This is a genomic window from Mobilicoccus sp. (genome assembly GCF_032060985.1).
Lineage (GTDB): Bacteria > Actinomycetota > Actinomycetes > Actinomycetales > Dermatophilaceae > Mobilicoccus.
Genome location: NZ_DAMBGD010000001.1, coordinates 228,988 through 344,020, shown reverse-complemented (window position 1 = coordinate 344,020; position 115,033 = coordinate 228,988). Strand labels below are relative to the sequence as shown.

At 72.9% G+C, this 115,033-nt stretch carries 99 protein-coding genes, 1 tRNA gene, 2 pseudogenes and 1 riboswitch (2 of these 103 running past the window's edge); of the genes and pseudogenes, 36 read left to right on the top strand and 66 right to left on the bottom strand.

Annotation, left to right across the window (positions count from 1 at the left end; genetic code table 11):
• The 6 genes from murF to mraZ form a co-directional block, all read right to left on the bottom strand.
• Window positions 1-1,410, bottom strand: partial view of a UDP-N-acetylmuramoyl-tripeptide--D-alanyl-D-alanine ligase gene (murF, locus tag RT054_RS01505; protein ID WP_313021756.1) — the 5' portion only. Its footprint begins 12 nt before the window's first position; 1,410 of the gene's 1,422 nt are visible here — the first part of the coding sequence; the start codon lies at window positions 1,408-1,410; the stop codon falls past the left edge of the window.
• Entirely contained in the window at window positions 1,407-3,062 is a 1,656-nt protein-coding gene (locus RT054_RS01500) for a UDP-N-acetylmuramoyl-L-alanyl-D-glutamate--2,6-diaminopimelate ligase (protein WP_313021755.1), read from the bottom strand. The genes murF and RT054_RS01500 overlap by 4 nt, the downstream gene beginning before the upstream one ends.
• 11 nt (window positions 3,063-3,073) lie before the next feature.
• On the bottom strand, window positions 3,074-5,044 hold the full coding sequence (locus tag RT054_RS01495) for a penicillin-binding protein 2 (protein ID WP_312719668.1): 1,971 nt from the start codon (window positions 5,042-5,044) through the stop codon (window positions 3,074-3,076).
• A 385-nt stretch (window positions 5,045-5,429) separates the two neighbouring features.
• On the bottom strand, window positions 5,430-5,858 hold the full coding sequence (locus tag RT054_RS01490) for a hypothetical protein (protein ID WP_312719666.1): 429 nt from the start codon (window positions 5,856-5,858) through the stop codon (window positions 5,430-5,432).
• Window positions 5,855-6,808 carry a 16S rRNA (cytosine(1402)-N(4))-methyltransferase RsmH gene (rsmH, locus tag RT054_RS01485; RefSeq protein WP_396837182.1) on the bottom strand — a complete coding sequence of 318 codons (954 nt, stop codon included), beginning with the start codon at window positions 6,806-6,808 and terminating at the stop codon, window positions 5,855-5,857. Before rsmH ends, RT054_RS01490 begins: the two co-directional genes overlap by 4 nt.
• Before the next feature lie 456 nt (window positions 6,809-7,264).
• A complete protein-coding gene (mraZ, locus tag RT054_RS01480) occupies window positions 7,265-7,696 on the bottom strand; it encodes a division/cell wall cluster transcriptional repressor MraZ (RefSeq protein WP_312719662.1) in 432 nt (143 codons plus the stop codon).
• 471 nt (window positions 7,697-8,167) lie between these two features.
• Here mraZ and RT054_RS01475 point away from each other — a divergent pair, with 471 nt between their 5' ends.
• From RT054_RS01475 to RT054_RS01440, 8 genes are all read left to right on the top strand, one after another.
• Entirely contained in the window at window positions 8,168-9,160 is a 993-nt protein-coding gene (locus tag RT054_RS01475; RefSeq protein ID WP_396837175.1) for an AAA family ATPase, read from the top strand.
• Window positions 9,161-9,162: 2 nt separating this feature from the next.
• Complete coding sequence (locus tag RT054_RS01470; protein ID WP_313021753.1) at window positions 9,163-10,461, top strand: DUF58 domain-containing protein; 1,299 nt, start codon at window positions 9,163-9,165, stop codon at window positions 10,459-10,461.
• Between the two features lie 20 nt (window positions 10,462-10,481).
• Entirely contained in the window at window positions 10,482-12,728 is a 2,247-nt protein-coding gene (locus tag RT054_RS01465; RefSeq protein ID WP_313021751.1) for a DUF3488 and transglutaminase-like domain-containing protein, read from the top strand.
• Window positions 12,729-12,808: 80 nt separating this feature from the next.
• A complete protein-coding gene (locus RT054_RS01460) occupies window positions 12,809-13,894 on the top strand; it encodes a metal ABC transporter substrate-binding protein (protein WP_312719658.1) in 1,086 nt (361 codons plus the stop codon).
• Window positions 13,891-14,631, top strand: a complete 741-nt coding sequence (locus RT054_RS01455) for a metal ABC transporter ATP-binding protein (RefSeq protein ID WP_312719656.1) — start codon at window positions 13,891-13,893, stop codon at window positions 14,629-14,631. Before RT054_RS01460 ends, RT054_RS01455 begins: the two co-directional genes overlap by 4 nt.
• Window positions 14,631-15,689, top strand: a complete 1,059-nt coding sequence (locus tag RT054_RS01450) for a metal ABC transporter permease (protein WP_312719695.1) — start codon at window positions 14,631-14,633, stop codon at window positions 15,687-15,689. The genes RT054_RS01455 and RT054_RS01450 overlap by 1 nt, the downstream gene beginning before the upstream one ends.
• 227 nt (window positions 15,690-15,916) lie before the next feature.
• Window positions 15,917-16,318 carry a transcriptional repressor gene (locus RT054_RS01445; protein ID WP_312719655.1) on the top strand — a complete coding sequence of 134 codons (402 nt, stop codon included), beginning with the start codon at window positions 15,917-15,919 and terminating at the stop codon, window positions 16,316-16,318.
• 41 nt (window positions 16,319-16,359) lie between these two features.
• Entirely contained in the window at window positions 16,360-16,776 is a 417-nt protein-coding gene (locus RT054_RS01440; RefSeq protein ID WP_313021749.1) for a low molecular weight phosphatase family protein, read from the top strand.
• A gap of 335 nt (window positions 16,777-17,111) precedes the next feature.
• Here RT054_RS01440 and RT054_RS01435 read toward each other — a convergent pair.
• The 5 genes from RT054_RS01435 to RT054_RS01415 all read right to left on the bottom strand — a co-directional run bounded on the left by RT054_RS01435 (window position 17,112) and on the right by RT054_RS01415 (window position 19,306).
• Window positions 17,112-17,184 (bottom strand) — tRNA-Ala (locus RT054_RS01435).
• Between the two features lie 41 nt (window positions 17,185-17,225).
• The gene (locus RT054_RS01430) at window positions 17,226-17,927 is read right to left on the bottom strand and encodes a histidine phosphatase family protein (RefSeq protein WP_313021748.1); all 702 of its coding nucleotides are present in this window, start codon (window positions 17,925-17,927) and stop codon (window positions 17,226-17,228) included.
• Entirely contained in the window at window positions 17,924-18,316 is a 393-nt protein-coding gene (gene rsfS, locus RT054_RS01425; RefSeq protein WP_313021747.1) for a ribosome silencing factor, read from the bottom strand. Before rsfS ends, RT054_RS01430 begins: the two co-directional genes overlap by 4 nt.
• A 97-nt stretch (window positions 18,317-18,413) precedes the next feature.
• Window positions 18,414-19,028, bottom strand: a complete 615-nt coding sequence (nadD, locus tag RT054_RS01420) for a nicotinate-nucleotide adenylyltransferase (RefSeq protein WP_313021745.1) — start codon at window positions 19,026-19,028, stop codon at window positions 18,414-18,416.
• A 17-nt stretch (window positions 19,029-19,045) separates the two neighbouring features.
• Complete coding sequence (locus RT054_RS01415) at window positions 19,046-19,306, bottom strand: hypothetical protein (RefSeq protein WP_312719649.1); 261 nt, start codon at window positions 19,304-19,306, stop codon at window positions 19,046-19,048.
• 53 nt (window positions 19,307-19,359) lie between these two features.
• On the opposite strand from RT054_RS01415, the gene RT054_RS01410 reads away from it, so the two are divergent.
• Window positions 19,360-20,868, top strand: coding sequence for a glycosyltransferase (locus RT054_RS01410; protein WP_313021743.1), 1,509 nt, complete (start codon window positions 19,360-19,362; stop codon window positions 20,866-20,868).
• Window positions 20,869-21,024: 156 nt separating this feature from the next.
• Here RT054_RS01410 and RT054_RS01405 read toward each other — a convergent pair whose 3' ends face one another.
• The 10 genes from RT054_RS01405 to RT054_RS01360 all read right to left on the bottom strand — a co-directional run bounded on the left by RT054_RS01405 (window position 21,025) and on the right by RT054_RS01360 (window position 30,193).
• Complete coding sequence (locus tag RT054_RS01405) at window positions 21,025-21,720, bottom strand: class I SAM-dependent methyltransferase (RefSeq protein WP_312719646.1); 696 nt, start codon at window positions 21,718-21,720, stop codon at window positions 21,025-21,027.
• Between the two features lie 43 nt (window positions 21,721-21,763).
• On the bottom strand, window positions 21,764-23,092 hold the full coding sequence (locus RT054_RS01400; protein WP_313021742.1) for a glutamate-5-semialdehyde dehydrogenase: 1,329 nt from the start codon (window positions 23,090-23,092) through the stop codon (window positions 21,764-21,766).
• Window positions 23,093-23,336: 244 nt separating this feature from the next.
• Window positions 23,337-23,840 (bottom strand): GNAT family N-acetyltransferase, encoded by a 504-nt coding sequence (locus tag RT054_RS01395; RefSeq protein ID WP_313021741.1) that lies wholly within the window; start codon window positions 23,838-23,840, stop codon window positions 23,337-23,339.
• Window positions 23,841-23,909: 69 nt separating this feature from the next.
• Window positions 23,910-25,037 (bottom strand): glutamate 5-kinase, encoded by a 1,128-nt coding sequence (gene proB, locus RT054_RS01390; protein WP_312720674.1) that lies wholly within the window; start codon window positions 25,035-25,037, stop codon window positions 23,910-23,912.
• Between the two features lie 208 nt (window positions 25,038-25,245).
• Window positions 25,246-25,677: a hypothetical protein gene (locus RT054_RS01385; protein ID WP_313021739.1), complete on the bottom strand. Its 432-nt coding sequence runs from the start codon at window positions 25,675-25,677 to the stop codon at window positions 25,246-25,248.
• Window positions 25,678-25,875: 198 nt separating this feature from the next.
• Complete coding sequence (gene obgE / locus RT054_RS01380) at window positions 25,876-27,399, bottom strand: GTPase ObgE (protein WP_313021737.1); 1,524 nt, start codon at window positions 27,397-27,399, stop codon at window positions 25,876-25,878.
• A gap of 353 nt (window positions 27,400-27,752) precedes the next feature.
• Window positions 27,753-28,538 (bottom strand): VOC family protein, encoded by a 786-nt coding sequence (locus tag RT054_RS01375; RefSeq protein WP_313021736.1) that lies wholly within the window; start codon window positions 28,536-28,538, stop codon window positions 27,753-27,755.
• A 294-nt stretch (window positions 28,539-28,832) separates the two neighbouring features.
• Window positions 28,833-29,093 (bottom strand): 50S ribosomal protein L27, encoded by a 261-nt coding sequence (gene rpmA, locus RT054_RS01370; protein WP_312720682.1) that lies wholly within the window; start codon window positions 29,091-29,093, stop codon window positions 28,833-28,835.
• A gap of 31 nt (window positions 29,094-29,124) precedes the next feature.
• Window positions 29,125-29,433: a 50S ribosomal protein L21 gene (gene rplU / locus RT054_RS01365; protein ID WP_312720685.1), complete on the bottom strand. Its 309-nt coding sequence runs from the start codon at window positions 29,431-29,433 to the stop codon at window positions 29,125-29,127.
• 205 nt (window positions 29,434-29,638) lie between these two features.
• Window positions 29,639-30,193, bottom strand: coding sequence for an XRE family transcriptional regulator (locus RT054_RS01360; RefSeq protein WP_313021734.1), 555 nt, complete (start codon window positions 30,191-30,193; stop codon window positions 29,639-29,641).
• Between the two features lie 77 nt (window positions 30,194-30,270).
• Between RT054_RS01360 and RT054_RS01355 the strand changes: the two genes are divergently transcribed.
• The gene (locus RT054_RS01355) at window positions 30,271-30,954 is read left to right on the top strand and encodes an AzlC family ABC transporter permease (protein ID WP_313021733.1); all 684 of its coding nucleotides are present in this window, start codon (window positions 30,271-30,273) and stop codon (window positions 30,952-30,954) included.
• The gene (locus RT054_RS01350; RefSeq protein WP_313021731.1) at window positions 30,951-31,292 is read left to right on the top strand and encodes an AzlD domain-containing protein; all 342 of its coding nucleotides are present in this window, start codon (window positions 30,951-30,953) and stop codon (window positions 31,290-31,292) included. Before RT054_RS01355 ends, RT054_RS01350 begins: the two co-directional genes overlap by 4 nt.
• 13 nt (window positions 31,293-31,305) lie before the next feature.
• Here the strand turns inward: RT054_RS01350 and RT054_RS01345 are convergent, their stop codons facing one another.
• The gene (locus tag RT054_RS01345) at window positions 31,306-32,280 is read right to left on the bottom strand and encodes an IS481 family transposase (protein ID WP_313021729.1); all 975 of its coding nucleotides are present in this window, start codon (window positions 32,278-32,280) and stop codon (window positions 31,306-31,308) included.
• 366 nt (window positions 32,281-32,646) lie between these two features.
• Window positions 32,647-33,261, bottom strand: coding sequence for a hypothetical protein (locus RT054_RS01340; protein ID WP_313021727.1), 615 nt, complete (start codon window positions 33,259-33,261; stop codon window positions 32,647-32,649).
• Window positions 33,262-33,311: 50 nt separating this feature from the next.
• Between RT054_RS01340 and RT054_RS01335 the strand changes: the two are divergent.
• Window positions 33,312-33,806, top strand: a pseudogene (locus RT054_RS01335) (transposase); the annotation flags it as partial.
• 78 nt (window positions 33,807-33,884) lie between these two features.
• Here RT054_RS01335 and RT054_RS01330 read toward each other — a convergent pair.
• From RT054_RS01330 to RT054_RS01320, 3 genes are all read right to left on the bottom strand, one after another.
• A complete protein-coding gene (locus RT054_RS01330; protein ID WP_313021726.1) occupies window positions 33,885-34,223 on the bottom strand; it encodes a hypothetical protein in 339 nt (112 codons plus the stop codon).
• Between the two features lie 716 nt (window positions 34,224-34,939).
• Complete coding sequence (locus tag RT054_RS01325) at window positions 34,940-38,569, bottom strand: Rne/Rng family ribonuclease (RefSeq protein ID WP_313021724.1); 3,630 nt, start codon at window positions 38,567-38,569, stop codon at window positions 34,940-34,942.
• A 121-nt stretch (window positions 38,570-38,690) separates the two neighbouring features.
• Window positions 38,691-39,572: a TIGR03936 family radical SAM-associated protein gene (locus RT054_RS01320; protein WP_312720696.1), complete on the bottom strand. Its 882-nt coding sequence runs from the start codon at window positions 39,570-39,572 to the stop codon at window positions 38,691-38,693.
• 175 nt (window positions 39,573-39,747) lie between these two features.
• Here RT054_RS01320 and RT054_RS01315 point away from each other — a divergent pair, with 175 nt between their 5' ends.
• From RT054_RS01315 to RT054_RS01300, 4 genes are all read left to right on the top strand, one after another.
• A complete protein-coding gene (locus RT054_RS01315; protein WP_312720697.1) occupies window positions 39,748-40,473 on the top strand; it encodes an ATP-binding cassette domain-containing protein in 726 nt (241 codons plus the stop codon).
• The gene (locus tag RT054_RS01310) at window positions 40,470-41,036 is read left to right on the top strand and encodes a hypothetical protein (RefSeq protein ID WP_313021722.1); all 567 of its coding nucleotides are present in this window, start codon (window positions 40,470-40,472) and stop codon (window positions 41,034-41,036) included. The genes RT054_RS01315 and RT054_RS01310 overlap by 4 nt, the downstream gene beginning before the upstream one ends.
• A gap of 144 nt (window positions 41,037-41,180) precedes the next feature.
• Window positions 41,181-42,482, top strand: a complete 1,302-nt coding sequence (locus RT054_RS01305) for a DUF2157 domain-containing protein (protein WP_312720700.1) — start codon at window positions 41,181-41,183, stop codon at window positions 42,480-42,482.
• Window positions 42,479-42,991: a GDYXXLXY domain-containing protein gene (locus RT054_RS01300; protein WP_312720702.1), complete on the top strand. Its 513-nt coding sequence runs from the start codon at window positions 42,479-42,481 to the stop codon at window positions 42,989-42,991. The genes RT054_RS01305 and RT054_RS01300 overlap by 4 nt, the downstream gene beginning before the upstream one ends.
• 12 nt (window positions 42,992-43,003) lie before the next feature.
• Here the strand turns inward: RT054_RS01300 and RT054_RS01295 are convergent, their stop codons facing one another.
• Window positions 43,004-43,531, bottom strand: coding sequence for a hemerythrin domain-containing protein (locus RT054_RS01295; RefSeq protein WP_312720703.1), 528 nt, complete (start codon window positions 43,529-43,531; stop codon window positions 43,004-43,006).
• 205 nt (window positions 43,532-43,736) lie between these two features.
• Here RT054_RS01295 and RT054_RS01290 point away from each other — a divergent pair, with 205 nt between their 5' ends.
• Together RT054_RS01290 and RT054_RS01285 are read left to right on the top strand one after the other, a co-directional pair.
• Complete coding sequence (locus RT054_RS01290) at window positions 43,737-44,468, top strand: ABC transporter ATP-binding protein (protein WP_313021720.1); 732 nt, start codon at window positions 43,737-43,739, stop codon at window positions 44,466-44,468.
• The gene (locus RT054_RS01285; RefSeq protein WP_313021719.1) at window positions 44,465-45,802 is read left to right on the top strand and encodes a hypothetical protein; all 1,338 of its coding nucleotides are present in this window, start codon (window positions 44,465-44,467) and stop codon (window positions 45,800-45,802) included. The genes RT054_RS01290 and RT054_RS01285 overlap by 4 nt, the downstream gene beginning before the upstream one ends.
• 81 nt (window positions 45,803-45,883) lie before the next feature.
• On the opposite strand, the gene RT054_RS01280 is transcribed toward RT054_RS01285, so the two are convergent.
• Window positions 45,884-47,887, bottom strand: coding sequence for a TIGR03960 family B12-binding radical SAM protein (locus RT054_RS01280; protein WP_313021716.1), 2,004 nt, complete (start codon window positions 47,885-47,887; stop codon window positions 45,884-45,886).
• A gap of 217 nt (window positions 47,888-48,104) precedes the next feature.
• Between RT054_RS01280 and RT054_RS01275 the strand changes: the two genes are divergently transcribed.
• The 3 genes from RT054_RS01275 to RT054_RS01265 are packed head-to-tail and all read left to right on the top strand — an operon-like array spanning window position 48,105 to window position 50,514.
• A complete protein-coding gene (locus RT054_RS01275) occupies window positions 48,105-48,740 on the top strand; it encodes a TetR family transcriptional regulator (RefSeq protein ID WP_313021715.1) in 636 nt (211 codons plus the stop codon).
• Window positions 48,741-48,796: 56 nt separating this feature from the next.
• Window positions 48,797-49,720, top strand: a complete 924-nt coding sequence (locus RT054_RS01270) for an ABC transporter ATP-binding protein (RefSeq protein ID WP_313021713.1) — start codon at window positions 48,797-48,799, stop codon at window positions 49,718-49,720.
• Window positions 49,717-50,514, top strand: a complete 798-nt coding sequence (locus RT054_RS01265) for an ABC transporter permease subunit (RefSeq protein ID WP_313021711.1) — start codon at window positions 49,717-49,719, stop codon at window positions 50,512-50,514. Before RT054_RS01270 ends, RT054_RS01265 begins: the two co-directional genes overlap by 4 nt.
• 108 nt (window positions 50,515-50,622) lie before the next feature.
• Here the strand turns inward: RT054_RS01265 and RT054_RS01260 are convergent, their stop codons facing one another.
• The 3 genes from RT054_RS01260 to RT054_RS01250 form a co-directional block, all read right to left on the bottom strand.
• Window positions 50,623-51,168 carry a DUF4442 domain-containing protein gene (locus RT054_RS01260; RefSeq protein WP_312720715.1) on the bottom strand — a complete coding sequence of 182 codons (546 nt, stop codon included), beginning with the start codon at window positions 51,166-51,168 and terminating at the stop codon, window positions 50,623-50,625.
• Between the two features lie 72 nt (window positions 51,169-51,240).
• A complete protein-coding gene (locus RT054_RS01255; RefSeq protein ID WP_313021710.1) occupies window positions 51,241-53,112 on the bottom strand; it encodes a long-chain fatty acid--CoA ligase in 1,872 nt (623 codons plus the stop codon).
• Window positions 53,113-53,236: 124 nt separating this feature from the next.
• Window positions 53,237-54,217: a bifunctional riboflavin kinase/FAD synthetase gene (locus RT054_RS01250; RefSeq protein ID WP_313021709.1), complete on the bottom strand. Its 981-nt coding sequence runs from the start codon at window positions 54,215-54,217 to the stop codon at window positions 53,237-53,239.
• A gap of 144 nt (window positions 54,218-54,361) precedes the next feature.
• Here RT054_RS01250 and RT054_RS01245 point away from each other — a divergent pair, with 144 nt between their 5' ends.
• Window positions 54,362-55,210, top strand: coding sequence for a DMT family transporter (locus tag RT054_RS01245; protein ID WP_313021707.1), 849 nt, complete (start codon window positions 54,362-54,364; stop codon window positions 55,208-55,210).
• Between the two features lie 101 nt (window positions 55,211-55,311).
• Here RT054_RS01245 and RT054_RS01240 read toward each other — a convergent pair whose 3' ends face one another.
• From RT054_RS01240 to RT054_RS01220, 5 genes are read right to left on the bottom strand one after another with little or no spacing between them, the layout of a single operon-like run.
• Window positions 55,312-57,036: a thiamine pyrophosphate-dependent enzyme gene (locus RT054_RS01240; RefSeq protein WP_313021705.1), complete on the bottom strand. Its 1,725-nt coding sequence runs from the start codon at window positions 57,034-57,036 to the stop codon at window positions 55,312-55,314.
• Window positions 57,033-58,379: an MFS transporter gene (locus RT054_RS01235; RefSeq protein ID WP_313021704.1), complete on the bottom strand. Its 1,347-nt coding sequence runs from the start codon at window positions 58,377-58,379 to the stop codon at window positions 57,033-57,035. Before RT054_RS01235 ends, RT054_RS01240 begins: the two co-directional genes overlap by 4 nt.
• A gap of 21 nt (window positions 58,380-58,400) precedes the next feature.
• Entirely contained in the window at window positions 58,401-60,074 is a 1,674-nt protein-coding gene (locus tag RT054_RS01230) for an amidohydrolase (RefSeq protein ID WP_313021703.1), read from the bottom strand.
• A 10-nt stretch (window positions 60,075-60,084) separates the two neighbouring features.
• Window positions 60,085-61,809, bottom strand: coding sequence for an urease subunit alpha (locus tag RT054_RS01225; RefSeq protein ID WP_313021702.1), 1,725 nt, complete (start codon window positions 61,807-61,809; stop codon window positions 60,085-60,087).
• Window positions 61,806-62,480 carry an urease subunit gamma gene (locus RT054_RS01220; protein ID WP_313021701.1) on the bottom strand — a complete coding sequence of 225 codons (675 nt, stop codon included), beginning with the start codon at window positions 62,478-62,480 and terminating at the stop codon, window positions 61,806-61,808. Before RT054_RS01220 ends, RT054_RS01225 begins: the two co-directional genes overlap by 4 nt.
• Before the next feature lie 208 nt (window positions 62,481-62,688).
• Between RT054_RS01220 and RT054_RS01215 the strand changes: the two genes are divergently transcribed.
• Entirely contained in the window at window positions 62,689-63,873 is a 1,185-nt protein-coding gene (locus RT054_RS01215) for a helix-turn-helix domain-containing protein (RefSeq protein WP_313021700.1), read from the top strand.
• Between the two features lie 28 nt (window positions 63,874-63,901).
• Here RT054_RS01215 and RT054_RS01210 read toward each other — a convergent pair whose 3' ends face one another.
• From RT054_RS01210 to rimP, 19 genes and pseudogenes are all read right to left on the bottom strand, one after another.
• A complete protein-coding gene (locus tag RT054_RS01210) occupies window positions 63,902-64,816 on the bottom strand; it encodes an alpha/beta fold hydrolase (protein WP_313021699.1) in 915 nt (304 codons plus the stop codon).
• 247 nt (window positions 64,817-65,063) lie between these two features.
• Window positions 65,064-66,143: a tRNA pseudouridine(55) synthase TruB gene (truB, locus tag RT054_RS01205; RefSeq protein ID WP_313021697.1), complete on the bottom strand. Its 1,080-nt coding sequence runs from the start codon at window positions 66,141-66,143 to the stop codon at window positions 65,064-65,066.
• Window positions 66,144-66,314: 171 nt separating this feature from the next.
• A pseudogene (gene rbfA / locus RT054_RS01200) lies at window positions 66,315-66,764 on the bottom strand (30S ribosome-binding factor RbfA); the annotation flags it as partial.
• Window positions 66,765-67,181: 417 nt separating this feature from the next.
• The gene (locus RT054_RS01195) at window positions 67,182-67,910 is read right to left on the bottom strand and encodes a hypothetical protein (protein WP_313021696.1); all 729 of its coding nucleotides are present in this window, start codon (window positions 67,908-67,910) and stop codon (window positions 67,182-67,184) included.
• Window positions 67,911-68,198: 288 nt separating this feature from the next.
• Complete coding sequence (locus tag RT054_RS01190; protein ID WP_313021694.1) at window positions 68,199-69,842, bottom strand: protein kinase domain-containing protein; 1,644 nt, start codon at window positions 69,840-69,842, stop codon at window positions 68,199-68,201.
• Window positions 69,843-70,086: 244 nt separating this feature from the next.
• Window positions 70,087-70,386 (bottom strand): WXG100 family type VII secretion target, encoded by a 300-nt coding sequence (locus tag RT054_RS01185; protein WP_312719539.1) that lies wholly within the window; start codon window positions 70,384-70,386, stop codon window positions 70,087-70,089.
• A 56-nt stretch (window positions 70,387-70,442) separates the two neighbouring features.
• Complete coding sequence (locus RT054_RS01180; protein ID WP_313021692.1) at window positions 70,443-71,072, bottom strand: hypothetical protein; 630 nt, start codon at window positions 71,070-71,072, stop codon at window positions 70,443-70,445.
• Complete coding sequence (locus RT054_RS01175; RefSeq protein WP_313021691.1) at window positions 71,069-71,731, bottom strand: hypothetical protein; 663 nt, start codon at window positions 71,729-71,731, stop codon at window positions 71,069-71,071. Before RT054_RS01175 ends, RT054_RS01180 begins: the two co-directional genes overlap by 4 nt.
• Entirely contained in the window at window positions 71,728-72,954 is a 1,227-nt protein-coding gene (locus RT054_RS01170) for a putative T7SS-secreted protein (protein ID WP_313021690.1), read from the bottom strand. Before RT054_RS01170 ends, RT054_RS01175 begins: the two co-directional genes overlap by 4 nt.
• Entirely contained in the window at window positions 72,951-74,462 is a 1,512-nt protein-coding gene (locus RT054_RS01165) for a hypothetical protein (protein ID WP_313021688.1), read from the bottom strand. The genes RT054_RS01170 and RT054_RS01165 overlap by 4 nt, the downstream gene beginning before the upstream one ends.
• 9 nt (window positions 74,463-74,471) lie before the next feature.
• Entirely contained in the window at window positions 74,472-78,890 is a 4,419-nt protein-coding gene (locus RT054_RS01160; RefSeq protein ID WP_313021687.1) for an FtsK/SpoIIIE domain-containing protein, read from the bottom strand.
• A 1-nt stretch (window position 78,891) separates the two neighbouring features.
• On the bottom strand, window positions 78,892-80,208 hold the full coding sequence (locus RT054_RS01155; RefSeq protein ID WP_313021686.1) for an FHA domain-containing protein: 1,317 nt from the start codon (window positions 80,206-80,208) through the stop codon (window positions 78,892-78,894).
• Window positions 80,205-81,161 (bottom strand): RDD family protein, encoded by a 957-nt coding sequence (locus RT054_RS01150; protein WP_313021684.1) that lies wholly within the window; start codon window positions 81,159-81,161, stop codon window positions 80,205-80,207. Before RT054_RS01150 ends, RT054_RS01155 begins: the two co-directional genes overlap by 4 nt.
• Before the next feature lie 211 nt (window positions 81,162-81,372).
• Window positions 81,373-82,428 (bottom strand): alcohol dehydrogenase catalytic domain-containing protein, encoded by a 1,056-nt coding sequence (locus RT054_RS01145; protein WP_313021825.1) that lies wholly within the window; start codon window positions 82,426-82,428, stop codon window positions 81,373-81,375.
• 28 nt (window positions 82,429-82,456) lie between these two features.
• Window positions 82,457-83,044 (bottom strand): ASCH domain-containing protein, encoded by a 588-nt coding sequence (locus RT054_RS01140; RefSeq protein ID WP_313021682.1) that lies wholly within the window; start codon window positions 83,042-83,044, stop codon window positions 82,457-82,459.
• Window positions 83,045-83,222: 178 nt separating this feature from the next.
• Window positions 83,223-86,270 (bottom strand): translation initiation factor IF-2, encoded by a 3,048-nt coding sequence (gene infB / locus RT054_RS01135; protein ID WP_313021681.1) that lies wholly within the window; start codon window positions 86,268-86,270, stop codon window positions 83,223-83,225.
• Window positions 86,271-86,442: 172 nt separating this feature from the next.
• A complete protein-coding gene (locus RT054_RS01130) occupies window positions 86,443-86,811 on the bottom strand; it encodes a YlxR family protein (RefSeq protein ID WP_286956788.1) in 369 nt (122 codons plus the stop codon).
• Between the two features lies 1 nt (window position 86,812).
• Window positions 86,813-87,868, bottom strand: a complete 1,056-nt coding sequence (gene nusA, locus RT054_RS01125) for a transcription termination factor NusA (protein ID WP_313021679.1) — start codon at window positions 87,866-87,868, stop codon at window positions 86,813-86,815.
• A complete protein-coding gene (gene rimP / locus RT054_RS01120; protein ID WP_313021677.1) occupies window positions 87,868-88,602 on the bottom strand; it encodes a hypothetical protein in 735 nt (244 codons plus the stop codon). Before rimP ends, nusA begins: the two co-directional genes overlap by 1 nt.
• A gap of 207 nt (window positions 88,603-88,809) precedes the next feature.
• On the opposite strand from rimP, the gene RT054_RS01115 reads away from it, so the two are divergent.
• From RT054_RS01115 to RT054_RS01095, 5 genes are all read left to right on the top strand, one after another.
• A complete protein-coding gene (locus RT054_RS01115; protein WP_313021676.1) occupies window positions 88,810-90,012 on the top strand; it encodes a hypothetical protein in 1,203 nt (400 codons plus the stop codon).
• A 291-nt stretch (window positions 90,013-90,303) separates the two neighbouring features.
• Window positions 90,304-90,969, top strand: a complete 666-nt coding sequence (locus RT054_RS01110; protein ID WP_312719559.1) for a hypothetical protein — start codon at window positions 90,304-90,306, stop codon at window positions 90,967-90,969.
• A gap of 55 nt (window positions 90,970-91,024) precedes the next feature.
• Window positions 91,025-91,639 carry a copper chaperone PCu(A)C gene (locus RT054_RS01105; protein WP_312719560.1) on the top strand — a complete coding sequence of 205 codons (615 nt, stop codon included), beginning with the start codon at window positions 91,025-91,027 and terminating at the stop codon, window positions 91,637-91,639.
• Entirely contained in the window at window positions 91,636-92,925 is a 1,290-nt protein-coding gene (locus tag RT054_RS01100; protein WP_313021675.1) for a Dyp-type peroxidase, read from the top strand. The genes RT054_RS01105 and RT054_RS01100 overlap by 4 nt, the downstream gene beginning before the upstream one ends.
• Window positions 92,926-93,013: 88 nt before the next feature.
• The gene (locus RT054_RS01095) at window positions 93,014-94,030 is read left to right on the top strand and encodes an aminoglycoside phosphotransferase family protein (protein WP_313021673.1); all 1,017 of its coding nucleotides are present in this window, start codon (window positions 93,014-93,016) and stop codon (window positions 94,028-94,030) included.
• Window positions 94,031-94,066: 36 nt separating this feature from the next.
• Here RT054_RS01095 and RT054_RS01090 read toward each other — a convergent pair whose 3' ends face one another.
• Both RT054_RS01090 and cbiQ read right to left on the bottom strand, forming a co-directional pair.
• Window positions 94,067-94,924: an ATP-binding cassette domain-containing protein gene (locus tag RT054_RS01090; protein ID WP_313021672.1), complete on the bottom strand. Its 858-nt coding sequence runs from the start codon at window positions 94,922-94,924 to the stop codon at window positions 94,067-94,069.
• Window positions 94,921-95,742 (bottom strand): cobalt ECF transporter T component CbiQ, encoded by an 822-nt coding sequence (gene cbiQ, locus RT054_RS01085; protein WP_313021669.1) that lies wholly within the window; start codon window positions 95,740-95,742, stop codon window positions 94,921-94,923. Before cbiQ ends, RT054_RS01090 begins: the two co-directional genes overlap by 4 nt.
• 56 nt (window positions 95,743-95,798) lie before the next feature.
• Between cbiQ and RT054_RS01080 the strand changes: the two genes are divergently transcribed.
• Window positions 95,799-96,086 carry a hypothetical protein gene (locus tag RT054_RS01080; RefSeq protein WP_312719570.1) on the top strand — a complete coding sequence of 96 codons (288 nt, stop codon included), beginning with the start codon at window positions 95,799-95,801 and terminating at the stop codon, window positions 96,084-96,086.
• A gap of 92 nt (window positions 96,087-96,178) precedes the next feature.
• Here RT054_RS01080 and RT054_RS01075 read toward each other — a convergent pair whose 3' ends face one another.
• Together RT054_RS01075 and RT054_RS01070 are read right to left on the bottom strand one after the other, a co-directional pair.
• The gene (locus RT054_RS01075; protein ID WP_312719572.1) at window positions 96,179-96,514 is read right to left on the bottom strand and encodes an energy-coupling factor ABC transporter substrate-binding protein; all 336 of its coding nucleotides are present in this window, start codon (window positions 96,512-96,514) and stop codon (window positions 96,179-96,181) included.
• The gene (locus RT054_RS01070) at window positions 96,511-97,269 is read right to left on the bottom strand and encodes an energy-coupling factor ABC transporter permease (RefSeq protein WP_312719574.1); all 759 of its coding nucleotides are present in this window, start codon (window positions 97,267-97,269) and stop codon (window positions 96,511-96,513) included. The genes RT054_RS01075 and RT054_RS01070 overlap by 4 nt, the downstream gene beginning before the upstream one ends.
• 23 nt (window positions 97,270-97,292) lie before the next feature.
• A riboswitch (cobalamin riboswitch) is annotated at window positions 97,293-97,421 on the bottom strand.
• A gap of 124 nt (window positions 97,422-97,545) precedes the next feature.
• Between RT054_RS01070 and tpx the strand changes: the two genes are divergently transcribed.
• The 6 genes from tpx to RT054_RS01040 all read left to right on the top strand — a co-directional run bounded on the left by tpx (window position 97,546) and on the right by RT054_RS01040 (window position 104,442).
• Entirely contained in the window at window positions 97,546-98,043 is a 498-nt protein-coding gene (gene tpx, locus RT054_RS01065; RefSeq protein ID WP_312719576.1) for a thiol peroxidase, read from the top strand.
• 174 nt (window positions 98,044-98,217) lie between these two features.
• Window positions 98,218-100,395, top strand: a complete 2,178-nt coding sequence (locus tag RT054_RS01060; protein ID WP_313021663.1) for a thioredoxin domain-containing protein — start codon at window positions 98,218-98,220, stop codon at window positions 100,393-100,395.
• A gap of 291 nt (window positions 100,396-100,686) precedes the next feature.
• Window positions 100,687-102,060 carry an extracellular solute-binding protein gene (locus RT054_RS01055; protein WP_313021662.1) on the top strand — a complete coding sequence of 458 codons (1,374 nt, stop codon included), beginning with the start codon at window positions 100,687-100,689 and terminating at the stop codon, window positions 102,058-102,060.
• 88 nt (window positions 102,061-102,148) lie between these two features.
• The gene (locus tag RT054_RS01050) at window positions 102,149-102,967 is read left to right on the top strand and encodes a sugar ABC transporter permease (protein WP_313021661.1); all 819 of its coding nucleotides are present in this window, start codon (window positions 102,149-102,151) and stop codon (window positions 102,965-102,967) included.
• Window positions 102,964-103,785, top strand: coding sequence for a carbohydrate ABC transporter permease (locus tag RT054_RS01045; RefSeq protein ID WP_312719582.1), 822 nt, complete (start codon window positions 102,964-102,966; stop codon window positions 103,783-103,785). The genes RT054_RS01050 and RT054_RS01045 overlap by 4 nt, the downstream gene beginning before the upstream one ends.
• Window positions 103,786-103,950: 165 nt before the next feature.
• Entirely contained in the window at window positions 103,951-104,442 is a 492-nt protein-coding gene (locus RT054_RS01040; protein WP_312719583.1) for an NAD(P)H-dependent oxidoreductase, read from the top strand.
• A 34-nt stretch (window positions 104,443-104,476) separates the two neighbouring features.
• Here RT054_RS01040 and RT054_RS01035 read toward each other — a convergent pair whose 3' ends face one another.
• From RT054_RS01035 to dxr, 6 genes are all read right to left on the bottom strand, one after another.
• Window positions 104,477-105,292: a sulfite exporter TauE/SafE family protein gene (locus tag RT054_RS01035; protein WP_396837181.1), complete on the bottom strand. Its 816-nt coding sequence runs from the start codon at window positions 105,290-105,292 to the stop codon at window positions 104,477-104,479.
• Window positions 105,293-105,405: 113 nt separating this feature from the next.
• Window positions 105,406-107,184: a proline--tRNA ligase gene (locus tag RT054_RS01030; protein ID WP_313021823.1), complete on the bottom strand. Its 1,779-nt coding sequence runs from the start codon at window positions 107,182-107,184 to the stop codon at window positions 105,406-105,408.
• 86 nt (window positions 107,185-107,270) lie between these two features.
• On the bottom strand, window positions 107,271-108,170 hold the full coding sequence (locus RT054_RS01025) for a GNAT family N-acetyltransferase (protein WP_313021660.1): 900 nt from the start codon (window positions 108,168-108,170) through the stop codon (window positions 107,271-107,273).
• The gene (gene ispG, locus RT054_RS01020) at window positions 108,160-109,347 is read right to left on the bottom strand and encodes a flavodoxin-dependent (E)-4-hydroxy-3-methylbut-2-enyl-diphosphate synthase (protein ID WP_312718336.1); all 1,188 of its coding nucleotides are present in this window, start codon (window positions 109,345-109,347) and stop codon (window positions 108,160-108,162) included. Before ispG ends, RT054_RS01025 begins: the two co-directional genes overlap by 11 nt.
• Window positions 109,348-109,418: 71 nt before the next feature.
• Window positions 109,419-110,792 carry a site-2 protease family protein gene (locus tag RT054_RS01015; protein ID WP_312718337.1) on the bottom strand — a complete coding sequence of 458 codons (1,374 nt, stop codon included), beginning with the start codon at window positions 110,790-110,792 and terminating at the stop codon, window positions 109,419-109,421.
• Between the two features lie 13 nt (window positions 110,793-110,805).
• Window positions 110,806-112,017, bottom strand: coding sequence for a 1-deoxy-D-xylulose-5-phosphate reductoisomerase (gene dxr / locus RT054_RS01010; protein ID WP_313021658.1), 1,212 nt, complete (start codon window positions 112,015-112,017; stop codon window positions 110,806-110,808).
• 316 nt (window positions 112,018-112,333) lie between these two features.
• Between dxr and RT054_RS01005 the strand changes: the two genes are divergently transcribed.
• Window positions 112,334-113,746: a DUF2252 domain-containing protein gene (locus tag RT054_RS01005; RefSeq protein WP_312718340.1), complete on the top strand. Its 1,413-nt coding sequence runs from the start codon at window positions 112,334-112,336 to the stop codon at window positions 113,744-113,746.
• Between the two features lie 87 nt (window positions 113,747-113,833).
• Here the strand turns inward: RT054_RS01005 and RT054_RS01000 are convergent, their stop codons facing one another.
• Window positions 113,834-115,033, bottom strand: partial view of a succinic semialdehyde dehydrogenase gene (locus tag RT054_RS01000; RefSeq protein WP_313021657.1) — the 3' portion only. Its footprint extends 366 nt past the window's final position; 1,200 of the gene's 1,566 nt are visible here — the last part of the coding sequence; the start codon falls outside the window, past its right edge; it ends in the stop codon at window positions 113,834-113,836.

The following is a 115,033-nucleotide window of genomic DNA, read 5'->3' as shown; positions in this document are numbered from 1 at the left end:
CTCCTGCGCGAGCAGCGCATCCCCGAGCAGCCGGAGCCCGGCGTCCCGACTGGACTTGAGCAGCACGACGTCCCCGTCGACGAGGATCCCGCTGAGCAGGGCCTCAGCGGCGTCGAGGGTGTCGACATGGTGGACCTCGGGACGGCCGGAGTCACCGGCGCCGTGGGCGGCGCCGCCGGCGATCGCGGCGGCGTCGGCGCCGACGGCGAGCACGGTGTCGATACCGAGGTCGGCGGCGAGGGTCCCCATGCGGCGGTGCTCGTCGGTCGATTCGGGACCGAGCTCGTACATCGCGCCGAGGACGGCCACCCGGCGACCGGCGGCCTCCATCCGGGCGAGGGTGCGCAGGGCGGCCGACATCGAGTCGGGGTTGGCGTTGTAGGCGTCGTTGACGACGACGACCCCGTCTTCGCGCACGTGCCGTTCCATCCGCCACCGGCTCGCCGGGGCGGCGCTCTGCAGCCGATCGACGACGCTCTCGGGGGTCATCCCGAGTTCCAGCGCGACCGCGACCACGGCGAGGGCGTTGTCGACCTGGTGTTCCCCGAGCAGGGTGAGGGCCACGGGCAGGGTGCGGCGGCCCGCGTCCCCGTCCGGCACGTGCAGGGTGAACGAGGGGGCGCCGAGCACGTCGAGGGCGACGTCGGTCGCCCGTACCTGCGCGTCGTCGGCGCGACCGGTGAGGCACACACGGGCCGGAGTGACCTGCGCCATCGCGCGCACGAGCTCGTCGTCGGCGTTGAGCACCGCGAGTCCGTCGGCCGGGAGCGCCTGGACGAGTTCGGACTTGGCCGTCGCGATCGCCTCCCGCGAGCCGAACTCGCCGAGGTGCGCGGTGCCGACGTTGAGCACGACGCCGACGTGCGGCGGCGCCATCGACGTGAGGTAGTCGACGTGGCCGATGCCCCGGGCACCCATCTCGACGACGAGCATCCGCGTCGTGGGCGTGACCCGGCAGAGGGTGAGCGGGACCCCGACCTCGGAGTTGAGGGAGCCGATCGTCGCGACGGTCTCTCCGTGGGCCTCCAGGACGTGGGCGAGGAGGTCCTTCGTGCTCGTCTTGCCCGAGGACCCCGTGATGCCGACGACGCGCATCCCCGACTCGACCCCGAGGCGCACGACCTCGCGGGCGAGGGCCGCGAACGCGTCCTGGACGTCGGCGACGAGCACCGCGGGGATGTCCTCGACGGGCCTCGTCACGAGCGCGGCGACCGCGCCGTTGGACGTGGCGGAGGGAATGTAGACGTGCCCGTCGGCATGCTCACCGACCCGTGCGACGTAGAGCGACCCGGGGCCGGCTTCGCGGGAGTCGGTGACGACGGGGCCGTCGACGACGAGGTCGCCCACCGCGGGGTCGAGGAGTTCACCCCCGGTGATCTCGGCGATGCGCCTCAGCGCCAAGGGGATCATGCGTGCTCTCCTGCAGTGGTTGCGTCGGTGGTCGGGTCGAGCGCGGGTTCCGCCTCGACCCGGCCGTCGGGGGCCTGGCGGCGCTGCCAGGCCCGGTGAAGGGCGGTGCGGTCGTCGTAGGGGTGGACGACGTCACCGATCTGCTGGCCGGTCTCGTGACCCTTCCCGAGGACCGCGACCGTCCCGTCCGGACCTGCGAGCTGCAGCGCCCGGAGCAGGGCGTTCTCGCGGCCGTCGACCTCGACGGCGTCACGGGCCCGGGTGCCGGGGGCCTCGCCGGCGATGAGCTCGGCCGCCCCCGAGAGCACGGAGGCACGGATGCCCGCCGGGTCCTCGTGGCGGGGGTTGTCGTCGGTGACGACGACGTGGTCGGCGGACCTCGCGGCCGCGGCGCCCATCGCGGGGCGCTTCCCGGGGTCACGATCACCGCCCGCCCCGAGGACGGCGACGAGCGGGCCCGCCCCGTCCGCCCGCAGCGCCGTGAGCACGGAGGCCACCGCGTCGGGGGTGTGGGCGAAGTCGACGATCGCGCGGGGGGCGCCGGGGCCGAGGTCGACCGTCTCGGCGCGCCCGGGCACCCGGGTGGGCGCGGACAGGCCCCGTTCGACGTCCTCCGGGCTCACCCCGAGGGCGAGGAGCGTGAGGGCGGCGACGGCGGTGTTCGTGCGGTTGAAGTCACCGGGCAGCGGGGAGGTGAGGTGCAGGGCGCGCGTCGCCGACCCTCCGGCCGGGGTCTCCCCCGCGGCCGGCCCCCCGCCCGGCGCGAGGACGAACGCGGGATCGCCCGGCCGGGAGTCCAGCACCCAGTCCGCGCCCCGGTCGGGGGTGTTCGCGAGCGTCACCACCGGGACCCCGGCCTCGTCGGCGAGGCGGCGACCCCAGTCGTCGTCGACGCACACGACACCGCGCCGGGAGCGTTCGGGGGTGAACAGCGAGGCCTTGGCCGCGAAGTAATTCGCCATCGTGCCGTGGAAGTCGAGGTGGTCCTGGCTGAGGTTGGTGAAGCAGGCGACGTCGTAGACGATCCCGTCGACCCGGTGCAGGACGAGGGCGTGGCTGCTCACCTCCATCGTGAGGTCGGTGACCCCACGTTCGGCCATCACCGCGAGCAGGGCCTGGAGGTCGCAGGACTCGGGGGTCGTGCGCGCGGACTCCACGCGCTCGGTGCCCATGCGGATCTCGATCGTGCCGACGAGCCCCGTCGCGCGCCCGAGGGCTCGCAGCGCGCCGTCGAGCAGGTAGGCGGTCGTCGTCTTGCCGTTCGTGCCCGTGATGCCGACCGTGCGCAGCCGCTCGGCCGGACGCCCGTAGAGGCGGGCCGAGATCCCGCCGAGGACCGAACGCGGGTCGTCCGCGAGCAGGACCGGCACACCGGCGGCGGCGCCCTCGAGGATCGTCGCGAGACCGGCCTCGTCGGTGAGCACCGCCACGGCGCCCGACGCGACCGCTCCCTCGGCGAACCGGGCGCCGTGCACGTGCGCGCCCGGCAACGCGGCATAGAGATCGCCCGGTTCGACCCGACGGCTGTCGAGGGACGCACCCGTGACGACGAGCCGACCGGCGTCGGCCGGACCGACGAGCCGCACGTCGGCGGAGGTCAGGTCGTCCAGTGCCGTCGGGTCGAGGTGCTTCGGGCGCGTGGGAGGAGTCATCACCGCCGAAACTACCCTCCCGCGGCGTCGGAGGGGGAACCGTTCGAGGCCCCGGGCGTGGAGGAGGGCGACTCCCCGCCGTCCCCGGAACCGCCGGTGCCGTCGGTCGTCGCCCCGGGCGTCCCCGCGGAGCCCGGCGAGGACGTCGCGGGACGGTTGTCGGAGGTCGAGGTGGGCGTACGCCCGCCGACGGGGGCGCCGGGAGGACGGATCGCACCCGGACGCGGGCCGTGTTCGGGGATGCCGTTCTCGACCTCGAACTTGTCGAGGGGGTAGTGCTGCGGGACGACCGGCCCGGGTCGGGCACCGGCCTCCTTGAGCGCGAACGACATGATGTCGCGGAACACCGGGCCGGCGACGGTGCCGCCGTAGATCGGATGGCCCTTGCCCGGTCGGTTGACGATGACGGCCACGACGTACTGCGGGTTCTCGGCGGGGGCGTAGCCGATGAAGCTCGAGACGAACCCGCCCTTCATGCGGTCCTCGGCCGTACCCGTCTTGCCGGCGATCCGCACCCCGGGGATGGCGGCGGTCTGAGCCGTCCCGCTCTCGCTCACCACGGTCTCGAGCATGCGGCTCATCTCCTCCGACGCCGCGGCGGGCAGCACCCGCACGGGCTCCGGCGCCGGAGCAGGCGTGAAGCGCCCGTCCTCGTCGTAGGTGCCCTCGACGAGGGTCGGGGAGATGCGTTCACCCTTGTTCGCGATCGCCTGGAAGACCCCGGCGTCCTGCACGGCGGTCACCCCGATGCCCTGTCCGAACATGATCGTGTACCACTGCGTCTGGTCCCACTTCGACGACGGGTCGAAGAGCCCCGCGCTCTCTCCCGGGAACCCCACCGCGGACTTCTCGCCGACACCGAACTTGCGGTAGTAGGACTCGAGGGTCGCCTTGCTCATCTGCTCGGCGATGAGGATCGTGCCGATGTTGCTCGACTGCGCGACGATGCCGGCGGTCGTGAGGTCGAGGGTCTCGTGCTCGTGGCTGTCGCGGAACCTCTGGTCGGAGCGCTTGAGGCGGTTGGGCACCTCGTACACCGTCGTCGGGGTCGTCTTGCCCTCGGCGAGTGCCGCGCCGATCGACATGACCTTGGCCGTCGACCCCGGTTCGAAGGTCACCTGGAACGGCAGGCTGCCGAAGGCCTGGGGCTTCTTGGACCGGTCGGCCGGATCGAAACCGGGGTATTGAGCGGCGGCCCGCAGGCGCCCCTGACGGTCGAGGACGACCGCGTACCCGGACTCGGCCTCCAACTCCCTGACCTTCGCCGAGATCGCCTCGTACGCGACGTACTGCAGGTCCTGGTCGATGGTCAGCCGCACGTTGCGGCCCGGCACCGCGGGCTTGATCGTCTGCTGTCCGAGAGGGATGACGCGGCTGTCGCGGCTGATCTCACGGACGGCCTCACCGGGTGTCCCGGTGAGGGGGCGGTCGAGCAGGTATTCCAGTCCACCACCGGCGTGCGCGGCAGTGCCGTCGGGCCCCACCCAGCCGACGAGCGGCGCGACGGGCTCCCCTCCCGGATAGGTGCGGACCTGTTCCTCGGTGGCGGCGACGCCCGGGATGTCGAGGGCGCTGACCTGGCGCCACACCGAGGGCTCGACGTGCTTGGCGAGCGTCGCGCCGAGATCGGTCCCGGTGAGGCGCTCGCGCACGTCGCTCTCGCTCATGTCCAGCAGCGGGGCGAGCGCGGCGGCCGCGCCGTCGATGCCGACGACGCTCCGCTTCCTCGTCGCAGGATCACGGACCGTGTACCGCGGCACGAGGTTCTGATCGACGAGGATCGTGCGGCGTTCGACGCTCGCGGCGAGGACGACGCCGTTGCGGTCGAGGATCACCCCGCGGCGCGCCGGGAGGTCGGTGCGCTCGGAGCGCACCTCCAGACCCTCGGCGGCGATGCGGCCGGCGTCGATGACCTGGAGCCGCACGAGCTGCGCCGCGAAGAGCGTGAAGACGAAGAGCGTGGCGATGAACAGCGCGCGCACGCGTCGCCGCGCCGTCGGTGAACTCGACGTCGTCGACGCCCCACGTCCGGCCCCCACCCGGGGTCCGGGCCTCCGCCCGCCGCCACCGCCGCCGGATGCCCCGCGACCGCCGCCGGCGCCACGACCACCACCGCCGCCACGACCACCGCTGCCACGACCACCGCCGGCACGGCCACCGGCACCGGCATCCGTGGGGGCGTCGTCGTGCTCACGGTCCCTGCGGGGGCGGGAGCCGGAGTCGGGCCGTGCGGGGCGGCCGCCGTCGCCTCGCCCCGCACCGCGTCCGCTCGTTCCTCCGCGCGCCGTCGCACGTCGACCATCGCGGGGCGTCCGGTCCGACGCGCCGCGAGAGGTGTTTCTCCGTCGCGTCTGCACCGTCACGACGTCAGTTCCCTCCGGTGGTCCCGCTCGGGGCGGGGGCCGGCACGGGTTTCCCCGTGAGCGACCGGTCGGAGACGTCGAGGAACACCGGGACCGTGCCCGGCACCATGCCGATCTTGCGGGCCTCCCTCGCCAGGTGGCTCGGGGACTCCAGCACCGCGAGCTCCTCACGGAGCTGTTGCTCGTCCTCCTGCAGCATCGCGGCGCGCGTCTGCAGGTCGTGGAGCTGGTAGGCCCCCTGGGCGAGGGACATGTTGATGAGCAGGAGCGCCATGAGCCCGGCCGCGAGCAGCATCGAGCAGAACAGCGCGAACGGGAGGGTGCGGGGCGGGGCCTTGACCGGCGCGGTCGGGGGAACGACACGCAGCTCAGGACGCGCCGGGGCAGGCCGCCGCGGCGCCCGTACGGCCGTCGTCGTCGCCATCTGGCTCATCGTCTGCTCCCTCGTGTCCGTGGTCCTGCATCCCCCGGTCGAATCCGTTGTGCGGCCCGCAGTTTCGCGGACGCTGCACGCGGATTCACCTCGACCTCCTGCGCCGAGGGTTCCTCGGCCCCCCGTGTCAACAGCCGGAGACACGCCCGATGCTCGGGCAGCTCGACCGGCAGCCCGGGCGGGGCGGAACTCCTGCTTCCGGCGCTCAGAACTCTCTTCACCATCCTGTCCTCCAACGAGTGGTAGGAGAGGACAGCGACACGCCCGCCAAGGCCCAGAGCATCGATCGCGGCGGGCACCGCGCGCTCGAGGACGCGCAGTTCGGCGTTGACCTCGATGCGCAAGGCCTGGAACGTGCGTTTGGCAGGGTGGCCGCCGGATCGCTGGGACGCGGCGGGTACGACCGATCGTAGGAGATCGACGAGCCGCTCGGAACGCGTCCAGGGCTCCTTGTCGCGCTCGCGCACGATCGCCGAGGCGATGCGGCCGGCGAAGCGCTCCTCCCCGTAGTCGCGAAGGAGGCGGGCGAGGTCGCCGTGGTCGTAGGTGTTGAGGACGTCCGCGGCGGTCTGTCCCGCGCCCTGATCCATCCGCATGTCGAGCGGGGCGTCGGCGCGGTAGGCGAATCCACGGTCGAGGGCGTCGAGCTGCAGCGAGGAGACGCCGAGGTCGAACAGCACCGCCTCGACGGTGCGCAGACCGAGGTCGTCGAGGACCTCGGGGATCTCGTCGTAGACGGCGTGGACGGCGGTGAACCGGTCGCCGAAGGCGGCGAGGCGCTCGCCGGCGAGCCGCAGGGCCTCGGTGTCACGGTCGATGCCGACGACCCGGGCCGCGGGGCAGGCCTCGAGGAGCGCCTCGGCGTGACCGCCCATGCCGAGGGTGGTGTCGAGGACCACTCCCCCCTCCGCCACCGCGGGGGCGAGGAGTTCGACGATGCGATCGCGCATGACCGGGACGTGCCGTTCGCCGGCCGGACCACGGCTCGGCGTGTCCCGCGCCGCGTCGGTCCGCGGGGTCGCGTCCTGCCGGGTCGCGGTCTGCTCGGGCGCGTCCTCGTCGGTGGCGTCCGTCATCGGTGCCTCCTCTCCCTGCTCGTGCTCTGGCTGCTCGGGTCGTGCCGGACGGGTCGTCTCGTGTCGTGCGGGTCGCGTCGTGCTCCGACCAGGACTGCGACGCCGGACCGTATCCATCGATCCTGGGCGTGTGCTGCGCGGCCGGTGACGAGCCCTGGGGTCGGGGCCCCACCCTCTCGCTCCGCCCGAGACCGGGGAAGGGATCTCGGGAGGCGGTCGGTCGGCCCGGGGACGGGGAAGAGTCCTCGGGACGAACGTCGAGTGGGGTGGAGACCCGGCGCCAGGGAGGCGTCGGTGGTGACGACGAGCCGCGCTGCGGCGACTCCGGCGTCAGAGCAGCCCGGGGATCACCTCCTCGGCCTGGTCGGCGAAGGCCTGTTCGGTGGATTCGAGGTAGGCGTTCCACGCGGCGGTGTCCCACAGCTCCACACGAGAACCGGCCCCGATGACCGTGCATTCGCGGTCGAGGCCGGCGTACTGCCGCAACGCGGGCGGGATGGTGACCCGCCCCTGCTTGTCCGGGATCTCGTCGGAGGCCCCGGAGAGGAACACGCGGAGGTAGTCGCGAACGGCCTTGCTCGTGACCGGAGCCGCACGGAGGTCGTCGGCGACACGCACGAACTCCTCCATGGGGAAGACGTAGAGGCATCGTTCCTGCCCGCGGGTGACGACGAGGCCGCCGGCGAGCTTCTCGCGGAACTTCGCGGGAAGGATCAGTCGGCCCTTGTCGTCGAGGCGCGGGGTGTGGGTACCGAGGAACATCTCCGCACCTCCCCTTCGCCCTGTGCACCGATGTGCCTGTGCGCCGAACTGCTCCCTGGCCCACCACTTTACTCCACTTCACCCCACCGGAACACCCTCCGACGCGCTCACGACGCGCCGATGTCGACATCAGCGCAGGTCAGCTGCGTGGAGGGCGTGGGGGATCCCGGGGAGGGCGATCGCGGCGCGGACGCGTGCGGCGTGACCGGAACCGCGCCCGAGGACCGGGTCGCGGCCGGCGAGGCCCCGGGGCGACGGGTGGGTGGGGCGGAGTGGAGGGCCCCGGGGTGCACGAGAGGGCGCCGGAGGGAACCGGGGACATCGACCGTCCCGACCTCCCCCGGGGGGCCGGGAACCTCGGAGGGCGAGCGCGGCGGGCCGCTCGTGGGGCACCATCGTCGGAAGGGGTCCCGACCTTCCGCGTCCGCCAGGGCCCCCGATGGACGTCACCGACAGAGAGACGAGATCCGCGTGGACCGCGTGACCCCCACCGCACCGACGATCGAGGACGCGAGCGCCCGCGACCAGCCTCTCGAGGTGGCGCGACGGCTCACCCGGACGGTCGCCGACGCGATCGACGAGGTCATCGAGGGGAAGCACGACGTCGTCGACCTCGCGGTGACCGTGCTGTTCGCCGGAGGCCACCTCCTCATCGAGGACGTCCCCGGCGTCGGCAAGACGAGCCTCGCCAAGGCCCTCGCGGCGGCGATCGGCGCCCCGATGCGGCGGATCCAGTTCACCCCGGACCTGATGCCGAGCGACATCACGGGGGTGAGCATCTACGACCCCGACACGCGGGAGTTCCACTTCCGTCCCGGCGCGATCTTCTCGACGGTCGTCGTGTGCGACGAGATCAACCGGGCGACACCGCGCGCGCAGTCCGCGGTGCTCGAGTGCATGGAGGAGGGCCAGGTGACCGTCGACGGGCGCACCTACGGCCTGGACGCCCCCTTCTTCGTCGTCGCCACCCAGAACCCCTTGGAGATGGCGGGCACCTACCCGCTGCCCGAGGCGCAGCGCGACCGGTTCATGGCCCGGATCGCCATGGGCTACCCCGACGGCGACGCCGAGGCGGCCATGCTCGCCCATCACGCGGGGTCGACCCCCGTGTCACCGGCCGCGGTGACGACGCCGGCCGAGGTCGCCGCCACGATCGGGGCGATCGCCACCGCCGTCCACGTCTCCGAGGCCGTGCGGCGCTACGTCGTCGCCGTCCTCGAGGCCACCCGGGAGTCCTCGGAGCTGCGGCTCGGGGCCTCTCCCCGCGCGGGCCTGCACCTCGTGCGCGCCGCGAGGGTGCGGGCGGCCGCCGGCGGGCGCGACCACGTGCTCCCCGACGACGTCCAGGACATCCTCGTGCCCGTCCTCGCCCACCGCGTCCTTCCCGCGGGACAGAGGGTGGCCCACGACGACCAGACCGCCGCCCGCGCCGTCCTGTCCGCCGCCGCCCACGTGAGGCCCTGACGGTGAGACCTCGGTTCACCGGCCGTGGGTCCGCCCTCCTCGGGGGCGGAGGCGCCCTCACGGTCGGCGGCATCGTCCTCGGGGTGCCGGACCTCGTGCGGTGGGGAGCCGCCGGCCTGGCGATCGTCCTGCTATCGGCCGCCTTGGTGACCATGCCTCGACCTCGGGTCGACGTCGAGATCACGAGACTCTCCCTGCCGCTCACCGCCGGCGCGCCCGCCGCCCTGGTCATGGGTGTGCGGCCACGAGCGTGGACGCCGCCGGGTGACGTGCGCCTCGTCCTGCCACCCGGCCTCGGCGGCGAACGCACCTGGGCGACGATCCCCCTCCGGCTGCCCTTCCATCAGCGGGCCTGGACCATCACCCTCAACGTCACGGTGAGGCCGCATCATCGCGGTCTGCATGTCCTCCCCCCGGTCGTGGTGCGGGCCGAGGACCCGTTCGGGCTCGCGACGAGCGGGGCCGTCGTCGGGACTCCGAGCCCGGTGCTCGTCCTCCCCCGCCTCCACCCGCTCGGTGACCTCCGACCGGTCGAGACCATCGACCCCAGCGGTTCCGTCCCCGCCCGTCCGAGACCGGACCCGGAGGCGGCGGACATGACGGTGCGCCCCTACGTGCCCGGGGACGACCTGCGGCGGGTCCACTGGACTCTCAGCGCCCATCGGGGAGACCTGATGATCCGGCAGGAGGAACCGACCGGTTCCTCCACCCTCCTCCTCGTCCTCGACCCCCACCTGGCCCGTCCCCAGCAGCCCGTCATCCTCGAGTGGGCGGTCGAGTTCCTCGCCTCGGCGACCGTGGCCCTCGCCGAGGCCGGGATCCCCGTGTCACTGCTCGCCCCGGCCCCCTCGCCCCGCACGCCCGCGGCCGAGGCGCTCGGGCACCTCCCGCCCGGTCCGGCCGTCGGCGTCCGGGAGTCCCTCCGTCTTCTCGCCGTCACTCCGTCCCGGCCCTCCGGTTTCACGGGCAGCTCCGACGTGAGGGGACACCCCGCCCACTCCCACGTCCCGGACCCGGAGCGGTCGTGGGGAGCGGAGATCCGCGCCGCTCGACAGGTCGTCCTGCTCACGGGGGACCGCGACCTCGGTCTCACCCGCGCCCTGCTGTCCTCCCTGCCGCCGGGGGGCCGCGGCACCGCCGTCGTCGTCGCCGCCCATCGCGGTCCCCTGCCCGTCGTCGGTCCCGCCCGCGACGGTGGGTGGGAGGTCACGGTGGCCCAGCCCACGACCCCACCCGCCGACGTGTGGGCCGAGGCCCTCGGGGAGGGCCTCACCGCAGGCGCCCGGCGGTGGGGACGGTGAGCACCTCGGGCCGACCGGTCATGAGGGACCCCGGCGGCACCGCGGGGGCCCCGGCGCAGCCGCAGGTCGGGATCATCGTCGCCGTGGGCGTGTGGACCTCGGCGCTCGCGCTGGGCCCGCTGTTCACCACCTCGCCGTGGTGGCCCACGACCGCGTGGACCTCGCTCGCGGTCGTCGCCGCCGGCGCCGTCACGCGGCCGAGGTCTCGGGCCGCGGCCCCCTTCGCCCAACTCGCGGCTCTCGTCGTGGCGATCACGGTCGCCTTCCTGCCGGGCACGGCCTGGTTCGGCGTCATCCCCACGCCCGCCTCGGCCGGCCTCGCCCGCGAGCTCACGGCCGAGGCGGCGACGACGATCGCGACGAACCCCGCCCCCGCGCCCGGCACACCGGGGGTCGCGTTCGCGATCACGCTCGTCCTCACGCTCGTCGTCATCGCCGCGGACACCGTCGCGGCCACCCTGCGTAGGCCCCTGCTCGCCGCGATCCCGCTCCTGTTGCCCTCCCTCACCACCGTCGCGGTCTCCGGGAACGACGCCCCGTGGGCGTCGTTCGCCGGCCCCGCCCTCGCACTCGCCGCCCTCCTCTACGTCGACCGGTCGATCGCGCAACGGCCCCACCTCGATCCCGCCGGCCAGGGGATCCCGCCGCAGGTCGACCCGCCGGTGCGGCAGCGGCCGACGCTCGCGACCGCCGTCGCCCTCGGCGCCGTCGTCGTCGCGACGCTCGCGGGGGCCCTGCCGACGATGACGACCTACGCGCCGCCCGGCGGCGGTCGGGGCGGAGGCCAGTCCGCCTCCGTGGGGTTCTCCCCCGACCCCGACCTCATCACCGACCTGCGCAGCGACGACCCGACGCCGGTGCTCACCTATCGCACCCAGGACGGCGCACCGCCCCCGCTGCGGGTCTCGGTCGCCGAACGCTACGCGGACGGGCGCTGGGCCCCCACTCCCGTCACCGCCGAGCCGACGACGACCCCGGACCTGCCCTACCCCTCCGGGTTGACCGTCGACGTCACCCAGCGCACCCTCACGGTCACCCGCACCCGGCTCGAGCCGCCCTATCTCGCCGCCCCCACCCCGCTCGTCGGCGGCACGGTCACGGGCGCCCGCTGGGCTCAGGACCCGGTGACCGGGGTCCTCGTGGTGGGCGACCGGCCCGAGCGGTACGAGATGACCTACGTGGTCCCCGCTCCCGGCATCCCCGATCCCACCGGCGATCGCGCCGGTCCTGCCGACCTCACCCCCGACGATCTCGACACCTCCTCGGTGACCCCCGCCGTGCGTGCGGCGCTGCGGGAGGCGACGCGCGGTGCGAGGACCGACCTCGAACGGGCCGCCGGCATGGAGGACTGGCTGCGCGACGAGACCCGTTTCACCTACTCCCTCGACCTGCCGCAACCACCGGGGGGTGACCCGGTCGAGACGTTCCTGCGCACGCGCACGGGGTACTGCACGCACTTCGCGACGACGATGGTCCTCATGGCGCGGGAGCTGGGGATCCCGGCCCGCCTCGCGACGGGGTTCCTCCCGGGCACGGTCCAGGGTGAGGAGCGGGTGGTCAGGGCCGACGACGCCCACGCCTGGCCCGAGCTGTACCTCGCCGGGTACGGCTGGACCCGATACGAACCCACCCCGTCGGTGCGGACCGGCGCCCCGGCGGGCGGTCCGCGACCGGTGCCGACCGACTCCCCCGAGGAGCCCACGCTCTCCCCGACGACCAGGCCGACGGCCACCCCCGAGCGCCGGAACGAGCCGACCGAGGCCGGCGCCGCCGACCAGAGCACCGGCACGGACGACGGGGGCACGGCGCGCCTCACGGGAGCCCTTCTCGCCCTCGGCCTGCTGCTGCTCGGCGCGGTCGGCGCCTCTCCGGCACTCGCGAGGGCGCGTCACGCGCGGCGACTGCGTCGCGCCGGGACGCCTGCGGGGCGCATCGACGAGCACTGGGCCCATCTCGAGCGACGCCTCTCCGACCTCGGTGTCACCGCCGCTCCGGAGGCCAGCGTGCGGGCACGTGGCGCGGCCTACCGTTCCCGCCTCGACGACCCGGACGCGCAGGACGCCCTCGACCGGCTCGTCACCGCCGTCGAGGCGGGTCGCTACCGCCCGCCGTCCTCCGCTCCCGACGATGCGGCCGCCGACCGCAGCGCCGACGACGCGCATCTCGTCGCCCGCGCCGCCCGCACGGGCGTGAGCCCCCGCATCCGCCGTCGCGCCCGGCTGTGGCCGTCCGACGGGCTGGCCTCGCTGCGCCGCCGCACGCGGTGAGGAGGGGGTCACCGCACGATCGCCGCCACCGTGCGCACATTGATTTGACAATCATTCTTAAGAAGTCGCAGGGTCGAGCCATGGGCCCACTCCGCCGTCACCGCACCCCGTCCGTCCGCGCCGCCGTCACCGCCGCCGTCCTCGCGTCCTCCGCAGCGCTCACCGCCTGCGGGAGTGACGCCGGCAGCGCCCCCGCACCCGGTGACACGGCGGGTGGCGACCCGCTCTCCGTGGTCGTCGGGTTCTACCCGCTGCAGTATGCGGTGGAGCGCGTCGGCGGCGACCGGGTCGAGGTCACGAACCTCACGCGCCCCGGTGCGGAGCCGCACGACGCCGAACTCACGCCCAAGGACGTCGCCGCCGTCTCGGAGGCCGATCTCGCGGTCCACGAGAAGCACATGCAACCGGCGCTCGACGCCGCGGTGAGCAGCGAGAACCCCGACAAGGCCTTCGACGTCTCCACCGTCGCGCAGCTCGACGCCCCCGCCCCGGAGCCGATGTTCACGGTGGGCGGCGGCGAGGACCACGCGCACGACCACGCCCACGACGGGCACGACCACGACGGCCACGTCGCCCCCACCGGGGGGACCGGCGAGGCCGCGACCCCCGGGCAGGAGTCCCCCGGCGACGGCCACGACCACGACCACGGCACGATGGACCCCCACTTCTGGCTCGACCCGGTGCGGTACGTCGGGGTGGCCGAGGCGCTGAGCACGCGCCTCACCGAGATCGACCCCGAGGGCAAGGCCACCTACGAGGCCAACCTCGCGGCGCTGAAGAAGGACCTCACCTCGCTCGACCAGGAGTACCGGACGGGACTCACGACGTGCCGGAGTCGTACCCTCGTGACGGGCCATGCCGCGTTCGGGTACCTCGCGTCGCGGTACGACCTCACCCAGGCCGCGATCAGTGGTCTGTCGCCCGAGTCCGAGCCGGACCCGGGTCGCCTCGCGGCCGTGGCCGACTACGCGAAGAAGAACGACGTGAAGACGATCTACGCGGAGACCCTCTCCAGCCCGGCCGTCGCCGAGACGGTCGCCCGGGAGACGGGCGCGAAGACCGCCGTCCTCGACCCCATCGAGGGGCTGACGAAGGACGGCACCGACTACCTGTCGATCATGCGCACCAACCTCACGACCCTGCGCGAGGGTCAAGGCTGTTCATGACCAGATCCCGCCACGGGAACGGGGGCTCCGCGACCACGCCGGGAGCCCCCGTTCTCGACCTCGTCGACGCCTCGTTCGGGTACCGGCACCGCCCGGTCGTCACGGGCGCGACCCTCACGGTGCGCGCCGGGGAGCGCCTCGCCGTCATCGGCCCGAACGGCAGCGGCAAGTCGACCCTCGTCAAGGGCGTCCTCGGGCTCAACGACCACCTCGGCGGGGAGGTCCGGTTGTTCGGCACGCCGATGGCGCGCTTCCGGGACCGCCACCTGCTCGGCTACGTGCCGCAGCGCCACACGGTGTCGGCCACCGTGCGCGCCACCGCGACCGAGATCGTCGCGAGCGGCCGTCTCCCCCGCCTCGGTCTCCTCGGCCGACCGGGTCGGGAGGATCGTCGCGTCATCGCCGAGAGCCTCGCCCTCGTCGGTCTGGACGACGACGGTCGACGGGAGGTCGCGGACCTCTCCGGCGGGCAACAACGCCGCGTCCTCATCGCACGGGCCCTCGCCGCCGAGCCCGAGGTGCTCGTCATGGACGAGCCGACCGCAGGGGTCGACGCCGCGAATCAGCAGGTGCTCGCCGAGGTGCTGCACCGGCTCGTCGACCGTGGTGTCACGCTCGTCGTGGTCACCCACGACATCGACCCGCTCGCCTCCCTGCTCACCCGGGTCGTCACCGTCGACACCGGCCGGATCCGCGAGGACGTCCCCGCCCCCGCGCTCGCACCTCGAAGGCCGTGATGGTGGACCTCCTCTCCTACGACTTCATGCAACGCGCGCTGCTCGCCGCCGTGTTCATCGGCATGGCCGCGCCCATGGTCGGGATCTTCCTCGTGCAGCGTCGACTCACGCTCATCGGTGACGGAATGGGCCACGTCGCGTTCGCCGGTGTCGCCCTCGGCGCGGTCACCGGCACGCAGCCAGTGTGGACGGCGCTCGTCCTCGCCGTCGCCGCGGCGGTCGTCATCGAGCTCATGCGGGCTCGGGGCAGCGCGACCGGGGACACGGCGCTCGCGATCATGTTCTACGGCGGCATCTCCCTCGGCGTCGTGCTCATGAGCCGGGCGCCCTCGGGCGGGCGGAGCATCCCCGCCTACCTGTTCGGGGCGATCTCGACGACCCGGGACGCCGACGTGTTCATCTTCGCCGGGCTCGCGATCGCCGTCGCGGTCGTCACGTGGGTGCTGCTGCCGCGGCTCTTCGCGGTGGCCAACGACCCGGAGTTCGCGCGCGCCTCCGGCCTGCCGGTGCTCGCCCTCAACATCACGCTCGCCGTGCTCACCGCGGTGACCGTCGTCGTGTCGATGCGGGTCGTGGGTCTGCTGCTCATCGCGGCGCTGATGATCGTGCCGAACGCGGCCGCGCAGGTGGTCGCGCGCAGTTTCGCCTCGGCGATGGGGCTGGCCGTCGTCATCGGGCTCGCGTGCAGCACGGTCGGCGTCGTCGCGTCGTTCCAGCTCGACACACCCTCGGGAGGCACGATCGTCGTCCTCGCGGTGCTCGTCTACGCCGTGCTCGCGCTCGTCGACGTCACCGTGGGAGCCGTCCGCGGACGGCGACTGCGCCGGGCGCCGGGCCACGACCACGCCCACGCCCACCCCCACGTGCACGGGAGCGCCGACTGTGCGCACCCGGCCGTCCGCCACGAGGACCACTACGACTACGTCCACGACGGCCACCTGCACTCCCCCCACGACGACCACTACGACGAACACGGCCCGATCGACCAGAGCACCGACGACGGCCACGGCCCCGGTCACGCCCCGACGCACGAGGCGAGGTCGAGGGCGGGGTCGTGAGGCCTCCCGCCCCACCCCCGCCGGGGGGAACTTCGCCCCGGCCCCTCGATGACGACGCTCCTTGGGGCTGACCCCGTTCGGGGGGGATGGAGGGGAACGCCGCGGCCGGTCCCAACGCGGACGCGCCACGCCCACGCATTCACCCCGCTCCCCGGCGGGGCGGCGGCTCCCGATAAGGTGAGGAGGCTGTCGGCGGCACCACCATTCGGACACCTGAGGGGGCGAGGATGACGACCACGGGACCGAGAAACACGCGTCAGCGTCGCGCCGTCGAGGAGGCCCTGCATCGCACGGGTGACTTCGTGTCCGCCCAGGAGCTGCACCTCTCGCTCCGCAAGGCCGGCGAGGGGGTCGGGCTCGCGACGGTCTACCGCACGCTGGGGCTGCTCGCGGAGGCGGGCGGCGTCGACATGATCCGCGCCGAGGACGGCGAGGCCCGCTACCGGCTGTGCGCCTCCGAGGAACACCACCACCACCTCGTGTGCCGCACGTGCGGGCGCACCGTCGAGGTCGAGGAGCCCGACGCCGAGCGGTGGGCCGAGCAGATGGCCGCCGCCCACGGGTTCACCGACGTCTCCCACACGCTCGAGATCTTCGGCGTCTGCGCCGACTGCACCGCGTCGGCCTGACGCGCTCACCGCCCCAGGAGATGTCGCCCCAGGAGATGTCCATGAGCCACACGCCGTCCGTCCTCTACGTCTGCGTCAAGAACGGTGGGAAGTCGCAGATGGCGGCCGCCCTCATGCGGCAGCTCGCCGGCGATACCGTCACCGTCCACTCGGCGGGGACCCGCCCCGGTGGGGCGATCAACGAGGAGTCACGCGCCGCGCTCGAGGAGATCGGGGCGAGCGTCGAGGGCGAATACCCCAAGCCCCTCGACCGTGCTCTGCTGGATTCGGTCGACCGCGTCGTCGTCCTCGGCACCGAGGCCGTCATCGAGGAGACCGGATCCGCCCCTGTCGAGGTCTGGGAGACCGACGAGCCCTCCCTGCGCGGCATCGAGGGTGCCGAGCGCATGCGCCTCATCCGCGACGACATCCGCCGCCGCGTGACCTCCCAGCTCGAGGATCTCCGTCGCCCGCAGTGAGGCACCCGCGCGTCTCGCCGACGCCCGGTCGGGGGGGGGGGGGGGGGGGGGGGGGGGGGGGGGGGGGGGGGGGGGCGCGCCCCGAGCGCGCTGAACTCCTCGGGGTCGAGGCGTCAGGATGGCGGAAGAGTCATCGACCGGGACGACACGCCTGCAGCGTGACGGCGGCAGAGCACGCCGGCATTCGCATGACTCCCCCGGTCGCCCCCGGCCCACGACCGACCTCGTGACGCCCCGGCGATCTCGACGCCGACACCCTGCCCCCGGGGCCGCAGACGACGAGGCCCTGACGAGCCACCGATGAACGGTGGACCGTCAGGGCCTTGTGCGTGCGGTGGAGCTGAGGGGATTCGAACCCCTGACCCCCTCCATGCCATGGAGGTGCGCTACCAACTGCGCTACAGCCCCGTTCTCAGTCGGGCCTTGCGACCCGTGAGCACCCGATGAGTTTAGCCCCGGGGCGTCTGGGCTCCAAATCGGGCGCCCTGCCGGGAGTCGACGGGTGGGGTGCGCAGGTTCCAGCCGACGAGGCGCCACCGGTCCGTACCGGGTGCGGTCTCCCGCAGCTCGGCCCAGTGACAGTTGCCGAGGCCCTCGAGGATCCCCCACGACGCCTCGCGGTCGAGGCCGAGGAGGTCCCCCGTGAGCGCCCTCGCGGACACGCCGTGCGTGATGAGGAACAGCGTGCCGCCCTCGGGCAGGTCGCCGAAGAGGTCGGTACAGGCGGCGTGCATCCGGTCGGCGAGCTCGCCGTAGGTCTCGCCGTCGACGCCGCGACGGAAGTCCTCCGTGCCCGAGAGCAGCGTCGGGGCGTCGGGGAAACGTTCGGTCATCTCCGCCCGCTCCAGCCCCTGCCACTGGCCCACGTGGATCTCGCGGAGTCGCGGGTCGATCCGGACCTCCCGCCCCGGGCAGGCGGCGGCGATGATCTCGGCCGTCACCCGGGCCCGCTGCAGGTCGCTCGAGACGATGAGGTCGGGCTCGTAGGCCGCGAGCTCACGAGCGGCCTCCTCCGCCTGCGCGAGGCCGTCCTCGGAGAGAGGGGAGTCGAGATGGCCCTGCCAGATGCCGCGGGCATTGTGGTCGGTGACCCCGTGCCGCACGACGACGAGACGTCGGATCGGGCCCGAGGTCACCACGGCGGGACTCACGCCTCGATCGCCTCGCCCTCGCTGCGCGCGCCGAGGCCCTCGAGCGGCACGATGGGGCAGTCCTTCCACAGTCGCTCGAGCTGGTAGAACATCCGGTCCTCCGCGCGCATGACGTGGACGACGATGTCACCGAAGTCGAGGAGCACCCAGTGCCCCTCCCGTTCCCCCTCGCGGCGCAGCGGCTTGACGCCGCTCTCGTGCATCGCCCGCTCGACGGCGTCGACGATCGCCTGCACCTGCCGGTCGGTGGGCGCGGAGGCGATGACGAAGACGTCGGTGAGGGCGAGGTGCCCGCTCACGTCGATCGCGACGATGTCGGTGGCGAGCTTGTCGTCGGCCGCCTCGGCGGCCAGTCGAGCCTGGATGAGAGCCTCGGGCGTTGCAGCCACGCGGTGTGTCTCCTTGGTGATCGAGGGTGGAGAGGGTGATCGGGGGCGGCGGACGACGGCGCGAGCCGGCGCGGCCTCGCGACGCTCCCCCGGAACGTCAGGTGAGGGCGGAGCGCAATGCCCTCGGGGCCTTGAGCCGGGGGGTGCCCGGTCGACGGTAGAGGTCGTACTTGTTGATGTACTGCACCACCCCGTCGGGGACGAGGTACCAGACCGGGGCCCCGTCGCCGACGCGCGTGCGGCAGTCGGTGGAGCTGATCGCCATCGCGGGGACCTCGGTGAGGGTGACGCCCTTCGACGGGAGCCCCTCGGCGCTGAGGTGATGCCCGGGGCGGGTGACCCCGACGAAGTGCGCGAGGTCGAAGAGCTCGTCGGCGTCCTTCCACGACAGGATCGCCTCGAGGGCGTCCGCACCGGTGATGAAGAAGAACTCGACGTCGGGGTTGTCGTCGCGCAGATCGCGGAGGGTGTCGATCGTGTACGTGGGACCCGGCCGGTCGATGTCGACACGACTCACGGAGAACCGCGGGTTGGAGGCGGTCGCGATGACCGTCATGAGGTAGCGGTGTTCGGCCGGGGAGACCCCGCCGGCGTCCTTCTGCCACGGCCGGCCCGTGGGAACGAAGATCACCTCGTCGAGGCCGAAGAGGTGCTGGACCTCACTCGCCGCGACGAGGTGACCGTGGTGGATGGGATCGAACGTGCCGCCCATCACGCCGATGCGCCTGGTCAGTGTCGGTGCCCCTGGTCGTGCGTGCCGGTGGCGCCGTGGCGGCCGCCGCGCTCGGGAGCGTTGCCGTGGGCGAAGTCGCCCTGGTCGGGACCGTGACCGCCTTCGATGAGGGTCTGCGCCGTGTGGCGGAACATCCACACGAAGAGCAGGAGACCGGCGAACACGCCGAGGGCGAGCACGCCGAACCCCCAGGCGGGCATGGGCAGATGCACGGGCGTGTGCTCGGCTTCGGTCACGAGCGTGAGGAACATCGACATGGGCACAGCCTACCGTGAGGTCGCGTCCAGGGCCGGTCACCTACCCTGTGCTCATGCAGCCAGAGTTGTCGGTCATCATCCCCGTCTACAACGAGGAGGAGGTGCTGCCGCTGCTCGCCCACCGGCTGCGACCGATCCTCGACGGCCTCGAGACGACCTATGAGGTCGTCGCGGTCGACGACGGCAGCACCGACGCCTCGGCCGTCATCCTCCAGCGCCTGCGCCGGGAGTGGCCGGAGATGCGCATCGTGCGGCTGCGCGCCAACGCGGGGCACCAGGCGGCGATCTCCGCCGGTCTCGCCCGGTCGCGCGGCGCCTACATGGTGACGATCGACGCCGATCTCCAGGACCCCCCGGAGGTCATCGTCGAGATGCTCCAGCTCGCGCGCAGCGAGGGCGTCGACGTCGTCTACGGCGTGCGCAACGACCGCAGCACCGACACGGCGTTCAAGCGCGGCACTGCGCGGGCGTTCTACGCGACGATGCGCGCGGTCTCCGGCACCGACGCCCCGCCGGACGCCGGTGACTTCCGCCTCATGTCGCGCGCCACGGTCGACGCCGTCAACGCCCTCCCCGAACACCACCGGGTGCTGCGGCTCGTCGTCCCCGCGCTGGGATTCCCCTCCGCGCAGGTCGCCTACAAGCGCGAGGAGCGGGCGGCGGGCCACAGCAAGTACCCGCTGACGAAGATGATCAAGCTGTCCATCGACTCCCTCACGAGCCACTCGATGGCGCCGCTGCGGCTCGCGACGTGGTGCGGTCTGCTCGGTGGGGTCCTTGCGCTGGTCATCCTCGTGTACGCGCTCGTGTCGGTGTTCAGCGGTCACGCCGTCGCCGGATGGGCCTCGACCGTCGTCACCGTCGCGGCCGTCGGCGCGATCCAGCTCCTCTGCCTCGGTCTCCTCGGCGAATACGTCGGGCGGATGTACACGATGATGCAGGGCATCCCCACGTACTTCGTCGCCTACGACTCCGCCGAGATCCGCCGCGAGTCCCAGACGACCACGGGCACGCAGCCCGCGCCGTCAGGGCCGGCGAACCTCCGTGGCCGGCCCGCGATCACCGGCGGCTCGAGCGCCGTGGCGGCGACCCCGAACGAGGAGGGTGTCGTCCCGACGGTCCGTGACGCCCGACCCGGGGAGCGCACGCTCGTCACGACGGACGACGGCGCGACCGATGCCGTGCGCCCCGACACCGCCGCGGCGACCGAGATCACCGACGTCACGCGTCCGGCCCCCGCGACGAGCGGTGCGGCTGACGAGCTGCCCGAGCGTGACGGGGCCGACGGCCCGGAGCCGAGGACGACCTCGGCGTCGGGGACGTCGTCGGAAGTCGAGGCCCAGGAGGCCCTGCTCGAGGCCGAGCGGACGGCCGCCCTCGCGGAGGGCACGGAGGTCCCCACCGACGCCCTCGTCATCGTCGGCGCCCGGGAGGACCGCTCCGGGGCCTCACGGACCACCCCGCCCACCTCGGTCCTCCCCCGCGTCCCGGCCCCGGCCGAGGACGGACGCCACGGCACCGGCCTGTCCGCCGAGGACCGGATGGCACGACGCCGGCACTGACCGGAGGCTTCGGACCCCGCCCCCCACCTTCCGGCACGATCCGAAACGCCAGCGCCCCGAACGCGAGACGCGCCGAACGACACGAGAGGCCGCCCCCGGCGATGGGAGGCGGCCTCTCGTGTCGTCCCGGGGCCTGTCGCCCCGGGACGCAGGTCCTCAGACCCGTCGGAGGTCGGCGAACAGCGTGACGCCGGGCAGCGACTTGACCCCCGGCACGTACCGCTCGGCGGTGACGATCGTGCGCAGCCCGAGGTTGACGATGGGGTTGAGCTCCTCGAGGTCGCTGCCGCTGCTCTTCTTTCGGCGCATGGCGACGACGGGGCGGAGGAGGACGTTCCACGACGTCATCGACCGCAGCTCGAAGCCCGGGCGGTCGAGGAGCGCGGTGAGGGTCTCGCGGGTGTAGCGGCGCAGGTGGTCGACGGCGACGTCGTGCTCGCTCCACAGCTTGGGGTCGCACGGCACCGCGACGAGGAACCGGCCGTGCGGTCGCAGGACGCGCATGACCTCCTCGACGCAGCCCTCGTCGTCGGCGAGGTGCTCGAGGACGTCGTAGGCGACGACGAGGTCGAGAGCCCCGTCGGCGATGGGGAGGCGGGTCGCGTCGGCGCGGATGACCGAGAGGCCCCGCTCCTCGGCGACCTCGGCACCGGGGGCACCGTACTCGAGCGGGATCGCGTTCCACCCGAGGTCACGCATCACGCGCGAGTTGCCGCCGCCGGCCGCGCCGATGTCGAGGGCCGTGCCCGGCGTCATCCCCTTGAGGGAGGAGGCGAGGATGTGGCGCCGCTCGCGGTACCACCAGTGGTCGTCCTCGAGTGCCGCGAGTTTACGGACCTCGGTGGCTTCCATCGCTTGCTCTTCCTCACTGCCGGGTGCTGGGGGACGTCCGACTCTATCGCGCGCGGGTGGGTGCGCCCGCCTCGCCCGGAGCATCGTCGCCACGGGTCTGACCGTCGCCCTCGACGATCCACGTCGTCGTCGTGAGTTCGGGCAGCGCCATCGGGCCGCGGGCGTGGAGTTTCTGGGTGCTGATGCCGATCTCGGCGCCGAATCCGAACTCGCCGCCGTCGGTGAACCGCGTCGAGGCGTTGACCATGACGACGGCCGCATCGACCCCCGCGGTCCAGCGACGGGCCGCGACGCGGTCGTCGGTGACGATCGCCTCGGTGTGGCCCGTGGAGTACCGGCGCACGTGCGCGAGGGCGTCCTCGAGGGTGTCGACGACGGCAACGGTCATCTCGAGCCCGTGGAACTCGGTGTCGTAGAGCTCCTCGGTGGCAGGCTCGACGGGGACCTCACCGGCGTGCGCGCGGGTCCGCTCGTCGCCGTAGAGGCGCACGGAGCGCTCGTGGAGGTCGGCGAGGAGGAGCGGCAGGAGGTCGCCCGCGCGGTCGGCGTGGACGAGAAGGGTCTCCGCGGCGTTGCAGACGCTGGGTCGGTGGGTCTTGGCGTCGATGACGATGCGGCGTGCCATGCCCGGCTCGGCGGCGGCATCGACGTAGACGTGGCAGTTGCCGCTGCCGGTCTCGATGACCGGCACGACCGACTCCCGGACGACGGTCGCGATGAGCCCCGCTCCCCCACGCGGGATGATGACGTCGACGAGCCCGTGGGCGCGCATGAGCGCCCGCGCCGCCTCCCGCCCGCCGTCGTCGACCGAGGCGACCGCGTCCTCGGGGAGCCCCTGCGTCGACAGGACCCGACGGATGACCCCGACGAACGCCTCGTTGCTGCGGGCCGCGGCCGACCCGCCGCGCAGGAGCACCGCGTTCCCGCTCTTGAGCGCGAGCGCGGCCGCGTCGACGGTGACGTTGGGGCGCGCCTCGTAGATCATCCCGACGACGCCCATCGGGACCCGCACCTGCCGGATCTGCAACCCGTTCGGCAGCGTCGAGCCCCGGACGACCTCCCCGACCGGGTCGGGGAGCGAGGCGACCTGCCGCACGGCGTCGGCGATCGCCGCCAGGCGCGCCTCGTCGAGCCGCAGCCGGTCGAGCAGGGAATCGGGCAGACCCGCCTCGCGGCCCGCGGCGAGGTCGGCCTCGTTGCCGGGCAGGACCTCCGCGGCCGCCGCGTCGAGGGCGTCCGCGAGCGCCAGCAACAGGGCGTCCTTGCGGGCGCGGGTGAGTCCGGCGAGCACCCGGCTCGCCTCCCCCGCCAGGCGCGCGCGCCGCTCCACCTCGGCGGTGACGGCGGCGTCGACGGTGCTGGTCTCGGTCATCGGAATGCCTCTCGTGTGCGATGCGTCGGGGACGTCCTCGTCATGCGTCGTGGGACGTCCGGGGTGCTCGGATCCTGGCCTCGTCAGAGCCGGCGGTGTCGAGGCCGCGCGGTCCTCGAGCCGGGTGCCCGTCGGGCCGTGCCGCGAGTCGTGGTCGGCGGCGCGTCGTGCCCGGCGGTGTCGTCGGCGTCGTCGTCGGCGTCGTCGTGGTCGTCGGCGTTCGCGAGACCCGCGCCCGCACGACTCAGACGGTCTCGATGCGCCGGATGAACCGCGTCATGTACGGGCGGAAGCCGTTCTTCTCGATGAGGCCGAGGGCCTCCTCGTTGGTGGTGAGGGTCTCGATGCAGCAGAACCCGATCTCGCGGCGTTCGAGCTCGCGGCGACAGGTCGCCATGAGCTGGTGGCCGATGCCCTTGCCGCGGTGCTCGGGGTGGACGACGACGGTCTCGATGAGGCCGATCGAGTCCCCGAGGTTCATGGCCGCGCCGGAGTCGACGAATCGCAGTGCGGCGTAACCGAGCAGGCCGCCGTCGGGGTCCTCGGAGTCGGTGGCGAGGTAGATGACGCCCATCCCGTCGTTGATCCACGACAGGTAGTCCTGGTGACGCCGTTCCCAGGCCTCCTTGGGGTCGCGCACCGGCCAGTCCCCCGCCGCGTAGTCCCGGTACCGCTGGAGGAGGAGCTTCCACAGGGGCTTGACGCGGCTGACGTCCCGCACGTGGGCGCGCTGAATCGTGACGCTCATGCCCACGACGGTATCGAGGTGGAGGGCCCGGCGACGAATGCGCGGGCAACGGGATCCGGTCGGCGCCGATCAGACCAGCACGAGATGATCACGGTGGATGATCTCGCGGGCGTACTCCTCACCGAACACGTCCCCGATCCAGGCCGTGGATCGACCGAGGAGGCGCGGGAGTTCGTCGCTGCCGTAGGCCACGAGCCCACGGGCGACGCCGTGTCCACGCCGGTCGACCACCTCGACGGGCGAGCCCTCGTCGAAGACCCCCTCGATTCGGACGATGCCGGCAGGCAACAGGGAGGCGCCCCTGCCCCGCAGCGCCCGCACCGCCCCGTCGTCGACGACGAGCCGCCCGACGGGTTCGCTCGCGTGAGCGAGCCACAGCATCCGAGACGCGGGGCGCGTGCCGGTCGGGAGGAACACCGTGCCGACGTCGCGGCCGGTGAGGGCGTCGACGATCTGCGCGGAGTTCGTGAGCACCGTCGTCACGCCCGCGCCGGTGGCGATGCGGGCGGCCTCGACCTTGGTCACCATGCCGCCGGTGCCGACCTTGGAACCGGTTCCGCCGAGGCGGACCTCCGCGAGGTCCTCGCGATTGCGCACGAGGGGGATGCGGGCCGAGCCGGGCTCGTCCGGCGGGCCGTCGTAGAGCCCGTCGACGTCGGTGAGCAGCAGCAGTGCCTCGGCGTGGGTGAGGTGGGCGACGAGGGCGGCGAGACGGTCGTTGTCCCCGAAGCCGATCTCGTCGGTGGCGACCGCGTCGTTCTCGTTGACGACGGGCACGACGCCGAGGCGCAGGAGGCGACCGACGGCGCGCCGGGCGTTGCCGTAGTTCTGTCGGCGGATGAGGTCCTCGACGGTGAGGAGCACCTGTCCCACGGTGAGTCCGTGGGCCCCGAAGGCCGAGGTGTAGGCGGCGATGAGCGCCCCCTGGCCGACGCTCGCCGCCGCCTGCTGGGTGGCCAGGTCCCTGGGCCGGGAGGTGCGGCCGAGCGGCACGATCCCGGCGGCGATCGCGCCGGAGGAGACGAGGACGACGTCCGAGCCCGCGAGTCGGCGGGCGGCGAGGGCGTCGGCGAGGGCGGTGAGGCGTTCGACGTCGAGGACGCCCTCCGGCGTCGTCAGCGAACTCGACCCGACCTTGACGACCACGGTCCGCGCGTCGCGGACCCGGGCCCGCGCGGACGTCAACGCATCACTCACGTCGGCGAGACTACCGGCTGCCTCCTCACCCGCCCGCCGCTGCGTCCCCGCTCGGAGGCGCCGGCAGTGGACTCGGGGATCATGGCGCGGCACGAACTCCCGCAGCCCGGCCTCACCGCGACCGAAGTGCGACACGCCCTCGCGCGCACGACATCCCGCCGGCATGTCCCTCGATGCGCCACGCGTGGCCGCATCACGCGCGCCGTCGTCACATCGCGATGTCGATGCGACCGGAGGCCCGGGACTCCACGAACTGCACGGCACGCTTGAGCAGGGCGCCGGCGAACGGGTTGGCCTCCCCGAGCCCGAGCAGGCGTCGGTGGGTGCGGGAGAGGTAGTCGAGGTCGACCTCGCGGCCGGCGGGCAGGCGGCCGTTGTGACGGTCGGTGAGGATCTGGAACGCGAACGCCGAGAGGTCCTTCGGGTTGAGGATCTCGACGTTCTCGCCGGTCACGGCCCGGATGAGCGCCCGGTCGAGGACGGAGAAGCCGATCCCGCCGGCGTAGGCGCCATGCCCACCCCACTGGAGTCGCGGGTCCTCCTTGGCGCGGCTGGTGTTGGTCGCGGTGGCCCCCGGCGAGGGCGAGGCCACCACGGGGACCGCAGGCGGCGTGGGCATCCGCACGTCGAGCACGATCATCGTCGTTCTCCCCTCGTCTCACGTCCGTGTGGAACGCGGCAGGGAGGGGACCGACGGCGGTCTCCGCGTACGGTCAGCCTAGGCCAGGGGCGCGGTCCCGACCATGACACTTGTGCGCATCGCCCGGGCGTCGACCGGTCGGGGTCGTCGACCGGTCGGCGTCGTCGAGCGGGCCGCCGGGCGTCGGCGTGTTCCGGGTCAGTCCTCGGAGGTCCAGAGCCCGGCGCGACGCTCCTCGGCGAGTTCCTCGCGGGCGGCCTGCTTGGCGGCGCGGCGCAGGTCGTAGTCCTCCCGCTTCTCGGCGCGGGTGGGGCGGTGGGCGTCCTCGAGGCGGATGTCGGTGCCGCGGGGGCCGACGGTGCCGAGGATCTCGGCGCCCGAGGACAGGGTGGGCTCCCAGTCGAAGACGACGGCGTCGTCGCCGTCGCCGATGACGACCGTGTCGCCCGCGACCGCACCGACCTTGACGAGTTCCTCCTCGACCCCGAGGCGGTTCAGGCGGTCGGCGAGATAGCCGACGGCCTCGTCGTTGGTGAAGTCGGTCTGACGCACCCACCGCACGGGCTTGGCGCCGGTGACGCGGAAGACGAATCCGTCGGAGGTGTTCTCGCGGCGCACGGAGAACCCGCCGTCGTCGAGCGCCTCGGGGCGGATGACGATGCGACGACGCTCCTCGACCTCACCGAACTCGGCGCGGTGGGCCTGCACGTGGCGGGCGAGGGAGAACGTCAACTCCTTGAGTCCCGTGCGGGCGACGGCGGAGACGATGTGGACCTCCAGGCCGCGGGCCTCGAGGTCGCCGCGCACGAACTCGGCGAGTTCACGCGCCTCCGGCACGTCGGCCTTGTTGAGGACGACGATGCGGGTGCGCTCGGCGAGCGGACGGCCACCGAGGGCGTCGTCCGGGACGTACTGACGCAGTTCGTCCTCGATGACGTCGAGGTCGCTCATGGGATCCCGGCCAGGATCGAGGGTGGCGCAGTCGACGACGTGGACGAGCACGGAGCAGCGTTCGACGTGGCGGAGGAACTCGAGGCCGAGGCCGCGGCCCTCGTGCGCGCCGGGGATGAGGCCGGGCACGTCGGCGACCGTGTACCGCACGTCACCGGCGGTGACGACGCCGAGGTTGGGGACGAGGGTCGTGAACGGGTAGTCGGCGATCTTGGGCTTGGCCGCGGAGATGACCGAGACGAGGCTCGACTTGCCCGCCGAGGGGAACCCGATGAGGGCGACGTCGGCGAGCGTCTTGAGTTCGAGGGTGAGGGTGGCCTCGGCGCCAGGTTCGCCGAGCAGGGCGAAACCGGGAGCCTTGCGCTTCGTCGTCGCGAGGGCCTTGTTGCCGAGACCGCCGCGGCCACCCCCGGCGGCGACGTACTCGGCGCCCTCCCCCACGAGGTCGGCGACGACGTCGCCGCGGTCGTTCTTGACGACGGTGCCGTCGGGGACGGCGAGGACGAGCGGCTCACCGTTGCCGCCGTTGCGCTCATCGCCCTCGCCGGGGCGTCCGTTCCCGGCCTTGCGGTGGGGGCTGCGGTGGTAATCCAGGAGTGTCGTCACCTGGTGGTCGACCCGCAGGACGACGTCGCCGCCGTTGCCGCCGTTGCCGCCGTCGGGCCCACCGAGGGGCTTGAACTTCTCACGCCGCACCGAGGCGCAGCCGTGTCCGCCGTTCCCCGCGCTCACGTACAGGGTGACGCGGTCGACGAACGTGGGCGCTGCCATGGGTTTCTCCTGCTGCTGAAGGGCGGGGGGTGGTGGCCCGATGACGTCACCGATGACGTCATCCGCTGGCGGGGTGGGTCGCGGAAGGCGGAGGAGGCGAGGCGCGCGAGGCGCGCGAGGCGTCATCATGCCCACCAGGCCGGGATAGACGATGGCCTGCCAGTCTCTCACGACGCGGCCGCACCGTGAGCCACGCCCGCCGAGGCCGACCGTCCGCAGAGTCCGCGACGTCGGCGAGCGCGGGGTTCGTCTCGGCCGGTCTCGAGGCCGACCCACGACGACGCCCCTGGCCCGTGGGACCCGTTCCAGCGCACCCCGCGCGCCCGGGAGCTGCCGGCGCGGAGTTCGGGTGGCTATCCCTGCGGGGGCGTGAGCAGCGAGAACGTCTCGGAGTCGGGACCGGTGACGATGAGCAGGCGCCCGAAGGGGAAGTCCGACGGGCCCATGAGGATCGAACCGCCGACCTCCTGGACCCTGCCGACCATCGCGTCGACGTCGTCGACGTGGAAGCACACCGACCACATCGACGGCATGTCGGCTTCGTCGGGTCCCTTGGCCGCGAAGCCCGTGGGGGCCTCCTCCGGCGCGTCGGGCAGGAAGGCGAGCTCGTACTCCATCCCCGGCATCCCCGCGGCGGCGAACGTGTACCCGAACACCTGCCCGTAGAAGCCCTCGGCCGCCGACAGGTCCGACGTCATGAAGTCGCACCAGGTGACCGCCCCGTGCTCGTCGGTCACCTCGAATCCCGTGTGCTGCCCCGACTGCCACGCGCCGAACACGGCCCCCTCCGGGTCGGCGTAGAGCGCCATCGACCCCATCGGGCCCACCTGCATCGGCGCGAGGATCTGCTCGCCACCGGCCGACGTCACCGCCGAGTCCAGCGCGTCGAGGTCGTCCGTGGCGAGGTAGACCGTCCATGCCGGCGCCCCCGCCTCCTCGCCCGGCATGGGCGGGGACAGAGCGGCCACGGCGCGGCCGCCCAGTCGGGCGTTGGTGTACCCGCCGAACTCCGGCGCGGACTCGTCGAACCGCCACCCGAGCAGCGCCGCGTAGAAGCGCTTGCTCGTCTCGATGTCGGGGACGGTGATGTCGACCCAACAGGGCGTGCCCGCCGGCCAGGAGCCCTCATGCCCGGTCATGTCGCTCTCCGTTCGTGCCGTCTCGTGCGTCCGAGGATGCCGCCCAGAGTAGCGAGCCAGGGTGACCCGGGGAACACATCGGCGATGAACGTCGACGCCGAACCCGACGTTCTGCGCGGATATCGGCGCCGCTCCACGTGCACCCCCTGCCCGGGATGCGGCGTGTCCGGGATACGCCTGTCCGGGGAAGGGCCTCGCGGGAAGCTCTGCCTCAGGAAGGCCGTGGGGCATGACGAAGGGGGCAGGGCCGTGGTCGGCCCTGCCCCCTTGACGACGCGTCGTGACTTCGCCTGGTCAGGCGGTCTCGACGAGGTCGATGTTCACGGTCTTGCGGCCGCGCTTGGCGCCGAAGCGCACCTCACCGGCGGTGAGGGCGAACAGCGTGTCGTCCTTGCCTCGGCCGACGTTCACGCCGGGGTGGAAGTGGGTGCCGCGCTGACGGACGATGATCTCGCCCGCGTTCACGAGCTGACCGCCGAAACGCTTGACGCCGAGGTATTGCGGGTTGGAATCGCGCCCGTTCTTGGAGCTGGACGCACCCTTCTTGTGTGCCATGTCGCCTTCTGCCTCTCGCTCGTCCGACGCCTCAGGCGTCGATCGCCGTGATCTTGATCTGCGTCGAGTGCTGACGGTGACCCTGACGCTTCTTGTACCCGGTCTTGTTCTTGTACTTCATGATCGTGATCTTGGGGCCCTTGGTGGGCTTCACGATCTCGGCGGAGACCTTGACCTTCGCGAGAGCGGAGGCGTCGGTCGTCACCTGCTCGCCGTCGACGAGAAGGATGGGGGCGAGCTCGAGGCTGTCGCCGGGGTTGCCCTTGACCTTGTCGACGATGAGGACGTCGCCGACGGACACCTTCTCCTGACGGCCGCCTGCACGGACGATCGCATACACGTGGATGACTCCTGTTGGTTCGAACGAAGCACCTCTGATGAACCGGCCCGTCGAGACGGGACCACCACGCGCGAACGGCGGGGGACTCACGAAACACGGATCTCGGTGGGCGCACCGACTCTCCAGAGTACGGGAGGGGGCGCGCAACGACCAAACCCCGCCCGCCCACGCGACCCGCGCCTCCCCAAAACCCGAGATGGACCACTCAGGGATGCTCGCTGAGCAGGACGGCGGTGGTGTCGGGCTCCAGCGCCCGAAAGGTGTGGGGGGCGTCGCCGGGGTAGGAGACGTAATCCCCGGGGCGGAGTTCGACCGGCTCCTGTGCGGCGCCGACCAGTGCGCGTCCGGTACACAACACGACGTGCTCGACGACCCCGGGCATGTGTGCGGCCGAGTCGCGGGGCTCGCCCGGTTCGGCGCAGATCCGGTACAGGTCGCGACGCGCCTGCGGCGGGCTGGCCGAGAGCAGCGTGGCCACGTAGTCCGAGGTCTCGGAGGCGACCGCCGGACCCTGCCCCGCCCGGATGACGGTCACCGGGGTGACCGGTGGATCGACGAGCCGCGAGAACGGGGTGTCCAGGGCGAGGCTGAGCGCCCACAACGTCTCCACGCTCGGGTTGCCCGCACCGGACTCGAGCTGGGACAGCGTCGACTTCGCGATACCCGCCCGGCGGGCGGTCTCGGACAGGCTGAGCCCGACCCGAGCACGCTCGCGGCGCAGCGCGTGGGCGATGGTCTCCAACGGTGCCGACGTCGACATCCCTCCGCCTCCCGTTCGCTGTCTCGAACGCTCGTCGATCTTGACGAACGCTGACGCCTGCGTTCAGTGTAGGCATCATGCGTTCGATCTGGCGAACACTCCCGGCGCCCACCCTGCGCGCCATCCTGCTCGTCTGCCTCGCCGACATGCTCATCGCGATGTCCTTCGGCGCCCTCGCCGTCGGCGGCGGGCTGCCGTGGTGGGTGCCGTGCCTGATCTCCCTGGCCGTGTTCGCCGGTGCCTCGCAGTTCGTCTTCCTCGGCCTCGTCCTCGGTGGTGGCGGCCTGCTCGCCGCAGGACTCGCCGCCCTCCTCGTCAACCTCCGACTCGTCCCGCTGGGGTATGCGGTCGGGGATCTCCTGGAGCCGCGGAGGACGCGGTTCCTCGGTGCCCACCTCATCACCGACGAATCCGTGGCCTTCGCCCTGCAGTCCGATCCCCGACACCGGCAGGCCGTCTACTGGTCCTCGGGCGTCCTCCTCTTCGCCCTCTGGAACCTCGGCACGCTCGTCGGCGCCCTCGGGGGCCGGGCCATCGACGACGTCGGGGCGTTCGGTCTGGACGCGGCGTTCCCGGCGGTGCTGCTCGCGCTCGTCATGCCGAGCCTGCGCGAGCGGCGCGTCGCGGTCGCCGGGCTCGTCGGCGCTGCGATCGCCGTCGCCACGACCCCGCTGCTCCCCGCCGGGGTGCCGGTCCTGCTCGCGTTGAGCGCCACCGTCCTCACCCTCGGCCGACGACCCGAACGGACGAGATCTCGATGACCACCCTCCCCGGGGCGATGTCGCCGACCATGCTGGCGCTCGGCGCCGTGGGCCTCGCCACGCTCACCTATCTGGCCCGGCTCGTCGGCGTGGCGCTGCGGGCGCGCACCGAGCTCCCGGAGGACGGCCAACGCCTCGCCGGACACGCCGTCGCGGTGCTCTTCTGCGCCCTCGTCGCGACCTCGGCGCTGCTCGAGGCGGGCGCCTTCGCGGGGTGGGCGCGCCCGGCCGGGGTCCTCGTCGCCGGTCTGCTCGCCTGGCGCCGCCTGCCGTTCCTCGTCGTCGTCCTCGCGGCGGCGGCCACGACGGCCGGCCTCCGGCTTGTGGGCGTCCCCTAGATGTACTCGGCCGTCAGGTTGGTGACAGTCGGCTGGTAGGAGTGGCTCCGCCGAGTGCGGTGTGGCGGCGTTCAGTGTTGTAGTGCTCCAGCCAGGGGGCAAGCGCGGCGGTGCGGTGGCTGCTGCTGGTGAAGGGGCGGGCGTAGGCCCATTCGGTGGACAGGGTGCGGTTGTACCTTTCGACCTTGCCGTTCTGCCAGGGGCAGTGGGGGCGGATGAACTTCTGCCGGGCGCCGATCTCGGCGACGGCCTGGGCGAAGAGGCGACTGTTGCGGTAGGCGAAAGCGTTGTCGGTCAGGACCCGCTCGATCCGCTCGATCCCGTGCGCGGCGAAGTAGGCGGCTGCTCGGGTGAGGAACCCCGCGCAGGTGGCACCGGTTTCATCGGGCAGGACCTCGCTGTAGGCCAGGCGGGTGTGGTCATCGACCATGGAATGCACGTAGTCATACCCGATCCGGGCGCGTTTGCCCTTGGCGGCATCACTGGCGGCGCGGCCGTGGACCCGCCACCCACCACCGTCGGGGATCCGACCGAGTTTCTTGACGTCCACGTGGACCAGTTCACCGGGTCGGGAGCGTTCGTAGCGGGTGGTCGTGGTCTTCGAGGCTCGGATCACCGCACCGGTCAGGGGGTCCAGCAACCGCAACGGTGGCATCTGGTGGCGGTGCAGGACCCGGTTGACCGTGCGGGCGGGTACACCCACGTGGGCACCGATCCAGTCCTGACCACGGCGGTGCTCCCGGCGGGCAGCCAGGATGCGTTCCTCGGTCGCGGCCGCGGTGCGGGTGGTGGATCGGTGTGGCCGGCTGGAACGGTCCCACAGGCCCGCGTCCCCCTCGGCGTCCCAGCGGCGCACCCAACGGTGGGCGCATTGACGCGAGATCCCCATCGCGGCAGCGACGTGGGCCACCGGCAGTCCTTCCTCCCGGACCCGCTGGACCAGCAGCCGTCTTCCATGAACCGTCAACCGAGCATTAGCGTGGGCCACGAGAACCTCCGTGTGTGCGTGGATGCCTTCGACAAGCCCCACCCCACACGGGGGTTCTCCTGTTCGTCAACGTCTCCCTGTCACCAACGTCCCGACCGAGTACACCTAGAGCACCGATCCGCGGGAGTTGTTCGAGCGGCCGGGGTCTCGCTCACACCGACGGGGCCGTCGGCGTCCCCCCGCGCGAGCGCACGAACCGGGTGGTCATCACCACTCGAGGTCGATGTGCATGCCGGCGTCGGGGACCGCGGCGCCGCGGATGACGTTGTCCTCATGGACTCCGTCCACGACGAATCCGAATCGTCACCGCGTCATGCTGACGACGAACGCACGGACATGCCGCTCACCGGTCGATCGATCCCCCGGTCAGGACACCTCGGAGATCGAGCGCGAGCGCGCGACGACCCCCTCCCTCGTCGTCCGACGACGGCCGAGCGCATGGACGCCCGCGGCCATCGCCACCGTCCCGGCGAGCGCGCCGCAGACTGTGAGCAGAGGGACCCAGGCCGCGCCTCCGGAGAACAGTGACGCGACGAGCGCGGAGACACCGATCCACGAGAACAGGCCGCACATGACTGCGGTGTCCGCCGCGAGGTGCAGCCCGCGCCGGTGACGCCAGGTCACGGCCGCCGACCACACCGCGACGACGAGGGAGATGAGCAGGGGAAATCCCAGCGCCTCCCCGCGGGGCATGGTCGCGTCGACCCCGCTTGCGCCCCAGTGGGTCGGGCGTTCTTCGGGAGCGCCCAGGCCTGCGTTCCACCAGCCGAACGACGCGAGAGTCAGAGCCACGACCGCGCCGAGAACGGGCCAACCGTGGAGCAGGACCCGTGCGGGCAGAGGCGCCGCATCCCAGGCGTTCTCCGGGTCCGCCGGTTCGGGGGACGACCACCCTCGGCCGCGTCTCGACACGGCCAGGGCGGCCGCCGCGATGAGGGGCACGACCGCGACCGACAACCAGAACTCCGACACGTCCGTCACCCCGCCGTCCTCACTCCCCATCCTCCCCCTCGAGGACGCCGATGTCCCCACGACGGACCCAACAAGACATCCATGGCCGCCGCGGCCGCGCGGGCGACCCGCTCTACCAGGCCCGCAGGAGCCTGCACACCGGTGAATCACTGCTCAGCGACAAGCAGAAGAGCCGCCTTCGCGAGCTGTTCGCCGACGAACGCCATACCTGCGTACAGATCACCTGGGACGTCTACCAGCAGCTCATGGCGCCTACCGCGACCGCGACCGCAGGACAGGAAGAACGGCCCTGAGCATGCTGATCGCCAAGATCAGCACCGGCGTCCCCCAAGGGCTGGAAGAGATCGCACGGCTCGGACGGACCCCGCACGAACGCGCCGACGATGTCCTGGCCTCATTCGACCACCCCGGCACATCCAACGGCGCCACCGAAGTCACCAACGGCCGACTCGAACACCTCCGCGGCATCGCGCTCGGCTTCCGCAACATCACCAACTACATCACCCGCAGAGTCCTCGATGCCGGAGGCATTCATACCCCAACTACACCCTTGATCCGGAAGAGCCACTTATCCTGCTGACAACGTGTCCGAGCGGGTGTAGGCACGTCGGGTGCAACGGAATGTGATGACGTCACACATTCCTGAGCATCAGGGGGACCGCCCCCCAGAACCAGCCCTCCGGGCGCTTGACGGCACCGGCACCGGTGAGAGCTTCCACCACCTGAGTTCGCTCTGAATCAGACACGTACTGAATCTCCACGATCCAGCCCTGGCAGCGCGACACGGGGTGGGTCTCCATGCTTTCGCCGAGAACGCTCTCAAGGTCCGAAGCGGCTCTCGTCGCGGCGACACGCGTCACTGCTTGTGCGCAGGAGGCCGAGTTGCTCTTATTGTTCGCGAGATAGTCACGCCCGCCCTGAGTCGCCACCAGCCACCAGATCAACCCACCGACGACCAACAGACCTGTCACCAGAATGAGTGACGCATACCTTCTCCACACGGCAGGTGAGGTGTCAGTAGTTGTCGTGCCACCACGTGACATATGCCGGCCACGCCGGATACGGCCAAGTATAGCTCTCGACTTCAGGGTTAGATTCGCCAAACTGAATCCAATACGAACGACTTACCGTGACAAACGCCTGATCCCGGGCGAAAGTGTGTCACCTGGACAACAACCTCAGATACACAGAATGTGACGCACATCTCTTTCCTTGAGCCGCGAGACCCGGCGGGCCGTGTGGCGTGTTGCGCACATGGCCATGCAAGCAGCCCCCACGATTGCTCGCCACCGGAGTCCCGTCTGTCCGGCGCTTCCCACCGCATCCCACTGAGGCATGAGTGTCGATGACGTGCCCTGCTCCTGACGACGGGCGTGCACGGCCCTCAGCGCGTGCTCTTGCCCGCGCCGTTCGCGCCGAACAGGGCACAGAACCCGGGAAAGGGCGCATCAGATCGAACGGGCCGAGCCGGAACCCCGCCCCGTTCTCGACCGCCACCGCCGACACCTCGACGCCCGACACCCCATCATCGTCCTGTCGGCGTCGTCGACGCCGCCTCTCACCTCGACAGATGCGCCGACAGCGCACGCGGCGACCCAAGGATGACGGTAAGGATGCGGCCAGAGGGTCGCTATCACGACCCTTCGCCCGCATCCTTACCTGCGATCTTGACGCACCGGCGAGGGGGTCACTCCCCTTCGGTGGAGCGGGGCGGGCCAGCCGGGGAGCCCGCGGCACGGCGGGCGGCTCGGCGGCGCTTCGGAGCCGCCGGAGCCTCCTCGGCCGGGGTCTCTGCCTCGGTGGCCTCTGTCTGGGACTGCACCTGACCATCCGACGCCGCAGCCGCCGCGACCGTCTTCGGCTCCGAGCTCGCGAGGGCCTCGGTCGCGGCAGTGGCCTCTTCGGCCGTGAACACTGCTGGAGCCGCGCCCGACGGCGCAGCGGTCGGCGCGCTCGCCGCGCGACGCGCACCACGACGACGCGGCTGCGCCGGAGTGGCCGGCGCGGCCGGGGTCTCGATCGGCGAATCCGCACCAAGCGCCCCGGAGTTCGACGTCGGCAGCTCATCCGCCTCACCCGAGGACACCGACGACTCGTCACCGTCGTGAGGCTCGGCCGCAGCAGCCGAGGCTGGCGGCTGAACGCGCCCGGTGACCTTGCCGGTCACCCGACCCGTGGCAGGTGCCGCGTCCGTGCCGAGCTCACCGCTCACGACCGGCGACCCCGGCTCGACGACGGGCGCTGCGGGCGCGGCGCTCGGCGAAGAGGCGCGACGAGACCCCCGGCGGCGACCGGTGGAGCCGGCCGAGCCGGTGGAGCCGGGCTCGGCGATCGTGGGAGCGTCATCCCGGGCATCGTCGGCGGTGGGCACGGGAACCTCGGAGCCCTCGAGGTGCTCGGCGACGATCGCCTCCACGGCGGCCGTCTCCATCGGGGCGTCCTCGCCCTCGGACCGTGCCTCGCCACTGCCGTGCGACTGCACGGCGGCGGCGTAGGCGGCCGCGGCGATCTGCGCAGGCGTGGGTCCGCTCGGCGTCGCCGGTGACGGATCCCGCTGGTCACGCGAATCCCGAGACTCACGCGGATCCCGCTGGTCGCGCCCGCTGCCGGAGCCCCGCACCTCGCGACGCGCGCGGTCGTTGCGGCGGCCACCGCGTCGGTCGTCGCGACCGCCGTCCCCGGAGTCCGTCGACTTCTCGAGCGGCTCGGTGCTCACGTGGATGCCGCGGCCGTGGCAGTGCTCGCACTCCTCGGAGAACACCTCGATGAGCCCGGCGCCGACGCGCTTGCGGGTCATCTGGACCAGGCCGAGCGAGGTGACCTCGGCGACCTGGTGCTTGGTGCGGTCACGCCCGAGGCACTCGACGAGTCGACGGACGACGAGCTCACGGTTCGATTCGAGGACCATGTCGATGAAGTCGACGACGATGATGCCGCCGATGTCGCGCAGCCGCAGCTGGCGGACGATCTCCTCGGCCGCCTCGATGTTGTTCTTCGTCACCGTCTCCTCAAGGTTGCCCCCGGAGCCGGTGAACTTGCCGGTGTTGACGTCGATGACCGTCATCGCCTCGGTGCGGTCGATGACGAGCGACCCGCCGGAGGGCAGCCACACCTTGCGGTCCATCGCCTTGGCGATCTGCTCGTCGACGCGGTAGGCGGCGAAGACGTCCTTCTCCCCCGTCCACCGCTCGAGGCGGTCGGCGAGGTCGGGCGCGACCGATTCGACGTAGTCGCTGATCGAGTCCCACGCACCGTCACCGTGGACGACGAGCTTGGTGAAGTCCTCGTTGAACACGTCACGGACGACGCGCGTCGTGAGGTCGGCCTCCCCGTGCAGCAGCACGGGCGCGTTGCCGGTCTTCGCCTTCTTCTGGATCTTGGCCCAGGCCCGCTGGAGTCGCTCCACGTCGGCGGTGAGTTCGGCCTCCGAGGCGCCCTCGGCCGCGGTGCGCACGATGACGCCGGCGTCGTCGGGGACGATCTGCTTGAGGATCTTCTTGAGCCGCGCCCGCTCGGTGTCGGGCAACTTGCGGCTGATGCCGGTCATCGACCCGTCCGGCACGTACACGAGGTACCGACCGGGCAGCGAGACCTGCGAGGTGAGCCGGGCGCCCTTGTGCCCGATCGGGTCCTTCGTCACCTGCACGAGCACGGACTGCCCGTTCGACAACGCGTTCTCGATGCGGCGGGCCTTGTGCTGCTCGAGCCCCGCGGCGTCCCAGTTGACCTCACCGGCGTACAGGACGGCGTTGCGGCCGCGACCGATGTCGACGAACGCCGCCTCCATGCTCGGCAGGACGTTCTGCACGCGCCCGAGGTAGACGTTGCCGGCCATCGACGCGCCCGGCGCACCGGCCGCGCCCTGGGCGGTGCCGCCTCCGGAGATGTAGTGCTCGACGAGGATGCCGTCCTCGAGGACGCCGATCTGCGTGTGCGGACCGCGCTCGCGCACGACCATGACCCGCTCGACGGATTCGCGACGCGCGAGGAACTCGGCCTCGGTGATGATCGTGCGGCGACGCCCGGCCTCCCGGCCCTCACGGCGGCGCTGGCGCTTGGCCTCCAGGCGCGTCGACCCCTTGATGCCGGTCGCGGAGTCCCGCGGTTCGCGCACCTTGGTGACGGTGCCCGGCGGGTCGTCGGAGTCGCCCGCGGACCCGCTGCGGCGCCGACGGCGCCGACGACGGCCGGTCGACTCGCCCTCGCCCTGGTCGGCGGGGTCGCCGCCCCGCCCGGCGTCGCGTCGGGTGTCCTCTGCCGACTCGTCCCCGTCGCCCTGGTCGTCGCTGCCGCGGTTCCGGCGACGGTCGTCATCGCCACGACCCTCACGGCCGCGCTCGTCCTTGCCGCGACCCTCGTCGTCGCGATCCTCGGAGGCGTCGGCGCCGTCCTCGCCCCCACGGCCGGAGGGGCGCCGTCGCCCACGGCCGCCCCGGCGGCGGCGACGACGGTTGCCGTCGGAGTCGTCGTCACGGCCGTCCCGGGACGCCGAGGAGTCGTCGTCGCCCGAGTCGTCGGCGTCGTCCGTGTCGTCGACACGATCCGATCGCTCGGAACCGCGTGTGTCGTCCGAGGTGGCCGGGCCACGACCGGCCCCGTCGGCACGGCCGTCTCCTCGGCCACGGTTGCCGCGGCCACCGCCGGCGCGACGGTCGCCCTGCGTTCCCCCGCCCCGGCTGTCACCGCGCGAGTCGCCGTCGCGCGACTCGCCTCCGTCGTCCGTGTCGTCGTCGACGTCGTCATCCCCGTCATCGGCGTCGTCCTCGCGGCCGGAGGCGGCGCGGAGGTCGAGCACCTCCTCGGGGTCGGGCGCCTGGAACAGCAACCCGAAGCTGGGGACGACCGGACGGGTCTCCTCCTGCGCCTCCCGCGCACGGGCGGCGCGGACGACGGGGTCGTCCATCGGGTCGGTGAGCAGGCCGGAGACGGCCTCCTGGGCGTCGACGGGGGGCTGGGAGAGCGGGGAGACCTCGACGTCGCGGGCGTCCTGCGCCTGGTCCGCCTCGTCGTCACCGGGCAGGGACGCCTCGGGCGCGGCGGCGACGAACGCCTCGTCGGTCGGGGCCGGCGAGGTCGGGACGTCCTCCGGCTCCCCCGGTTGCTCGGCGGCCAGGCGGGCGGCGGCCTCGGCCTTCTTGCGGGCGCGGGTGGCGGCGGCCTTCTTGGCGGCGGCCTGCCGGGATTCCAGACTGCGGGTCGATCGCTTGCGCGGAGCCGGCGTGCCCTCGGTCGCGGGGGCGTGATCGGCACCCGCCGCGGCGGGCTGGGTGGGTTCCGGAGTCGTGTCCGGCGTGGTGGTGCTGTCGTCGGAAGCCATCAGGCGTTCCCTTCGTCGACCGTGCGACGGCGACCACACCCCGGGCCGACGGGCCCCCTCCGCCGCGCGGTGCGCGGTTCGTGCGTCGTCCTGCCGGGTTCGGCAGGCGAAAGTCGTCTCGTTACGCCAGACCGGCTCGCGTGTCGCGCGGCACCGAAGAGGCGCCGACGGCCTCCTGGTCGGTGGCCAACGGGTCGGCCACCCGCGCCGGTGCGTCGAGCAACGGGCCCTGCGCGAGCCGGGTCACCCTCGGGGGTGACGGCGGAGTCAACGCGGTGGCAGTGTGCAGCGCGGTCAGGATGTCGTCGGGGCGTACGGCCGGTGTGGTGTGCCGTACGACCATGTGCAGTATCGCACAGGGGGGCCCCGACGCCGGTCGGGCGGCGGCGCGCTGCGTGTTCCCGGCCACTTCACCGGGCGCGGCCTCACCGCCGGGCGAGGCCTCGGGGTCGACGTCGGCGACGCCGTCACGCACGGTGGCGTCGAGGACGGCCTCGCGCACGTCGAAGGTGCGCGGGCCCTTCTTGAACGTGCGGGTCACGAGCACCTCCTCCATCCCGAGGAACCTCTCGAGGTGAGCCTGGACCTCCTCGGCACCCAGACCGGGGAGGTCGATGCGCCAGAGGCTCCCCTCCAGGGAGTCGGCGAGCGCGCCCGCGCCGGCCTCGGCGACGTGGAGGACGGCGTAGCCCTCCGGCAACGCCGAATCCAGGGCGACCCGCAGCCCCTCGGGGTCGAGACGTTCGACGACACCGATCTCGACGTACTCCGCCTCGCTCGCCGTGCCCGTCGGCGCGGCGTTCGCGTAGCTGATCTTGGGGTGGGGGTGGAAACCCGCGGAGTAGGCCATCGGGACCCCCGCACGGCGGACCGCGCGTTCGAGGGCCCGCTGGAAGTCGCGGGTCGAACTGAACCGCAAGCGACCTCGCTTGGCGTAGCGGATGCGGAGCTTCTGCACCGCCGGCACTGCGGGCGGGCCTTCGGGAACACGCTGACGAGCCATTGGACGAATGGTACCGGGGCCCGCGGCGCCCGCCCACACGCCGCGTCGGCCGCGTCGTCGTCCCCGGATCGTCGAGTGGTCATCCTCCGGACCACCTGGGTATCGACCTGAGGATGATGCGGAATGAGCCCCCGGGCGGATGTGGACACAGCCACTTCTGCCCCAAGGTGGACTCATGAGCATCCAGAGCCCCCTCACCGTCTCCGGCGTCCTCGTCGCGCAAGACCTGCGCGTCGTGCTCGACGGGCGTGAGGTCCTCCACGGGGCCGATCTCACCGTCGTGCCCGGGGAGACCGTCGCCGTCCTCGGCGCCGGACCCGACGCCGAGACCCCGCACCTGCTGTGTCGTGTCCTCGCCGGTCTCGCGTTGCCCGCCTCGGGGTGGGTCCACCGCGGCAGCCACGACCTCACCCGGCTCTCGGACGCCCGCCGCAGCGCCCTGCGGCGACGCGACATCGGCGTCGCCCTCGACGACGGCGTCCTCCCCGACCTGCCGGTGCTCGAGAACATCGCGCTCCCGTTGCTGCTCGACGGCTACTCCCACCGACGCGCGGTCTCGCACGCCGTGGATCTGCTCGACCACGTCGGCCTCAGCGGCCGCGGCGCCCGTCGCCCCGACACTCTGTCGCCCCGAGACCACGCCCTCGTCGGCCTGGCCCGCGCCCTCGTCACCGCGCCCCACCTCGTCGTCGTCGCCGACCCCTCGCCCCGCCTCACCGAGGCCGACGCGGCGGACGTGCTCGACGTGTTCCTCGGTCACTGCGCCCGGATCGGCGCCGCCGTCCTCATCGCCACGGAGAGCCGGGCGACCGCCGAGCGGTGCTCGCGCCGCTACGAGGTCCGCGACGGCCGACTCGTCCGTTCCCCCGAGGTGCACTACGCCCCGCAGGCCCTCCTGTGATCGCCGCCCTGCGTCTCTGGTGGTTGCTCCGGTCGATCTGCGGACCGCGCCGTGACCTCGCGGTCGCCACGTCCTTCGGCCTCCTCACCTGGGCGACGCTCACCGCGGTCGGGTTGCTCACCCTCGTCGGACGCGCCGACGCGGTCGACGGCCGGCTCGTCGGGTCCATCGTCGTGCTCGTGGGTGCCCTGGCCCTCACCTCCGTCGTCAGTGCCCGCAGCCTGCTGCGCGGCACCCGCGACGCGCGCCTCGCCGCCCTGCGCACCACCGGCGCGTCCCGCCTGCAGACCGGCCTCATCGGTGCCCTCGACGTCGCCGAGGCCGCCTTGCCCGGCGTCGTCCTCGGGGTCCTCGCCGACGCCGCGGAGGCCTGGTGCCTCGCCCGCACCGGCACCGACCTCGTCCCGTCCGCCCCGTGGATCCTCGTGCCCGTCGTGGCCCTCGCCGGTGTCCTCGCCCTCATCGTCGCGCACCGCGTGCGGGCCGCCGAGGAACCGCGGCCCCGGGGGGCCTCCGGGCACTCCGCCGACCCTCCGGTCCCCGTGCCGTGCCGGCCGCTCTGACGATCGACCCGTGAGACGAGGCCCCCTCCCCTGCTCGGCAGAGGCGGGGGCCTCGCCGCGTGTGAGTGTGCGCGTGTGAGTGTCCGGGCTCACGCGGCCGGCCGTCCCGTGAGGCCATGCTGGAGACATCGAGAGGAGCACCCCATGGACGCGTCAGGACCTCGACCCCCGACCCCCGTCCCTCCGCGGATCGCCCGATGGCTCGAGGCGCAGCTGCCCGAGTGGGAGGCCGACGGACTCCTCACGCCGGGGCACCGTGCCGACCTGCAGGCCCGGTACGTCCCGGCCCGACGCGTCGGGCTCGTGGCGCTCGTCGTCGGGCTCGGCACCGCGTTCCTCGCCGTCGGGTTGCTGTGGTTCGTCGCCGCGAACTACGCGACGTTCTCCCCCGCGCTCCGCTTCGGCACCGTCACCGCCGTGTGGCTCGCGCTCGTCCTCGTCGCCGAGGTCCTCGCCGGACGGCGCCACCGCGGCGCACGGGAGGTCCCCCGCCCCTCGTCGGTCCCCGCCCTCATCGCGGTGTGCCGCACCCTCGCAGCCGCGGCGTTCGGGGCCGTCGTCCTCCAAGCGGCGCAGAGCCTCCAGGTCCCCGCCTACGAACCCCGACTCCTCGGATGCTGGGCGCTCGGCGCCCTCGTCCACGCCTACGCGACGGGGTCCCTCGGCGCGCTCACCATCGGCCTCCTCACCTCGGGGGCCTGGGTGGTGTGGTTCCTCACCTCCCTCACGATCTCCCTCACCGGTGGCATCGCCGTCGTCCTCGCCGCCGGGGTGATCGCGACGTCGCTCGCGGCGGTCGCGCACCTGCCCGAGTTCCAGCGCACCCCGCACGACGTCGGGGTCGCGACTCCGTGGCGCCTCCTCGGCGCGACGTGCTCCCTCGGCGGCCTGTTCGTCGCCGCGCTCCCGTTCGGAGAAGACGGCACGACGGGCATCCCCACCGGCGCCGTGGTCCTGTGGATCGGCGCGGCCGCCGTCGCCGCCCTCGCACTCGGGCTGTGGTCGACCCTCGGTCGCGGCATCGCCGGTCGGAGCGAACGCCTCGCAGAGATCGGCGTCGCGACCCTGGCGGTCCTCGCCGGCACCGGCCTCGTCTCGTGGCAGGTCGGGAGCGCGTTCGCCGAGACCGCCGACCCGGCCGCGTGGCTGCGGGCCGGCGTCTGCGTCGTCGTGTTCGTCGCCTTCGCCGCGTTCACCGCCGCAGACGGAGTCCTCACCGACAGTCCCGCCCTCACCGCCCTCGCCACCGCGGCCCTCGTGGTCTTCGTCGCCGCCCAGAGCTTCGCCGTCTTCGCCCCTCTCATGTCGGGGTCCGTGCTGTTCCTCGTCATCGGGGCCGTCATGCTCGTCACCGGCCTGCTCGCCGAACGGCTGCGACGCCTCCTGCGCCGCTTCGTGCCCACACGCGCCCACCTCGCCCACACCCGCCCGGAGGCCGCGTCATGATCCGCCGCCCCGTCCTCGTCGCCGCCGCCGTCCTCCTCCAGGTCGCCCTCGTCGGCGGCGCCGTCGCCCCGCAACTGTCCGCCCGCACGGGCGAGGAGTACCGCTTCCGCGTCGGGCCGGTGGACCCGATGGAGCCGCTGCGCGGCGCCTACGTCGCCCTCGACTACCCCGATCTCCTCCCACGGGAGGCGCCGTCGGGCGACATCATCGGCACCCCCCTTCCCACCGGGCGGGTCTTCGTGCCCGTCGAGGTCCGCGACGGCGTGGCCCACGGACGTCCCGCCGTCCGCGACCGCCCCGCGAGCGGGCCCTACCTCGCCTGCGACAGCAGCGGCCACGGCCTCGACTGCGGCATCGGGAGCTGGTTCGTCCCCCAGGAGGAGGCGGCTCGTCTCGACCGCAGCCTGCGAGACCGCACGGCCGTCGCCACCGTCCGCATCGACGCACGCGGCAACGCGGCGCTCGTCGACCTCGATCCCACACCGGCACAGGCGCCCACGCAGCCGTGAGTCGACCGCCCCTCAGGCGCGGGGACCGCTCCAGGCGGCTTCGCCCTGCTCGCGCCAGAGCGGTCCGTCGAGGGACGCGACCGCCTCGGCACGCAGCCGCTCGCAGCGGTCCCAGTCGGCCTGGTCGAGGGCGACCGCGGCGGCGGGGAACAAGCCGTTCTCCTCATGATCGATGTGCTCGTGAAGGACGTGGATCTCGGCGAGGAGCGGGCCGAAGTCGATGTCCTCGAGGCGTCCCGCGTCGGCGAGGGCCAGGAGCTCGTCGAGCACGGCGTCGAGGGCGTCGTGCTCGTCGTACAGCGTGCCGGCCTTCTCCTCGTACTCCTCGAAGCGGGTCATCGACAGGTACAGCCCGCCCTCCTCGACGGCGTTGTGCACGGTGAAGTACCGGACGAGTTCACGGGCGAGACCGATCGCCTCCTCCCGCCGGTCCGCCTCGATGTCGGCGGTGAGGTGGCGACACAGGTTGCGGATCTCGAAGTGGTCGTCCATGAGTGCCCCGATCGGACCGATCTCGTGGCATCCGCAGTACTGGCACATGCGTTTCCTCCGTTCGCGAGAGGCCATCGTCCCACCCGTTCGTCCCCGAACCCGCGGCCTCTCGCGACGCGCCAGGGCCTCGTGTGCGGACCTCGCCGTCGTCCTCACGTCGTCCGGCGGGGACGTCGCGCCCGCCCACGGTCGTAGCCCGGCCTCATCCCGCCGCACGATGTGCGAGGAGGGCGCCGCTCGCGAGGGTGAGGGCATGTTCCGGAGCACCTCGTCCACCGCGGTCGACCCGCGCCTCACCGGCGGCGATCTCGTCGCCGCCGACCTCGTCAAGACCTACCCCGGCACCACGACCCCCGCTCTGCGCGGCGTCAACCTCACGATCACGGCGGGCGAGTCCGTCGCCGTCATGGGCCCCTCGGGCTCGGGCAAGACCACGCTGCTGCACCTGCTCGCAGGCGTGCTCACCCCGACCTCCGGGTGGGTCGCCTGGCGTGGGCGCGACCTCGTCTCGCTCGGTGACGCGGGCCGGACCCGGCTGCGTCGCACCGACTTCGGCTTCGTCTTCCAATCCGGGCACCTCCTGCCCGAGCTGCCCGCCATCGAGAACGTCGCCCTCCCCCTCATGCTCGCCGGCGTCCCCCGTCGCGCTGCGACCGCGCGGGCCGCCGAGCTCTTCCCGCCGCTGGGGCTCGACGGACTCACCGGGCGACGTCCCGGCGAGCTCTCCGGCGGTCAGGCCCAGCGCGTCGCCATCGCGCGGGCGATGGTCGGCGACCCCGGTGTCGTCTTCGCCGACGAACCGACCGGTGCCCTCGACCAGGCGACCGGCTCCGAGGTCATGGAGCACCTGCTCCGCCGCTGCCGCACCGCGCACGCCTCCCTCGTCGTCGTCACCCACGACGAGCTCGTCGCCCGGTGGTGCTCGCGCACCGTGCGCCTGCGGGACGGTCTCGTCGTCGCCGACGACCGGGTGTCGAGCCGATGAGCGCGCTCACCGCCCCCGTCGCCCTCACGTGGCGCCTCGCCCGGCACGAGCGGGCCGACTCCGCACTCCCGACCCTGCTCGCCGTCACCGCCTTCGGCGTCGCGACCACCGCCGTGCTCGTCACCCTCGGCGGCGTCGGCGCCTTCGCCGCACGCGCCGAGGCCGCGGCCGCGGCGGGTGCGGCCGGCCCGAACGACATGGCGAGCCTCTATGTCGTCCTCGCGGCTGTCGCGGCCACGCTGCTCGTCGTCCCGATCCTCACGCTGGGCTCCGTGGCCGCGCGTCTCACGGTCTCCCGTCGCGACGCCCGCCTCGCGACCCTCCGACTCGTCGGGGCGACCGGCGGCCAGGTCACCGTCATGACGCTGCTCGAGCAGGCCGTCCAGGCCGCCCTCGGTGCGCTGTTCGGCGTGGGACTCTACGGGGCCCTGCTCCTGCCCCTGTCGCTGCTCGAGTTCCAGGGGCGGCGTCTGTCGGTCGCGGAGTTGTGGGTCGGCATGGGACGGCTGGGGCTCGTCGTCGCGGGGGTCGTCGCCCTCGCCGTCCTCTCGGGCGTCGTGGGGCTCGCCAAGGTCGTCGTCGGTCCGCTCGGGGTCGTCGCGCGCACGACGCCAGGTCGGATCAGCGCGCTGCGCCTACTCGTGGCCGCCGTCGTCGTCGGTGGCTGGATCCTCGGATTCCAGGCGCTGGGCCGGCTCGGGATGGGGGTCGTCCTCGTGTTCCTCGCGCTCGTCGTCCTCATGGTCGACCTCGTCGGTCCGTTCTTCGTCATGATCGCCGGGCGGGTCGTCGCCTCGCTCGCCCGCACTCCGGCGACGCTCCTCGCGGCCCGGCGGATCATCGACGACCCCCGCGCCACGTGGCGCAGCGTCAGTGCCCTCGGCCTCGGGATCCTCGTCGCCGCACTCTCGAGCGTCGGACCGATGCTCACGCCACCCGGAGACGTGGACGCCCAGACGCGGCTGCTGGGGCGGGACATCGGGACCGGCTCGCTCGTCGCCCTCACCATCCTCACGGTCGTCGCGGCGACCTCGACCGGCGTCGTCCACGCGGCCCGCCTCTACGACCAGCGGCCGCAGTACCGGGCCCTCGCCTACGCCGGGACCCCGACGGCACTGCTGCATCGGGCGCGCCTGCGGGAGGTGACGATCCCCCTCGGTGTCACGGTCGTGCTCGGCTCCGCGTTCCCCGCGCTCGTCCTCCTGCCGATGACCTCACTCCTCGGGGTCGGCCTCGTCATCCGTACCCTCGTCGCGATCGCCGCCTCGTGCGCGCTTCTCATCACCGCGGTGCAGCTCTCCCGGCCCCTCGTCGACGCCGCCGCCCGCCTCTGAGGACGGGCGGCGCATGCCGCACCGGGGGTCAGGGCGTGATCGGTGTGATCGGTGTGATCGGGCCCGGCTCGGCGAGGCGAGTCAGGAGCGTTCGAGCATCCCCTGCTTGCCGGAGCCGAGGACGGTGAGCGGCAGGAGCGTCTTGCCGGTGGGGCCGATCTCGATGTCGAGGTCCATCTGCGGGCAGACGCCACAGTCGAAGCACGGGTCCCAGCGGCAGTCGGGCTGCTCCTCCTCGTCGAGGGCGGCCTGCCAGTCCTCCCACAGCCACGCCTTGTCGAGGCCGGAGTCGATGTGGTCCCACGGCAGGGTCTCGAGCTCGTCGCGCTCGCGGGTGGTGAACCAGTCGACGTCGATACCCCAGCCGTGCTCCTCGTTCATGCCGGAGAAGACCTGGTCCGCGCAACGCATCCACCGCTCGTAGGAGAAGTGCTCGCTCCACCCGTCGAACCGGCCACCGTCGCGCCACACCGCCTCGATGACGTCGCCCACGCGGCGGTCACCGCGGGAGAGCAGCCCCTCGACGACCCCGGGTTCGCCGTCGTGGTACCGGAATCCGATCGAGGAGCCGTACCGCTTGTCCGAGCGGATCTCCTCGCGCAGCAGGGCGAGGCGGCGGTCGGTGTCGGCGGCCGAGAGCTGCCCGGCCCACTGGAACGGGGTGTGGGGCTTGGGCACGAACCCGCCGATCGAGACGGTGCAGCGGATGTCCTTGCGGCCGCTGACCTTGCGGCCGGTCTCGATGACGGCCTTGGCGAGCGCACCGATCCCGAGGACGTCCTCGTCGGTCTCGGTGGGCAGACCGCACATGAAGTACAGCTTGACGTTGCGCCAGCCCGCGCCGAAGGCGGCGGCGACGGTGTCGATGAGGTCCTGCTCGCTCACCTGCTTGTTGATGACCTTGCGCAGGCGCTCGCTGCCGCCCTCCGGGGCGAACGTGAGCCCCGAGCGGCGACCGTTGCGGGTGAGCTCGTTCGCGAGATCGATGTTGAACGCGTCGACGCGGGTGCTCGGCAGCGACAGCCCGGTCTGGGTGCCCTCGTAGCGGTCGGCGAGCCCCTTGGTGATGTCGGCGATCTCGGAGTGGTCGGCGCTCGAGAGCGAGAGGAGGCCGACCTCCTCGTAACCGGTGGCCTGGAGACCGCGCTCGACCATCTCGCCGATGCCGGTGATCGAGCGTTCCCGCACCGGGCGGGTGATCATGCCGGCCTGGCAGAACCGGCAGCCGCGCGTGCACCCGCGGAAGATCTCGACGCTCATGCGTTCGTGGACGGATTCCGCGAGCGGGACCAGCGGCTGCTTCGGGTAGGGCCAGGCGTCGAGGTCCATGACGGTGTGCTTGCTCACCTGCCACGGGACACCCTCGATCCCCGGGCGCGGCGTGATCGCCTCGAGCGCGCCGTCGCCCGCGTAGGAGACGTCGTAGAACGCCGGCACGTACACCCCACCGGTCGCGGCGAGGCGGCGCAGGAGTTCCTCGCGCGGGGTGAGCCCCTCCCCACCGGGACGCCCCTCGGCCTTCCAGGCGCGGATGAGCTCGGTGACGGCGAGCACGGCCTCCTCGCCGTCACCGACGACGACGGCGTCGACGAAGGGCGCGATCGGCTCGGGGTTGAAGCTCGCGTGCCCCCCGATGAGGACGATCGGGTCCTCTTCGCCGCGGTCGGCCGTGCGCAGCGGGATGCCGGCGAGGTCGAGGGCGGAGAGCATGTTCGTGTAGTTGAGCTCGGTGGGGAAGCTGAGACCGAACACGTCGAAGTCGCGGACCGCACGGTGGCCGTCGACCGTGAGCAGCGGGACGTCGTTCTCCCGCATGAGCGCCTCGAGGTCGGGCCACACGGCATAGGTGCGCTCGGCGAGCGCATGCGGCTGCTCGTTGAGGACTTCGTAGAGGATCATGACGCCCTGGTTGGGCAGCCCGACCTCGTAGGCGTCGGGGTACATGAGCACCCAGCGCACCGTGTCGGGGCCCCCGCACTCCCAGTCCTTGACCTGCGAGTTCAGTTCACCGCCGACGTACTGCAGCGGCTTGCTCACCCGGGGCAGCAGGGCCTCCAGGGCGGCGAATCTCGACTCTCCGGACATACGACCAGCGTAGGTGAGCGGCCGTGTCAGGCGAAAAGCGTCGGATTCGGGCCACACGTCACTCACGCGGGAGGCCGGCACCCTCCCACCTCAGACCGCCGGCGCTGAAACCGGGGCGCACATCCTCCGGCTTCCGCGCTCGCCTCCGGGTGAGAGGGGGGATGTGGACGCACGTCGTCCCTTCCGGAGATCTGAACATTCGTTTAGCATTCTGACCATGAGTTCAGCCGATGCGGACCTCACGGCGCGGGCGCGGATTCGCAATGCCGCCCTCACCGAGTTCGCGGAGGCCGGATTCACCGGCACGACCCTGCGCGCGGTCGCCGCCAGGGCGGGGGTCTCCGCCGCGCTCGTCCTGCATCACTTCGGAAGCAAGGAGGGGCTGCGCGCCGCCTGCGACGAGCACCTCCTCGCCGAGCTGCGCACCGCCAAGAGCGCAGCCCTCGCCCAGGGCAGCGCTCCCTCCCCCGCGACCTACCTGCACAGCCACCCCGAATTCACGCCGCTCTACGGCTACCTGCGCCGAACTCTCCTCGACGGCGGCCCCACGGCCCAGGCGTTCTTCGACGACTTCGCCGCCGACGTCGCGGGGTACCTCGAGGTCGGCGAGCGCGCCGGCACGATCCGTCCCTACCCCGACACCGAGGCCCGGGCCGTCGTCATGACGGCCATCGGCCTCGGGCTCATGGCCTTCGAGGACCGCGTCGCCGCCCGCCTCGGCGGCACGAGCCTGCTCGACCCCGCGGTCCTCGAGCGCTACACCGCCTTCGTCATGGACCTCTACGCCGACGGCCTCTTCGCCGTCCCGTTCACCCTCGAGGACCCGACCGACCGGCCCCGCCCACCTGGATGACGTCCTCGCGTTCGGCAGAGCGCGCCCTCCCACACCAGCGACCCGAAGGAGACGTCGTGACACCCGCCGTCGAGATCTCCGGCCTCCACAAGCAGTACGGCTCCCGCGTGGCCCTGCGTGGGATCGACGTGCGCGTCGATCCCGGCACCGTCGTCGGCTTCGTCGGCCCGAACGGCGCCGGCAAGACGACGGCGATGCGGATCCTCCTCGACGTGCTGCGCCCGACCTCCGGGCAGGTCCGCGTCCTCGGTGAGGATCCGCGCACCGGTGGGGCGCGGTTGCGGGCCCGCATCGGATACCTCCCCGGCGAGCTGCGCCTCGACGGGCGGCACGACGTCGCCTCCCTCCTCGACCACTTCGTCGAGATCTCCCACGCGCGGCACGTCCCTCGCCACGACGCCCGTGCGGCCTGGAGGGACCTCGCCGACCGCATCGGCCTCGACCCCACCCGCCGGGTGCGCGGTCTGTCGAAGGGCAACAAGCAGAAGGTCGGTCTCGTGCAGGCCTTCGTCCACCGACCCGAGCTGCTCATCCTCGACGAGCCGACGTCCGGGCTCGACCCGCTCGTCCAGGCCGAGTTCCTCGCGATGGTCCGTGAGGTGCGCGACGAGGGCCGGACGGTGTTCCTCTCCAGTCACGTGCTCAGCGAGGTCGAGCAGGCGGCGGACTCGGTCGTCGTCCTTCGCGAGGGCCGCGTCGTCCTCACCTCCGGCGTCGACGCCGTCCGCGCCCAGCTCGGTCAGCGGGTGCACCTCACCCTCTCCGGCCGCGTGGAGGCCGCCCCCTTCCTGCCCCTCGACGGGGTGCGCGGCGCGACCGCCGCCCCCGCCGGCGCGAACACCCGCCTCACCCTCGACCTCGACGGCACCCCCGACGCCGCCCTGCGCCTCGCCACCACCCACACCGTGCTCGCGATCGACGCCGAACGCCCCGACCTCGAGGCCGCGGTGATGAGCCTGTACGCCAAGGAGTCCCGATGAACGTCCTGCCCCTGCTCACCCGGCGGTTCCGCGACTCCGCGCGGGGGATCCTCGGGTGGGCGCTCGGTGTCACCGGCGTCTGCCTGCTGTACCTCCCGCTCTTCCCCTCGATGCGCACGAGCGGACTGCTCGGCGACAAGCTCGAGGCCATGCCCACGGCGATGCTCGACTCTTTCGGGATGGACGCCGCGACCATGGGCACGGGATGGGGATACACGCATCAGACGGTGTTCGGGATGCTCGGGCTGCTCCTGCTGCTCGTTCTCGGGATCACCCACGGCGCCCGGGCCATCGCCGGGGACGAGGAGAGCGGGGCCCTCGAACTCACCCTCGCGCACGCCACCGACCGACGCTCGGTGCTCCTCGCCCGCCTGATCGGCATCGTCGCGGTCGTCGTGGCGCTCTGCGCCCTCGTGACGATCATCGTCGCGGCGCTCAACGGCCCCTCCGAACTCGAGCTCAGCGCCGCGGGCCTCGTCGGTGAGGGAGCGGCCCTCACCCTCCTCGTCCTCTTCCACGCGCTCGTCGCGTTCGCCGCCGGTGCGGCCACCGGGCGTCGCAGCCTCGCGCTGGGCGTCGCGACGGTCGTCGCGGCCCTCGGATGGTTCGGCCACACGATGGGCGCCAAGGTGCAGGAGCACCTCCCCGCCGCGTCCCCGTTCGAGTGGGCCTACGGCGCCTCCCCGCTCTCGACCGGCCCCGACGTCGGCGGGCTGCTCGCCCTCGCCGCCGGCTGCCTCGTCCTCGTGGTCATCGCCGCTCTCACCTTTCCCCGTCGCGACCTGCGGGCTTGACCGGACCGCCCGCGCTCCCGACGGGACCGGGCCCGCGTCGCGAACGCCCCGCACACCGTGGGTGTGCGGGGCGCTTGATACGCGGTGGCGGGGCCGTGACGAGGGGTGTCAGTACCCGCGCGCGTGGTCGACGTGGCGGACGTAGAGCTGGCGGCGCACCCGCGCGACGAGCGTGCCGTCCTTCGCGACGATGTCGTTCTCCAGCCAGTGCAGCACCTTGGCGCCACCCTCGGCCCGTTCCTTGAGCTCGGCGATGAGCTCGTCGGTGACCGCGAACGTCGTGCGCACGTCGGTACGCCCCGGAGCGACGAACTCGATCTCGGCCCGCTTGTCCCACACGATGTAGTCGCGACCGAGGTTCTGGGAGACGAGGATCGTCCAGAACGGGTCGGTCATCGAGAACATCGATCCGCCGTACTGCGTCCCCATGTAGTTGCGCGACAGGGGCGTGAGCCTGAGCTCGACGGTGGCACCCCGGAAACCCGGCTGGATGTCGATCACCCGGATCCCCGCGAACCGGAACGGCGGCCACACGTTGAGCCCTCGTCTCAACACGGCCGGGTCGTTCAGCACCTCCCGCCACGTGGGGATCCGGGCATTGAGCTGAGCAGGCAGTCCGCCGATCGCGGACCGCATGACGGTGAGTGGGGACATGAGCGCCTTCTCGTGAGGTCGTGCGGGTCGAACGGTGAGCCGTGCGGCGCACGTTCCGGGGGGCCGTCGACGTCAGTGCTCGGCGGCGTAGAGGCCGTCGACCACGTCGGCGTACTTCTCGAGGACCTTACGACGCCGCAGTTTGAGGCTGGGAGTGAGGTCGCCGGTGTCGACCGTGAGGTCGTGGTCGAGGATCGCGAACCGCTTGACGCGCTCCCACCGGTTGAGCCCCTCGTTGACCTCCTCGACGTACCGCGCGACGAGGTCGTGGACCTCCTGCGTCGCGACGATGTCGGCGTACTCCTTGTCTCCGAGACCGTTCTCCTGTGCCCACACCTCGATCGCCGGCGGGTCGAGGGTGACGAGCGCCGCCGGGTAGTTGCGCTCGTTACCGACGACGACGAACTGGCCGGCGACGGGACAGACGCTCTTGAACCGCGCCTCGATGAGGGCCGGGGAGACGTACTTGCCGCCGGAGGTCTTGAACACGTCCTTCTTGCGGTCGGTGATGCGGACGAAACCGAACTCGTCGACCTCGCCGATGTCGCCGGTGCGGAAGTACCCGTCCGGCGTGAACGCCTCGGCCGTGGCCTCGGGCTGGCCGTGGTAGCAGGTCATGACGCCCGGGCCCTTGACGAGCACCTCGCCGTCCTCGGCGATCCGGATCGACGTGCCGGGCAGCGGCCACCCGATGCTGCCGTGCTGGTGGGCGCCGGGCGTCGGGCGGTTCACACACGTGGCGGCCGAGGTCTCGGTGAGGCCGTACCCCTCGATGATCGGCATGCCGACGGAGGCGAACCACCAGGACAGCTCGGGATCCAGGCGCGCGGAACCGGAGATGAAGAACTTCACCCGGCCACCGAACCGCTCGCGGATCTTGCCGAACACGAGGCGATCCGCGAGGGCGTACTGCGCCGTCAGCGCCTTGCTCGGGCTCTCCCCCGCCTGCCGCACCTCCGCCATGCGACGGCCGACGGCGAACGACCACGAGGCGATCTTCGCCTTGGCGCCGGACGCCTCCGACAGGGTCGCGTCGACCGCCGCGTAGGCCTTCTCGAAGATGCGCGGCGCGGCACCCATCCACGTGGGGCGCACCACGGCGAGGTTGGGCACGATCCGGTCGATGCGGCCGTCCACGTACGTCGGGCACCCGCTCGCCACGGCGAGCATGAGCAGGACGTTGCCGAACACGTGAGCGAGGGGAAGCCACAGGTACTGCAGGTCGTCGGGGCCGAGGAGCCCGGTCGACTTGACCGAGACGGCCTCGTAGACCAGCGCCTCGTGGGTGAGCTCGGCGCCCTTGGGGTTCCCCGTCGTCCCGGAGGTGTAGATGATCGTCGACAGCGAGTCGGGCGTGAGCCCGTCGACGCGGCGGTCGACGACCCCGGCGTCCTCCTGCAGGAGGTCACGTCCACGGGCGAGGAAGTCCTCGAGGGAGATCACCCAGTCGTCGAACTCGACCCGGCGCCCGTCGGTCTCGGCATCGAAGACGACGACCGCCGTGACGTCGGGCATCTCGTGGCGTCGCACGCGGAGCTTCTCGACCTGTCCGCCGTCCTCGGCGAACACGACGCGCGACCCGGAGTCGCGGACGATGAACGAGACCCCTTCGGCGTTGCTCGTCGCATACACCGTGGTGGTGGCACCGCCGGAGAGCATGATGCCCCAGTTGGCCCACACCCATTCGATGCGGGTGGTCGCGGCGATCGAGACCCGGTCGCCGGTCTCCACGCCGAGAGCGACCAAGCCCGCGGCCCACACCTTCACCTCGTCCCAGGCCTGCTGCCAGGTGAGGTTCTGCATGTCCTCCCCTCGGAGGAACTGGTAGGCCACGGCACTCGGGGACTCGCTCACCCGATCGCGCAGCATGTGCCCGCACGAGGCGGGACGGTGGTTCAGGACGTCGAGGTCGAGGACCTCATCCTTGGCGTTCTGGACCGCCACGCGGTCTCCTCCCCGGCGCCGGTGGCGGCACCTTGGTCGTCACGTCGTCGTGCTTGGGTTCGCACGATTGTGCCAACACATCGGCGCGAGGAGAAGAGGAAACGTGAGAAAGATTACCGGCGGGTCACCTGCGGGACGCGCGGGCCTCGCGCCCGGGGGCGAGGAGTGCCCGTGCCCGGTCGACATCCTCGGCCATGCGGGCGATGAGGTCGTCGACGGAGTCGAACCGCAGCATCGGCCGGAGCCGCTCGACGAACTCGACGACGACGTGCTCGTCGTAGAGATCGAGGTCGTCACGGTCGAGCACGTAGGCCTCGACGGTGCGCTCGACGCCCGCGAACGTCGGGTTCGTGCCCACCGAGATCGCGGCCGGGAGCACGGCGTCGGGGTCGGAGGCCTCGACCTCGGGACGGAGGAGCCACCCGGCGTACACCCCGTCCGCGGGCACGAGACCGTCGCTGTCCTGGGCGAGATTCGCGGTGGGGTAACCGATCTCGCGACCCCGGTGGTGGCCGTGGACGACGACGCCGCCGACGGTGTGCGCGCGGGCGAGCAGTTCGGCGGCCTGACCGACCTCACCCTCGGCGAGCAGCGTGCGCACCTGGGAGGAGGACCACCGCGCGGTCTGCTCCTCGCCGACGTCCTCGACGACGACGACGTCGAAGCCGTGCTGTTCGCCCAGGGCGGCGAGGGTCTGCACGTCGCCGGAGTTCTTGACCCCGAAGCGGGTGTCGGCGCCGACGACCACGGCGCAGGCGTGCAGGGCGTCGACGAAGACCTCCTGAACGAACCTCTCCGGGCTCCACGACGCGAGTTCCCGGGTGAACTCCATGAGCAGGACGCCGTCGAGGCCCGCGTGCTCGAGGAGATCGAGTCGCTGGGCTGTCGAGGTGATGAGGGCGGGAGCGGCCTCGGGCCGCAGCACGGCGAGAGGATGCGGGTCGAACGTCACGGCCACGGCCGCTCCGCCCTCCTCGCGAGCGCGGCTCACGCACCTGTCGAGCACGGCACGGTGCCCGCGATGGACTCCGTCGAAGTTGCCGAGGGTGACGACGCACCGACCGAGGTCGTCGGGAATCTGCTCGAGGGTTCGCCAGCGCTGCACCCGGCCACTCTAACGGGGTGCGAGGAACGGGCCCGACCCCCCGGCGAGCGGGTGGCCGACGCTCGGCGTGACCCTCCTGGTCGCCGCGGCCGGGGACCGCCTACCCTGGTCCGGGACCATGTCGCGCGAAAGGACCTGTACCCCGTGGCCTCGCTCGTGCTCGCGTTGTGTTCGGCCCTCGCCTACGGGGTGAGCGACTTCTTCGGAGGTCTCGCCGCACGACGCGTCGCCGTCCTGCGGGCGCTCGTCGTCTCCTACCCGGTCTCGGCCGTGCTCATCACCGTCGCCGCGCTCATGCAGGGTGCCGGCCACGCCTCTCTCACCGATCTCGCGTGGGGCGCCGCCGCCGGGCTCGCGATGGCGGCCGCGGCGTGGACGTTCTTCCTCGCGCTCGCGACCGGCCCGATCAGCATCGTCTCCCCCGTGACCGCGCTGCTCGGATCGTCGGTGCCACTCGCCGTCGGGCTCGCGCTCGGCGAGCGTCCGCACCCGCTCGCGCTCGTCGGCGTGGTCCTCGCCCTCGTGGCCACCGTCCTCGTCAGCCTCACGCCGCACGAGCACACCGCCGCCGACCGCCCGTTCTCGCGGCCGGTGGCGCTGCTCACCCTCGGAGCCGGGGTCTCGTTCGCGGCGAGCTTCGTCTTCACCGGGCGGATCCCCGCGGGGGCCGGTCTGTGGCCGCTCCTCGCGGCGCGATGGACGGCCACGGCGGCGGTGATGATCGTCGCCTTCTCCCGCGGCGAGCTCCGTCCCCCGCCCCCGGGTCCCGCGCTCACCTACGCAGTGATCATCGGGGTCCTCGACACGACCGCGCACGTCACCATGCTGCTCGCCCTCCAGCAGACATGGCTCTCGATCGGCAGCGTCGTCGTCTCGCTGTTCCCGGCCGTCACCGTCGTCCTCGCCGTCGTGCTGCTCGGCGAACGCCTCACCCGCGCCCAACTCCTCGGCATGGCGCTCGCCGCGGCCGGACTCGTGCTCATCGGGATGTAGTCCCGCGTCCTCTCATGTGGTCCCGCGTGCTCTCGGGCTGTCGTCCCCGCGTCGTGTCGGGTGTGGTCCCCGTCGGCCGTGGACGACGTGGCCACGGGGGCTCAGGGGACCGCGACCTCGGTCGCTTCCTCCCCCGGCGGGGCGAGGACGTCGTGACCCACGAGCAGGTGGACGAGGGCGACCCCGTCGTGCAGGAGTGCGGCGTCGAGGGCGGCGAGGGCCTCCTCGGTCGTGCGCGCCGTCCAACCACGACCCCCGTAGCCCTCGGCGAGGAGGGCGAAGTCGGGGTTCTCGAGAAAGGTGCCGCTCACCCGGCCGGGGTGGTGGGCCTCCTGGTGGGCCCGGATGGTGCCGTACTGCGCGTTGTCGACGACGAGCGCGAGCAGTCGGGCCTCGCGACCTGCGGCGACGGCGAGCTCCTGGGCGTTCATGAGGAAGCAGCCGTCACCCGCGATCGTGACGACCTGCCGACCCGGCTGGGTGATCGCGGCGGCGACGGCGGCCGGGACACCGAATCCCATCGCACCGTTGCGGGGGGCCAACAGCGAGGGGCACCGGTGGTGTGGCAGGAACCGCTGCGCCCAGATCGAGTGGTTGCCGGCGCCGTAGGTGACGACCGCGTCGGGGTCCATCCGCTCGGCGAGACGGGCCAGGACGGCGCCGAGGTCGACCGGCGCCTCGGCGACCTCCGCCTCGATGAGCGGCTCCTCGATGACCGGCGCGGGCCTCGGCGTCGCCCACCTCACGTGCTCCCGGCGCGCGGCCTCCGCCCACACCCGCCAGGGCGGTTCCGTCGGCGGGGTCGTGTCGGGCCGGTAGTGCGCACCGGTCGCCGCCGACCCGGCGAGGACGGCGAGGACGGAGCCCGGGGAGGCGAGGACGTGCAGGTCCACCGGCCCCTCGTGCCCGTGCGCCCCGGGGTCGGTGGAGACAAGGATCACCCGCGCCCCCTGCGCACCGAGGGTGTACCCGTCGGAGAGCACGTCCCCCCGCACCGAGTCGAGGTGGACGACGACGTCGGCCTCGTCGAGGAGGCGTGCGGCGGCGTCCGACCGCCCGTACCCGAGGGGACCGCACCAGCTCGGACTGTCGTGGTCGAGCTTGTCCTGGGCCCGGAAGTCGCTGAGGACGGGCAGGGCCCACGTCTCGACCCAGCGCCGCAGGTCGGCCGAGGCACGGTCGTCGAACCGGTCCCCGCCGCAGACGACGACCGGCCGTGACGCCGCACGCACGAGGTCGGTGAGCCTCGCCACGTCGTCGACCGACACGCCCCTCGGGAGGGCGCGGGGGGCCGCGACCGGTTGAGGACACGGTTCCCGCAGGAGGTCCTCCGGCAGGCCGACGACGACGGGTCCCGGGCGTCCCGAGCAGGCCAGGTGGACCGCGTCCCGCACGATCGTGCACGCGCGGGACGGGTCGTCGAGGACGACGACCTCCTTGGCCGTCGTGCCGAACCACCCCTCGATGCCGAACTCCTGGAAGGACTCCCGGCCGCGGTCGGCGACGGGGATCAACCCGACGAACAGGACCATCGGGGTGCAGTCCTGCCAGGCCGTGTGGACGGCGATGGCGGCGTTCGCCGCACCGGGCCCACGGGTCACCATCGCGACGCCGACACCGCCGTTCAGCCGGGCCTCGGCGAGGGCCATGAAGCCGGCCCCGCCCTCCTGGCGGCAGACCACGGCATCGAGGTCACTGCCGTGCATCCCGTCGAGGACGTCGAGGAAGCTCTCGCCGGGCACGAGGTAGGCGCGCCTCACCCCGAGGGCGAGGAGCTGCTCGACGACCGCGTGCCCGGCCGACCGGGAGGGCTCCGGCGTGCTCACGCGCCGGTCACCACCCGGCCACCGCTCAGCTCCTGCGCCGCGGAGTCGGGGCGTCGGGTGGCGAGGAAGCCGCTGAGCGCCGTGACGAGCGAGAGACCGACGAGCAGCCACGCGGGCCCGACGGACGTCTCGTCACCCCAGGCGAGCAGCCCGGTCGCCGCCATCGGGACGAACCCACTGACGACCGCGGCGAAGTTGGCCGCGAGCGCGACACCGGTGTAGCGCAACCGGGCGGGGAAGAGGGCGGTGAGCACGACCCCGGAGGCGGCGTACGAGACCGAGAGCAGGGCGATGCCGAGGACGATCCCGGTGACGACGAGCACGGAGTTCTTCGTGTCGACGAGGGCGAAGACGGGGAAGGCCGCGGCCGCGCTCGCCAGACCTCCGACGATGGTGACCATGCCGCCGCCGATGCGCTCGACGAGGCGGCCGGCGACGAGGAGGACGAGGATCTCGATCGCGGCGGCCGCGAGGGTGGCGGTGAGCAGCAGCGACTTGTCGAGGCCGAGGGTGCCCGTGCCGTAGGCGATCATGAACGTCGTGACGAGGTAGAACCCGCCGACACCGAGCAGCGTCGTCCCCGCGCCGATGAGCAGGCCGGGCAGCGCCTCCGCGAACACCGACCGCACCGGCGTCCGGGCGGTGCTGTCCTCCTCGAGCATCTGCTCGAACAGCGGGGACTCCTCGATCCGCACACGCAGCCACAGGGCGATCCCGAGCAGCGGGATCGCCGCGAGGAACGGCAGTCGCCACCCCCATGAGTCGAACGATTCCTTGGGCAGCAGGCTCACCGCGAGGAACGCACCCGAGGACAGCAGCGTGCCGACGGGCGACCCGATCTGCGGCATCACCGCGTAGCGGCCCCGCTTCTCGACGGGTGCATGCTCGACGGCGAGGGTCACCGCTCCGCCCCACTCGCCGCCGACCGCGATGCCCTGCAACAGCCGCAGGCTCGTGAGCAGGACCGGGGCCGCCACGCCGATCGTCGCGTACGTCGGCAGCAGGCCGATGAGCGCCGTGACGACACCGATCATCACGACGGTGACGATGAGGGTCCTCTTGCGGCCCACCCTGTCGCCCATCTGCCCGAAGAGGATCGCTCCGATCGGGCGGGCGACGAACCCGACCGCGAAGGTCGCGAACGCCGCCATCGTCGCGACGAGGGGGTCGTCGGTCGCGAAGAACATGTGGTTGAAGACCAGCGAGGCGGCGGTGCCGTAGAGGAAGAAGTCGTACCACTCGAGGGCGGTGCCGACGAACGCGCCGAAGGCGACCTTGCGCGCCTCGGCGCCTTCGTCGACGCCTTCCGGCAGGTGGTTCGTGGTGGGGGCGTGATCGGCCATGTCGGTGACTTCCTTCGGGGGTCAGGGGACTGGTCGGAACGGGGGCAGGTGATCGAGTGCGGCGTCGGCGTGGGTCGCCAGGCCGTCGACGAGGGTGGCGAGCACGGTGGCGCTCGCCGTGTCCTCGGGGGCGGCGGTGGTGATGTCGCGGTCGAGGACGACGAGGTCGGCGAGCATGCCCGGACGCAGCCGACCGCGGCGCTCCTCGTCACCGGCGATCCAGGCGGTGTCGACGGTGTAGCCGCGGACGGCGGTCTCGGCGTCGACGGTCTCCCCCGAGCCCAGCAGCCGCCCCGCCGAGGTGAGGCGCTCCTGCATCGAGGCGATGCCGAGCAGGGGCGCGCCGGCGGAGACGGGCCGGTCGGAGCTGCCGGGCACCCGGATGCCCGCGTCGAGGAAGGATCGGTGGCGGTAGAGCAGGTGCTCCCGGTCGGGCCCGACGGCGGCGGCCATCGAGTCGCCGATGTCGTGAAGGAACCGGTGCTGCGGGGTCGGGGTGAGGCCGAGGCCCGCCATGCGGGCGATCTGTTCGTCGGAGACGAGACCGGCGTGCTCGATCCGGTGGCGCGCCTCCGGTCGCGGCAGGCGCTCCTGGGCCTCGGCGAAGACGTCGAGGGCGAAGTCGACCGCGGCGTCGCCGATCGCGTGGGCCGCGACCTGCCAGCCGCCGACGTGCGCGGCGATCATCTGCCGACGCATCCGCGCCGGGTCGTCTTGCAGGTAGCCGGAGTTCGGCGGATCGCCCGTGCACCGGCAGGCGAACGGCGCCCGCACCGCCGCCGTGCGACCGAGCATCGACCCGTCGAGCCAGATCTTCACCGCACCGAGCCGCACCCGGTCGTCGCCGAATCCGGTGCGCATGCCGAGGTCGAGCCCGAACTCGACGCCGTCGTCGTCGTGGCCGCGGATGTCGTGCAGCGCCGAGACGCACGGCATCACCTGGGCCCGTACGGCGAGTTCCCCTCGCGCCGAGGCGAGCTGGTAGGCGGCGAGTTCGATCGGGCTCTTGCCGAGCCAGCCGGCGCCGATCCCGCACTCGGTGACGTGGGTGAGGCCTTCGGCGGCGTAGACGTGCGAGGCGCGGGCGAGGGCCTGCGTGAGCCGGTCGAGGGGGTAGGGGGTGACGACGTCGACGACGAGGTTCTGGGCCTGCTCCTGCAGGACCCCCGTGGGCTCGCCGCGGCGCACCTCGACGACCCCACCCTCGGGCACGTGCGCCGACCCGTCGAGGAGGCCGACGCGCCGCAGCAGCGGGGTGTTGACGACGCAGACGTGACCGGAGCGGTGGGTGAGCCACACCTCGCGTCCCCCGGCGGCCTCGTCGAGCCGAGCCCGGTCCGGGTTCGCGCCGAGGACGTTGTCGTCGTATCCGCTGCCGACGATCATCGCGCCGGGCGCGGCGGCCGCGGCCCGCTCGGCCACGAGGGCGTAGAGCCGTTCGAGATCGTCGACACCGAGGAGGTCGATCTCGTCGAGGGTGAGCCCGTACCAGGCCATGTGGTTGTGGGCGTCGCCGAACCCGGGCAGGACGGTGGCGTCGCCGAGGTCGATCTCGACGTCGGCGCGCAGGCCCGTGACCTCGTGACGGTCCCCGACCGCGAGGATCCGGCCGTGGTGGACGGCGAGGACCTCGGCCCGGGGACGGTCCCGGTCGAGGGTGACGATGTCACCGCGCAGGAGCAGGTCGACGTTCACGGCAGGTTCCTCACGCGAGGTGGTGGAGTCGCCCGAGCGGCAGGGACTCGGCGTAGGTGAGAGGGACGGCCGTGCCGTCGATGCGCACGGGTGTCGGTTCCCCGGGCACCTCGACGTGCGGGGTCCCGTCGTTGCGCCGCATGTCGGCGCACGTGAGTCCGCGGCTGCCCGAGACGGCCGAGTACGTCCGCCCCGACGGCAACGCGGCCCGGGCGCTCGGGGTCTCCAGGCAGTCCCGTCCGACGAACAGGTGCGCGAGGCGCTGCGGCGCCGTGCCGTGCCCGCCGTAGAAGGCCCGCATCCGGCGGGGCTGGCCGAGTCGGGTCGAGCCGGACCCGCTGCCGGCGTGGCCCCAGGCCACGAATCCGCTCTTGACGACGAGCTCGGGGGACGTGCCGAACCATGCCGGGTTCCACAGGACGATGTCGGCGAGGCGCCCGGGCCGGATGCTGCCGACATGAGCGGCGAGGCCGTGGGCGATGGCGGCGTTGATCGTGAGCTTGGCGAGGTAGCGCAGGACCCGGGCGTTCGCGGGCCGCTCCGGTCCGGTCTCCCCCGCGAGACCCGCCTGGACGTGGGCCAGCTGCCAGGCACGCCGGCCCATCTCGGCGCCCCGGCCCATCCCGAGGGAGTCGGAGTTGATGATGCTGATCGCGCCCTGGTCGTGGAGCGCGTTCTCGGCGGCGATCGCGTGCTCCCGGATGCGGACGGCGGCGATCGCGTGGTCGCTCGGCAGATGGGCATGGCCGCGGTGCACGGTCATCGTCATCGGTCCGAGTTCGGCCACGGTGTCCCGGGTGAGCGGCAGGGTGGGGGTCGTCGAGGACGTGAGGACGTGAGGCTGTTCGACGATCGTCAACAGGTCGGGGTGACCGCCGCCGCCCTCGACGTGGTAGGCGTGCACCGTTCGGCCGCGCGTCGCGGCGAGGGTGTCGGAGAGGTAGCCGGTCTCGTTGAGGGTGTCGGTGTGGAGCGCGACGGGCAGGTCGGCGTGTTCGGCGACGCCGAGGCAGGTGTCGACGACCTCGGGGCTCGCGCCCCAGTCCTCGTGGATCTTGAACCCCCCGCTGCCCGCGAGGACCGCCTGTTCGAGCAGCCCCGCGCTCGTCGAGGACCCGCGCCCGAGGAACGCGGCGTTGACGGGTACGTCGGCCCACCCCTCCATGAGGGTGTGGAGGTTGCCGGCCGGGTTGGCCCCGACGTCCCAGACGCCGCCGATGCCCATGGCGACGACCGTCGTCACGCCGCTGGAGAGGGCGGCCGGGGCGAGGTCGGCGTTGGAGAGATGGACGTGGGAGTCGACGAATCCCGGTGTGGCGATGAGCCCCTCGCCCGGGATCATCGCGGTGTGGCTGTCGACGACGAGGTCGACGCCGTCCTGCAGGTCGGGGTTCCCGGCGCGGCCGACGCCGACGATCCTCCCGTCCTTGACACCGATGCTCGTCTTGCGGACGCCGAGGATCGGGTCGAGCAGCAGCACGCCGAGGATCGCCATGTCGAGCGCGCTGTCCCGCCCGGCCCTCGACGTCACCCCCACCCCGTGCCGGGCGGTCTTGCCGCAGCCCCCGAGGAGTTCCTCCCCGAGCTCGGTGTCATCGCCCTCGACCTCGACCCACAGGTCGGTGTCGCCGAGACGCACCCGATCCCCCGCCGTGGGGCCGTAGAGACTCACGTACTCCCGCGGGTCGAGCGCGCGGGAGCGGGTGCTCGGCACCCCGGTGTCGAACTCGGTCATCTGCCCTCCTCGATGTGACCCGTGCCATCGATGCGACCCGTGCCCTCGGTGTGACCCGTTTCGGGATCTCCCGCCTCGTGGTGTCCCGACCCCTCGGTCTGCCCCGTCCGCACGACGGGCAGGACGGTCGACTCCCCCGCGGCCACCTCGCGGCACACGCCGGCCGGCAGATCGAGGCGCCAGCGTCCCTCCGGCAGGCCCGCCACGATGACGGCGGGGTTGAGCGCGTCGAGCGGGAAGTGCGAGGAGATCCACACGGCGGCGTGCCCGGTGTTCGTCACCCGCGCCTCGCGACGTTCCCGCCCCCGGGCGAGCTCACGGTGCCCCGTCGCGGCGATGACCGCACCCGGTGGATGCTCCCCCTCGAGTGGGCCCAGGGGCGCGTCGAGGTGCACGAGCACGGTGCCGTGGGGGAAGAGCGCCTCCACCTGAACCGTCGGTGCGAGTGCCGCCGCGCCCGGGAGCAGCCTGTCCCGTGGCACCACGGCACGTCCTCGCTCGATCGTCCGCGCCAGCGACTCACCGTCCCAGGCCGCCTCGAGGACCTCGTCGCACACGAGCGCGACCGCCTCGGTGACGCCGATGCGCGCGCCGCGGGCGATCCGGCGACGGGCGAGATCGGCGGCCGTCGCCAGCAGGAGCCGTTCCTGTTCCCGGGGAGTGAGGTGCATGTCACCGTCCTGGTGGTGTCGGGTGGGCTCGGGTCGCCTTCCTGCCTCGGACGCCTTCCTGTCGTGACGGGGCCGTGTCGGGCTCTCGTCGGTGCGGTCCGGTGCTCGGCGCTCTGGCCGGGGACGCGGTGATCTCGCAAGCCTGCCAGCGGAGGGCGCGCACGGGCGAGGGGCAGGTGCCCACGATTCGCCGCGCACAATTGGGCACATGCACAACGACGACCACGCCGCCGACCGCCGGTGGCACGACCTCGTCCTCGGACTGCGCGCCGATCTCGACGGGATCGTCGAGGACTTCCTCTCCGCGGTGGGCCTGCTCGAGCCCTACTCACGGGGGCAGGTACCGCTCGCCGTCCTCCGGCACGACGCGGTCTCGTCGTTCACCCATCTCATCGACGAACTCGCGAGCCGGCCCCGTGCGGATCACGTGACCATTGCGCATGACGTCGGCACCGACCGGGCCCGCCGTGGCGTCCCACTCCCCGCACTCATGTCGGCCATCCGGATCGACGTCGAGGTGTTGTGGACCCGCATCCGGGGCGCCATGCGGACGGAGGACATGCCGTTGGTCCTCGATCGCGTCGAGCGACTCTGGGAGGTCGTCGAGCGTTACAACCGCGACGTGCAGCAGGCCTACCTCGAGGAGCAGACCCTCATGACCCGGGAGCGGGAGGACGAGGTCGGCACCGTCCTCACCCGGCTGCTGGACGGACCCGTCACTCCCGCGCTCGTCGGCCGGTTCGCCGGGCTCCTCGGAGTGCCCGAGGACGGACCGCTCCTCGTCGCCGCGGTCCCCACGACGCGGCGCCGTGGCCTATGGACGTGGTTCCGTGAGCTGATCGCCGAGCGTCGCCCCGTGCATTGGCAGACGAGGGGTGACGACGCCCTGCTCGTCACCTCCCTCACCGCCGACCAGGCCCGTGACCTGCGACGGGGCATCCTGCCCGCACGTGTGAGCTCAGTGCCCTGCGCCGTGGGTCCGCTCGCCGACGGCGTCGAGGACCTGCCGCGCTCCGCCCGGCTCGCGCTGCGCCTCGCCCGGGTCCTGCCGGTCGGGTCCGAGGACGCCCGTCGCATCCGCGACCTCTGGCTGCCCCTGGCCCGCGCCGACCTCGACGAGGACGCGCTCACCGCGCTCGTCGACGCGGTGACCGCCCCGTTGACGGCCCTCCCCGACGCCGATCGGACTCGGCTCGTCTCCACCCTGCGCAGCTACCTGGCGTGCGGCTCGGTCAGCGAGACGGCGGCCGCGAGCTACTGCCACCGCAACACCGTGCTCAACCGCCTCGGCCAGGTGCGGGACCTCACCGGCTGCGATCCCTCGATCCCCGAGCAGGCCGCACTCCTGCTCGTGTGCCTCGCTGCCCTACCGGGCGAGACGGGCGCCGTGTGAGCGTGGCGCAGGCAGTCGCCGCCCGTGATCAGTCCACGGTGCCGAGGACGCGGGAGGCGATCTCCCGTGCCACGAGCTCGGACTGCTTCTCGGGAAGCCAGTGGTCGGCGTCGACCTCGACGAACCGGTAGTCGCCGGTGCAGTGCGATCCCGTGCGCTCCGCCGCCGCCCGGCCGAGGTAGGCGTCATGGCGACCCCAGACGTACGTCGTCGGCACCGCGACGCCACGCCCCGAACGCCGTGGTCCCGTGGAGGGCGCCGACGACGGCGCGGACGACGGCGAAGACCAAGACGACGACTCCGACGCACCCGCGGAGCGGCGACGGCGCGTCGTCATCCCCCGGTAGGGGCCGATGGCCCCGCCGAGCGCCCCGAACGTGGTGAGGGCGTCGACGTACTCCCGTTCCTGCTCCTTCGGCAGGCCGAGACCCGCCATGCCGAATCGGCGCAATCCCCAACCGATGGCGAGCTCGGGAACCGCGGGGACGAGCAGTGGCAGCATGTACCAGCTCTTCAGGCCCTGGGTCGAGTGCCGCATGGCCCACGCCATCGCCCCCGGGTGCGGGGTCGAGAGCACGGTGAGGCTGCGGACGCGGTCGGGGTGGCGGCGCACGAAAGCCCAGGCGATCGCGCCGCCCCAGTCGTGTCCGACGAGGTGGACCGCGTCGAGACCGGCGGCGTCGAGGAGTCCGACGACGTCGGAGACCAGCCGGTCGATGCGGTACTCCTCGCGACGCGCGGGCCGGGCGGAGGGGGCGATGCCACGGGTGTCGGGGGCGAGGGTGCGCAGCCCCTGGGCGTGAAGCCGGTCGCTGACGTCGCTCCACGCGGCCGAGGTCTGCGGGAACCCGTGGAGGAGGACGACGGTCCGCTCCTCCGGGGCGACGCTCGGACCGCCGTCGCGGACCCGGAAGGTCATGCCGTCGTGGGTGAAGGTCTCCATGGGGGCTCCTGTGCTCCGTGGGGTCGGCCGACGACGGCGGCAACCCTCCTCTACCGACCGGTATTCCGCCCGACCCCTCCGGGCTCCCCGACGTCCGAGGCGTGGGACGGTGAGGCGTCACGGACATCGCAGCAGCGAGGGGGCCATGCGGCTCCCGGGCCCGAGACCTCGGCGAGCATCCCCGACTCGGAGCGCGCGGTAGAGCGCACGGCGGACGCCCGCAGCGGTGGACGCCGCGCGTCCGTCGTCAGGCCGGGCAGGGGCTGGTGAAGACGACCTCGGGCATGACGCGCTCGGACGACTCGTCGAGGATCGCGACGAGCGCGCCGCTGTCGTCCAGGGCCGCGACGGGCCCGACCCGCCCCGGCTCTGCCGAGGGGATGCGGACGCCGTGTCCGACGAGCCGGGCCTCCTCGGCGTCGAGGGCACGCACCGGCATCGAGCCCCGCGCGGCGTCCTCGAGGGAGACGAGCGGCAGCCCCGAGGTCCCCGGGCGTCCGTCGGGTGCGTCGCGTGGCGTTCCTGCGGCGCGGGCGTATTCGAGTTCCTCCATCGTCGAGGCGACGTCGATCCCGAGGCCGCCGACGCGCGTGCGGCGCAGCGCGGTGAGGTGCCCGCCGACCCCGAGGGCGGCACCGAGGTCGCGCGCGAGGGCACGGACGTAGGTGCCGGAGGAGACCGTCACCTCGACGTCGAGGTCGAGGACGGGCACGGGGGTCGCGGGAACGGACGACGCCGGGATCTGCGTGCGCTCCTCGCCGCGGTCGCGGCGGTGGACCGCCGAGGGGTCGTCGGCCTCCTCCTGCGGCGGGACGGCCTCGACGCGACGCCGGTCGAGGACGTCGAACCGGGAGACCCGCACGGCGCGTCCGGCGAGGTCGACGTCCTCCCCGGAGCGGGCGCGGGCGTAGGCACGACGGCCGTCGATCTTGATCGCGCTCACCGTGCTCGGCACCTGCGTGATGTCGCCGCTGAGACCGCTCACCGCGGCGTCGACCTCCGCGTCGGTGAGCGCGGCCACGGCTCCGGAGGGGGCCACCGCGGTGGCGACCCCCTCGGCGTCGTCGGTCATCGTCGTCACACCGAGGCGGATCGTCGCCGTGTACGTCTTGTCGGCGCCGACGAGATAGGTGAGCAGCCGCGTCGCCTTGTTGACCCCGACGACGAGGACGCCCGTCGCCATCGGGTCGAGGGTGCCCGCGTGACCGACCTTGCGGGTGCCCGCGAGCCGTCGGCAGGCACCGACGACCTGGTGGCTGGTCCACCCTGCGGGCTTGTCGACGACGAGGAGTCCGTCGCCGACGGTCGGGTCGATCGCGCGGGCCACGATTCAGGCGCCCGTGCCGTCGCCGCGGCGAACGTCCTCGTCGCCGTCGATCTCCTCGACCGTCGAGAGGTCGCCGTCGACGTCGTCGAGGCCCTCCTCGCCTGCGAACCGCCCCGCGGCGTCGTCGCGGCCGCCGTTCAGGTCCTCGCTGCTCACCTCGCCGTGCTCGAGCTCCTCGTCGATCCCGTCGTCGTCGAGATCGTCCTCGTCCCTGCGGTAGGGGTCGGCGTCGCCGGCGTACGTCGCGCCCGCACGGGCGGCGGCGAGTTCGGCGTCGCGACGCCTGGCCTCCTCGAGGACCTCCTCGAGGTGAGCCGCCCCCTCGGGGATCGCGTCCGCGATGAACTCGAGGGTCGGGGTGAGACGGATGCCGAGGCCCTTGCCGACGGCCGAGCGGATGCGACCGCGGTTCTCGGTGAGGACCTCCTCGGTGGCGGCGCGTTCCTCGTCGGAGCCGAACACCGTGTAGAACACCGAGGCGTTCTGGAGGTCGCCGGTGACGCGGACGTCGGTGATGGTGACGAAGCCGAGCCGTTCGTCCTTGATCCGTCCCTCGAGCATCTCGGCGACGATCACCTTGATGCGGTCCGCCACCTTGCGGGCGCGTGCGGGGTCAGCCATCTCTCCATCACCTTTCTCGCGGCCGGACGCGCGAGGGTGGGTCCCCGGTCGCGGTGCCCGGCGGGCCCCCGGATGAGGGGCGTCTGGACCGCTCCCCCGCCGTGGCGGGGTCACGGTGCACGGAGGTCACAGCGTAGAACGCGGGTGCGCCCCTGCTCGAATCGTCGCCGCCTCGTGGGCCCCTCACCCCCGCCGACCCGTCCGGACCCCGGCGCCCCGTCTCCACGCGACACGACACCGTGGGGTCAGGACGCCTCGGGGCCACGGCCTCACTCGGCCTCCTCGACGATCCTGGGGCCCCGCGCTCCACCGTCGACGAACACGCAGCTCACCTGGACCTCCGTGTCCGGCCACGAGTGGTACCGGTACCGGCATGCCGCCGAACCCGCGGCGCGGCGCGGAACCCGGCCCCCGTGGTCAGCAGCTCGTCGCCTCGCGTACTCGCGCGATCCGCGGTTCCCCGAGCGTGTCGTCGAGCACGAAGGTGTACTCGACGAACATCGACTTCACCGCGCTCCCCGGCTCCCGGTACCGTCGATGGAACAGGAGCACATCGGCCGACCCGCCTCGATAGGTCGTCCCGGTCCGGGACCCGCAGACCTGATCGCTGATCGCCGTACGTGGCTCGGCCCCGACGATCGTGAACAGGTCCGCGCGCGAGAGGTTGCCTCCGTACCAGTCGACGCGCGCGGTGTAGTAGCTCGCCATGGCCTCTGCGGTCAGGGTGCCGCTCTGATGCTGGTCGAGGTACTGATCGTGGAGGGCCTGTTCCCGCGCGAGCCGTTCCTGCGCGCCGGCCGACGCCGGTGAGGACGCCGGTGGCGGCGTCGAGTCGGCCGTCGCCGTGGGGGCGGCCGCCCCCCCGGGCGCGGTCGACGGAGGCGCCGAGACGACCACGGCCGCACTCGACGCCCCCGATGTGCCGGCCGACACCGGATCGCCGGCGGTGTCCGGCCACCCCGTCACCAGGGCGGTGACGGCGGCCACGGCCATGACGAGCACCGTCGCCGACACGCCCCACACCCACGGGCTCGATCGGGCGCGCCGCTCGTAGCCCTCCTCCGACGGGGCCGGCGACGCGTAGGCGGGTGACGGGTAGGCCGGTGACGGGTAGGCCGGTGACGCATACCCCGCCGGTGACGTCATCGGCGGCCCCGGCGCCCATCGGGGCGTCACCAGCGTGTCGGCCCGTGTCTGCGCCCAGTCGTCACCCGCTGTGTGCGCCGCTCCGCACCGACCGCAGAACCGCGCCTGGGCCGGCATCGGCCTCCCACACGACCCACACGTGTCCACGACGACCTCCCCGGGTTCGAAGCTGGGCACATCCTGTCACCGCTCCGCGCCGGCGAACACGTACAGACGGCCCCCGATCGCGACCCGGACCGAGACGCCGCCGACCCTGTGATCCCGGCCGGATCGGGTCGTCCGTCCCGCTCACGACGGGTGCCCGGGCCACGGGGGCGGCGGAACCGGTTTGCCCTCCTGAGCCTTTACCGGATCCGGCCCCGGAGCCGGCGGTTCCGGATCGACCACCGGGTCGGGATCAGGGTCGGTCACCACGACCGAATCGGGCACCGGATCAGTGACGGGCTTGTCCTCGACCTTGGACGCCACCGCCTTCTTCGGCGTGGGGCCGACGACCTTCTTCCTGGGTGAGGGGGTCTCGACCTCCTCAGGCGCGTCGGGCGGGGTGGCGACGACGGACTTCCTCGTCGGGGACGGGGAGGGAACAGGCGATGAGGGGGTCGAGCGGGAGGTGTCCGACGGCGCGGTCGCGGGGAGAACCGTCGGCGCCGCGAGCTGTGGCGATGTCGGCGTCCACCGTGCCGCGGTCGAGGTGTTCGACGTCGGCGGCGCCGACGTCGAGACGATCGACGGTGTGGACCCGGTGGGCGCAGGGGCCGTCGGAGACGGGGTCACCACCCGGCTCGTCGGCACCTGAGTCTCCGACCCGGGCCCCATCGCGTACACCACGGCCGCGCCGCACACGACGAGGCAGAGCGTCGCCCCGGCCACCATGGCCGGGATCCGGCGGGAGGATCCCTCGTCCCACTCGCTCTCCACCGTGCGGTCGCCGATCGCCGTGGTGAACGCCCTGGCAGGGACCTGGGCGGACACCTCCTCGACCCGCCCGACATAGCCGCCACTCGCGGCGAGGGGCGCCACGGGACGGATCATCTGCGTGCCGCCGAGCCGTTGCTCGGGTGGGGTGCCGAGGTGGCGCCGGATCGGCGGAGGCTGTCGACGAAGGGGCGCGGCCGGGACCTCGGCGACATCGGGCGCCATGGCGGCCAACCGGGCGGCCACCGTGTCGGCACCGGCCGGGCGGTGCCGAGGGTCCTTCTCGAGGAGTTCGTCGATGAGCTGCCACAGCCGGTCGGGGATGCCCTCGGGGCGGCCCGGCACCTCCAGGGCGTGCGCCCGCAGAGTCGCCATCATCGAGGAGTGACCGGCGAACGGGCTCACCCCGCAACATAGTTCGTACAGCAACACGCCCAGGGCGTACAGATCGACCGCCGCCGTCAACGGCTCGTCCTCGGCGACCTCCGGCGCCATGTAGAGCGGGGTGCCGACGAGCGTCATCGACCGGGCCGCGCCCTCCATGAGACGGGCGATGCCGAAGTCGGTGAGGAGCGCGTCGCCCGTCTCCTGCACGAACAGCACGTTCTCCGGTTTGACGTCCCGGTGGAGCACCCCCGCCGCGTGGGCCGCGGCCAACGCCCCGGCGATCTGTCCGCCCCAGCGGACCACCGTGGCGGGCTCCACCGTGCCCCGGCGGCGCAGGACGGTCCGCAGATCGGGCCCCTCGACGAGATCCATGACGATCGCCAACGTGGATCCTTCGATGACGAGGTCATGCACGCCCACCACATGCGGATGCCGGATCGAGGCCAACACCTCACGCTCGCGCACGAACCGGTGCACCACGCCCGGGTCGGTGGCCAACTCCTCGCGGAGCACCTTGACCGCCCACGGACGATCCCCCCGGTCATGCCCGAGCCAGACCGTCCCCGACGCACCCTGCCCGAGGATCGACTCGACCCGGTACTCGCTGCCGATCTGCCGACCACCATTCACGAGGGCCTCCCCTGCCGCTCTCCGCGCATCCGCAATTCGGCGGCGCGACACCGCCTCACGACAGCCTCGCACAGACGTCCGACCCACTCGGGTGGGTGATCGGCCCGATGTGCCGCGATGGTCCGCCGACGTGCCGCGATGGTCCGGAGGAGCTGCGCCCCACCGGCGGCCCGGTCGCGGGCAGCAGGGACACCGTGCGAGGCGTCGCTGCTGCCCGCGGGTGCACCCGAGGCCCCTCCTGCGGTCACTGACCGCGCATCTGCTGGGCGAGCTGCTGGTCGGTGGACTGCAGCGTGTCCGCGATGGTCTGGAGGTTGGCGGCCAGGCTGTCGAGGGCGCTGATCGTCTGCGTCGCCCCCTGGTTGAACTGCTCGTAGGAGGCGTTGAACGCTCCCGAGGCGGCGTCGGTGACGAACCCGCTGGTGACGAGGTTGTTGATGCGGTTGCGCAACATCGTGAGCTGCTGCGTGATGTCCTGCTGGCCCTGGCGCAACATCTGCGCCTCGTTGAGCATGTCCTGGTAGGAGACGTTGAGGTTGGGCATGGTCACTCCTGTTCGTTCATCGTGGTGATCGGTTGAACTGACGAGGTCGTCCCTGATCAGCGCTGTGTGGGGAGGGGGGCGAACACCTCCGGTCCGAGAAGCAGGGTGTGGATGGGGACCATCGACTCGATGAGCAGATGGACCTCGCTGGTCGTGGTGAGGGCGACGACGTCGACGGGCCCCAGGGGGCTGTCCGGGCGGTTCGCGACGCAGACGTAGTCGGCCATGAGGACGCGGTCCGGCCCCGCCGGTTCATCGCTCCACCACTGCCGCATGATCTGCCGCCCCACCACCTCACGGCGCGTCCGCCCGAAGATGTGCTGCTCGTCGCGCCAGCACTCGTCGGGGGTGACGTCGAGGTCGGTCAGCGCCCGATGCCGGGGCACGAGCTCCGAGTCCGCCGGGTAGGGCCGGAACTGGATGTCGAGCAGGATGTGCCCGAGCAGGAGGTCCGGGGTCACCATGATCCGGGTCGCGAATCCCTCGGGACGGGGCACCCACTGGGCATAGGTCAGCGTGGCCGTGGCGAACTCCAGGAAGTCCTCGTCGTCGCTGCGCTGTTGACCGGCGGCGACGACCGGGGCGCAGGCGGCCACCCACTGCGGCACCCCGGCGGGGTCCACGAGCTGCGGGATGTGGACGAGGAAGGGGCGTTCGGGGGCGTGCAGCGTGTCGGCGGCGCTCATCGTGACTCCTCGGGAGTGGTCGATGCGGGGGGATGCCGTGGGGTGGTGGGGTCGAGATCGTCGTCGGCGAGACAGGCCGAGCCCGCGATGGCGTCGAGGAGGTTCTCGATCTCACCGGCGTCGTCGGCGGTGGGGAGGGTGACATCGGCCATCACCCTGAGCCACGCGTGCGGCCGGGTGGGGTCGCCGACGAGGTACCGCCAACGGCGCGTCGTCAGGGGCGGCACCCGCCCGTCGAGGTCGCGCCCGGGGGTCCCCGACCCGACCGACTGCTCGGGGATCGGAACGGAACTCGACGTGCGCAGGGCGACGACGTCGGGCAGGTCGAGGAGCGCGGCGCTCGCATCGGTCGAGGCCACGGCCAGGACGGCGTCCAGGGGTGTCTGCCCCTCCGGCGGGTCGAACGGGAGGAAGACGAGCTGCGGATGGGCGCTGCGGCCGTCGACCGGGTACACCGGCGACGCGACCATGAGCGCCGCGGTGTCGCCGAGCGAGCGGTAACCCTGCCGGAGTGGCTCCAGCGTGCGTGCGAGAGCAGTCCGCTGCCGGGGAGGCACGGTGAGCAGCCGTGCGGCGAGGAACTCGTCGATCTGGGCGTCGACATCGCCTGCCAGGTCGATCCGGACCCACCGGGTGGGCAGTTGAACCTGAAGTCTCATGGTGCGACCTCCTGGGCGCCGCGAGTCGTCCCGCGGGTGATGGCCTGGTCGTCCCGAACCAGGAGCCGCCGGACCCCGCCCACCACGGCATGGGCCAGCGGCTCTCCGACGTACTCACCGGCCACGACATCGGTGACGTCGGCCATCGCCGTCATCCGCGCCGTCGGCCGCGGCAGTGGGGGCGGCACCGCCACCGCTCGGCGGACCCCCAGGGCCGCCCCGACGGGAGCCGTGGACGCCGTCGGGTGCACGACCGGCCCGGTCTCGACGAGGATCGACTTCAGGAACCCGTTCCGCCCCGAGGCGACGAACTGTGGCACCTTCTTCGACACCAGACCGCCGGCGGCCTTGCCCACCCCGAAGCTGACCAGAGCCCCCGCGGCGACGTCGAACGTGTGCCACCAGTCCCCCGTGCGGTGACTGTGTGCCCCGGCGCCGACGAGTTCGAGCACCGTGCCGGCGATCCCCACGGCCTGGGCGAACGGGGCGAGTGGGGGGAAGAACAGCGAGGCCACCGTGCATGCCAGGGAAGCCGTCTGGAGGATCTCGCCGATCTTCTCCAACCGGATGTCGTCGAGCGATTCGGCGACCCGGTCGACCACGTCCCGGATCCGGTCTCCCAGGGTGTCGTTCAGGGGGCTGTCGTCGACGACGGCCTCGATGGTGTCGGCCGCCAGAGACGCGGCGGCATCCCGATCCTCGATGGCCCGGTCGAGCATCGCCCTCGCGTTCCGGAGTTCGTCGGAGGCCGACCGCGCGGAGGTCACGTTCCGGTCGTAGGACTCCTGCAGCTCCTGCCGACGGTAGTCCTCCGCCGGCGAACCGTACGTCGGCGCCATCAACTCGACCCGGTCGTACTCGGCGCGGGCGCGGGCCTGCCGGTAGGCCTCGGCGGCCGCACACGCCACCCGCTGGGCGTCGAGCGACCGCACCTGGGCGTCGCGCAGCACCGGCGCGTACCGGGCCAGGGCACCCTCGGCCTCGTCGTAACGGGTGCGCGCGGCCTCCATGCGACCGGCGAGCTCGTGCGCCCGGGCCAGGAGCACCGTCACGGCCTCGGTGGAGAGCTGATCCTCACCGAGTCCCCGTAGGCGGCTCGCGGCCTCGCTCAGCTCTCGGGCGGTGTCACCGAACCGACGGGCCGCATCGGCGACCTCGTCCGGGTCGCCGGGTACCGGGTCCTGTCCCCAGCCCAGGGGGCTCCAATCGACGGCAGGTCTCATCGTTCCTCTTCCCGCCCCAGCCGACGCAACTCCCGCCGTGCCCGCTCCAACCGGTCCGCATCTCCGTCGGCCTGGCCACGTCCCCTCCCGGCTGTACCGGCGAGCATCGAGGCCATCCCCATGCCGAATCCGGCCGTCGCGCCCTCGGGGGCGCGGTCCTCCTCACCCGTCCGGTGCGGCTGCGCAGACGGAACGGCGGCATCGGGGAGGCCGGGCGGCGTCCGCCCGTCCCCTCCCCCGGATCCCCCGTGGTGGGCGGACACCCCGACGGGGCCGGGTGCGCCGGAGGGGGCACCGGCGGCGGAGCCGTGGACGGCCGCCGCGGGCGCACGGCCCTCGCCGGTGTCCGCCGGTACGGGACGCGCGCCGGTCGCGGCCGCGGCGGGTTCCTCGCCACCGGCAGGGGGAGCGAACCGTTCGCCGGGAGTCGCGGGGGCGGGGAACCGGACGGTGGCGGCGGGCGCCGCGCCGTCGCGGTCGGCAACGGGGCCGGGGGGACCGCCGACGGTGCCCGGAGCGTCGGCGGTCGAGCTGGCCGGGGTGACCGCAGGGCGGGGCAGGGGCCCGGTGCCCCGAACGGCATCGAGACGGCCGTCGTCGGCGGCGGGCAGCCCCCCGACGCCGGGTGGCTGTGCGAGGGTGGGCTCGCGGTGCGACCCCTCGAGGGGCGTCCGCCCCGAGGCACCGGGCTGCGGGGCGCGTCCGCCCGTGGCCAGGCCGGCCGCGACGAGGACCCCCGTTCCGAACGATCCGAGCACCAGGCCGCCGATGAGCTCGCGGGCCGCCGGGTCGGCGGCCAACCTGAGGATCCGGACGAGGAGGTGACGGACGACCTCGGGCATGGCCGGATCGTCGAGGCCCGCCTCCGGGTTCGGGATCCACGTGTCGGGTGGGTACCCGGGCGGGACATCGGCGCCGCCGGGGCCGGTGCCGACGTGGAGCGGGACCGGATCCACCGTTCCCGGTCCCGGATCCGCCGGTCCCGGGCCCGGGACGAGCTCGGAGGGCGTCGTCGGGGCAGGAGGCGTCTCCCGTGGACCGTCGGCCGACCCGGGCATGGGCGGCGGCGACCCGGGAGACACCTGCTCCGCCTCCCCGCCACCGGACCCGCCCGGCTCGGGATGGTCGGGCACCCCCGGGCCGGGGACGCCGGACCGCCCCGACGGCGGCTCACCGGATCCAGCCGAATCCCGCTGCGGCGGCGTGCTCTGCGGGCGGGTTCCGTCGCCACCGCACCGATCCGCGATCTGCACGTCGGTGGCCTCGAAGGTCTCGGCGATGTGCGCGATCCGGGACTGCAGCTCGTCGAGGTCGGAGATGAGGCGCGTCCGACGAATCCCCCACGACTCCGACAGGGACATGACGACCCGGCTCAGCCGCTCGTGACCGACCGCGGCGGCGGCCCTCTCCCCGGCCACGCGATCCCCGCCGAGCGCATCCTTGGCACGATGGACCCCCAGGTCCAACCGGGCGTACTCCTCGTTCGTCATCCGCAAGCGCTCGACCATGACCGCCCCTCACTCCACGACCGGGATCTGGATCTTGCGCGCCGTGCCGGCCCGGATGAGGAACCCACGGCCCGCAGGGAAGTCCTTGCGGCGCACCCGCGGCAAGGAGGTGCGCAGCAGGCTGTCCCCGTCCATCTGCTCGGGCTGCAGCAGCACGCCCGTGCGCGCTGCCCGCGCCTCGGTCAGCAGCGGCCACGGACTCCCCCAGGAGCTGGACTCGCCCTCGACGACGACGAGGTGCCCGTTGCGCCGACATGCCTTGAGGACCTCGAGCAGGGGCAGGTCGACCGGGGTGCCGACGAAGCCCGGCAGGTCCTCGATGAACAGGCCCACCAGCGGTCCGTTCGCGAGCGCCGGCTCCGCGGTGACGGCGGAGACCTGGCCGAGGAGATCGCGCACCTCCGCCACCCCGCTCGCCGAGTTCGTGAAGAGGGTCATCTCCGACAGCGGGGAACGACGGCCCGCCAGGTGGACCAACGGCGTCCCCGGATGGACCCGGTGCACCGATTCGGCCAACCACCGCAACGTCGACGTGCGCCCGGATCCCAGCGGACCGGCCAGGACGAAGACCCCCTCGGGGTCGAACCCGACGGGAGCCAGCGTGTCGTCGGCGATCCCGAGCACGGGTCGGCCGTCCACGGACTGCGGCATCTCGGCAGCCGTGACGAGCGTCGGCAGGGCGCCCGCCCCCGGTGGGGTCTGCCGGTGGTGCTGCGCGAGCTCGCGCGCCACCTCGTCGACCAGCCGCGCCTGTACCGCGACGCTGGGATCGGCACCGAGCACGGCGGTCTGGACCTCCAGTCCCTCGTAGACCCCACGCCCGGGCGGGCTGGAGGCGCCGATCACGTCCCGCGGCACGCCCATCGCCAGGTAGGCGTCCTCGTCGCTCTGTCGTAGCACCAGCCGGGCCTGGAAGGCGGCGGCCACGGACGTCGGCACCCCTGACGGCCGATCCGCGGCGAGCACGACGTGCACCCCGACGGCGCGGCCGTCGACGAGCAGACGGAGGAACGTCAGGTACAGCGTCAGCAGGGCGGCCGAGCCCTCGTAGTCGGTGCGGAACGCGGAGAACCCGTCCAGCAGCAGGAGGATGCGCGGCTCGTCCGGCCGCCCCGCCTCGGCCCGGTACTCCGACAGGGTCGCCGCCGACACGGCGCTGTAGCGCACAGAGCGCTCCTCGACGATCTCCTCCAGGCGCCGCAGCAACCGCCCCACGCGTTCCTCGTCGTCGCCCCGCACGATCGCCCCGACGTGCGGCAACCGGGCCAGCATCGCCAATCCCCCACCGGCGGCGTCGATCCCGTACACGTGTGTCGGACCGGAGTCGGGCGTGATCCCTGCCGCGGTGGCGACCGTGCGCAGGGCGGTCGTCTTCCCGGCGCCGCCGGCGCCCACGACGAGCAGGTTGGCCTGCAGGTCGGGGCGGAAGGCGACCGTGTGCTGTTGCTGCGCACCGGGATCGTCGGCCATCCCGAACACGAGCACGTCGTCGCGTCGCTGGCCCAGGCTCTCCAGGGAATAGGTGTCGGCCAAGGGTTCCCGCCACGGTCGGCGCGGAGCCGGCACGCCGCCCAGGGCGGCCGCCCGCTGCACGGTGCCGACCATCCGTTCGATGTCCGTGGGGATCGCGGGGTCCACGGCGGCCCGTTCCGGCAGGCGCCAGCGCCGCCCTCGGCCGAAGTCCAACTCCATGACGTCGATCGGCGGCGCCGGCGGGCGGGCCGGGGTCCGTGCTCCGGGGAATGCGGACTGGAAGGTGGCAATGCGACCCGGTCCGGTCTTGGCACTGCCGCGCCCGGGGATCGAGGGATCGACATGGGCCGCGCGAGGGTCGCCGATGACGTCGAGCGAGTCGTGCTCGTCGGCGACCCGCAACGCGATCCGCAGGTTCGTGTTCGCCCGCAGGTTGTCCTTGATGACCCCCGCCGGGCGTTGCGTGGCGAGGATGAGGTGCAGACCCAGGGAGCGTCCCCGCTGGGCCACGTCGACGACCCCGTCGACGAAGTCGGGCACCTCGGTGACGAGGGCCGCGAACTCGTCGACGACGATGACGAGGCTCGGCGGGCAGTCCGGGTCGCCGGTCTTCTCCAACTCGACGAGATCCTTCGCGCCCTTCTCGCGCAGGAGTTCCTCGCGGTGACGCAGCTCGGCCCGCAGGCTGGTCAACGCACGCCGCACGAGGTGCGGGGTGAGGTCGGTGACCAGTCCGACCGAGTGCGGGAGCTGCGTGCACTGGGCGAAGGCCGCGCCCCCCTTGTAGTCCACGAACAGGAAGGTGACACGGTCCGGACTGTTCGCATGGGCCAGGGCGAGCACCCAGGCCTGGAGGAACTCGCTCTTGCCGGACCCGGTGGTGCCGCCGACCAGGGCGTGGGGGCCGTGCGCCCGGAGGTCCAGCGTGAACGGCTCGGTGCCGGCGTGCCCCACGCGAGCGGTCAGGTCACTGGCACGTTCGCGCGGCCGCGGAGCCGACCCGTCGCGGGGAACGAGGGTTCCGTTCTCCTGCCATCGGGTCAGCACGACCTGGGGGTCGTCGCACTCCGCGGCGCCGAACAGCGACACCATCGACACCGATCGCGGCAGGTCGGACTCGTCGTCGATCGGTGCCCCGGCGTCCACCACCGAGGACATGTCACGGGCCATCGCGGTCGCAGCGGCCAGGTCGATCCCGGCACAGGAGACCGGGGAGACGACCGAGCCCTCGCGCACCAGGCCGACGCTGGCGGGGATGTCGCGCCCGTCGCCCACGTCGAGGAAGGTCCGGCAGGCGGCGGGCAACTGCGCTTGCGCGGCGGCCGCCCACAGGACGTGCACGCCGACGTCGGGGCCGCGTTCGGCGATCCTCGTCAGCCGGGCCACGTCGACCGTGGGCTCGTCGGCGACGACGACGACGCTGGGCAGGACCGGCGGCGGGTTCTGTCGACGCGCGCCGGTCTTCACCGGGCCTCGATCGCCGACGCCCGAGGTGCGCCCGGCGCGCAGGGCGACCAGTTCCTCGAGGTGTGCCAACAGGAACTGACCCGAGCCGACGTCCGCCGACAGGTGCTGGACCAGCGGGGAGTGCGCCGAGGAGGTGTGGGGCAGCCACTCCAGCCAGGCCCAGCGCTCGCGACCCCGGGTGGAGGTCAGGCAGGCCAGGATGACCTCGGCCGGTGAGTGCAGGGTGACGATCTGGGTGACGAGACCTCGCAGCACCGACTCCATCGCCCGCCGCTCACCGCAGACGCCCAGCCCACCGGCCGACCGCAGGTCGGCGACGACCGGGGCGTTCGGCAGGACGGCTCCGCGCTCGATGAGTCGGTCGACCGCCTCGTCGAAGGCCGGCATGCCGCCCTTGGGCCGCCGACCGAACGACGTCATGGGCGGGATGGCGCCGGTGCCGAGGCGCACGTGGAGGAACTCGGGGTGTTCGGGCCGCCGAGACCACAGCAGGTCGCCCACCCTGGCGCTCGCCGCCAGACAGTCCGGCAACGCCGGATACATCGATTCCAGAGCGGCTCTCTCCTGGCCCTGCCGGTGCAGCATCTCGGCCTCGGCGCGCGCGAACTCGGCGCGGAAGGTCTGGCGCGCCAGGGCGTCGGCCCGCCGCGCGACGGCGCCCTGCTCGAACCACCCCGCCAGCCCCAACAGCGGGCTGAGCGCGATGAACATGAGGCTGAAGGGATTGTGCGTCATCGCGAACAGGGCGACACCCATGAGCAGGGGCGCCAGCATGACCATCCAGGGGAATCGCTGCGGCCGAGGAGGGCGTGGCGTCTCGGGCAGCTCGACCGTGCTCTCCTCCGGTCGTCGCACCACTCGCGGCGAGCGCACGAAGGGGATGTCCGTCGAGGTGGACTCCAGGCCGCCGGCAGCGCGCAGCGCGACGATCGAGACCTGGGTGCCGCCGAGGGCGATGACGTCGCCGGGCCCGACGGTGACCCGCGGAACACGCACCCCGCCGACGACGACCCCGTTGCTCGAGTTGAGGTCGAAGATCTCGATTCGGTCGCCGACGAAGATGCGCGCGTGTCGTTTGGAGACCTCGGGATCACGAAGCTGGACGCCGCAGCCGGTCGCGCGACCCAGCTCCGTGCTCCCCTGATGGAGCGCCACCTCCAGCCCGGCGTCCGGACCGCCGATGACGCGCAGCATCGCCACCGGCTGACCACGTCCCTGCTGACCGATGGCGCGGCGGGGGACGACCTCGATCGTCGAGCCCGACCGGATGCCCGATTCCAACAGGGTGACCTGGTGGGACAACGGCGCACGGGACCGACGGTTGTCCCTGACCTGCAGGGTCGAGCCCCGGGCGGACCTCTGCGAGCGACTCTGCTCCGCATCGGCCAGGACGGCGGCGAGGTCACCGGCGGTGGCGGTCGCGTCGGCGGTGATCTGGATACTCCGGTCCGGGGCGCCGGGCTCGTGCAGGGTCACCTTGAGGCGCATGTCAGGCCCGTTCCACCGTCACGCTCACCCCGCGGCCCAGGTCGATCACGTCGCCGCCGGCCACCGTGACCGGCACGTGTTCGATCGGTTCGCTGCCGCCTCCGGCGCGACGCAGTGTCGTCCCGTTCGTCGACCCCAGGTCGCGGACGAGGACGGCGACGCCGTCCCCGCTGAGGGCGAGATGGCTGCCGGAGACGTGCGGGTGCGGCAGGCGTAGGGCGTGCACCGGGAGCGGTCCGTCGACCCTGCCGACATCGGGATCGCGCCCGACGACGAGCGTGCCGGACAGTCGCACGACGTCCCCGTCCGAACTGCGCACCAGCCAGGAACCGTCGTCGGTGCGGCGCCCGAGGATGGTCTGACCGTCGTGATCGCCGGCCGGGGGTGCACCCTCGGCGAACGCCGGCGCCACCGGCACCGCCTGGGTCACCGGGAGCTCCCCGTCGTCGTCGGCACTCGGCTCGACCGACCCGAGGTCGGCGTCGGGGTGTGTGTGGGGGGCGGTGTCGGCACCCGCGTCAGGGGCGTCCGGTGGTTCGGGGAGCCGGTCCTCGCGGGCCCACAGGCCGGCGAATCGCGACCCGCCCGTCGGGGCCGACGACGGGGACTCCGGCGCGTCCACGGCAGGCGACGGTGGCCGGCCGGTCGTGGGGTCGGGATCGAGGTCCGGGCCGGCATCGGACGGCGCAGCCGCGGGCCGCCCGGGCGGCGCGCGGTCCGGCGTGGGGCCGACCTCCGGAGCGAGAACCCGGGGGGCCGCGGCGGAAGGGACGCCGAGTCCGACGTCCTCGTGGCGTGACGTCGCCGGAGGGGCCGACGCCGGTGCCCCGGTGGGCGGCGGGATCGTCCCCGCCGCGGCGACGGCCACCTCCATGCGCATGGATCGCACCGGGACGACCCCACCGGTCAGCGGTCGCGGAGGCGGCCCACCGGGCGACGCCGGCCCGGTCATCTCCGCGACGATCGTCGCCGGGCGCGGCACATGTCCCTCGCACCAGGTGCTCACGTCATGACCGGTGAACGTGCGGGTCGTCTCCCCGTCGTCGGCCCGGACGAGGAAGGGACCTCGAGCCGCCACGATCACCCCGTCGTCCCCCGGCAGGATGACCGCGAAGGGCGGCATCCCTGCCAGGCCCACCCCGACGACGCGCCACATCGTCTCCACGAAGGACCACAGGTCGGCGACCCCGTGGAGCGCACTCCACAACGACGTGACATCCGCCCCGTCCACCTCCCCGTCGACGATCGCGGCACCGAGCCCGTCCGGCACCGGCCAGACGAGGCCGTGATGAGGGCCGGCGGACCATGACACCGTCATCCCGCCACCTCGAATCGACGCTCGCCGTACTCGACGACGGTGCCGCCCGCGACCAGGGCGGGAACGGCGGGATCGAGTGTGCGCACACCGGTCGCCCCGGCGAGGACCCGGACGCCGTTGGTCGAGTGCAGGTCGAGCACCCAGACCCCGCCGGGCGCGGGGGCGAGCAGCACATGGGTCTTCGAGATCGATCGTTCCGCATCGGCCACCGGCACCGGACGCGCGTGGGGGTGGGACGGAGGCGCCACGGGATCACGGCCGAGCACCACTGGGTCGGTCACCGCGATCTGCGTGCCGTTGTCCAGGAGGACGGTCGCGACGGCGGGCCGGTCGACGGAGGTGGCCGGGTCGGCGGGGGCCGACGGGGCGGCGAGGACCGACGGTGCGCCGGGGACGCCCGGGGCGACCGGGACGGCCGGGGCGGCCGGGGCGGCCGGGGCGGCCGGAGGAGCGAAGGTGGGGGTGGCGACCTGCGTGCCTGGCGGTGCGGTCCGGGGTGCCGACCCCGGCGCAGCACGCTCGATCAGCGCGAGGCCGGTCCGCTCGTCGAACCAGGTCCGTCGGAACGGCGGCTGCGCCTGGGCGAGGGCGACGATGGGAAGGACGCACAAGGACAGCGCGCCGGCCAGCCCCTGCAGCAGATACTTCACCGCCGTGCGCCCACCTGACGGCCGCCCCGACCGCACGTCGACGTGGCGCATGCCCATCATCGTCTGACCGGGGGTCGCCGACTGCGTGACCACCACCGCGACGATCACGAGGGAGAACGCGAGCGGCAGCAGCAGACCGGCGACCGTGGAGCGCGTCAGCATGATCACCTGCGCCGGCGGGAGGAGAAAGACCAGGACGCAGTCCAGCGCACGCGCGCCGATCCGTCGCGGCAACGGAACCGGCTCATGAGGCAGCAGAGCCGGGAGAGGCTCCGGGCGGGACACGGTCGTCACTCCACTCATCCCCCTCTGTCCGGAGGCGTGTGACAGCGGAACTGTATCCGGAACCGGGGACCCACCCTGGACGAGCGACCAGGCCGAATTCCCGCGTCATGTGGCCGGGCACGGCCCCTCGGAGGAGGAGGACCGGCCGCCGGGAACGGGCGCGACGTTCCGAGGCGCCGAGGGCCGTGAGGCGTCCTTCGCATCGTCCGGGGGGACGGTCGCGCTGCGATCAGGAGGGCGAGGGGATCCGCAGGTCGATCACCGTCATACCCGGCTCGGTGACGGGCTCCCCCATCGCGACGAGGGCGGCGGGCGCGTCGGTCAGTCCGATGACGCGTCCGACGAGCGCGCGGAGGTCGAGCCGTGCGGCGAGGTCCAGCATCGCGGGGTAGTCCGCGGCCGCGAGGCCGTGGGTGCCGTGGATCGACAACTCCCAGGCGACCACCCGGTCCATCGGCAGCGCCGGCGTCGACGCGTCCCCGAGCAGCAGGCCGGCCTGCACGTGTCTCCCGCGCCGGCGCAACCCCAGCACGGAGGCCAGGGCGGCTCGGGGGTGTCCGATCGCGTCGATGCCGACGTGCGCCCCGCCACCGGTCGCCTCGATCACCGCGTCCGCGACCTGCGTGGGGGTGAGGCCCGCGGCCGGGACGACGGCGTCGGCTCCCAGCCGCCGCGCGTGACTGAGGGCCGCCTCGGCCGTGTCGACGGCGACGACTCGCGCGCCCAGCGCCCGCGCGATGACGAGGGCGGACGTCCCGACCCCGCCCGCGCCGTGGACGGCCACCCACTGCCCCGCCCGGAGGGCGCCATGGGTGGTGAGGGCACGGTAGGCCGTCGCGAACCGGCAGCCGAGGGCCGCGGCCTCGACGTCGTCGAGGGTCTCGGGCACGACGACGAGGTTGGTGTCGGCGGCGTGGAGGAGCACCCGTTCGGCGAAGGAGCCGTCGTGGGTGAACCCCGGTTGCGTCTGGTGGGGGCACACCTGCGGGTCGCCCTCCACGCAGGTCTCGCAGACGCCGCAGCCGCAGACGAACGGCACGGTGACCCGTTCGCCGCCATGCCACCGGCGTACGCCCTCGCCCACCGCCTCGACGAGACCGACGAGCTCGTGACCGGGCACGTGCGGCATCGGCACGGGGTCGTGCCCGACCCAGGCGTGCCAGTCCGAGCGGCACACGCCCGTCGCCGTCACCGCGACCCGCACCGCACCCGGCGGCACGCTCGGGACGGGGATCTCACGGACCTCCGGCTCCAGACCCGGCGCGTCGTGGACCACGGCACGCATGAGCCCGGGGGCGCCGTCGATCTCGGCCTCAGGCACCGCGCGACCCACGCTCGGCGGCGTGGTCGTGCCCCGAGCCGTGACGATCGGCGTGGCGATGTCCGTGGTCGTGCTCATGCGACCCGCCCTTGGGCACGAGCACCTCGAACTCCTCGAGGACGACCGGCATGTCGGGTGCGAACCCACGGTCGTGCGAGGCGTGCTCGGCGAAGAACGCCTCGTGCGCGGATCGCCAGGACGCAAGCGTGCGATCGCCCTCGCCCTCCGCGTCCGCGTGGGTCTCGTCCACCTGGTCGAACGGCACGACCCGCACCGTCGTCGTCCGGATCAACGCCCGTGGGTGCCCCGCCGAGTCCAGGATGATCGACAGCTCGCCCGGAGCCGGCAGCGGCTCCCCCTCCGCCTCGTAGTCCCACCACGCGCTCGCGGTCGCCGTCTTGACCCCCTCGAGCACGAGACGCAACAACTCGTCCGACTGCGCCGCGTCGCCCCCGAACGACCACGCCGGTGGCGTCACCGAATCGAGGGCGTTGGGACCGAAATAGGGCTGCGACGGGTTGAGCCCCGCCTTCATCTTCGCGTCGGCCCAGAAGCTCTCGATCTCCTCGTCCGGTTCCATTCCCCCAGCCTAGGGGCCGCCCGCTGGACACGGCGAGGTCGGGACGCAGCTTCGAGGCACGCCGGGCCGGCGACGACGGCGTCGAGGTCGTGCGGCCCCGGGGTGCGCGGTCCTGCGCCCGACGCCGACGGCCGGGCCGGAGGGCGAACCCTCCGACCCGGCCGTCGTCGACACGTCGTCAGCTGCGCGGCTTCTCGCGCATCTCGTACGTCGTGATGAGGTCCTCCAGCTGGAGGTCGTTGAACGAGCCGAGGTTGATACCGCACTCGTAGCCCTCGCGGACCTCGGTGACGTCGTCCTTGAACCGGCGCAGACCGGCGACCTCGATGTTCTCGGCCACGACGACCCCGTTGCGGGTGATGCGGGCCTTGGAACCGCGGCGGATCTCGCCCGAGCGCACGATCGAACCGGCGATGTTGCCGAACTTGGAGCTGCGGAAGATCTCGCGGATCTCCGCCGAACCCAGCTCGTGCTCCTCGTACTCCGGCTTGAGCATGCCCTTGAGCGCGGCCTCGATCTCCTCGATGGCCTGGTAGATCACCGAGTAGTACCGGATCTCGACGCCCTCACGCTCGGCCACCTCGGCGTTCTGCCCCTCGGCGCGCACGTTGAAGCCGATGATGACGGCGTTCGACGCGGCGGCGAGGTTGATGTTGTTGAGCGTGATCGCACCGACGCCACGGTCGATGATGCGCAGGTCGACCTCGTCGCCGACGTCGATCTGCAGCAGCGCGTCCTCCAGCGCCTCGACCGAACCCGACACGTCACCCTTGAGGATGAGGTTGAGGGTGTCGACCTTGCCGGCGGCGAGAGCCTCGTTGAGGTCCTCGAGGCTGATGCGCTTGCGGGCCTTGGCGAGCGAGGCCTGACGGTCCGCCGCCTCGCGCTTCTCGGCGATCTGACGGGCCGTGCGGTCGTCCGGAGCCACGATGAACGTGTCACCGGCACGCGGCACGCTCGAGAGACCGAGCACCTGCACCGGACGCGACGGCAACGCCACGTCGAGGTTGTTGCCGTGCTCGTCGAGCATCGCCCGCACACGACCGTGGGCCGAGCCGGCGACGATCGAGTCACCGACGCACAGCGTTCCGGAGGTGACGAGCACCGTCGCCGTCGCACCGCGACCACGGTCGAGGTTGGCCTCGATCGCGACACCGCGGGCGTCCTTGTCGGGGTTGGCCCGCAGATCCAGCGCGGCGTCGGCCGTGAGCAGCACCGCCGACAGCAGGTCGTCGATGTTCTGGCCCTGCTTGGCCGACACGTCGACGAACATCGTCTCGCCGCCGTACTCCTCGGCGATGAGCCCGTACTCGGTGAGCTGGCCGCGCACCTTGGCCGGGTCGGCGCCCTCGACGTCGATCTTGTTGACCGCCACGACGATCGGCACGTCGGCCGCCTGGGCGTGGTTGAGCGCCTCGATCGTCTGCGGCATGACGCCGTCGTTGGCCGCGACGACGAGGATCGCGATGTCGGTCACCTTGGCACCACGGGCACGCATGGCGGTGAACGCCTCGTGACCCGGGGTGTCGATGAAGGTGATCGGCCGCTCGACGCCCTCGTGCTCCTTGACGATCTGGTAGGCACCGATGTGCTGGGTGATGCCCCCGGCCTCGCCCTCGATGACGTTGGCGTTGCGGACGGCGTCCAACAGTCGCGTCTTACCGTGGTCGACGTGACCCATGACGGTCACGACCGGCGGCCGCGGCTCGAGCATGCTGTCGTCCTCGGCCTCGGCCTCCGCCTCGGCCTCGAGGTCGATGTTGAACTGCTCGAACAGCTCACGCTCCTCGTCCTCGGGCGAGACGACCTGGATGTCGTAGCCCAACTCCTCGCCGAGGATCTTGAAGGTGTCCTCGTCGAGGGACTGCGTCGCCGTGGCCATCTCACCGAGGTGGAAGAGCACGGTGACGAGCGCGGCCGGGTTGGCGTTGATCTTGTCGGCGAAGTCGCTGAGCGAGGAGCCGCGACGCACCCGCACGACGGTGGAGCCGTTGCCACGGGGGACGACGACACCGCCGACGCTGGGCGCCTGCATCTCCTCGAACTCGCGACGCTTCGCGCGCTTGCTCTTGCGACCGCGGACCGGACGACCGCCTCCGCGGCCGAACGCGCCCTGGGTACCGCCGCGACCACCGGGGCCACGACCGCCGCCACCGCCGGGACGACCGCCCCAGCCGCCACCGCCGCCACCACCGGGACGACCACCGCCACCGGCGCCGGGGCGACCGCCACCGGGACGCTGACCCGGACGGCCGACCGACGTGCGGTCCGGCATCATGCCGGGGTTCGGACGCGGAGCACCGCCGGGACCGGGGCGCGGGCCACCGGTTCCGCCCGGACGCGGGCCGGGACGGGCACCCGCCGCGGCACCGCCACCGGCGGCACCACCCGGACGGGGACCGGGACGAGGACCACCGGAGCCGCCCGGACGGGGCATGCCCTGGCTGGCCGCGAAGGGGTTGTTGCCGGGACGGGGCGGACCACCCGCGTCACGGCCGTCACGGCCCTCACGGCCTTCACGACCGTCACGGCCACCGCGACCCATGCCCTGGCTCGGGGCGAACGGGTTGTTGCCCGGGCGCGGGCCGGGGCGAGGACCACCCTGACGGGCACCGCCACCGCCACGGGGGCCGGGCTTCTCGGCCGAGCGCTCGGCCGCGGGGGCCGAGGGGGTCGGACGCGGACCGGGGGTGGCCCCGGGCTTGGGCGCCGGCGAGGCCGGGGCGGGAGCAGGCGTGGCCTGCGCCGCCGGGGCGCTGGGAGTGGGCGCTGCGGGACGCGGAGCGGGGGTGCTCGGCTCCGGAGCCGCGGCGGGCTCGGGCGTGGGCGCCGGGGTGGGCGCGGGCGCACCGGGCTTGGGGGCGGCTCCCGGCTTGGGAGCGGCACCCGGCTTGGGTGCGGCGGCGCCCGGCTTGGGGGCGGATCCCGGCTTGGGGGCCGCGCCCGGCTTGGGTGCCGCGGCGCCCGGCTTGGGGGCGGCACCGGGCTTGGGCGTCGCGCCCGGCTTGGGGGTGGCGCCCGGCTTGGGCGCCCCCGAGGACGGGGCTCCCCCGCCGCCGCCCGCCTGGGACGCGTCGAAGGACTCACGGACCCGGCGCACGACCGGGGCCTCGATGGTGGAACTGGCGGAGCGGACGAACTCGCCCTTCTCCTTCAAGTGATTCAGCAGTGTCTTGCTCTCGACTCCGAGCTCCTTGGCGAGCTCGTAGACCCGGACCTTGGCCACGTTTCTCCTCTATCTGCCGGCCCGGGGGGAGTCCTCGGACCGGCGTCAGTGCTGGGCGTTGCTCATTGGTGAGTACTCATCGGTGACTCATCAGCGTCTAACCCGCTTCCGGTTTCCATGCGTACGTCATCGACACCGCGTCGATGACCTGTGCCGGGGTGGACCGCCGTCGCTACCGGCGTGACTCCCGTTCGTCGTGCTCGTCCTCGATGACGCTCACGTACGTGCGCACCTGCTCGAGGTTCGTTCCCGCCGTGAGACGGAGGGCGCGCCCGAAGGCCCGTCTCCGTTCCGCCTGCGCCAGACACGCGGTGGTGGGATGGATCCACGCACCACGCCCGGGCAGGCGACCCGCCGGGTCGGGCACCAGCATCACCGTCTGCGATGACGGGGACGTCGGCGCCGAAGCGACGAGCCGCAACAGGGACGACCGTTGGTCCCGACGGCGGCATCCGAGACACGTCCGCACCGGTGCGCGAGCACCCTGTGGCGAGGTCGTGGAACCCGGACCGGCCGACGCCGGAGTCACGGTTTCGCTCATTCTACCCTGCCGACTCCGAGCTGGACGAGCGGTCCGGAGCCTGGGCGGACTGGCGGCCCTGCGGCCGTGCGGCCTCGGTGTCGGCGTCGGAGTGGATGTCGATCCGCCAGCCGGTGAGCTTGGCGGCGAGGCGGGCGTTCTGGCCCTCCTTGCCGATCGCGAGGGACAGCTGGTAGTCGGGGACGACCACGCGTGCGGCGCGCAGGGCCGGGTCGACGATCTGCACCGAGCTCACCTTGGCCGGGGAGAGCGCGGCGGCGACGAACTGGGCCGGGTCGGGAGACCAGTCGACGATGTCGACCTTCTCGCCTCGCAGCTCGGTCGTCACCGACCGGGCCCGCTGACCCATCGGGCCGATGCAGGCGCCCTTGGCGTTGACCCCGGGCACGTCGCTGTGGACCGCGATCTTCGTGCGGTGCCCGGCCTCGCGGGCGAGGCCCTCGATCTTGACGGTCCCGTCGGCGATCTCCGGCACCTCGAGCGCGAACAGCTCCCGCACGAGGCCGGGGTGCGTGCGCGACAGCCCGATCTGCGGCCCCTTGAAGCCGCGCTTGACGCTCACGACGTAGCAGCGGATGCGCTCGCCGTGGACGTACTTCTCCCCGGGCACCTGCTCGGCCTGCGGCAGGATGCCCTCGACCGTGCCGAGGTCGACGAGCACGTTGCGCCCCTGGCTCTGCTGGATGACGCCGGTGACGACGGCGCCCTCCTTGTCGCGGAAGTCGCCGAGGACGGACTCGTCCTCGAGGTCACGCATCCGCTGGACGATCACCTGACGCGCCGTCGAGGCCGCGACCCGACCGAAACCCTCGGGGGTGTCGTCGAACTCGGGCCCGGGCTCGCCGCGGGTGCCGTCCTCGAGAAGCGGCGGATCCTCCCGCGCCCAGACGATGACGTGCCCCGTCTTGCGGTCGAGGTCCACCCGGGCACGCTTGTACGCGCCCTCGGTGCGCTGATAGGCGAGCAGCAGCGCCTGCTCGATCGCCGGGATGATCACCGTCATCGGGATCTCCCGCTCACGCTCCAGCAACCGCAACGCGGCCATGTCGATGTCCATCAGTCCTCCTGGTCGTCGAAGTGGTCGCCGTCGCGCTCGTCGCCGTCGCCCTCGTCCGCGAGGAGTGCCTCGTCGACGCGGCCGAACTCGACCTGCACGTCGCCGCGGGCGATCCTGGCGAGGGGGTAGGAGCGCGGCTCGTTCTCGGCGGCGGAACCTCCTGCCGCCTTGGCCTTGGCGCCCTTGGGCCGGCCGCCCTGGTCGGCGTCACCGCCCTCGGGACGGAGCCACACGAGGTCGGCGCCGGCCGCGAGGAGACGTCCGGTGACGCGCTGCCCCGCGCCGTCTCCGTCCCCCTCGAGGGTGAGGCGGACGAGTCGGCCGACGTTGCGTCGGAAGTGGCGCGACACCGTGAGGGGCCGACCGACGCCCGGCGAGGTGACCTCGAGGGTGTACGGCGCGCTGCCGAGGGCGTCGGAGTCGTCGAGGACCTCGCTGATCGCACGGGTCGCCTCGGCGACGGCGTCGAGGTCCACCGCAGGCACCGGGGCCTGCGCGGGGATGCCGTCGTTCCCGCTGCGCTCGTCGTGCCCGCTGCGCTCGTCGTTCCCGCTGCGCTCCGACGGGTCCGGACGCAGCGGCGGCACGTCGCCGAGGTCGCGGTCGACGGTGATGCGGACGACGCGGCGCTTGCCCGCGGGCGTGACCGTGACGTCCTCGACCAGGAGGCCCAGTGCCCTCACGGCCCCGGAGACCGCGTCCTCGACGCGGCGCGCGACGGGCGACTCACCCATGCCACACCTCCCGTGTTCTCGTGTGCGTTCCTCGTGCTGCGGCCCGTGACCCGCGAGGGGGCCGGTGTCGCAGCGCCACTCTAGGCGACGTCGGGGACGGGTCGCGCCGCAGAGGACCGTGCACGCCGGGCGTCCCCCCGGTCGGGCGAGCGGGTGGGGACGGATCCACGCGTGCCGACTCCTCGCCGACCCTGCGATGATGGCGGGGTGGGGACGAAGGGGCAGGTCGGGGTGACGCGCCGGGCCGTGCTCGTCGCGGCGGGCGTGATGCCGCTCGCGGCGTGCGGCATCCGGTTCGAGTCCGATGCCCCGTCCTTCCTGCCGACCCCGTCCCCCGATCCGGCGGGGCCGCCGATCCTCGCCGAACGCGTCCGCGTCGCCGACGTCCTGGCGGCGCTCCCCGGCGCACCCGCGGCGCTGCAGGAGCGGCTCCGTCCCGTCCACACCGCTCAGCTCGGGGCCCTCGACCGCGCCCTCGGCGCCCTCGACCCGCCCGTCTCCCCGACGGACGGGACGTCGCCACCCGTCGGCGCCACGGGGGCGCCGAGCTCCGCAGGGCCCTCGGGCACGTCGGGACTCGCGGGCCTGTCCGCGGCCGAGTCCGCCGCGCTCGATCCCCAGGGTCTCGCCGACCTCGACGCGATCGTGCCCCGCGCGGCGCGCCTCGTCGTCGCGAGCCATGCGCAACGCCTCGTGCTGCTCGAACTCGTCGCCGACGCCGGGGCGCGCATCCCCGCGACCCCCCGCCTGCCGTGGCACGCCGCCTCTGCCGACATCGCCCGCGGGCTCGTCGGCGACCTTCGCAGCGCCGCCTACGGACTGGAGGTGGCCGCCGCGCACCTCGACGGCGGACGCCGCCGGATCGTCCTCGCCTGCCTCGGGGTCTTCCGCGACGCGGAGACCCACCTCGGCCCCCTCGTCCCCGACCTCGCTCCTCGGCCCCTCGGGTACGCCCTGCCCCGCCCCGTCGCCACCGCCGAGGACGCCCTCGCCCTCACGACGGGGCTCCTCGAGAGGTTCGTCGGGGGCTGCCTCGCCACCGCCACCCCCACGGCGGTCGCGCGACGCGACGCCGACCGATCAGGGCGGAGCGAGACCTCCGAGGCAGCCGCGTCGACGTCCGGCCCCGACGGCGTGACCGGAGGAGCCGCGGGAGCGCGCACCGACGGGGGACCAGGCGCGGGACCGGACGCGACGCCGGGCCTCGGGACGGACGGCCGCGGCGCTCCGCCTCCCACGACTCCCGCGGACGCGGCGACACTCGTTCGCCTCACCCGGATCGCCGAGCTCACCCGACTGCGATGCGGCGGACCGCTGCGTCCCCTGCCGGGGCTGGCTCCCCCGCCCGCCGCCGTGCCACCGACGTCACCCCTGTCCCCCGCGTCACCGGCATCGCCCCCCGCTCCCTGACCGGCGTTCCCACGCCGCCGTTCCCGCACGCTGCTCCGCACCGACGACCCCTCCCCTCCCGCCGACGCGGCCGCGCCGCCATGGGACCCGAGGCGACCGGGCCGGGGCCGACCGGAGGCGACGGGCCGTCCCGGAGCACCCCTCGCGGCCACGGGCGGGCGGCGTCGGGACGAGCGCGCCGCGAGAGGAGGCGCGAGAGGCCGGGCATGTCTCGCGACGCCCGTCCGCACACGCCCCCGGGGCGAGAGGCGAGGGGCCGGGATCCCGCCGACGCCCGATAGGCTCGGCCGCATGACCGACCTCCGACGCTGTGCCTGGACCGCGGCCGCGGTCGTGGGGCTGTCGTGGTCCGGTCACGTGCTCGGTGGGGGATCGCCCCCCTCGCCCGTGGCGACACTCCTCGTCGCCGTTCTCGGGATGGTCTTCGCGGCGCTGCTGACGAACGCACGCCGCCCCCTGCCTCCGGCGACGCTCACCGTGCTGCTCGGTGCGTTCCAGATGCTCGCGCACGGGGTGTTCCACGTGGTGGCGGGGCCGGGCCGCGTGGTCCTCGACGCCCAGGCGCACCACGGCGTCCACGTGGGCCACGCCGCGGGGGTCTCCGCGGCCGGGGTCTCCGAAGCCGCGGTCGCCCAGACGGCCACCGCCGCGACCCATCTGTCGGCCCATCCCGCGGCTCACGCCGCGGCAGACGTGGCGACCCACACGCATGCGATGGGGCTGTCGCCGCTCATGCTCACGAGTCACCTGCTCGTCACCGTGGTGCTCGCGTGGGCGCTCGGCCCGGGACTGCGGCAGGTGCGTGAGCTCGTCCGGCGCGCCACGCCCGTCACACCCGTCCTGAGGCCGCTCCCCCTGCGGCCGCCTTCGTTCGTCCTCCCGCCGGTCACCCGTTCCCGTGACGTCGTGGCGGCGGTGGGTCTGCGTGGTCCCCCGGCGTATCAGCTCGCCGCCTGAACCACCCCAGACCCCCGGCCTTCCCGGCCATGAATCGAAGGAAGCACGAATCCCCATGTCCCGTACCGTTCCCCTGCTGCTCGCCGTCGCCCTCCTGGGCCTGTCCGCGTGCGGCGACGACACCGGCGCCGCCCCCGAGGCGACGGCCCCCGCGACGACGAGCGGCTCCTCGACGGGTCCCGTCACCGTCACCGACGCCTGGGTCAAGGCCAAGCCCGACCTCGGCGCCATGTCGATGACCGGCGTCTTCGCGGTCCTCAAGAACACGACGAACGCCCCGGTCGTCATCACCGGCGCCGAGAACTCCGCCTCGCCCGTCACCGAACTCCACGAGACGGTGACCAAGGACGGCCGGCCCGCGATGCAGAAGGTCGAGGGCGGTTTCACGCTCGAGCCCGGCGCCACGCGCGAACTGCGCCCCGGTGGGGACCACATCATGCTCATGCAGATGTCGACGCCCCTGAACCCCGGCGACGTCGTCACGGTCACCCTCACCACCCAGGACGGTCAGAAGATCCCGTTCGAGGCCGTGGCGAAGACCTTCACCGGCGGTGACGAGAAGTACCACTCCGGCTCGCCCACCAGCGGATCGAGCATGCCCGGTCACGACATGTCGGGCACCCCGATGCCCGGGATGAGCGAGACCCCCACGGCGCCGGCCTCGTCATGACCGAGGGCACGCCGACATCTCCTCGACTGTCGCGCCGTGCCCTGCTCGGCGGCGGCGCCGTCCTCGCGGGCACCGCCCTCGGGGGCGGCGTCGTCGGCCACGCCGTCGGCGCCGGTCAGCCCACCGGCGCCGGAGCCGGTCCGACGACGATGCCGGGCACCGACGGCGTCGCGGGCCCGGGAGCGGCCGGGCGGCCGGGCACCTCGGCGGTGGCCGGCACCGCCACCGAGCCCTTCTGGGGCGAGCACCAGGCCGGGATCGCGACCCCGCACCAGGCCCACGGGGTGTTCCTCGGTCTGGACCTCGCCGACGGCGCGGACGCCGCCTCGGTGACCTCGATGCTTCGCATGCTCACCGACGACGCCGCTCGGCTCACCTCGGGCCGGGGGCCGCTCGGAGCGGTGGACGCCGAGTTGGCGAGCACCCCGGCCCGACTCACGATCACGTTCGGGTTCGGCGCCGGGCTGTTCGACGCGATCGGCAGGCCCGAGGCCTGCCCGCCCTTCGTCCGGCGGATGCCCGCGTTCACCACCGACGAGCTCGACCGCCGATGGGGGCCGACGGATCTGCTGGTGCAGGTCTGTTCCGAGGACCCGATGACCCTCACGTTCGCGCAGCGCCGTCTCCTCCGTGACGCCGGTGACTTCGCCGCGCTCCGGTGGGCCCAGCGGGGGTTCCTCCCCGCGCGGGGGACCGAGCCCGAGGGCACGACGCCACGCAACCTCATGGGCATGCGCGACGGGACGGCGAACGAGTCCGATCCGGCGCAGGTGGCCGAGGTGCTGTGGAACGACGGGCGCGCCCTGCCCTGGCTCGCCGGGGGCAGCCAGCTCGTCCTGCGACGCATCCGCATCGACATGGCGACGTGGGACGACCTCGACCTCGACGTCAAGGAACTCGCGTTCGGTCGACGGGTCGCCGACGGGTCCCCGCTCAACGGCACCGTCGAGTCGGACTCGGTCGACCGTGAGGCCAAGGACGCGCAGGGGTTCACGATCATCGCGCCCCAGGCCCACGCCGCCCGGGCCCAGGCGCGCACGGGCGCGGAGCGGATGATCCGGCGGCCCTACAACTACGCGATCGACACGGCGAAGGGCGCGGAGGAGGGACTCCTCTTCGCGGCCTACCAGGCGGACATCGGCACGGCCTTCGTCCCGGTGCAGAAGCGGCTCGCCGAACTCGACGCCCTCAACACCTGGACGACCCACATCGGCTCGGCGAGCTACGCCGTCCCGCCCGGTGCCGCGCAGGGCTCGTTCATCGGCGACACCCTCCTTCGCACCTGAGCTCACCGCCCCTCCCCCGGACCGATGACGTCATCCGATGTTTGGGTCCGGGGCCGGGCGGGGTGCGGGGTGTGGGACAGTGCTCGGCATGCCCGACGACGTGACGATCCCGGCCGAGTTCGTCCGCCTCGTCGCGGGGCGGGCCCCCGAGCCGGAGATCTCCGGCGACGACTGGTTGCGGTCGCTGCCGGGCCTCGTGCGCGGTGCCCTCGCCCGCTGGGAGCTGACGCCGGACGGACCCACGCGGCACGGCCGGTGCGCGGTCGTCGTGCCCGTCCGCCTGCCGGACCGCACACCTGCCGCGCTCAAGGTCGGGTGGCCGCACGCGGAGTCGCGTCACGAACACCTCGCCCTGCGCGCCTGGGGCGGGGACGGCGCGGTGGAGCTGCTCGCCGCCGACCCGAACCGCTCGACCCTGCTGCTCGCACGCCTCGACGCCGACCGGAGCCTCGCCGGCCTCGACGTCGAGGAGGCCTGCGAGGTCCTCGGCACGCTGCTGCGCCGACTCGACAGGCCGGCGCTCCCGCAGATCCCGCGTCTGTCGGGATGGGCCCAGCGCCGCACCGCGTTCGACTCCCCCGCCGCCGCCCGGGTTCCGCGGCGCTTCACCCAGCAGGCCCGGTCGACGGCCCGTGACCTCCTCCAGGACGAGGGCGTCGACGCGCGGCTCGTCCATACCGATCTCCACGATGGGAACGTGCTCGCGGGTCTGGGCTCGCTCACGGGTTCGGGTCCGGGCTCGGGCGCCGCGTCCGGCACACCGGCAGGCATGCCGTCGGCCCTGTCCGCGGGCGCCGGCCCGGACGCGACGACGCGCGAGGGCGAGTGGACCGCGATCGATCCCAAGCCGATGTCGGCGGAACCGGCCTTCGGGGTGTGGCCGGCGTTGCACAACCGGTGGGACGAACTCGGTCGGGAGGTCGCCTGGGGGGTGCACTCCCGGCTCGGCTGGATCTGCGAGGCGGCGGGCATCGACGAGGATCGGGCCCGCGGCTGGGCGCTCGTGCGCACGGTCGTCGACGCGGTCGGCGCCGCCGCATCCGAGGATGCCGAACGCCTCACGGCCCGCATCACCCTCGCCAAGGCCCTCGCCCAGCGCTGGTGAGGCACCATCGCCCTCACCCCACGGCGACGCCGCCCCTCACCCCGCGGGCTGGTTGTCGTGCGCGGGAGTGTGGCGCCCGCGCAGACGGTCGGCGATCCCGTCGATGTCGCGCAGCGGCGCGGCGTCGGCGTCGCGGGTGAGGCCCACACGCGCCGCGAGGTCGAGCACCCACGGACGCCGGAGTCGCGCGGCCGCAAGCAGATCGCCGCGGTCGAGGACGTCGACGGGGTCCCCCTGGACGACGCGACCCTCGAGGACGATCGCGCAGTCGTGCGCCCACGCGAGCGCGAGGTCGACGTCGTGGGTGGCGAGGACGACGGTCGTGTCGTGCTCCTCGAGCCGGGTGAGCGCCGCGAACATCTCGTCGACCCCGGCGGGGTCGAGCCCGGCGGTGGGTTCGTCGAGCAACAGCAGGCACGGGCGCATGGCGACCGCTCCCGCGATCGCGGCGCGTTTGCGCTGTCCGTAGGAGAGCTGGTGGACGGGCCGGTCGGCGAGGTCGGTGAGCCCGAGAAGATCGAGGGCGTCGTCGACCCGTTCGGCCGTCTCGGCCGTCGACAACCCGAGGTTGAGCGGCCCGAAGCTCACGTCGCGGCGCACGTCCGCGGAGAACAGCTGGTCGTCGGGGTCCTGGAGCACGAGCTGGACGTTCTGGCGGTGGTGGCGCAGCCCGCGGCGACCGTAGGTGACCGGCTTCTCGTCGAGCAGCACCCGCCCGGCCTGCGGCTGCAACGCCCCCGACAGACAGCGGAGCAGCGTCGTCTTGCCGGAGCCGTTCGCCCCGAGCAGCGCGATGCGGGTGCCGCCCGCGATCGCGAGATCGGCGCCCGCGAGGACCGGGATGTCGTCATACCCGAACACGACCCCCTCGGCGCGGAGGGACTGGTGACTCATGAGACTCCTCCGGGGACGAGGGCGGCGAGCGGTCCGCCGGGAACGGCAAGGGACGAAGCGGCGAGGGACGTCGTGCCCAGAGACGTCACGACGATGACCGCGACGAGCATCACCGACGCCGCGACGAAGCGCGGCGAGGCATGTCGAGGGGGATCGAGGGTGGGCAGGGCGTCGACGTACCCGCGACCGGCCAGGCCGTCCTCCATCCTGCGGGCCCGTGACCAGGCCCGCGCGAGGGTGCCCGCCATGAGCGTCGACGCCGAGCGCATCGCCGCCTGACGGGAGGCGGAGCCCAGCCGCGCCTCCTGGGCCTCCCGGATGCTGCGGACCGACTCGAGGAGGACGAACACCATGCGGTACACGAGCGAGGCGACCTCGACCAGCGGGTCGGGGACGTGGGCACGCCGCAGCGAGGCGAGCAGATCGATCATGGGGGTCGTCGTCGCCAAGAGGAACATCGCGAGCGCGCCGGCGGTGGCCCGGACGAACAGTCCTCCCGCAGTGGGGAGCATCTGCGGCGCGAGTCCGATCGTCGGTCCGCCGTCCCAGCCCACGGTGAGCAGGACGCTCACCGCACCGACGAGGACGAACACGAGCGGCGCCACGAGACATCGGAGAAGGAGCCGCGGCCGCACCCGTGCGGGCCCGAGCATGAGCACGAGCGCCGCGACACCGGCGAGGGCACCGCCGGGCAGCGGCGGCAGCAGGACGGCGCAGCCGAGCAGTCCGAGGGAGAGGACGGCCTTGTCGAGGACGCGTCGCGTGCGCCACGGGCTCGACCAGGCCGCATCGTCGAGCGCGAGGCCGCGCGCCGTCACGACTCCCCCGCCCTCGCCGCGGGACTCGCGTCCACGCCGACTCCCGTGGTCACACCGTGGGGACGACGACGCACCCTGACGATCGCGCCCGCCGCGCCCTCGACGCGGGTGGTGCGGCGCACCTGCGGGTGGTCGAGGCGAACGATCTGGCCGTCGCCCTCGACCGCCGCGACGGATGCGTCGACGGCGGACACGTGGACGAGGACGAGGAACTCGGCCTGCGGGAGATCCGCATGACCCGCGGGGCGCGGGAGCGCACGTCGCGCGGCATGACCGCGGAGCCGACGAGCGGCGGTCGCGGGCCAGGGCTCGGCCCCTCCCCCGTGGCGAGGGAGGGGCCGTGAGCGGTCACAGAACACGAGAATAGCCAGGTCGCAAGCCGATCGGCTCGATCCGGGTCGACAACGACGTCCGGACGCATGCATTGGGTGACGGATCACCTGGCAGCGTCGGCGAGCGGAGCGTCGGCGGTCTCGCCCTCCGACCGACGGCGCCCCTGAAGCCGGCCGACGCAGTACCCGAGGGCGATCCCGCCGAGGGCGGCCTGCGCGGCGAAGAGTCCGGACTCCAGCTCACCGGACCCGAGCTCGACCACGGGGTGGAACCACGGGGTCACGCCGTCCTCGTCGAGGACCTCGGTGACCTGGGCATCGGTGCCGCCGAAGGTCTCCTCGGCGTCGGGAGCCTGGCGCAGGCCGCCGAGGTAGAACGACAGCGCGAGCACCGCGGCGATCGCGAGGAGCAGGCCGACGGTGACGGTGTGCTTCCTCATCGGGCCACCTCCGTGGTGGTCGTGCCGGTTGCGCCGGCGGTGTCGGCCGTAGGCGCCGAGTCGGACGTCGTGGCCGAGGGCGTCGGAGTCGTGGGCCAGGGTGCGCGGAGCACGCCGAGACGGATCAACTCCGGTCGCGCGACGTCACGCAGGAGGCGGAACACGAGGACGGTGAGGAACCCCTCGACGATGGCGAGCGGGATCTGCGTGATCGCGAAGATCGACAGGAACTTCACCGCGGCGCCGGCGAAACCGGAGGTGGCGTCGGGGTAGGCGATCGCGAGCTGCAGGGAGGTCATGCAGTAGGTCGAGAGGTCGGCGAGGGTGGCGGCGCCGAAGATCGCGACCGACGTGCCGAAGCGACGCAGCAGACACCACGTGCCGTAGGCGACCCAGGGGCCGACGATGCCCATGGAGAACACGTTGGCGCCGAGGGTCGTGATGCCGCCGTGGGCGAGCAACAACGCCTGGAACAACAGGACGACCGTGCAGAGGAACGCCATGACCGGAGGTCGGAAGAGGACGGCGCCGAGGCCGGTGCCGGTCGGGTGGCTGGAGCTGCCGCTCACCGAGGGCAGCTTGATGGCCGACAGGACGAACGTGAACGCGCCCGCGGCGCCGAGCAGCAGGCGGCTCCCGGGATCGTCCCGGACCTGACGGATGACGGCGCGGCCACCATGGATGACGAACGGGGCCGACGCGACCGCCCAGGCGGCGGCATGGAGTGGGGGGAGGTACCCCTCGGCGATGTGCATGTGGTTCTCCTTCGGGGATGACGCGTCCCCATCGGGCCGTCGGCGAGTGTCTGACTCGGGCCCGCGGGGGCCCTCACAGTGGCGCGACCGTGCCGGATTCGAACCGGCTTCCTCACCTGACGGCGGAGTGTGCTGACCCGGCGAGTATGACACCCCGCCGCGACCGCCCCCAGGGGCGGGGACGACGGGATCGACGAGACGCCCGCGCCTCTCCGACGTCTCCGCGCCCGGCCCTCCCCACCGCTGTGGACCGGCCTCCCGTGTTAGACAGGCCTCATGGCTACGACTGCACTCAAGGGCAACCCCGTCCAGACCTCCGGCGAACTTCCCGGCATCGGCGGCCGCGCGCCGGGCTTCACCCTCACCGGTACCGACCTCTCCGACCTCACCGCCAGCGAGCTCGAGGGCCGCCGCGTCGTCCTCAACATCTTCCCCAGCGTCGACACGGGCGTCTGCGCCCAGAGCGTGCGCACGTTCAACGAGCGGGCCACCGACCTCGACGGCACCACGGTCGTGTGCGTCTCGGCCGACCTCCCGTTCGCCCTGGCCCGCTTCTGCGGCGCCGAGGGCATCGAGAACGTCACCGCGGCCAGCACCTTCCGCAGCGACTTCGGCCGCACCTACGGCGTCCAGATGGTCGACGGGCCGTTCCGCGGCCTGCTCGCCCGCGCGGTCGTCGTGCTCGACGAGGAGGGCAAGGTCCTCTACACCGAGCTCGTCCCCGAGATCGGCCAGGAGCCCGACTACGACGCCGCGATCGCCGCGCTGTCCTGACCCCACCACCCGCGCGCGACGGGGGCCGATCACGACGACCGTGGTCGGCCCCCGTCGTCGTCGCGTGGCCCGTCACGTGATCGGCCCGCCCCGCCCGCCCGCCGGATCGCCCCCTCGCCACTCGGGCGTCGTCGCCGCTCACACGCTGTCGGTCGCGCGTCCTACCGTGGGCCCATGACGAACCGACTCGCCGACGCCTCGAGCCCCTACCTGCGTCAGCACGCGCACAACCCGGTCGACTGGTGGCCCTGGTGCGAGGAGGCGCTCACCGAGGCACGCGAGCGCGACGTCCCGATCCTCCTGTCGGTCGGATACGCGGCGTGTCACTGGTGCCACGTCATGGCGCACGAGGTGTTCGAGGACGCGGAGGTCGGCGCGGCGCTGCGGGAGGGGTTCGTCGCGATCAAGGTCGACCGGGAGGAACGCCCCGACCTCGACTCCGTGTACATGTCGGCGACCATCGCGCTCACCGGGCGCGGCGGATGGCCGATGACCTGCCTGCTCACCCCCGACGGTCGGCCGTTCTTCGCCGCGACCTACATCCCCCGGCCCCAGTTCCTCCACCTTCTCGCGAGCGCGTCGGAGGCGTGGACCGATCGCCGCGCCGAGGTGGAGGACTCCGCCGACCGCATCGCCGAGGCCCTGCGCGCCCAGGTCGAGGCGCAGGCCAACCTCGCCCCGGTGCTGGACGACGGGACGGGTGCCGTCGACCGAACCGTCGGCGGCGTCGTCACCGGCGTCGAGGGCCCCGGAGCGACGCCCGGGTCGGTGCTCGACGCGGCGCTCGACGCCGCCGAGGAGCGGGCCGCCTCGACGTTCGACTGGGCCCGAGGCGGGTTCGGCACGGCCCCCAAGTTCCCGCCGTCGATGGTGCTCTCGTGGCTGCTGCGCCACCATGACCGCACGGGGACGCCGCGCGCGCTGCAGATGGTGGAGTCCACGTGCGAGGCCATGGCTCGCGGAGGCCTGTACGACCAGCTCGCGGGCGGGTTCGCGCGGTACTCCACCGATGCGGACTGGATCGTGCCCCACTTCGAGAAGATGCTCTACGACAACGCGCTGCTGCTCTCGGTGTACGCCGACTGGTACCGGGTGAGCGGGTCCCCGCTGGCCGAGCGCGTCACCCGGGAGACCGCCGAGTTCCTCCTCCGCGACCTGCGGACCCCCGAGGGCGCGTTCGCCTCGGCGCTCGACGCCGACACCCCGATCACCCCGGTCACTTCGGCCACCCCGACCACCCCGGTCACTCCGGACACGGCGGGGGCGGTGGGGGGCGATGGGGCCGACAGGTCGCACGGGGGCTCGTCGTCCATCGGTGTCGAGGGCGCGACGTACGTGTGGACCCCGGCGCAACTCGTCGAGGTACTCGGCGAGGAGGACGGCGCGAGCGCCGCGCTGCTCCTGGAGGTCACCGAGCTCGGAACGTTCGAGCGGGGCACCTCGGTGCTCCAACGCCGCGTCGACGCCGACCCGGCGTGGTGGCGGTCGGTGCGGGACCGGCTGTGGCGGGCTCGCGACGCCCGGCCTCAGCCGTCGCGCGACGACAAGATCGTCACCGCCTGGAACGGTCTCGCGATCGCGGCGCTCGCCGACGCCGGAACCGCGCTCGGCGAGCATCGGTTCATCGACGCCGCCGCGAACTGCGCCGAGTTCGTCGTCGGCACCCACCTCGTCGACGGGCGATGCCGCCGCACGTCCCGAGCCGGCGTCGTCGGTGAGGCGCTCGGCGTCGCCGAGGATCACGGCAACCTCGCCCACGGCCTCGTCCGGTTGCACGCCGCCACCGGCCGACCGGTGTGGCTGGAGGTGGCCGGTGCGCTGCTCGACGTCGCGGTCGATCTGTTCGACGCCCCCGACGGCGGTTTCCACGACACCGGGAACGACGCCGAGCGCCTGCTCCTGCGGCCCCGCAGCGACAGCGACGACGCCGAACCGTGCGGTCTCTCCTCCCTCTCCCGCGCGCTGCTCGAGTACGGCGCCTACGCAGGCTCGACGGCGCACCTCGACCGGGCGCGGATCGCCCTCGACGTCGGCTGTCGGGTCGCGCTCCGCACCCCGACGTTCGGCGGGTGGACCCTGGCCGCCGCCGAACTCGTCGCCGCAGGCCCCCTCACGGTCGCGATCACCTCTCCGCCGGGCGAGGAGGCCGACGTCACCGGTCTCGTCTCCGCCTCCGCCCGCCACCCGCGGGCCTTCGTGCTCGTCGGGGCGCCGGACTCCGCGCCGCTGCTCACCGACCGCCCCGCGCGCCACGGCGTCCCCACGGCCTACGTCTGTCGCGGCACCGTCTGCGACGCCCCGCTCACCCGCGTCGAGCAGCTCGAGGAGGCGATCGCCACCCCCGCACCGTGACCCCGCCGCGACGACACCCCCGGGAGGCCGGGTCCCGGCCGCCCACCTCCATCCGCTCCCGGTCCGCCGCGTCCCCTCCTCCCCATCTGCGCCCCTTCGGGGAGTACGGTCACGACACGATCGACCCGATCGACGCGAGGGCGCCACGACACCACCCGTCGATCCCGTCGTTCCCGTCGTTCCCGTCGATCCCGGCCGGCCCCACGTCGGCGACGGGAGAGCCGTCACCCGCACCGAGCCGTCACCCCGGAGGTCCGTCCGATCCCCCGGAGCACACCGACAGGAGTCCCCATGAGCCGCCCGTTCGCCCGTCTCGTCGCCGTCGCCGGCATCGGTTGTCTCGCCCTGTCCGCCTGCGCGCCGGGGTCCAACACGGCGGGTGCGCCGCCGGAGAACACTCAGACCGGCACCGTGGGCCGGGACCCGGCCTCGCTCGGCGACGTGACCCTCACCGTGTGGGACCAGGAGGTCCGCGGCGGTCAGGCCGCCCAGATCACCAAGCTCAACGACGCGTTCCAGAAGAAGTACCCGAACATCAAGCTGCAGCGCGTCTCGCGGTCGTTCGACGACCTCAACAAGACGATCAAGCTCGCCCTCTCCGGCGACAACCCGCCGGACGTGTTCCAGACCAACAACGGTCGCGCCGACATGGGCACGTTCGTCAAGGGCCGGCTCATCCTCCCGCTCGACCGGTACGCGCAGGCCTACGGGTGGGACCAGCGCTACCCCGAGTCGGTGCGTCAATACTCGAGCTACTCCCCCGACGGCGCCACCTTCGGGCGAGGCTCCCTCTACGGCCTCCCGCAGGTCGGTGAGGTGGTCGGCGTCTACGTCAACAAGAAGCACCTGCAGGAGGCCGGACTGTCGACCCCCAAGACCTGGGAGGAGTTCGAGGCCGGCCTCGCCACGCTCAAGTCCAAGCGCCCGAACGAGGCGCCGCTCGTCCTCGGCAACCTCGACAAGTGGCCCGCCGTCCACGTGTTCGGCCCCGTCCAGGCACAGCACGTCGCCCCCGACACCATCCGACGCCTCGGGTTCGGGCAGCGCGGCGGCTCGTGGCAGACGCCCGAGAACACCGCGGCCGCACAGAACCTCGTCGAGTGGGTGGACAAGGGCTACATCGACGCCAAGGCCAACGGGCTCGGCTACGACCCCGCGTGGCAGTCGTTCGGCAAGGGCACCGGCACCTACCTCATGGCCGGCACCTGGCTCGCTCCGGACCTGTCCACGGCGATGAAGGACGACGTGACGTTCATCCTGCCGCCGCCCTCGGCCGCGGCCGGCGGCAAGGTCGTCTCCACCGGCGGCACCGGCATCCCGTGGGCGATCTCGGCGAAGAGCAAGAACCCCGACGCCGCGGCGGCGTACATCGACTTCATCACGAACTCCCAGGCGATGAAGGTCCTCGCCGAGACCGGTAACCTGCCCGTCGTCGAGACCGCGTCGCAGAAGGCGCCCGACGCCCTCACCCAGGACGTGTTCACGGCGTTCGGCACGGTCGTCGACGAGAACGGTCTCGTGCCCTACCTCGACTATGCGACCCCCACGATGGGCGACACGCTCGGTGCCGCACTGCAGGACCTCATCGCGGGCAGGAAGAACCCCGCGCAGTTCCTCGAGACGGTGCAGAAGGATTACGGGGTCTACACGGAGAAGCACGGCTGACATGGCCGCGAGCGTGCCCGCGGGCGCGGCGGCGTCGGGGTCCGGGACGCGGCGTCACCGCCCAGGACCCCCGGGCGAGCCTCGGGCAGTGGGGTGGCTGTACGTGCTGCCCGCCCTGCTCGTCTACGGCGCGTTCCTGCTCGCCCCCCTCGGCCGGGCGGTCCAGATCTCGCTGTACGACTGGGACGGCCTCACCCTCGGCACGTTCGTGGGGCTGCAGAACTACGTCGACCTCGTCGCCGACGAGGAGCTGCGGGGGGCGTTCGTCAACGCCCTGATCCTCATGGTCTTCTTCGCCGTGATCCCGGTCATCCTCGGGCTCGCGCTGGCCTCGGTCCTGGCCCGGGCCAAGGTCGCCGGGCTCGGGTTCTTCCGCACGGTGATCTTCCTGCCGCAGGTGGTCGCGATGGTCGTCATCGCCGTCGCCTGGCGGCGGATCTACGACCCGGCCAACGGGTTCCCGCCGCTGCAGGGCTGGCTCGGCGACTACACCCTGGCGCTGCCGGCGATCGGCCTCGTCGGCACCTGGTTCGAGATCGGGCTCGTCACCGTGCTGCTGCTCTCCGGGATGGGCCGCATTCCCGGCGAGCTGTACGAGGCGGCCCGCCTCGACGGTGCCGGGCCGGTCCGTGAGTTCCTCGCGGTCACGCTGCCGAGCGTTCGCGGCGAGATCGCCGTCGCGCTCACCCTCACGATCATCGCGGCGCTCAAGACCTTCGACCTCGTGTACATGACCACCCAGGGCGGACCCGGCACGAGCACCCTCGTGCCGTCCTACGCGGTGTACGACCGGGCGTTCCAGACCGCGCAGGTGGGGTCGGCCGCCGCCATCGGCGTCGTGCTCACGGCGCTCATCTTCGTGATCACCTTCGTCGTCAACCGCATCGGCGATCGGAGCACGACATGAGGGTCTCACCGGCGGAGAAGATCGCCAACTACGTGCTCCTCGTCGCGTTCGCCGCGTTCGCGCTCGCCCCGATCCTGTCGATCGTCGTCGCCGCGCTGGGGCCGCCCGACACCGGAGAGCAGACCGCGAGCCTGCTGGGAGTGCATCCGGGCAACTTCGCCGAGGCCTGGCGCATCGGCCACTTCGGCACCTACCTGCGCACGAGCCTCCTCGTCTCGGTGATCGTCGTGCTCGTGAGCGTCGTGCTCTCGATCATGGCGGGGTACGCGTTGGGCGCACTACGGTTCCGTGGCGCCGGGGTCGTGCTCTCCCTCTTCCTCCTCGGCATGATGATGCCGAACGAGGTCGTCGTCGTGCCGCTGTACTTCGACCTGCGCGCCCTGCACCTCACCGACACGCTGTGGGCCGTCGTGCTCCCCCAGATCGCCCAGTCCGTCGCCTTCGGCACGTACTGGATGCGCGCCTACTTCCGCTCCGCCAACCGGTCGGTGGTGGAGGCCGCGCGACTCGACGGCGCCGGGCACTGGCGCACGCTGTGGCTCATCCTCGTGCCGCTCGCCCGACCCGCGATCGTCACGCTCACCGTGCTGGTGTTCATGTGGACGTGGAACGAGTTCCTCATCCCGCTGGTCATGGTCACCGCGGAGTCGCTGCGCACCGCCCCGCTCGGCCTCGCGTTCTTCCAGGGTCAGTACACGCAGGGCTTCACGCTCCTCGCCGCGGGAGCCTGCATCGTCGCCACCCCCGTGGTGCTGCTCTACGTGTTCCTCCAACGTCACTTCATCGCCGGGATGCTCGAAGGAGCCGTGCGTGAGTAGGTGACGACCCCTCATGTCGATCGGTCTCCCGGGCCGCCGACAGCGGGGGCGCTGCTCCGCGATCGCCGTGTCGCGCGATGAGCCACCCCGGCCGGTGCCCCACCGGGGCGGCTCTCCCGCCGTCTGGTGCTGCGGGCCGGGAGGGGGCCGCCCTAGGCTGGGGTGATGGCTCGACTCCTCGTGGTACATCACTCGCCGTCGTCGTCGATGTCGGCGCTCACCCAGGCCGTGCTCGCCGGAGCGCAGGACGAGTCGATCGAGGGGGTCGAGGTCCTCGACCGGCCTGCGCTCGAGGCGAGCGCCGAGGACGTCCTCGCCGCCGACGGCATCCTGCTCGGCACCCCGGCGAACTTCGGGTACATGTCCGGCGCACTCAAGCACTTCTTCGACTCGACGTTCCTGCAGGTCGGCGGCGCACTCGGCGACGACGGGTCCGGCGCCCCGGACGACGGCGGCCGCGAGACGATCCCCTTCGGCCTCTACGTGCACGGGCGCTACGACGTCACCGGCGCGGTGCGGGCGGTGACCTCGATCGTCGGGGCGCTGCCGTGGCGACAGGCCGCGGACGTGCTCGAGTGCCTCGGTGACGTCGCCGACGAGGACCGCGACCGTGCCTATGAGCTCGGCGGCACGCTCGCCGCGCTCCTCATGCCCTGACCCGGCCCTCAGTCCACGGCGACGACGACACGACTCACCACAGGTGCACCATCTGACCGCCGAGTCGCACGATGAACGCGAACACGACGACGAGGAGCACCAGACGCACGAACGACGGGCCGAGCGTCACGGCGCTGCGGGCACCGAGGTAGCCACCGAGCACGTTGGCGGCCCCCATGAGCAGCCCGAGTCGCCACATCACGGCCCCCTGCGGCACGAACACGACGAGCGCGGCGAGGTTGGTCGCGACGTTGGCGATCTTGGCGAGACCACTCGCCTGCACGAACGCGAAGCCGCACACGGCGACGAGCGCGACGACGAAGAACGACCCCGTCCCCGGCCCGAGCGCGCCGTCGTAGAACCCGATGACCACCCCGATGAGCCCGGCCGCCCCGAGGTGGCGGCGTCCGGTGAAGCGCATCTGCTGCACCTGCCCGATGCTCGGACGCAGCAGCGTCCAGGCGCCGACGACGACGAGCACGACGAGGATGATCGGCGTGAAGGCCTCCTTGTGGAGGAACGACGCGACGAACGCTCCGCCGCATGAGCCGGTGAACGCCGCGAGGGCGAGGGGAAGAGCCGTGCGCAGGTCGGGACGTACGTGCCGGGCGTAGGTCACCGCGCTCGTCGTCGTGCCGCAGATCGAGGCGAGCTTGTTCGTCGCGAGCAGGTGCACCGGCGCCGCACCGGGCACGAGCAGCAGCAACGACGGGAGTTGGATCAGTCCGCCGCCGCCGACGACCGCGTCGACCCACCCCGCGGCGAGTGCGGCGAGGACGAGCAGGAGCAGGACCCGCGGTCCGACGCCCGGCGCCGCCTCCCACCCCGCCTCGGGCAGGGCGGCGGGCAGGGTCGCCACGACGGCGGCGACGCCGGGTGGGGCGAGGGCGGCGAGGGCATCGAGCACGCGCCCGATTGTGCCCGCTGCGGGGTGGTGCCGCCGCAGCCGGACCCCGGCGGGTCTCAGGCCGACCGGACCTCGCGCACGATCTCCTCGATGACCGCGTCGAGCGCGACCTCGCGGCGGGTGTCGCTACGGCGGTCCTTGATCTCGACGACGCCGTCACCGAGTCCGCGTCCGACGACGACGATCGTGGGCACACCGATGATCTCGGCATCCTTGAACTTCACGCCGGGGCTCACCTTGGGACGGTCGTCGTAGAGCACCTCGATGCCCTGCTCCGAGAGCGAGGCGGCGATGCCGGCGGCGGCGTCGAAGATCGCGGAGTCCTTGCCGGTGGCGACGAGGTGCACGTCGGCGGGGCTCACGTTGCGCGGCCACACGAGTCCGGCGTCGTCGTGGTTGGCCTCGGCGATGGCGGCCACGGCGCGGCTCACGCCGATGCCGTAACTGCCCATCGTGACGGTGACGAGCTTGCCCGACTCGTCGAGAACCTTGAGCCCGAGCGCCTCGGCGTACTTGCGGCCGAGCTGGAAGATGTGGCCCATCTCGATGCCACGGTGGGTGCGCAGGACGCCCGCGCCGTCGGGGCTGGGGTCGCCGTCGCGGACCTCCGCGGCCTGGACGGTGCCGTCGGCGGTGAAGTCGCGGCCGAGGACGAGGTCGACGACGTGGACCCCGGGGCGGTTGGCGCCGGTGGCCCACGCGCTGCCCTCGGCGACGCTGGGGTCGAGCAGGTAGCGCACCCCGGTGCGCTCCTCCCCCTCACCGCGCAGGCCGAGGGCGGCCGGGCCGATGTAGCCACGGACGAGCTCGGGGTGGGCGGCGAAGTCGGCCTCGGTGGTCTCGTCGATCTCGGCGGGCGCGACCTGGGCCTCCAGGCGCTTGAGGTCGACCTGTCGGTCGCCGGGCAGTCCGACGACGAGCAGCTCGCGCGTGCCGTCGGGGTTGACGAGGGCGACGACGACGTTCTTGAGGGTGTCGCCCGCCTCCCAGGGACGCCCGTCCTCGCGGGGGCACGTCTCCTCGAGGACGGCGACGAGGGTCTCGATCGTCGGGGTGTCCGGCGTGTCGATCTCGCGGGCGGGGGGCGTGGCGGCGACGACGTCGGCGGGTACGGGCTCGGCCGTCGGGGTGACGACGGCCTCGACGTTGGCGGCGTACCCGGACTCCTCGCAGCGCACGAAGGTGTCCTCGCCGTCGTCGCTCACCGCGAGGAACTCCTCGCTCGCCGAGCCGCCCATCGCCCCCGAGGTGGCCTTGACGATGACGTAGTCGAACCCGAGCCGGTCGAACACGCGGATGTAGGCCTCGCGGTGACGCTGGTAAGCGGCCTCGAGCCCCGCGTCGTCGACGTCGAAGCTGTAGGAGTCCTTCATGACGAACTCGCGGCCCCGCAGGAGGCCGGCGCGGGGACGCGCCTCGTCGCGGTACTTGGTCTGGATCTGGTACAGCGACAGGGGCAGATCCTTGTAGCTGCTGTAGAGGTCCTTGACGGCGAGGGTGAACATCTCCTCGTGCGTCGGACCGAGCAGCATGTCGGCGCCCTTGCGGTCGACAAGGCGGAAGAGGTTGTCGCCGTAGTCGGTCCAACGACCGGTGGCCTCGTAGGGCTCGCGCGGCAGGAGCGCGGGGAAGCTCAGCTCCTGCGCCCCGATCGCGTCCATCTCCTCGCGCACGATGGTCTCCACCTTGCGCAGCACCCGCAGCCCGAGCGGCAGCCAGCTGTACACGCCGGGGGCCGCGCGCCGGATGTACCCGGCGCGGACGAGCAGCTTGTGCCCGGGGAGCTCGGCGTCCGCCGGGTCCTCCCGGAGCGTGCGGCAGAAGAGGCTGGACATGAGGGTGACGGACACGGGGTCTCCTTGCGCGGTCGAGATCACCGGTCAGCCTAGCGGGGCGGGCACCACACCGAGGACGCCGCGACTCAGAACAGGAGCGTGGCGAACCGGTCGATCTCCTCGAACCCGACGCGGCGGTAGGTCGCGAGCGCCGGGGCGTTGTACCCGTTGACGTACAGCGACACGAGAGGGGCGACGCGCCGTGCCTGGGCGACGACCGCGGCCATCGCCGGGGCGGCGAGACCCCGCCCCCGGAACTCGGGGTCGATCCACACGCCCTGGATCTGGCAGGCGCCGACGCCGACCGAGCCGATGTCGGCCTTGAACACGACACGGTCGTCGTCGATGCGCACGAACGAGTGCCCGCGACCCACGAGGGTGCCCACCGCCCGGCGGTAGTGATTCGCCCCGGCGGCGTCGCGGTAGGGCGGGTACCCGATCTCCTCGGTGAACATCGCCGCCGACGCGGGGACGAGCAGGTCGAGGTCGGCGGCGGTCGCCGGGACCACGAGAGGGTCGGGAGCGACACCGAGCGGGGCGTCCGGCGCGAGTTGCATGAGGGGTTGAGGCACGCGCAGGTCGAGCGGCTCACCCCAGAACGGGGCGAGGGCGTCCCACAGCCAGGCGACCTCCATCGCCTGCCCGAAGATCGAGGAGACCCGAGACCGGTGGCGACGCAGCTGGCCGGCGAACGCGACCGCGGCCGCTTCGTCGCACCCGACGGGCACGATGTTCGCCGAGACCCAGCAGATCGCCTCGATCCCGTCCTCGGGCGCGTACCCGAGCAGGGACCCGCGGGTGCGGTCGAGGTCGCCCTCGGCGAGGCGAGCGGCGACATAGACACCGACCGCGGGTCGGCGGGCGCACACCTCCAGGGCCCGCCCGCGGTCGGCCTCGCCGAGCGTGCGCACCGCGCGGCGCCCCCGACGCAGGCCGACCCCTCGCCTCACCAGGCGTCCGCCACGGGGGACGGGCTCAGTTGCCACCCACCGACACCGTGGGGCCGGTGGCACCCACGGCGGCGTCGGAATCGACCGGCTCGCCCATCTCCTCGGCGATGCGCATCGCCTCCTCGATGAGGGTCTCGACGATCGCACTCTCGGGCACGGTCTTGATGACCTCGCCCTTGACGAAGATCTGACCCTTGCCGTTGCCGGAGGCGACGCCGAGGTCGGCCTCGCGGGCCTCCCCCGGGCCGTTGACGACGCAGCCCATGACGGCGACGCGCAGCGGCACGGTCATCCCCTCGAGCCCCTGGGTGACCTGCTCGGCGAGGGTGTACACGTCGACCTGCGCGCGGCCGCAGCTCGGGCAGGAGACGATCTCGAGCTTGCGCGGCTTGAGGCCGAGGCTCTGGAGGATCTGATTGCCGACCTTGACCTCCTCGACCGGCGGCGCAGACAGCGAGACCCGGATCGTGTCACCGATGCCGCGCGAGAGCAGTGCGCCGAAGGCGACCGAGGACTTGATCGTGCCCTGGAACGCCGGGCCGGCCTCGGTGACCCCGAGGTGCAACGGCCAGTCGCCGCGCTCGCTCAGCATCTCGTAGGCCTTGACCATGACGACCGGGTCGTTGTGCTTGACGGAGATCTTGAAGTCGTGGAAGTCGTGCTCCTCGAACAGGCTCGCCTCCCACACCGCCGACTCGACGAGGGCCTCGGGGGTGGGGCCGCCGTACTTCGCGTACAGCCGCTTGTCGAGGGACCCGGCGTTGACGCCGATGCGGATGGAGACGCCGGCGTCCTTGGCCGCCCGGGCGATCTGCTTGACCTGGTCGTCGAAGGCCCGGATGTTGCCGGGGTTGACCCGGACGGCGGCGCACCCGGCGTCGATGGCCGCGTACACGTACTTGGGCTGGAAGTGGATGTCGGCGATGACCGGGATCTGGCTCCTGGCCGCGATCGCCGGCAGCGCGTCGGCGTCGTCCTGGCTCGGGCAGGCCACGCGCACGATGTCGCAGCCGGTGGCCGTGAGCTCGGCGATCTGCTGGAGCGTGGCGTTGACGTCGGTCGTCGGCGTCGTCGTCATCGACTGGACCGAGATCGGGGCGTCGCCTCCGACGTCCACCGACCCGACCTTGATCTTGCGGGTGGGGCGACGCGGTGCGATCACGGCCTGGCCGTCCGAACCCGCCACCCGGGGCATACCGAGGTTCACGCTCATACGTCCAGTATCCCCCACCCTCCTGGCCGATGTCTGAGCGCCCGGCCCCGGGGGGATGGGGGGTGGGCGCGTCAGAGACGGATGGGCTTGACGAGGTCGGCGTAGATGAGCAGCAGCGACATCCCGATGAGCACGAGGGACACCGCGTACGTGAGCGGCAGGGCGCGGGCGACGTCGACGTATCCGGGATCGGGGCGGTCGAACACCCTGGCGAACCCCCGCTTGAGGCCCTCCCACAGCGCACCGGCGACGTGGCCCCCGTCGAGCGGGAGCAGCGGGATGAGGTTGAACACGAACAGCGCGATGTTGAGCCCGGCGATCATGACCCACAGTTGTGCCGCCTTGTCGACCCACGTCACCTGGATCTGACCACCCCTGCCGTCCTCGACCTGATCGAGGGAGGCCACCTCACCGGCGACACGGCCCACACCGACGACGCTCATCGGGCCCTCGACGTCGCGTTCGGCCGGACCGAACGCGGCGTTCCACACGTCGACGAGCCGCTGCGGCAGGGTGATGACGACGCGGCCGGTGCGCTCGGTGAGCGACCAGACGAAGGCGGGGACGTCGGCGAGGGAGTCGTAGCGCTGGGTCGGTCGCTCGGTCGAGGTGCCGATGAACCCCGCCGTCGTCATGACGGCCCGACCGGAGGCGTCGAGGACGGGACGTCCCCGCCCGTCGACCTGCGGCACCTCGTTGGCGATCGGGGTGAGGGTCACCTCGACGCGGCGTCCGTCGCGCAGGACCTCGACCGGCACGGGCTGGTCGGCGCGGGTGCGCACGAGAGCCCCGACGTCGGCCGGAGAGGTGACCGGCTGCCCCGCGATGGACACGAACTCGTCGCCCGGCTGCAGGCCGGCGGTGGCGGCGGGCGACGGTCGATCGGCCGCGGTGCACGGGGCCGCCTGCGCGGCCGGGTCGCTCGACACCGGCCGCACGCACTCCGACACCGTGCTCACCCTGGCCCCGTCGACGAACGTCGTCGCCCCGTACAGGGGGATGAAGAACGCGAAGATCACCGTCGCGATGACGAGGTTCATCACCGGCCCGCCGAGCATGACCGTGATCTTCTGCCAGGTGGGCAGCCGGTAGAAGGCGCGATGCTGCTCCCCCGGACCGATCTCCGCGAGGGACTCGTTGCGCGCCTCGTCGATCATCGCCGTGAGGCGCCCGGAACGGGCCGCGGCGTCCATGTGTCGCTCGGCCTTGGGCGGGAACATGCCGAGCATCCGCACGTACCCGCCGAGCGGGATCGCCTTGAGGCCGTACTCGGTCTCCCCGACGCGGCGCGACCACAGGGTCTTGCCGAATCCGACCATGTATTGGCTGCACCGCACCCCGAACGCCTTGGCGGGGACGAGGTGCCCGATCTCGTGGAGTGCGATGGAGGCGCCGATACCGAGGACCATGAGGAGGACCCCGAGGGCGTAGAACAGGACCGTCACGAGACCCAGGGTCTCAGGTGAGACCGAGAAGTGCCTGAGCGCGACGCCGCGCCCAGCCGTCGGCGGCGAGGACCGTCTCGACGTCCCCGGCGTGGGTCTTCTCGCTCGTGATGTCGGGTGAGGCCGCCCAGTCGTCGACGACGTGGGCGATCGTGTCGACGATGTCGAGGAACCCGATCGCCCCGGCGTGGAAGGCCTCGACGCACTCCTCGTTGGCGGCGTTGTAGACGGCCGGGTACGTGCCCCCGGCCTCGCCGACGCGACGCGCGAGACGCACGGCCGGGAACGCCTCGTCGTCGACGGGCTTGAAGCGCCAGTCCTGCGCACGACTCCAGTCGATCGGGGTCTCGACGTCGACGAGCCGTTCGGGCCAGGAGAGCCCGAGGGCGATGGGCACGAGCATCGTCGGCAGACCGAGCTGGGCGAGGACGGCGCCGTCGTGGAACTCGACCATCGAGTGGATCATCTGCTGCGGGTGGACGACGACGTCGATGCGGTCCATCGGCACGGCGAAGAGCAGGTGGGCCTCGATGACCTCCAGACCCTTGTTGACGAGCGTCGCCGAGTTCGTCGTGATGACCTTGCCCATCGCGAAGTTGGGGTGGGCGAGCGCGGCCTGCGGCGTGACGTCGGCGAGTTCCGCCCGCCCCCGTCCCCGGAACGGCCCCCCGCTGGCGGTGACGACGAGCCTGCGCACCTCCCGGTCCGCACCCGCGCGCAGCGACTGGGCGATGGCCGAGTGTTCGGAGTCGACGGGCACGATCTGCCCTGGCCGCGCCCGCGCGGTGACGAGCTCGCCCCCGACGATGAGCGACTCCTTGTTCGCGAGCGCGAGGGTCGCGCCCGCCTCGAGCGCCGCGAGGGTCGGCATGAGGCCGATCGAGCCGGTGATGCCGTTGAGGACGACGTCGGCCGGACGCATCGCCGCGAGGGTGCTCGCCTGCGGTCCGAGGGCGACCTCCGGCTCCCCCATGCGACCGCAGACGCGCTCGGCCGCACGGAGCGCGGAGTGGAGGTCGTCCTCGTCGGCGTGCGCGACGGCGACGAACGGCACCTCGAACTCCGCCGCCTGCCGGGCGAGGAGGCGAAGGTCGCTCCCTCCCGCCGACAACGCGACGACCCGGAACCGCTCGGGATGGCGCCGGCAGACCTCGAGCGCCTGGGTGCCGATCGATCCGGTGGAGCCGAGAATGACGACGTCGCGACGGACTGGGGTGGGCGTCATGGGCACATCGTCGCAGAGCCCCACCCCTCCCCCACACACCCTCCGCCTCGCATACCCCGGGCCCCTCCGCCGCCGCGCCCGCCACCTCCTGCCCGCGGGAGGCACCCACCCCACCCCCGAAGCCAGCCCACCCACCTCGATGACGTCATCGAATCCAGGGTCATGAGCCCCGATCGGGTGACGTCATCGATGACGTCACCCGGTCCGGGGGCGGGCCGGCGGGGGTCGAGGGGTTAGCGTCCGGGGAGAGAGTCGTCGCCGCCGTGGAGTCCCGTCGTGGAGTCACCGGGTCGGCACACCGTGAAGGAGAGCTGCGTTGTCGAAGCCGCGCCCCGCCGATCCCCGGCTGCGTGCCGAGGACGCGTTCGCCTCGTTCCGAGTCCAGGCCACCGACCGCGCCGAGCGGGTGCGCCTGGGCAAGGTCCTGCGTGAAAGGACCCCCCACGCGGCGCTCGGCGAGTGGCGTCCGACCGAGGACCGTCCCGGCATCGTCGACGTCGTCCGACGGGCGCACGCCGACCGGTTGCCCTGGCTGTTCGGCGTGCGGGTGGGGCGCATGACGGCCTCTCCGTTCGGCCTGCTGCGCGGCACCGCCGACCTCATGGCCCACGACGTCGCCCACCTGCCGGCGTCGGGCATCCAGACCACGGCCTGCGGTGACGCCCACATCGGGAACATCGGGTTCTACCGCTCCCCCGAGGGCAGCCTCGTCATCGACCTCAACGACTTCGACGAGGCCCACTCGGGCGCCTGGGAATGGGATCTGCGGCGGCTCACCGCCTCGATCTGGGTGCTGGGGCGGGGAAACGGGGCCTCCGAGGAGGACTGCGAGTCCGCGATCCGCAACTGCGTGGTGTCCTACCGCGACGAGGTCAGCCACCTGTCCAAGCAGCCGCTCCTCGCGCGCGCGTTCGATCACCTCGACGTCGACGGCCTGCAGGAGAGCGTCACCGAGAAGAGCCTCCGGGACGAGATCCGCCGAGCCGCCAAGGCGGCGCGCAAGCGCACCTCCGACCGCAAGCTGCCCAAGCTCGCCGGCGGTGCGACCGACGCCGGGCGCATCGTCGACGACCCGCCGCTCATCACCCACCCCGACGACGCCCAGTACGAGGCCCTCGCCGACGGCCTGGACGCCTACCTGCCCACCCTCACCCCGCAGTGGCGACGCATCGTCGGGGGCTACTCGCTCGTCGACATCGCCCACAAGGTCGTCGGTGTCGGCTCGGTGGGCATGCGGGCCTGGATCGCCCTGCTCGTGGGCTCCCGACCCGACGACGTGTTGTTCCTGCAGCTCAAGCAGGCGCAGCGCTCCGTGCTCGCGCCGTACGTCCACGGCGAGCGCGCCTGGCACGCCCATCAGGGCCAACGGGTGGTCGAGTACCAGCAGCAGTTGCAGACCGTCTCCGACCCCCTGCTCGGCTGGACCACCGTCGGCGACCACCAGTACTACGTGCGCCAGTACCGCAACATGAAGGGCGGGGTGCCCCTCGACGAGATGTCCGCCGAGGCCCTCGTCGACTACTCCGGGATCGTCGGCCACCTGCTCGCCAAGGGCCACGCCCGCACCTCCGGGGCCTCGGTGATCTCCGGGTACCTCGGCAAGAAGGACTCGGCCGTCAGCGCGTTCTGCTCGTGGGCCCGCGCCTACGCCGACCAGATCGAACGCGACCACGCCGACCTCGTCGCGGCCGTCGCGGCCGGCCGCCTGCCCTGCGAGTCGGGGATCTGAGGACTCCGAGCCACGTCCCGGGACGCCCGACCTCCGGGGACGCCCGACCTCCCGGGACGCCCGAGCTCCCGGCACGCCGGGATGACCTCAACGCTTGAGGTACTTGAGCAGCGTGGTGCTCCGGGCCAGCGCGGGCCCCCACACCCTGGTGGGCAGCGCCTCGGGGCCGCCGAGGTGCATCCGCGGGCTCTGCATGCCGATGGTCCGCGCCTGGGTGTACTTGAGCAGCCCCTCGCGCCCGTGGCGATACCCGACCCCGGAGATCCCCATGCCGCCGGAGGGCCCGTCGAGACTCGACCAGGCCACCGCGTACCCCTCGTCGACGTTCGCCATCCCGGTGGTGAGACGGGCGGCGACCGCGTAGCCCTCCTCGGGCGTGCGGCAGAACACGGCCGAGGCCAGTCCGTAGGCGGAGTCGTTGGCGCGGGCGACCGCCTCGTCGAGGTCAGCGACGGGGTAGATCGCGACGACCGGCCCGAACGTCTCCTCGTCGTGGCACAGGGCCCCGGGCGGCACGTCGGTGAGCAGCGTGGGCTCGTGGAACAGCGGCCCGAGATCGGGGCGGGCGTGGCCCCCCGCGAGGGCGCGGGCACCCTTGTCCACGGCGTCCGCGATGTGCCGGGTGACGACGTCCATCTGGTCCTGCGACACCAGCGAACCCATCTCCGGGGTCCACGAGTACCCCGCGCCGAGCCGCATCGCGGAGACCCGCGCGGCGAGGACGGCGCAGAACTCCTCGTGCACCGACTCCTCGACGTAGATGCGCTCGATCGACATGCAGAGCTGACCGGCGCTCGCGAAGCAGGCCCGGACGGCGATCTCGGCGACGCGCTCGAGATCGGCCCCCGCACCGACGATCATCGGGTTCTTGCCGCCGAGCTCGGCGGAGAAGGGCACGAGCCGGGCACCGATCTGCGCGCCGAGCTGGGCGCCCGTCGCCGAGGAGCCGGTGAACATGAGGAAGTCGCAGGCCTCGACGACGGCGCCACCGACCTCACGACCGCCGCCGGGCACGACCTGCCACACCTCCGGCGGCAGACCGGCCTCCGCCCACAGCTCGAGCCCCAGCAGGGTGCTGAACGGGGTGAGGCTCGCGGGCTTGTGGACGAGCGCGTTGCCCGCGACGAGCGCGGCGAGCCCGTCGCCCATCGGCAGGCTGAACGGGTAGTTCCAGGGGGAGATCATGCCGACGACCCCGCGGGGGACGTGGACGACGGTGGCCTTCGACAGCAACGGGAAGGGGCCGGGGATGCGCTCGTCGGCGAGCAGACGCGGGGCCTTGGCGGC

Coding starts and splice junctions, on each gene's coding strand:
- RT054_RS01070 (WP_312719574.1), bottom strand. CDS start 97,269: ATGCACATCGCCGAGGGGTACCTCCCCCCACTCCATGCCGCCGCCTGG.
- obgE (WP_313021737.1), bottom strand. CDS start 27,399: ATGGCAGCGCCCACGTTCGTCGACCGCGTCACCCTGTACGTGAGCGCG.
- RT054_RS01030 (WP_313021823.1), bottom strand. CDS start 107,184: ATGTCCAGCCTCTTCTGCCGCACGCTCCGGGAGGACCCGGCGGACGCC.
- RT054_RS01290 (WP_313021720.1), top strand. CDS start 43,737: ATGTTCCGGAGCACCTCGTCCACCGCGGTCGACCCGCGCCTCACCGGC.
- RT054_RS01225 (WP_313021702.1), bottom strand. CDS start 61,809: ATGACCGAGTTCGACACCGGGGTGCCGAGCACCCGCTCCCGCGCGCTC.
- RT054_RS01155 (WP_313021686.1), bottom strand. CDS start 80,208: ATGACGGTGTCATGGTCCGCCGGCCCTCATCACGGCCTCGTCTGGCCG.
- RT054_RS01295 (WP_312720703.1), bottom strand. CDS start 43,531: ATGTGCCAGTACTGCGGATGCCACGAGATCGGTCCGATCGGGGCACTC.
- RT054_RS01040 (WP_312719583.1), top strand. CDS start 103,951: ATGGCTCGACTCCTCGTGGTACATCACTCGCCGTCGTCGTCGATGTCG.
- RT054_RS01500 (WP_313021755.1), bottom strand. CDS start 3,062: ATGACTCCTCCCACGCGCCCGAAGCACCTCGACCCGACGGCACTGGAC.
- RT054_RS01075 (WP_312719572.1), bottom strand. CDS start 96,514: ATGAGGAAGCACACCGTCACCGTCGGCCTGCTCCTCGCGATCGCCGCG.
- rsmH (WP_396837182.1), bottom strand. CDS start 6,808: ATGCGCGATCGCATCGTCGAACTCCTCGCCCCCGCGGTGGCGGAGGGG.
- RT054_RS01090 (WP_313021672.1), bottom strand. CDS start 94,924: ATGAGTCACCAGTCCCTCCGCGCCGAGGGGGTCGTGTTCGGGTATGAC.
- RT054_RS01130 (WP_286956788.1), bottom strand. CDS start 86,811: ATGAGCGAAACCGTGACTCCGGCGTCGGCCGGTCCGGGTTCCACGACC.
- RT054_RS01300 (WP_312720702.1), top strand. CDS start 42,479: ATGATCCGCCGCCCCGTCCTCGTCGCCGCCGCCGTCCTCCTCCAGGTC.
- rimP (WP_313021677.1), bottom strand. CDS start 88,602: ATGGGTGAGTCGCCCGTCGCGCGCCGCGTCGAGGACGCGGTCTCCGGG.
- RT054_RS01410 (WP_313021743.1), top strand. CDS start 19,360: ATGCAGCCAGAGTTGTCGGTCATCATCCCCGTCTACAACGAGGAGGAG.
- RT054_RS01350 (WP_313021731.1), top strand. CDS start 30,951: ATGACCACCCTCCCCGGGGCGATGTCGCCGACCATGCTGGCGCTCGGC.
- RT054_RS01140 (WP_313021682.1), bottom strand. CDS start 83,044: ATGGAACCGGACGAGGAGATCGAGAGCTTCTGGGCCGACGCGAAGATG.
- RT054_RS01400 (WP_313021742.1), bottom strand. CDS start 23,092: ATGACCGAGACCAGCACCGTCGACGCCGCCGTCACCGCCGAGGTGGAG.
- RT054_RS01385 (WP_313021739.1), bottom strand. CDS start 25,677: ATGATCGTGCTCGACGTGCGGATGCCCACGCCGCCTGCGGTCCCCGTG.
- RT054_RS01105 (WP_312719560.1), top strand. CDS start 91,025: ATGTCCCGTACCGTTCCCCTGCTGCTCGCCGTCGCCCTCCTGGGCCTG.
- RT054_RS01210 (WP_313021699.1), bottom strand. CDS start 64,816: ATGGAGACCTTCACCCACGACGGCATGACCTTCCGGGTCCGCGACGGC.
- RT054_RS01395 (WP_313021741.1), bottom strand. CDS start 23,840: ATGAGCGTCACGATTCAGCGCGCCCACGTGCGGGACGTCAGCCGCGTC.
- RT054_RS01460 (WP_312719658.1), top strand. CDS start 12,809: ATGGGCCCACTCCGCCGTCACCGCACCCCGTCCGTCCGCGCCGCCGTC.
- RT054_RS01175 (WP_313021691.1), bottom strand. CDS start 71,731: ATGAGACTTCAGGTTCAACTGCCCACCCGGTGGGTCCGGATCGACCTG.
- RT054_RS01415 (WP_312719649.1), bottom strand. CDS start 19,306: ATGTCGATGTTCCTCACGCTCGTGACCGAAGCCGAGCACACGCCCGTG.
- RT054_RS01170 (WP_313021690.1), bottom strand. CDS start 72,954: ATGAGACCTGCCGTCGATTGGAGCCCCCTGGGCTGGGGACAGGACCCG.
- RT054_RS01265 (WP_313021711.1), top strand. CDS start 49,717: ATGAACGTCCTGCCCCTGCTCACCCGGCGGTTCCGCGACTCCGCGCGG.
- RT054_RS01445 (WP_312719655.1), top strand. CDS start 15,917: ATGACGACCACGGGACCGAGAAACACGCGTCAGCGTCGCGCCGTCGAG.
- RT054_RS01220 (WP_313021701.1), bottom strand. CDS start 62,480: ATGCACCTCACTCCCCGGGAACAGGAACGGCTCCTGCTGGCGACGGCC.
- RT054_RS01490 (WP_312719666.1), bottom strand. CDS start 5,858: ATGAGCCAGATGGCGACGACGACGGCCGTACGGGCGCCGCGGCGGCCT.
- RT054_RS01355 (WP_313021733.1), top strand. CDS start 30,271: ATGCGTTCGATCTGGCGAACACTCCCGGCGCCCACCCTGCGCGCCATC.
- RT054_RS01405 (WP_312719646.1), bottom strand. CDS start 21,720: ATGGAAGCCACCGAGGTCCGTAAACTCGCGGCACTCGAGGACGACCAC.
- RT054_RS01450 (WP_312719695.1), top strand. CDS start 14,631: ATGGTGGACCTCCTCTCCTACGACTTCATGCAACGCGCGCTGCTCGCC.
- mraZ (WP_312719662.1), bottom strand. CDS start 7,696: ATGTTCCTCGGTACCCACACCCCGCGCCTCGACGACAAGGGCCGACTG.
- RT054_RS01275 (WP_313021715.1), top strand. CDS start 48,105: ATGAGTTCAGCCGATGCGGACCTCACGGCGCGGGCGCGGATTCGCAAT.
- RT054_RS01260 (WP_312720715.1), bottom strand. CDS start 51,168: ATGTCCCCACTCACCGTCATGCGGTCCGCGATCGGCGGACTGCCTGCT.
- RT054_RS01060 (WP_313021663.1), top strand. CDS start 98,218: ATGACGAACCGACTCGCCGACGCCTCGAGCCCCTACCTGCGTCAGCAC.
- RT054_RS01185 (WP_312719539.1), bottom strand. CDS start 70,386: ATGCCCAACCTCAACGTCTCCTACCAGGACATGCTCAACGAGGCGCAG.
- RT054_RS01280 (WP_313021716.1), bottom strand. CDS start 47,887: ATGTCCGGAGAGTCGAGATTCGCCGCCCTGGAGGCCCTGCTGCCCCGG.
- RT054_RS01055 (WP_313021662.1), top strand. CDS start 100,687: ATGAGCCGCCCGTTCGCCCGTCTCGTCGCCGTCGCCGGCATCGGTTGT.
- RT054_RS01455 (WP_312719656.1), top strand. CDS start 13,891: ATGACCAGATCCCGCCACGGGAACGGGGGCTCCGCGACCACGCCGGGA.
- dxr (WP_313021658.1), bottom strand. CDS start 112,017: ATGACGCCCACCCCAGTCCGTCGCGACGTCGTCATTCTCGGCTCCACC.
- RT054_RS01095 (WP_313021673.1), top strand. CDS start 93,014: ATGCCCGACGACGTGACGATCCCGGCCGAGTTCGTCCGCCTCGTCGCG.
- RT054_RS01150 (WP_313021684.1), bottom strand. CDS start 81,161: ATGAGTGGAGTGACGACCGTGTCCCGCCCGGAGCCTCTCCCGGCTCTG.
- RT054_RS01145 (WP_313021825.1), bottom strand. CDS start 82,428: ATGCGTGCCGTGGTCCACGACGCGCCGGGTCTGGAGCCGGAGGTCCGT.
- RT054_RS01195 (WP_313021696.1), bottom strand. CDS start 67,910: ATGACGTCACCGGCGGGGTATGCGTCACCGGCCTACCCGTCACCGGCC.
- RT054_RS01215 (WP_313021700.1), top strand. CDS start 62,689: ATGCACAACGACGACCACGCCGCCGACCGCCGGTGGCACGACCTCGTC.
- nadD (WP_313021745.1), bottom strand. CDS start 19,028: ATGGGCGGCACGTTCGATCCCATCCACCACGGTCACCTCGTCGCGGCG.
- RT054_RS01235 (WP_313021704.1), bottom strand. CDS start 58,379: ATGGCCGATCACGCCCCCACCACGAACCACCTGCCGGAAGGCGTCGAC.
- RT054_RS01325 (WP_313021724.1), bottom strand. CDS start 38,569: ATGGCTTCCGACGACAGCACCACCACGCCGGACACGACTCCGGAACCC.
- RT054_RS01305 (WP_312720700.1), top strand. CDS start 41,181: ATGGACGCGTCAGGACCTCGACCCCCGACCCCCGTCCCTCCGCGGATC.
- nusA (WP_313021679.1), bottom strand. CDS start 87,868: ATGGACATCGACATGGCCGCGTTGCGGTTGCTGGAGCGTGAGCGGGAG.
- RT054_RS01360 (WP_313021734.1), bottom strand. CDS start 30,193: ATGTCGACGTCGGCACCGTTGGAGACCATCGCCCACGCGCTGCGCCGC.
- RT054_RS01180 (WP_313021692.1), bottom strand. CDS start 71,072: ATGAGCGCCGCCGACACGCTGCACGCCCCCGAACGCCCCTTCCTCGTC.
- rpmA (WP_312720682.1), bottom strand. CDS start 29,093: ATGGCACACAAGAAGGGTGCGTCCAGCTCCAAGAACGGGCGCGATTCC.
- ispG (WP_312718336.1), bottom strand. CDS start 109,347: ATGAGCGTGAACCTCGGTATGCCCCGGGTGGCGGGTTCGGACGGCCAG.
- RT054_RS01285 (WP_313021719.1), top strand. CDS start 44,465: ATGAGCGCGCTCACCGCCCCCGTCGCCCTCACGTGGCGCCTCGCCCGG.
- RT054_RS01375 (WP_313021736.1), bottom strand. CDS start 28,538: ATGACCGGGCATGAGGGCTCCTGGCCGGCGGGCACGCCCTGTTGGGTC.
- RT054_RS01315 (WP_312720697.1), top strand. CDS start 39,748: ATGAGCATCCAGAGCCCCCTCACCGTCTCCGGCGTCCTCGTCGCGCAA.
- RT054_RS01465 (WP_313021751.1), top strand. CDS start 10,482: ATGAGGGACCCCGGCGGCACCGCGGGGGCCCCGGCGCAGCCGCAGGTC.
- RT054_RS01045 (WP_312719582.1), top strand. CDS start 102,964: ATGAGGGTCTCACCGGCGGAGAAGATCGCCAACTACGTGCTCCTCGTC.
- RT054_RS01100 (WP_313021675.1), top strand. CDS start 91,636: ATGACCGAGGGCACGCCGACATCTCCTCGACTGTCGCGCCGTGCCCTG.
- RT054_RS01110 (WP_312719559.1), top strand. CDS start 90,304: ATGACCGACCTCCGACGCTGTGCCTGGACCGCGGCCGCGGTCGTGGGG.
- tpx (WP_312719576.1), top strand. CDS start 97,546: ATGGCTACGACTGCACTCAAGGGCAACCCCGTCCAGACCTCCGGCGAA.
- RT054_RS01320 (WP_312720696.1), bottom strand. CDS start 39,572: ATGGCTCGTCAGCGTGTTCCCGAAGGCCCGCCCGCAGTGCCGGCGGTG.
- RT054_RS01160 (WP_313021687.1), bottom strand. CDS start 78,890: ATGCGCCTCAAGGTGACCCTGCACGAGCCCGGCGCCCCGGACCGGAGT.
- RT054_RS01440 (WP_313021749.1), top strand. CDS start 16,360: ATGAGCCACACGCCGTCCGTCCTCTACGTCTGCGTCAAGAACGGTGGG.
- RT054_RS01165 (WP_313021688.1), bottom strand. CDS start 74,462: ATGGTCGAGCGCTTGCGGATGACGAACGAGGAGTACGCCCGGTTGGAC.